Here is a 114,032-nt window from a genome sequence, read left to right as displayed (position 1 = left end):
GCGATGACCATGGCTGTGTCAGCTCCTCCATGCCCCATCAATCCGATGTGGCCTTCATGTCGTGGTTCATGCCGGTCCTGAACCCTGCCGATGTCTCTGAGTTTCTACAATTCGGCGAATATGGCTTTGCGCTTTCGCGTTACTCCGGCACGTGGGTCGGATTTAAGGCCGTTTCGGAAACCGTGGAAAGCGCCCGTTCGGTGGACCTGCGCCCGGACCGCAATTTCACCTACCCGGAGCTGCCGGACTACCCAGGTGGCCTGCATATTCGCCGCTCCGATCTCCCCTCTCCCGAGATCGAAACCCGGATCCATGCCAAACTGCGTGCGGTACGTGCCTTTGCCGAGGCCAACCCGATTGATACCCGGATCTATGACCTGCCAAAAGCGACGTTCGGGTTTGTGACCACTGGCAAGGGGCACCTCGACCTGATGGAAGCACTGCGGTTGCTTGGCCTTGATCAGGCCGCCTGCAAGCGTCTGGGCATTGATATCTACAAGGTTGGCATGGTCTGGCCGCTCGCTCGAACGGAGGCGCTGCGCTTTGTGAAGGGCAAACAGGAGGTTCTGGTTGTCGAGGAAAAGCGCGGTATTATCGAAAGCCAGTTCAAGGAATACTTCTACGACTGGCCTGGCGATAAACCGGAACGGATGGTTGGCAAACATGACAGCCAGGGCAACCCGCTGATCCCTTGGACGGGTGAGCTGTCCCCTCTGACCTTGGTGCCGATTGTTGCAGAACGGCTGAACCGGTTTTTCCCGGAGGAAAACCTGCTGGATCGGGCGAATGCGCTGACCGCGCATCCACCCCGATTGCTGAATGTGCCGGGTGCCACCCGTACGCCCTATTTCTGCTCGGGCTGCCCTCACAATACCTCGACCAAACTGCCCGAAGGCAGCAAAGCAAATTCCGGTATCGGTTGTCACGTTATGGCGAGCTGGATGGACCGCGACACCGCTGGCTACGCCCAGATGGGCGGCGAAGGGGTGCCCTGGACAGTCGCCTCCAAATTCAATGGCGGCAAACATGTGTTTCAGAACCTTGGTGAGGGGACGTGGTATCACTCTGGTTCGCTGGCCATTCGTCAGGCGGTCGCGGCCAATACGAATATCACCTACAAGATTCTCTATAATGACGCCGTTGCAATGACGGGCGGTCAGCCGGTAGATGGCCCAGTGAGTGTCTCAGGCATCGCCCAGACCTGCCGCGCCGAAGGCGTTGACCGGATCGCATTGGTGTCGGACAATATTGAGAAATTTTCCAAGTCAGAGTTCCCGGCAGGCACCAGCTTTCATGATCGAAGCGACATGGACAGTGTCCAGCGCGAACTGCGCGAGATCCCGGGCGTCACTGTCCTGATCTACGAACAGACCTGCGCCACTGAAAAGCGCCGCCGCCGCAAGCGCGGCACGATGGAGGACCCCAAGCGTTTTGCCTTCATCAATGATCTGGTCTGCGAGGGCTGTGGCGATTGCTCTGTGGAATCCAACTGTCTGAGCGTTGAGCCAAAAGAAACACCCTTTGGCCGCAAGCGTAAAATCAACCTCTCCAGCTGTAACAAGGATTTCTCCTGCCTGAACGGCTTCTGCCCCAGCTTTGTGACCGTCGAGGGCGCAACGCGACGCAAGAAAGAAGTCGCTGCACTCGATGCTTCGGCGTTGACCGCAGATCTGCCACCCCCAGCTCTACCGTCACTGAAAGAGCCGTTCGATCTTCTGGTGACAGGTGTTGGTGGCACCGGAGTGGTCACCGTAGGTGCGCTGATCACAATGGCGGCCCATCTGGAGGGCAAAGGTGCCAGCGTGCTGGATTTCACCGGCTTTGCGCAGAAGTTTGGCACAGTGTTGGGCTATATTCGCCTGTCCAATACACCGGATGCGCTGCATCAGGTGCGCATCGACCAAAGTGCCGCAGACGCCGTCATCGGCTGTGATGTGGTCGTCAGCTCTGCGCCCAAAGCCTCCTCCCATTATCGCGCGGGCACCAAGATGGTACTGAACCGCGCCGAAATGCCGACAGGCGATCTGGTCCTACGTCGAGATGCAGACCTGATGGCCAATCTGCGTGAGAAATCCATCTCAGATGTCATCGGTGCGGACAACCTGTCAGGGTTCAACGCAAACGAGGCGGCTGAGACCCTCCTTGGTGATGCGGTTCTGGCCAATGTGATGATGCTTGGCTTTGCTTGGCAGAACGGGTTGGTGCCCGTGAGCCTCGGCGCGTTGGATCAGGCAATTGTGCTCAACGGGGTTGCCATCGAGAAAAACCGCCTGGCCTTCGCCATCGGGCGTGCATTTGCCCACGACCCTACGCGCCTGTCCGAACTTTATGATGAAGCAGAAGCCCCTGAGGAAACGCTGGCAGAACTGATTGAACGGCGCGCCACCTTCCTGACCGGGTATCAGGACGTCGCCTATGCACAGTCCTATACCGCCCTGCTGGAGACGCTGCGCAACGCGCTCCCCGCAAGCGGGTCAGACGCCCTGATGACCGCCGCGGCGCGATCGCTGTTCAAGCTAATGGCCTACAAGGACGAATTTGAGGTGGCCCGTCTGCTAAGCGACGAAAGCTTCAAACATCAGCTTGAAGCCGAGTTTGATGGCGACTTTCGAGTGAATTATCATCTCGCGCCGCCGCTTCTCAGCCGGAAGACAGATGCGCGCGGACGTCCTCAGAAAATGCAGTTCGGTTCTTGGATGCGCCCCGCGCTGCGCCTTCTCGCCAAGGGGCGCCGCATGCGTGGCAGCCGTTGGAATCCATTTGGGCGCCACGAAGAGGCGCGTCTGCACTGCGACTTGCTGACCTGGTATCAGGCCATCATCACCACCGCCACGGAGCGCTATTCACCTGAGCATCATGACGTCTGGCTGAAAGTGCTGAGCGCCCCCATGGATATACGGGGTTATGGTCCTGTCAGGATGGCGGCGGCTGAAAAGGTCAAAGCCGAGGTCAACACCCAGCTGGAGTCGCTTTGATATCACCGGTCAAGGGCGCCAGAATTCTCTGGCATAGTCCGCAAATTCGGCCAGCTCTTCGGGGCTGGCTGCTTGCCCTGTGAACACTTCCAAATAGGCACCGGTCATACTGAGCCGCTGGTCATAGGGCTCATTCAGGCCTGCCATGTCGTATCCCAGCTGCATATAGTAGAGCACCTTCGCCCGCGTCTCCGCGTCGCGTTCCGCGTAGTCATAGCGCCGGAACATCGCCGTCAGCGCGTCGATCCGCCGGGCATCAGACATATCCAGAATATTGCGTACATGACCGGATCTGCGCGCCCAGTCACGCACCGCGAAATCCAATGCCGTGTTGAACAGCTGCGGATTGGCGGTGCAGCGAAACACATTCAGCACTGCCGCCGCAATGGTTTCAGCCGGTGCCTCAGCCTGACCGATCATGCCAATCGTATTGGTCTTTTCCCAGCTGGCCAGCAGCGCGTCGAGCAGATCCTGTCGTGATTTGAAGTACCAGTAGAACGAGGAGCGCGACACGCCCATCCGCTCAGCCAGGGCCAGCACCTTCACCTGTTCCACCCCATCGGTGATAAGAACATCCATGGCAACATTTAGCCAATCCGCGCGGGTGACCTTGATGTTGCCAACCAGCGGAGCGGCATCTGGATCGTCACGATGCAGAACGGGTTTATCTGCCATATCAGGCCCCTGCTTTATTGGATCGAGAACGCGGCAGAGCAGCCACAGAAAGCGCCCTCAATCTGCCGCTGTTTTCGGCCACTGTCCATCCATGCGCCAGACGCCTCTTCCAGAGAACGCCTAAAGTTGAGCGCTGGGTCGCGCGGCGATCCGGTCGTACCATCCACGGGTGGCAGTATTCCCCTCAGGGATACGCATTTTGATAACGCGCGCGAAATCGACAAACACAAACGCAGCGATATCGGCAAGGGTCAGATGATCCAGCGCCACAAAGGTGCTTTGCTGCAATCGTGCCTCCAACAGATCAAAGAACTTCTGCGTTCGACTACGACCCCGTTCTGCCAACTCAGGGATCTGCGCATGGTTTTCCGGGCCGGGAATGGCCCGATGGGCAAAGGCCGGGTGGCTATTGCGCAATGCCTCGGCAATGGGCAGCCCACCCTGCGCCTCGACAATCGCATGCCACATCAGGACCTGCCCCTTTTCCTCAGGTGTGCGCCCCATCAAGGGGGGCTCAGGGTGCAATGCTTCCAGATAGGCTGCGATCCCTAGATTCTCGGTCAAGATCAGCTCACCGTCGGTCACCAGCACCGGCAGCGTCGCCTGCGGGTTGATGGCGCGGAATTCCTCGGACATCTGCTCCCCCTTGGCGATGGAGATGTCCCGCGTTTCGATGTCCAAACCTTTTTCCGCGATGAACATCCGCGCCCGCCGCGGGTTGGGTGCAGTACTGCAGTCGTAGAATATCATCGTGTCACCTCTTGCCAGTGCCCATCATCCCGGATCAGCCTAGGTTGGTTATTGCTGATGAGGCCAGAGAAACCCAACGTCGTTAAGAGCAGTGCGGCAAGGCGAAGACGTGTCAGGCAGTTCGACGGTAGATGAAACAGCGCCCCGGTACAGCTCCCTCCGGCAACGGCTGTTCCGCCAGCGTGTCGAAATACATCCGGTCAGAGGACACCATCAAACCATCGATCGCCAGCAGCGGTTCAATCAAAGGTGAAATCATCCTAGCAAAGGTGTCGTTTTTTTCCCGGTTGTGCCCGCCCAGATCCGCATGGATCAGGCTGGCGCCCGCAGGAAACCGGGTTCGCGCCGCAGGCAGAGTCTCGCGGACATCACCGAGAATGGTCAAATGTTCTGCAGGGGTGCTGTCCGGGTGCGATGCCACCGCCCGTTCAAACACATAAACATCACGATCTCGGATACGCTCCCGCATGTGGTGAAAGGTGCGCCCGTTGCCCAGGCCCAATTCGAAAACCGGTTCGCTCCTGCCCGCTGTCTGCGTGATTGCCGCATCCAAGCAGGCCCGTTGGGAGACCATCCGGTCGATAAAGAGATCCAGACGGGTGGTGGTGTTCTGCTCGCTCATGGCATTCTCCCCTTGGGTAACGATTGGCGCCATAAGGCGGCCTGCCGCGACAGCTGTGCCAGAGATTGTCGCGAATGTGTAGCATCCTATCGATAGGTGTTCGGGCGCTACAGCACGAGGTTTAGCCGCTCTCATACGCTCAAATTTTCGACATCGATCTTTAGCGGATGGAAATGGGATTTGACTATTGCCCCAGTGGCGCGCGACAGTGGGCGAAAAAACAGGGGATATGGAACCGCTATGCAAGCGCCTCAACGGCTTGGTGGCTTAGGCTAAATGACGCCTCTGCTGTCTGTCGAAAACCTCAGTATCGGATTTGGCCAGGGCGACCCGGTTGTACAGGACGTGAATTTTTCCGTCGCTGCCGGAGAAACCGTTGCCCTTGTCGGCGAAAGTGGGTCCGGCAAAACTGTGACCTGCCGCGCCGTTCTGCGCATTCTGCCAAAGGCCGCGCAGATACGGCATGGCCGGATGCTGTGGCGCGGTGTCAATGGCGGTGCAGAGCGGGATCTGCGGCTCCTTGGCGAGCGGCAAATGCGCGATATTCGCGGCAATGAGATCGCGATGATCTTTCAGGAACCCATGCGCTCGCTTTCGCCGCTGCACCGGATTGGTAACCAGGTTGCCGAAGTCCTTTGGCTGCATGGCGGAAAAAGCGAAAGCGCGGCCAAGCGCGAGGTTCTGACCTGTTTTGAACGTGTGGGCTTCCCCGATCCCGAACGCACCTACAAATCCTACCCGTTTGAGCTGTCCGGCGGGATGCGCCAGCGGGCGATGATTGCGATGGCTATGGTGGCCAAACCTGATTTGCTGATCGCGGACGAGCCGACCACCGCGCTGGATGTGACAACACAGGCCCAAGTCCTTGGACTGATGAAAGATCTGCAGCGCGACACGGGCATGGCCATGATCCTGGTAACCCATGATCTGGGTGTGGTCGCCAATATGGCCGAACAGGTCGTTGTCATGCACAAGGGCCGCGTAATGGAGGCCGGCAGTGCGGAAACCGTTCTTGGCGCGCCAGCGCATCCCTATACCCAAGCTCTGTTCAAGGCAGCACCGCAAATCCCCGAAACGCCTGAACCTGTCACCCCGGTGCCAAGCGACGACCTGATCCTTGAGCTGCGGAATGTCTCCAAAACCTATGCATTGCGCGCAGGCAAAGGCTGGTCAGCCCCGACCCTTATTCACGCCTGCAAGGAACTGAACCTGGCGTTGCCGCGCGGCAAAACACTGGCGATTGTTGGCGAAAGCGGTTCCGGAAAAACCACTGCTGCCCGCATCGCACTGGGTGCCGAAATGCCCGATCCTGGCGGCGAGGTGCTGTTCAGGTCTGCATCCGACGCGACACCGATTGCCGTTCACGATATGAACCGCAGCAGTCGGACGACGTTTCAAAAAGCTGCACAGATGGTGTTTCAGGACCCCTATTCATCCCTGTCGCCGCGCATGCGGGTTCAGGATGCCATGGTCGAGCCGATGGAGATCCATGGTCTGGGCAACCGCAGCAGTCGCCGGGATCGCGCTGCTGAGATGTTGCGATTGGTGGGGTTGCAGCCAGAGATGTTGCTGCGATATCCGCATGCGTTCTCCGGTGGTCAGCGGCAGCGACTGTCCATTGCACGTGCGCTGATGCTGGATCCATCACTGATTGTCTGCGACGAGCCGACTTCAGCGCTGGATGTCTCGGTTCAGGAACAGATCCTGCGCCTGTTGGAGGATATTCGCGACCAACAGCAGCTCTCCTACCTCTTTATCAGTCACGACCTCGCTGTTGTGGCCCGCATTGCCGACGAGGTTGCAGTGATGCGTCGTGGTATGGTGGTGGAACAGGCACCGCCTGAAACGCTGTTTTACAACCCGCAGCATCCCTACACAAAGGCACTGATTGCCGCCCAACCAGAGCCAAGCATTACGCGCCCGATCAACCTCAAATTGGTCGCCCAGGGTGCCGGATCACCCGACAGCTGGCCCGATCGCTTCAAATTCTCTGGCATCACGGCCCCGCCTTTGGTGCATGTGGAACCCGGACATAAGGTACGATGTCATGTTTAATCTGCGCCAATCCCTGAAGACCCTCGCAACTGGCGCGTTTTTGGCCCATGTTCTGCCCCTTGCCATAGCCTCTTCTGCTATCGCCAATCCGGCAGCGTTGGTCGAAAGCGGATTTTGGGAGCAGGAGGTCAAATCCGGCGACCTGCCACCGATTGCCGAGCGCCTGCCCGAAGTGCCATTGGTGGTCGATCTGGAAGCCAAGGGGCGTCAGCCCGGTATTCAGGGCGGTACCCTCAACACGATGGTCACTCGATCCAAAGACATCCGGCAGATGGTTGTCTATGGTTACGCCCGGCTGGCGGGCTACGACGAAAACTACCAGCTGCAGCCCGATATACTGCTGGACTTCGAGGTCGAGGACAATCGACGGTTCACGCTGAAACTGCGCCCCGGTCATCGCTGGTCGAACGGAGACCCGTTTACCTCAGCCGATTTTGAGTATTGGTGGAAAGACGTGGCAAATAACCTGCTGCTCAATCCCACAGGCGCACCAGACTACCTGAAAGTGGATGGCGCCCTACCAACGGTCAGCTTCCCCGATGAAACAACCGTAATTTACGAATGGGCGGCTCCCAATCCAAGCTTCCTACACAGCCTCGCACAGGCCAGCCCGCCGTTTATCTACCGCCCGTCCGCCTATCTGAAACAGTTTCACGCAGACTATGCGGACGCCGCAAAACTTGCCGAGGAGGTCGACTACGCCCGGGTCAAAAGCTGGGCCGCGCTGCACAACAAGCTCGACAATATGTACAAGTTCGACAATCACGAATTGCCGACCCTTCAGCCCTGGATCAACGCCACCTCAGGCAAGAAAATCCGGCATCTCTTCGTTCGCAACCCCTATTATCACCGTGTCGACAGCCGTGGCGTTCAGCTGCCCTACATCGACACGGTCGAGATGGAAATTGTGGCAGGTGGGCTGGTCGCGGCAAAAACCAATGCCGGTGAGGCAGATCTTCAGGCCCGCGGCCTCGGCTTTCGCGACATTCCGATCCTGCGCAAGGGCGAAAGCGATGGCGCTGACTACAAGACCTACCTCTGGGGCAATGGCACCGCGTCGCAAATCGCCATCTATCCCAATCTCAACGTCAACGACGACCAGTGGCGCCAGGTGCTGCGTGACACCCGTGTTCGCCGCGCATTGTCCGTGGCAATCAACCGCGCAGGTATCAACAAGGCGCTGTATTTCAAGCTGGCAAAGCCCGGTGCCATGACGGTTCTGGAGGCCAGCCCCTTCTTTGACCCCACCCTCCGCGCGGCTTGGGCACAATATAATCCTGAGCTCGCCAATCAGCTGCTGGATGAGGCCGGGCTGACCGAGCGCGACGGCTATGGCATTCGCAAACTCCCCGATGGCAGACCGATGGAACTGGTTGTGGAAACGGCCGGGGAGCGGCAGGAGGTCGAAAACGCTTTGCAGATCATCTCGGACGATTGGCGCGATGTCGGTGTCAAACTGGTGATGCGTCCGCTGGATCGTGACATCCTGCGCAATCGGGTGTTTTCCGGCACCACCATGGCGTCCGTCTGGTATGGCTGGGACAATGGCCTGCCACAGACCTACACCTCGCCTGCGTATCTGGCACCAACGGATCAGGTGTTTCTGTCCTGGCCAAAATGGGGCCAGTACCACCAGACCGGTGGCGATGTTGGCGAGGCTCCCGACCTTGAACCCGCGCAAAGGCTCATGACACTCTGGCATGACTGGGAAGCGGCCAAGACCGATGAAGAGCGAACACGCGCCTGGCAGGAAATGCTGAAGATCCACGCGGATGAGGTCTACGCTATCGGCCTCGTCGCTGCGGCACCGCAACCGGTTGTGGTCAGCAACCGACTGCGCAATGTACCGCAAAAAGGGATCTGGGCATGGGATCCCGGCGCCCATTTTGGCATCTACCGCCCGGATGAGTTTTTCTTCGAAGATGGCAAGGGCTGAGGGGCCGCGTTAATGGAGATCCTGCGCTACGCCATCTACCGGTTTGGAACCATGTTGCTGACGCTGCTGGTGGTGTCTGTGCTGATTTTCATCATCATCAACCTGCCTCCGGGTGACTACCTGTCTAACCAAATCGCTGAGCTGCGCGCCTCCGGCCAGTCCTCCGGCGTAGAGAAGGCCGAATTTCTGCGAAAAGAATATGCCCTGGATCGCCCCCTTTGGCAGCAATATATGATCTGGATGGGGTTTATGCCCGGCCCACACGGGTTTTCCGGTATGATACAGGGCAACTTTGGCTGGTCTTTTGAATTTGACCGGCCGGTTGCCGAAATCGTTGGTGAGAGCCTCTGGCTGACGGTGCTGGTCAACGTTGCGGCAGTGTTGTTTGTCTATCTTGTCGCGCTTCCGTTGGGCGTTTTGGCAGCGGCCCGATCACGCACCTGGGTAGATTACACCTCCGCCTTCGTGGGCTACCTTGGGCTTGCCACGCCAAACTTCCTATTGGCACTGATCCTCTTTTATTACGGGCATAAATATTTCGACCTGCCCATAGGCGGGCTAATGGATCCCTCCTATGAAGGCGAACCCATGACCTGGGACAAGGTGAAGTCCATCCTGATCCACCTGATCGTGCCAACCTTCGTCATCGGTACCTCTGGTGCGTCCGCCATGATGCAGCGCCTGCGTGCCAATATGCTGGACGAACTGGGCAAACCCTATGTGGAAACCGCCATCGCAAAAGGGATGGCCCCGGCACGAATGCTCAGCAAATATCCCCTGCGCGTGGCGTTCAATCCCTTTGTTGCGGATATTGGCAATCTGCTGCCCGCAATGATCTCCGGTTCGGTTCTGGTCTCTGTCGTTCTGGGCCTGCAGACCATCGGCCCAACCCTGCTGACTGCTCTTAAGACACAGGATATGTTCCTCAGCGGGTTTGTTCTGATGTTCGTTGCGCTGCTGACGCTGATCGGCACCATGATTTCCGATGTGTTGCTTGTCATGCTGGATCCCCGCATCCGTTATGAGGAGCGCAAGCGATGAGCACACAGCCCGACAATCGCTATGTCGACACCACCCCCTATGATCCGGATGCAGCCCTGCAAGAGCTGGAGCGCAAGGATCTGGATGCCCCCAATTGGGTTCTGATCTGGCGCAAATTCAAAACACACAAACTGGGCCTAACCTCAGGTATCTTCCTGCTGGTCTGCTATCTGCTGCTTCCGGTCATTGGTTTCATTGCGCCATATGGGCCAAACGATCGCGACAGTGAGCATATCTATTCGCCTCCGCAGTCCATCAATCTGTTTCACGAAGGCAGTCTTCGCGCGCCGTTCATCTATCCGATGACCTCGGAGGCGGATCTCGAAACCTTCCAATGGATCTTCAAACCCGATCTGGAGAACCCACAGTCGCTACGGTATTTCTGTGAGGGCGCGACTTACAAGATTGCTGGGCTGATCCCCTCCAACACGCATCTTTTCTGCGCGCCCGAAGGGGCCACGCTCTTCATCTGGGGATCCGACCGTTTGGGCCGCGATGTCTTCAGCCGCATTCTCTATGGCGCACAGCTTTCCCTCACCGTAGGTCTGATCGGTATCACCGTCTCCTTCATTCTGGGCATCTTCTTTGGCTCTCTGGCCGGATATTTCGGTGGCAAACTGGATTGGACGATCAACCGTATGATCGAAATCCTGCGGTCCCTGCCAGAGCTGCCATTGTGGCTGGCGCTCTCGGCTGCTGTGCCCTCCAACTGGTCACCTGTTGCGGTGTTTTTTGTGATCTCTATCATTCTTGGCATTCTCGACTGGCCGGGTCTTGCGCGCTCAGTCAGGGCAAAATTCTTGTCCTTGCGAGAAGAAGAATATGTGCGCGCAGCCGAAATGATGGGCGCGTCGTCAGGGCGGGTCATTCGCAAACATCTGCTACCGAATTTCATGTCGCATCTGATTGCCTCAGCCGCACTCTCGATCCCAGCGATGATCCTGGGGGAGACGGCCCTGTCGTTCCTCGGCCTTGGTCTGCGCGCGCCTGCGGTAAGCTGGGGGGTCATGCTTAACGATGCACAGAACCTTGCCTCGATAGAAATCTACCCCTGGACCGCTATTCCGATGCTCCCAATCATCGTTGTTGTGCTGGCGTTCAACTTCCTAGGCGATGGGCTGCGTGACAGTCTGGATCCTTATCAGCAATAAGCCACGCCGGTCTAACAACCACCAAAAAGGGGCGGCAATGCGCTATCTTCCCGACCACGACATGTTCCGCGTGATCCCCGGCGATCACTGGCCAAGCTGCTATGCTGTTTCGGAGTTGGCCAACCGCTCGCTGGCGGCGGTCGGGGTCGCCCTCGCAGAATTGATGAAGGCCACAAATCTCACCGCAGGTGCGCTGCCAATCACCCTAGATCAACGCCGTGCCGCGCTGTGGTTTCGCTACAGTTTTCGTCCTGAGGGCTGGGAGATGCCCAATCTCTGGGATCCTCTGGCAGGTGACTATCGCACCGCTGATGGATGGATCCGCCTTCACACCAACCTGCCCCATCATCGCGCGGCTGCGCTGAATGTTCTGGGCTGCAACCCCGAGCCGGAAGCCGTTCGCGACGCAGTTGCACAACAGCCGGGCGATACGTTGGAACAGGCTATTGTTACCGCAGGCGGCGTTGCCGCAGCCATGCGCAGCGCCGCAGAGTGGCAAACCCATCCGCAAGGGCAGGCTGTCGCATCGGAGCCGCTGATCGCATGGAGCAATGCCCGCCCTACTCACATGCGAGAGCGGCCCGAAGCCACACCGGAGCGACCTTTGGCAGGGCTTCGGGTACTGGACCTCACCCGTGTTCTGGCAGGTCCAGTGGCGACGCGAACCCTGGCGGCGTTTGGTGCGACGGTGCTGCGGATCGACCCGCCGGGATGGGATGAGCCCGGTGTTCTTCAGGATATTTCACTGGGTAAACAGATGTCAGCCCTGGACCTGCGCTCCGAACAGGGACGTGATCAATTCGAAGCCCTGCTGGCAAAGGCTGACGTGCTGGTGCATGGTTTTCGTCCCGGCGCGCTTGAGGGGCTGGGATACGATAATGCAAGACTGCGAAAGCTCACTCCGAACCTGATTGATGTGCGGCTAAATGCCTATGGCTGGAGCGGCCCATGGGCCAAACGCAGAGGCTTTGACAGCCTCGTACAGATGAGCAGCGGCATCGCGGAGCGCGGACAGCATTGGATAGCGGGCGGGCAAATCACGCCTGATACATCCGCCAAGCCAGTACCACTGCCCGTTCAGGCGTTGGACCACGCCACCGGCTATCTGATGGCTGCCGCTGTGTTGAATGCTCTGACCAAGGCCAGCCAGGGCGATCCCGTCGGAGATGCCCGCCTGTCCTTGGCCCGCACCGCTGATGCGCTTGCGACCCTGACAGAGCATCACGGTGACGACAGCTCCCCGATTGGCCCGCTCATGGGCGCGGCAGATGCGGATTACTCCAACCAGATTGAGCTAACGAGCTGGGGGCCGGGGCGCCGGTTGCTGCCGCCATTGAAGGTTGGTGAAACCCCGATGCGCTGGGACCAGCCTGCAACAGCCGCAGGTACTGCCGCACCAGTCTGGCCCGCATAAGACGTTAGCGGTCGTCTCCCCCGCCATCGTTCACATCCATCAGATCCTCATCAATAGCGGCCTGAACCGCGCCGACTGCGAGATCACGCTTATCCTTCGGCGCCTGATCTGCTTGATCTTCCGCCAAACGCACGGTGACCTCACGGTGGGCAAATTTGACCCCTTCACGAGCAAAGAGGTCGCGGATTTCCTGAAACACTTTCTTGCGCACGAGCCATTGATCACCGGGTTTGGTCATGAATTTGACCCGGATGATCATCGCGGAATCCTGCATTTCGATCACGCCCTGCGACTTCAGGGGCTGGATGAATGTGTCACCGATCACCGGATCATCCAGCAATTCCTGTCCCAGTTTCTTGATCAGCTTTCGCACCTTTTCGACGTCGGTGTCATAGGTCACCCGCAGCGGCAGCTTCATCATGACCCAGTCACGAGAATAATTGGTCAGCACCCGGATTTCCCCAAAGGGGATGGTGTGCAAGGCTCCCAAGTGATGCCGCAGCTGAAACGAGCGAACAGAGATGCGTTCAACCGTGCCTTTGACATCGCCGATATCGATGTATTCGCCTTTGCGGAAGGCGTCATCGACCAAGAAAAACGCACCCGAGAAGATATCCCGCACCAGCGTTTGTGAACCGAAGCCAACGGCAAGGCCAACAACACCGGCACCGGCAAACAGCGGGCTGACGTTGATCCCCAGTTCCAACAGGACGATCAGGGTGATGGACACCACGACAACCGCGAGAATGGCGCCCCGAAACAGGGGTAACAAGGTGGCAAGCCGGCTGGCCCCACCGGCACCACCTTCGTCGCCCAACTCACCGACGGGCACATCTCCGACCTCTTCGTCGATCTTGCTGTCGATCCAGATCCGGGCGATGTGATAGACGATGTAGCCGATAAACAGGATCACGATGATGTCGCTCACCCGGGACAGTCGGGAGTTCTCCATCCAAGCGGCCTCAGGATTCCAGATGGCAACCATTGCGAAGAAACCGACGGTGAACGCTAAAATACCCGCTATTCGACGCGCGAGATCTTCGAAGGTGGCAACCGGATGCCGCTGCTGCGGCGCGATTTCAATGGCATCGCCATCAGAGACGGCGTCATCCTCGTCGCTACCGGCAGCACTCTCAACTGGAGCCCGCCGCCGCGTCCGGTTGAAGAAACGCTCAATCACATAGTTGATGATACCGTAGACCACGAGGATCGAGGTTAGAACCGAGTAGCTCCCAGCCATCAGAGGCAGCGACATATCGCGCTCAAGCACCAGATCGAAGGCCAATTCCAGCCAGCCGAAGATGATGTAGATCACCAGAACCGGCGCCCAGACCACAGACAGAAGCCGGACCAGCCATGAGCAGGCCTCGGGCGGGCGGCCTGCGCGGATTGCATTGGAAATCGCGCGGGCGTTGATCACCACCATCAAAAGGTTACCCAAAGTGCCCACCAGCGCCAGCACGCCGTAGACAAGCGCATAAACATTGTAGTTCAGGCCGAAATCCCCGACCCAGGTGGCAAAAAGCACTGAACAGATGTCGTAGGTCGCTAGCACAGAGGCCCAGACGTAAAGGCGCCTTGCATCCCGATCCGAAAAAACGGGGATGCGGTATTGGCTCAGGTAGGGGGACAGCACCATCCGCCACAAATCCGAGACCGATCTGGACAGGAAGAACGCGGTGTAGATGGCGGTAACGGTGAACTTCACCGATGAATTCCCGGACGATCCGAAGATCAGGTAGGACGTCAACAGCGCAAAGGCCATGGCCACAATGGTTCCGACCACGCCCATGAGAAAGCGAAATACCAGAAACGGCATTTTGTCCTGATAGCCCTCGGGGTTCTCCTTGATCCGTGCCACCACATGCTTCTTGGCAATCCGTTTGCCGTAGATCTCCACCGAGACCCAACGGCCGATAAACAATAGGAACAGACTCCAGCCAAGCACCTTCACATAGGTGATAATGCGGCCGTCCGGGCTGGTCTGCCGCAGAATGTACTGCACTTCGAATATCGAATAGGGCATCGCTTCAAGGCGACTTTCCAAGGCAGCGCCGAATTGCTCGACCTCGGATTGTGCCTTCATCAGCGCCGAGGCGCCGTCCATCTGATCTGTCGCAGGAACCGGGGTGGCGTCGGTCGGTGTATCCGAGGGGGAGACAAGTTTCCCACGCCCATCCACGATGATCACGCCAACCCCGCTATCAGCCGCCTGTTCGATCGCTCTAGCCAGATCATCTTCGCTGGTGGAAGCCGTGGCCTGCGCCAGTGCTTCAGAGGTACCGCTGACCGCAAAGGAGAGCGCCACGATCAAGCAGATAAGAAATTGCGATACCAGTCGCCGCATACGCACCACCTCTGAAATTGTAACCATTTCTTCACCAAGGCCGCAAAACGGTGAAAATATCAAGTCTTTGCACGGTTACATGGATGAAGAGGCCGGGATTATTGCAGCCCTTCAGCGCTTGATTGCAACTTATGCCTCTGCGCGTTATAGAAAATTCAGCGTACCGCGTGAGACGCAAGGACGGGACGGGGCCGACGGGCGCCATAGGCCGCCTTCCACGTTTTGGCCGGACGCAGAAACGATCTGTGCCTTGGCCCGTAGCGTGTCAGGCTGAGCAACCTGAGGCGACACTATGCTGAGGCGGACCCTGGCCAAGCCAACACGCACAGCCGCTGATGCGGGGGGTGGACAGATGTGTCCAATCATCCGCTGCGACGGCAACCTGCGAGATCATGCCGGTGCCGCCACCACCCTTCCCTCTCTCCAGACGCAGGCCCAGCTATGACAGCCAACGCCCCCTCCAGCGCCCTTCGCGGGGCGCGTGTCATGCTCTACAGCCACGATACCTTCGGGCTGGGCCATCTGAGGCGGTCGCGGGCACTGGCAGGCGCGATCACCCATGCTGATCCGACAGCCTCAGCGTTGATCTTGACCGGTTCTCCTGTGGCGGGACGCTTTGCGTTTCCCTCGCGGGTTGACCATGTGCGACTGCCCGGCGTGATCAAACGCTCGGACGGTTCCTATGCGTCGCGCACGATGGGTATGTCGATTGAAGAGACCACATCTCTGCGCGCCGGGCTGATCCGTTCAACCGCGCTGCAATACGCCCCCGATGTGCTGATCGTTGACAAGGAACCGACAGGGTTTCGCGGGGAACTGCTGCCAACCCTCGATGAGTTGAAGTCCAATGGAAACACACAGCTGATCCTTGGGTTGCGCGACGTGCTGGATGAACCGGAGGTCTTGGCCGCTGAATGGGCGCGCAAGGACGCAGTTGCGGCCACCGAACAGTTTTACGATGAGATCTGGGTCTACGGCATCCGCTCCGTTTACGACCCGACAGCCGGGCTGCCGCTCAGCTCTGAGGCGCAGGCGCGCATGCACTGGACCGGGTATCTGCGCCGCGATCTGGGTGATCTGGGCACACCACCCGAGCAACCTTATGTGCTGATTACTCCCGGCGGTGGTGGTGACGGCGCGATGATGGTGGATCTCGTGCTGACCGCCTATGAACGGGATCCGGACCTGGCGCCGCGCGCGATGCTGGTCTACGGCCCGTTTCTGTCCGGCGACACCAGAACCGAATTCGAGACCCGCGTGGCCGCGCTTGACGGTCGGGTCACCGCGGTAGGTTTCGAATCCGAGATCGAAACCCTCTTTGCAGGCGCTCAAGGGGTTGTCTGCATGGGCGGTTACAACACGTTCTGCGAAGTGCTCTCCTTTGACAAACCCGCCGTTATCGTTCCGCGCACCACACCGCGACTTGAGCAATGGATCCGGGCAAGCCGCGCCGAAGAACTGGGACTGACAGCGATGCTCGACGAACGCCGCGACGGTTGGACGCCTGAGGCAATGATCCGGGCCATTCGCGCGCTTGCCGATCAGCCGCCCCCCTCCGCTGCGATCCCGGACGGCTTGCTGGACGGGCTGGACTACGTGACCGACCGTGTCGATGCGCTGCTGCATGGCACCAACGGAAAGGCTGCCGAATGACTACCGGATCAACCGGGCCATCCCGCCCGCCCCTTGCCGTTGTTGTAAAAGGCTGGCCACGTCTTTCTGAAACCTTCATTGCGCAGGAGCTGGTCGCGTTGGAAGCGGCAGGTCATCAGTTCGAGATCTGGTCTCTGCGCCATCCCACAGACGTGAAACGCCACCCCCTGCACGAAAAACTGACTGCGACGGTCCATTATCTGCCGGAGTATCTCTATCAGGAGCCAGATCGCGTTTGGGCCGCGCGGGATCAGGCCAAAACAATGCCTGGCTACCAGACGGCCTATCGGATTTGGCGCGAAGATCTGCGTCGCGATCCAACCCGCAACCGAATTCGCCGCTTTGGTCAGGCCTGTGTTCTGGCTGCTGAAATGCCCGGTGCGGTGCTGGGTCTCTACGCCCATTTCCTGCACACGCCGTCTTCTGTCGCGCGCTACGCGGCAATTATGCGCGGCCTGCCGTGGAGTTTTTCGGCCCACGCCAAGGACATCTGGACCTCCCCTGATTGGGAACTGCAGGAGAAACTGGCGGCCAAGAGCCATGGGGCCACCTTTGGTGCGACTTGCACCGGATTTGGCGCGAAGCACCTGCAAAACATGGCAGACCGCAGTGACCGCGTTGATCTGATCTACCACGGGCTTGACCTGTCACGGTTCCCCTCGCCCCCGCAGCGTAGATGGCGCGCACCGGGCGATCCACTACACCTGATGTCAGTGGGGCGGCTGGTCGAAAAGAAAGGCTTTGACCGGTTGATCGGTGCGCTGGCGCTTCTGCCGAAAAGTATGGATTGGCATTGGACCCATATCGGCGGTGGGGACATGCGGGATTTGTTGCAGGGTATCGCCGAGGACGTCGGGGTCGCGGACCGCATCACTTGGCGCGGCGCCTGCGATCAGCCCGAGGTGATCGCCGCCATGCGCGCCTGCGATCTGTTCGTCCTGCCCAGTCGTATTGCTCGTGATGGTGACCGGGACGGCTTGCCCAATGTGCTGATGGAAGCCGCCTCCCAGCGTCTGCCGATCCTGTCCACGGCAGTATCAGCTATCCCGGAGTTCATCGAAAGCGGCACCCATGGCCTGCTCAGCGAGGACACGCCGGAGGCTTTGGCTGAAGCCATCCTGACCCTCAGTCGGAACCCCGAGCAGGCGGCCCGCATGGCAGAGGCTGCCTTGGGTCGGTTGCGCAGCGATTTCGGGATGGACCCCGGTATAGCACGCCTGTCGGAACGGCTGACCCTCATGATGCAAAACGCATGACGCTTGGCCAGGGCCGAACTATAGCCTTTTACGCGCCAATGAAATCGCCGCGCCATCCGATCCCCTCCGGCGACCGCGAAATGGCGAGAAACCTGATGGGGTTGCTTTCTGACTCTGGCGCGGTGGTCACATTGGCCAGCGAACTGCGGATCTTCGACAACTCAGGCGATGTAGAGCGTCAGGCAATTCTGCGCGCCAAGGCGGCGCAGGAAGTCGACCGCATCTGTACCGAGATAGCAACGGCGCCAAAAGCGGAGCGACCGGATCTCTGGCTGACCTACCACAACTATTACAAAGCGCCCGATCTAATCGGACCAACCGTCGCCCGACGACTTGCGATCCCCTATGTGCAAGTGGAGTCGACGCGAGCCAAGAAGCGCCTGTCGGGTCCTTGGTCCGAGTTTGCCCAAGCCGCCCATGACGCAGCGGACGTAGCCTCTGTCATTTTCTATCTGACACAGCGGGACCACCAGACATTGTTGCGGGACAGGTATCGCGATCAGCATCTGGTTCACCTGCCGCCGTTTCTGCCGGATCACCGATTGCCGGAGCCCAGTGACCGGTCCGGCGCCATGCTGTGTGTCGGTATGATGAGGGAAGGTGACAAACTCAGGTCTTATCGCCTTCTTGCCGATGCGCTGGCTCAGGTGTCGCGACCATGGCGACTGGATATCGTCGGAGACGGCCCGGCCCGATCCGAGGTAGAGCAGATGATGTCGCGCTTTGGCAACAAAGTGCGTTTTCTGGGGGAGTTGGACCGGGACGCCTTGGGCATGTTCTATAGACAAGCCTCCATCTTTGTCTGGCCTGGCGTCAACGAGGCATTCGGGATGGTTTATCTGGAGGCCCAGTCCCACGGGGTTCCGGTCCTGGCACAAGATCGCCCGGGCCTGCGTGACGTTGTCACCAGGTGGGAGCTCCCTGCACTCACACCGCAACCGAACAGCGGATCCGAGGGGTATGCACAAGCACTGATACAGGTACTTGATAATCCCGCCCTGTGTGACCGACAGGCGAGCCGTATTCGCAGCCGGATCGCAGACCGGCACCTTGCACCGGCGGCCGCACAACGTTTGTGGTCAACACTTTCACCCTTGCTGGAGATCCCATCATGATCAGGCTTGCTCTCTTGCGCCACGGCCACACCGATTGGAACCGCGCCGGCCGCATACAGGGGCGCAGTGACATCTCGCTGGACGACACTGCCCGCGCTGAACTTTCCGCGCAGTCCCTCCCCGCGCCATGGGATCGGGCGTCCCTCTGGTCCAGCCCCCTTAAACGCGCGGCTGAAACCGCGAAGCTGGTCGCAGGGCGCCCGCCTAAAACCAGCCCAGTCCTGATTGAAATGAACTGGGGCGACTGGGAAGGGCAACACGGCAAGGAGCTTAAATCCGATCCAACCAGCGGGTTTCGCGACATTGAAAATTGGGGGTGGCACTACCGCCCGCCCGGTGGGGAAACCCCGCAGGAGGTCTGGGAGCGGATCTCCCCTTGGCTTGCGCATCTGACAGAAGACACCGTTGCAGTCTGCCATATCGGCATCATGCGGATGATCCTCGCCCGGGCTCATGGCTGGAATTTTGACGGCTCCGCCCCGTTTCAGATCAAGCGCAATCGATTGTTCGTAGTGGAGATTGATGGCAACGGCACGCTCACGCCCATTGCCGACCCAGTGCGCCTCAGCAAACGGGCTGCGGAATGAAAGTTCTGATTGCCGTGACGCATCTATTGGGCACAGGACATCTGTCCCGTGCCCTGACGCTGGGTCGTGCCTTCGCCGCTGCCGGGCATCGGACCTATGTGGTATCGGGCGGCGGACCCGCACCTCACCTTGATCACAGCGGCGTTGATCTGATCCAGCTGCCGCCGCTGCGCTCTGACGGCGTGGCGTTTAACAGATTGCTGGCTCCAACCGGCGAGCTGGCGGACGATACCTATCTCAACAATCGTGTTGAGCAGCTCTGCGATACACTTCGAGATGTCGAACCCGATATCCTGATCACCGAGTTGTTCCCCTTCGGTCGGCGCAGCCTGAAGCGGGAGTTTCTGGCACTTTTGGATACGGCCAACACTCTGCCCAGCCCCCCGGTCATTCTGGCATCAATACGCGACATTCTCGCACCACCTTCAAAACCCAAGAAGGCGGAGGATGCCGCTACTGTCCTGACGACACATTACGACGGCGTGCTGGTGCATTCCGACCCGCAGGCCACCCGGTTGGAGGCCTCATGGCCGGTGACACCCGAAATCTCGGAGAAACTTCACTACACGGGATACGTTGCTCCAGCTGCGCCGGTGCCGCATCCTGAGGGTGTTGGCAAAGGCGAGATCCTTGTCAGCGCCGGTGGCGGCAGCGTTGGGTCTGCACTTTATCGGGTTGCTGCAAAAGCCGCCAAATTGCGACCTGCCCTGCGATGGCGCATCCTGATAGGCGGAAATAATGCAGCGGAGGAAATCGCGCATCTAAAAGCGAAGGATGGCGAGACGGATGCTATTCTGGAGCCAGCGCGGCCAGACTTTCGCCAGATGCTGCAGGGCGCTGCCGCCTCAGTCAGCATGTGCGGCTACAACACCGCACTGGACTTGCTGCAGACGGGTGCGCCTGCGGTGATTGTTCCCTTTGATGCGGGCAACGAAGTTGAGCAATCTCTGCGTGCCGCCAGTCTCACCCCACTCGACGGCATCACCTCTCTGGCTGCCGCCGATTTGACGCCGGAGATGCTTTGCGCGGCATTGGATGATGTCATCTCCGCCCCTGCCCGACCGACGGATGGCTTCCGGTTTGACGGCGCCGCCCGAACGGTAGAGATTGCGTGCAACTTGGTAAAGGAGCGTGCATGACACCGGATTGGACCAGTTTGGACCGCGAGCTTTCTCGATGGCAGGACGATGGGTTGATCCTGCCAATCTGGTGGCGCGACGACGACGCTATTGCCCCCACGCCCCAGTTGGACCGACTGATTGAGCTGTCAGAACGCCTGGCCCTGCCCGCCCATCTTGCGATTGTTGCGCGTGATGCCACGCCCGCCCTTGCCGCCCGGATGGCGCAAGAGGATAGATTGGTGCCCGTCGTGCATGGCTGGGCGCATGAAAACCACGCAGGCACCGGTGACAAGAAGGCGGAATTTGGCACCCACCGTCCAATCGACGATGTGTTGGAGGACGCTGAAAATGCTCTGAACCGGTTGCGCGACCTGTTGGGTGACCGGCTGCGACCCATGTTTGTCCCGCCCTGGAACCGGATAGATCCCGACGTCGAACCCTGGCTCGCGGGGTTGGGCTACAGCGCCCTGTCGACCTTCACCCCGCGCCGCCGGGCAAAAGCGGCACCGGGGCTCTGGCAGATCAACACCCACCTCGACCCGATTGACTGGAAGGGCTCGCGCGGGCTTGTAGCGCCAACGCTGCTGCTGTCACAGCTGGTGACACAGCTTGCCGCGCGTCGTAAGGGGCACGCCGATGTCGCCGAACCCTACGGCATCCTGACCCATCATCTGGTGCAGGATGATGCGACCTGGGGATTTTGCGAGGATGTGATGCGGCGCCTGCTGGATGGTCCGGGGCGCGCCTGGGTATTTGATGAAAGGATTATCTGAATGAGCCGCTTGGATTCCATGCTGCGCCGTCTGACCGCGCAGCGGGATGGGCTGAATTGGGCCGCAGAGCAGGTTCGCAACCTTGCCGGGGATGTGCTCGACATCGGTTTGGGCAACGGGCGCACCTATGATCACCTGCGCGAAACACTGCCGGACCGGCGGGTTCGCGTTATTGACCGGGTGCTGCAATGCCACCCCTCCTGTGTGCCGCCAGAGGCTGATTTCCTGCAAGGCGAGGCCCGCCCGATGCTGGACAAGCTGGCACAGGAACGCAGCCCGATCATATTGGCCCATTACGACCTTGGTTTTGGTGTGAAAGAAAAAGACATTGCCGAAGCCGCCGCTCTGTCCCCGGCGATTGCGGCTGTGATGGCACAGGGAGGGATCATCGTTTCTGGTCAGCCCCTCGTCGGATTTGATGAGCTGGACGGCCCGCAAGGGATACCTCCTGGGCGCTATCTTTTCTATCAGGTGAGATGAGAGCCCCGCGATGCTCGAAAAAAAACGCCCCGGAACAGTCCGGGGCGTTTTTTGTTGCATCTTACACCCTAGGATCAGGCGACACGATTGCCACGCGACCAGACCGCACCCAGCGCTGGAACGCCAGCCCGCATTCGAAAGCGGATCAAATCCGCCCGCTTGCCAATGTCGATACGCCCACGATCCGTAAGATTAACCGCATCCGCCGGGGCCGAAGTGACCGTTGCCAGACCACGCGCAAAATCGCCCCAGAGTTCGCCAAGCTGCGCTGCCGCCAGCAACAGGGCCGCAGGCACATAGTCCGAGGACAACACATCAAGGAGTTCCAGCTGTGCCAGATCCTTGGCTGCGACATTGCCGGAATGCGATCCCCCCCGGATCAGGTTAGGTGCCCCCATCATCACCTTGATACCATGGTCGTGACAGGCCCGCGCGGCCTCTACCGTGGTGGGAAATTCCGCCAAATGGATACCGTGACCGGCGGACACCGCCACCTGCTCTGCGGTTGTATCATCATGACTTGCCAGGACCGCACCAAAGCGGCGCGCGGCCTTCACGGCCTCCACCTCGTGCAGATCACCGTAGGTGTCGCGCATGCGCTTCAACCCGGCGACATGCGCCTTGAAACCATCGTCGTCAAAGCCGTGCTTGCCTTTGACATAGGCTTCCAGCTTCGACATATCACGGAACTGTCTCTGCCCTGGAGTATGATCCATCAAGGAGACAAGGCCGACACGGTCGGCCTCACCAAATTCGTTCAGCTCATCAACAAGCGTCTCAGAACAGACTTCGGCGCGCAGATGCAGGAAATGGCTGATTTTCAGCGCATCCTGCTCGCGCAACTCAAGCAGCTCGCTTGCAAGGCTGCGCGCATATGCACCATATCGGGATTCCGCCGCTTTGATGGAGCCCACCCGCATCGCATCGAAAACTGTGGTGATACCGGTGCCTGCCAGCTCAGCATCATGTGCGATAATCGCTGCGGCGTGGGGCCAATCTACCTTGGGGCGGGGTTGGATATGGCGTTCCAGATTATCCGTGTGCAGTTCCACAAGACCAGGGCAAAGATAATCACCGTCAAGATCAACAGCGCCCTTGGGAACGGATGCGCCATCCGCAATGTCAGTGATCACCCCCTCTGTCAGGGTAATGGAGCCGACGCGGGTTTCACCGGGAAGGACAAGAGTGGCATTGGCAAGGATCAAAGGTTCTGTCATCTGAATTTCACACAATTTGAGCTATAGAACGGGCCACACTTAGGAGGCCATTGTGACAGTCACGCGATACGCGATCTATTATGTCCCGCCTGCACAGGCGGAATGGAGCCGGTTTGCATCCAGTTGGCTGGGTTGGGACGTGCATGAGGGATCTCCGTTGGACCATCCCACCGGCACCGGCCTCGACGTGGCGGCCATCACCGATGTGCCGCGCAAATACGGGCTGCATGCGACCATAAAGCCACCGTTTCGGCTTGCGGAGGGTACGACATTTGACGCGCTGGCCGAGCGGTTTGCGCAGTTCGCCTCTGCTGCAAAACCGGTGATACTGGACGGGCTGTCCCTGACCCGACTTGGCCGTTTCCTCGCCCTGTGCCCGCGCGGGGATCAATTGGGGTTGAACCGTCTTGCATTTGACTGCGTTCGCGATCTGGATGAATTTCGCGCCCCCGCCACACTTGATGAGCTGGAGAAACGACGCGCCAGTGGGTTGTCTCCCGCACAGGAACAAGCGCTGGTGACATGGGGCTACCCTTATGTAGGCGACAGTTTCCGCTTCCACATCACCTTGAGCGGCAAGCGGCCCAAAGCGGAGCTGCCTGCCATAGAGTCTGTGTTGCAGGATCGTTTGGTTCCCCAGCTGCCAACGCCCTTTGTCATTGGCGATCTGGCTTTGGTTGGTGAGGGCAGCGACGGACGGTTTCACCTGCTGCATCGTCACACCCTTTCCGGCTGAAGCCAGGGCATCAGGGCGGTTTCCGCTGCTTGGACCGCCTCTTCCAACTGACCACTGTTGTCGATCTCAATCACCTGCGACAATCCGGCAGGCATAGGTGTTGCCGCACGGGCAAGCCTGCGCTCAATCTCCGCGCGATCCTCACGCCCGCGCGTCATAAGCCGTTCGGCGAGCACCTCGGGTGTTGCCGTGACAGAAAGAATAACCAACGTGCCGAAGGCCGCCTCAGCCTCCAGCAGTACCTTGCGTGAGAGGTTCACCAGAACCCCCGAGGCCCGATTGCGCAGCTCGTCAATATCCCGCGGAATCGCGTAGCGTAGCCCATGCGCTTCCCAGTGCAGGGCAAAACCCGGCGCGACACAAAGCGCTGCAAACCGATCCTCAGTCACAGCGTCGTAGTCTTCCCCGCCGAGTTCCGGTGCGCGGGTAATGATCCTGCGCTGCCTCACCAAGCCCGGAATGCGCTTAAGTAGCGCCTCCATCAGGCTGTCCTTGCCGACGCCCGACGGGCCGACCACGGCAATCACCGGCGCTTTGACTGATCCCGGACTCATGCGGCGGCCTTCGGTGTGAAGGCGGACACATCGACAAAGCGATCACAGACCTGTTCGCGCGCAACCTCATCATGGAAAATTCCAATGATGGCCGCGCCGCGCGCCTTCGCCTCCTCGATCAGGCTTAAAACCGTGGCGCGGTTTTGCGCATCAAGGCTCGCGGTCGGCTCATCCAGCAACATCGCAGGATAAGTATGGGCAAAACCCCGCGCGATGTTCACCCGCTGCTGTTCCCCACCGGAAAATGTTGTCGGACTGAGCTGCCAAAGGCGTTCGGGAATGTTCAGCCCCGCGAGCAGTGTTGCTGCTCGGTCGCGCGCCGCCGCCGGATTAACCCCAACAGCCAGAAGAGGCTCCGCCACGACATCCAGTGTCGGCACCCTCGGCACCACCCGCAGAAACTGGCTCACATAGCCCAGCGTCTCGCGTCGCAGCGCCAGAATTTCGCGGGGTGCGGCCCTAGCGACATCCACTCCACCGATCATGACCGTCCCGGAGGCGGCCAGGTAGTTGCCGTAAATCACCCGCATCAGGGTCGATTTTCCGGCTCCGGACGCACCCGTAAGGCCAATACACTCCCCTGCCGCAACCTGCAGGCTCGCGCCTTCCATGACCGGGATGACCGCGCCGCCTTGATTGTGCAAGATAAAGCTCTTGCTCACGTTTTGAAGTTCAATCATCTCGGATCCTCAGACCTGAAGTACGCTGGAAACCAGCAATTGGGTGTAGGCATGCTGCGGATCGTCCAACACCTGATCGGTCAGACCTGTCTCGACGACATGGCCGTCTTTCATGACCATCAGCCGATCCGCCAAAAGCCGCACCACCGCGAGATCGTGGGTCACGATGATCGCGCTCAGCCCCATCTCGCGCACCAGGCTGCGTAGCAAATCCAGCAGCCGCGCCTGTACCGAAACATCCAGCCCGCCCGTGGGTTCATCCATGAAGACCAGCCTCGGTCCGGTGACCAAATTCCTGGCAATCTGCAACCGTTGCTGCATACCACCTGAGAAAGCGGAGGGCCGATCATCAATCCGGCTTTCGGCGATCTCGACCCGGCCCAGCCAATCCGTCGCATTGGCACGGATGTCGCCATAGTTGCGATCTCCTACTGCCATCAACCGCTCACCGATATTACCACCAGCTGACACAGACATGCGCAAACCGTCGCGCGCATGCTGATGGACAAAGGCCCAATCCGTGCGCCCCAGCATGCGACGCGCCGGTTCCGACATGGTGACCGTGTCCACAGGACCGTCAGCACGGGTATCAAAAATCACCTCACCCCGGTCCGGCGTCAGATGCCCGGCCATACTGTTCAACAGGGTCGATTTTCCCGACCCACTTTCCCCGACGATGCCCATGACTTCGCCCGGATAGAGATCAAAGCTCACATCCGTGCAGCCAATCCGCGCGCCATACATCTTGGCCAGGTTTTTTACTTGCAACAGCGGCATCATCACGCGGCCTCCTCGCTCAGGCGGCCGAGATGGCCCGCGTCACGCCGGGATCGGCAATAGTCCGTGTCGGAGCAGACAAACATCCGGTTCCCCGCATCATCCAGGATCACCTCATCCAGATAGCTGTCCTCTGCCGCGCAGAGATCGCAGGGATGATCTGCCTTGCTGGCCTCAAACGGGTAATCCTCGAAGTCGAGTGAGACCACTTCGGTATAAGGCGGGACGGCATAGATGCGCTGTTCACGCCCCGCGCCAAACAGCTGGATCGCCGCCATGTTCATCTTGGGGTTATCGAACTTTGGAATGGGAGACGGATCCATCACATAGCGATCCGCGACCTTCACCGGATACGCATAGGAGGTCGCGATGGCGCCGTGTTGGCTGATATCCTCATAAAGTTTCACGTGCATCAATCCGTATTCCTGCAAGCTGTGCATCTTGCGGGTTTCGGTTTCGCGCGGCTCAAGAAAGCGCAAGGGCTCCGGGATCGGCACCTGATAGACAAGGATTTGATCCTCACTCAGCTCAGCCTCCGGGATCCTGTGGCGGGTCTGGATGACACTGGCCTTTGCGGTTTCCTCGGTGGTGGCCACGCCTGCGGTGTTTTCAAAAAACTTCCGGATCGACACCGCATTGGTGGTGTCGTCGGCCCCTTGGTCGATCACCTTCAGCGTGTCATCTGGTGTCAACGTCGCAGCAGAGACCTGCACGCCACCCGTGCCCCAGCCGTAGGGCATGGGCATTTCTCGGCTCGCAAATGGAACCTGATAGCCCGGCACCGCCAGCCCCTTCAGGATCGCCCTGCGGATCATCCGCTTGGTCTGTTCGTCAAGGTAGGCAAAATTATAGTCAGACATCTTGGGCACCTTTCCTGAAATCGGCCCTGTGGCATAAGCCGTTCATTGTGCCGCCTCCCGTGCTGCCATTTGTTCTGCCAACTCTGCTGCCTCGCGGCGCAGCTTGCGGACCAGCTCCAATTCGGATTGGAAGTCCACGTAGTGCGGCAGCTTGATATGCTCCAGGAAACCGGTGGCCTGAATATTATCCGCATGGCTCAGGACAAACTCTTCGTCCTGCGCGGGGGCGCCGAGGTTGTCTTCACCGAGCTCTTCCCAGCGCAGGGCGCGATCGACCAGCGCCATGGCGATAGATTTGCGTTCTGACTGACCGAACACCAGCCCGTAGCCACGGGTGAACTGCGGAGGCACGGTTTTCGATCCTTTGAACTGGTTCACAGTCTCGCATTCCGTCAACTCAACCTCGCCAATCTCGATGGCGAAGCCAAGTTCGGGGATCTCCATCTCCACCGGCACGGCGCCGATACGTAACTCACCCACGAAGGCATGGTTGCGCGCATAGCCACGCTGGGTCGAATAGGCCATGCCAAGAATAAAGCCCTCATCGCCTCGGGTCAGCGACTGCAGACGCACCGCCCGGCTCGCCGGAAATGACATCGGCTCCCGCGTCAAATCACCCGGTTCGGCATCTGTTTGGGGTTCCTGCTCAATGATGTTCTCACCGTCAAGGAAGGACAGAATATGCGGGGTGTGTTCATCCCTAGGCTCGGCTGTCTGCGCCTGCGGCTGATGTTCTGCATCGGCCTCCGCCGCGAGTTTGAAATCCAAAAGCCGGTGGGTGTAGTCGAACGTCGGCCCCAGCACCTGTCCACCCGGCGCGTCCTTGAATGTTGCAGAGATCCGGCGGTCGCAGGCCATGCGGCTGGTTTCAACCGGCCGTGTCGTGCCAAACCGTGGCAAGGTGGTGCGATAGGCGCGGATCAGAAAGACCGCTTCGATCAGATCCCCGCGCGCCTGCTTGATCGCGAGAGCCGCCAGATCAGGGTCATAGAGCGAGCCCTCCGCCATCACGCGATTGACGGCAAGACTGAGCTGTTCGCGGATCTGGGCGAGGCTCAACTCCGCCACAGAAGTGTCTCCACGGCGTTCCTCGGCGAGCCAGGCATGGGCGTTGTCAATCGCCCGTTCGCCCCCTTTTACGGCTACATACATGTCTTAGCCTCCTTTATTGGAAAGCCGCGTGATCCGGCTGGATCGGGGCAGCGCAGAAATCTGGCTACCGGCGGTAAAATAGGTGTCAAAGCCAAGTGGGAAGAGCATGGAATTGGCCTGAAACGGACCGGCGTCTGGCAGCCAAACCTCGGTGCTGGCCTTGATGCCGGGGCCACGCAACTCGGCGTTGGGCGTGTCAAAGCACGGCAACTCCACAATCAGGGTCGCCGAGCGATCCGGATACTCCGACGTCCCGATGCGATAACAATCCAGCGGCGCCAGTGCCGACCATCCGCCGATGGCGAAGTCAGCCTGTTCCGGCCTGACAAAAAGCGCGCCTGTGTGAAAGGTAATCCAGTCCCGCACAGCCGGGCGGTCCACGTCGGAGGCAAGATAGAGGCCCGTATCTGGATCGCAGAGCGTCAACAACAGGCATCCTGCGGCAACCGAGAGCCCTTCGGGAGGAGTGGCGCCAGTAATGGCTTTGATCTCACCGGGCCTCGCCATGGCGGTCATCGCAGCGCGAAACGCTTTTGCTGACTGGATCGGCGGAGCGGTGAAACCTCCGGAGAAATGCGACGCCTGGGTTTGTGACGGCATCAGTCTTCCCCTCGCACCATGGTGAAAAAATCAACTTTTGTCGCAGCGGCTTTTGCAGCTCGGCTCATTTTTCGCGCCTGCCTTGCAGCCTCAAGCGGTGACAGAATATGGCGACGAACATCCTCTGCTGCGCCTGTCTGCATCAGCGCATCGACCTTGGCCGCAGTCTCTGCCTGACCCTTGCTGCGCCCCTGCACATATCCGTGCCCGACAGTGCCATCCGGCAGTGTCAGCGCGCAGCGCGTGACAGTCATTTCACCCAGATTGAAGGGCGCGCCGCTTGCCCCCATACGTCCCTGGACCATGACGCCACCAACCTCCGGCGGACGAAGCCATGTGTGATCGGGATTGCACCCGTAGTCCTGCCACAGATCTTGCAGCGCTTTTGCGTCTGCCGTGGCAAGCAGGCTCATCCACGCCTTGCGGTTGGCGTGATTGCCATTCTCACCCGCTGTCATGCTCTTTTCACTGTTCATCTTGTCTAAGCCTCTTGGCTTGTTTGTCTAGTTAATCTATACAACTAGACAAATGTTAGCCGAATTGCCCGTCACCACGCAACGACAACCTTGTGAAAGTTTCATGACATGGCCCGCACTCCAGTCTGGAAATCCATAGCCATCAGCCTCACCGACGACATCGCGCAAAGACGATATCAGACCGGTGACAAGCTCCCGCCCGAAGTCCAGCTTGCGGGTCGTTTCGGCGTCAACCGGCACACTGTGCGGCGCGCCTTGTCTGAGATGGCAGATCAGGGGTTGGTCCATGCCCGACGGGGGGCCGGCGTCTTCGTCGCTGCGCAGCCGACGGAGTATCCGATTGGCAAGCGGGTGCGGTTTCACCAGAACGTTGCCCGTCTGGGGCGCATTCCCGCCAAGAGGATCCTGACGCTAGAGACCCGCGCCGCCGGCCCGCGCGAAGCAGAGGCGTTGGGCCTTGATCCCGGTGCCGCCGTCCATGTCTACGATGGGTTGTCCCTGGCGGATGGTGAACCCATCGCACTGTTTCAAAGCGTATTTCCGGCAGACGGTTTCCCGGATTTGCTTGCCGCACTGAAAGAGACCCAGTCAGTAACGGAAGCGCTGAAACACTGTGGCGTTGCTGATTTCACCAGGGTCGAGACCCGTATCACCGCCAAGCTTGCAACTGCGACGCAGGCCCTCCATCTGAAGATTTCCGAAGGCAGCCCAATCTTGCGAACCACCGGTATCAACGCCGGGCCAAACGGCGACCCGGTTGAATTCGGGCGTACTTGGTTTGCAGGAGACCGCGTCACCCTGACGGTCAGCGACCCAAATAGCGGCACAGCGGATCGCGGCTAATCGGCAACGACACACACGGACCTAAGATCGGCCCCGACGGAGGCTAAGCATATTTCTCCAGAAACGCCTCAGCGCTTAGCAAGCGAAAATCGGGAACCGCAGCCTTCAATCGGGTGTCCTCCCAGTCCCACCACGCCAACGCCATCATTCGTTCAGCGACGGTCTCAGTGTATCGGCGACGGATCAGCCGGGCGGTATTACCCCCGACGATCGTATAGGGGGCTACGTCCTTGGTCACCACCGCACCCGACGCCACAACTGCACCATGGCCGACTGTTACCTCGGGCTTGATCAGCGCGCCGTGACCGATCCAGGTATCATGTCCAATATGAGCCATACGACTGGCCCGATGATCAAACCAAGCCGCGTCATCCTCCACATCGTCCCAATAGCTCGACGACCGATAGAGGAAATGGTGCAGGGAAGCCCTTTGCAGGGGATGGTCGGTGGCCCCGATCCGGGTTGCACTGGCGATATTGGAGAATTTCCCAATTTCCGCATTGGCGATATCGCAGTTTCTGTCGCAATAGCTGTAGTCGCCAAACCGGCTGTTCAGCACGCGACTGTCTGCGCCGATTTCGACAAATGCGCCGAACTGGCTGTTGGTGATGGCACAATTGGGGTGCCGATACGGGTGATCGGCAGAGAGACGAGGCATCTGATAGCTTTCATTGGGATACATCAGTGAGACGAAGCCCCGACAGTCAGGGCAGCAACATCGCGGCCCCTTGGCGGCGCGCCTTACGACCCGGCTCTCCCTTGATCAGGCGGCGACGAAGCCAGCCAGAGAGCCAGTCCATCAACATCACCATGAGGATGATCAATACGATGTAGTAAGCGACCTCTTCCCAGTCTTTCTGGGTGATGATTGCCTGCGTAAGTAGCAACCCGATGCCACCACCGGTGATGGCGCCAATAATTGTCGCGCTGCGGGTGTTCGACTCAAGAAAGTAGAGCAGCTGACTGAGCAAGACCGGTGTAATTTGCGGGATCACGCCAAACCGGTAGCGCTGCGCCGGCTTGGCGCCGGTTGAGGCGACGCCTTCGATTTGTTTCTGATCGACGTTTTCCAGTGCTTCGGAGAAGATCTTGCCGAAGGTTCCGGTGTCCGTCACCAAAATTGCCAGCGCCCCAGTCAACGGTCCGGGACCGAAGGCCCGTGCCAGAACAACGGTCCAGATCAGCGAATCCACCCCGCGCACAAAGTCGAACACGCGACGGGTGGCAAAGCGAACCGCGCGCAGCGGCATGAAATTCCGGGTGGCCGCAAAGGCCAGCGGAAGCGCAATCAAACCTGCCCCCATCGTTCCCAGGAATGCCATCAGAAGTGTTTCAAAAATCGCCCAAGCGACATCCTGATGACGCCACATCTTATTGGTCCAGACATCATGAAAAATCGCACCGGCTTCGCCGGTTGCAGCCCGCGTCATCAACTCACCGATGCCCATGCCATGGTACGGGCTGTCCAAGGTAAAGAAAAACAGCTCCCAACCGGCAAAATAGCGAAACACCTCCGCCCGGTTGCGGGTCACTGTCAGGCGCCCGGCGTCCGTGGTGACGGCCAGCCGGTTCTTGGAGGCATTGATCCAATCCGGCAATTCCCCCGCCGGGAATTCCGCCTGCACACCGGCGCTGCGGCTTGGCGTTGCTCGAATTGTGCCATAGCCGGGTATATCAAAGGTGATGGTCTCAGGACCGAACCGGACCTCATAGCCATCTTCGAGGTCGATGATCGTCACCTGCGAAGAGGTATCGGGGAGCGTCACCCACTCCGGAGACTGCCCGTCCGGATAGGCGCCCTTGCGCTCTCCCTCAACGGCCACGCTGACGGCACCGCTGCGGTTGTCACGGGTGACGTGGGTTTTGTAACTGTAGCTGTCTGCTACCAATGTGCGCGCATTCTTCGGGTTCATCCGCTCGGCCAGCCCCGCCACATCAAAGGCGACGAACACATAGGCAAGATAGGCAAGCACCAACAGCGGCAACGCCAGGCTCAAGGCACGCTTGCGCATGAACAGGCGTTCCATATCCAATTTGCGCAGGGTCGGCGGGACGGTCGTGTCAAAAGTCGTCATTGTTTGGCTCCGTGGGTCAACCGGTCACGCAGCAGGCCCGACAGTTGATCCACCAGGACGATGGTGAAAAACAGCAGAAGAAAGATTGCAGCAGCTTCGTCGTAGCGTCCCTGCCCCCAGGACATCGCGTTGCGCAGCTCATACCCGATGCCGCCGGCCCCGACGAAACCGAGGATCGCCGAAGCCCGAATATTGATTTCAAACCGCAAGAGCGCGTAGCTGACATAGTTTGGGCCAACCTGAGGGAAAACGCCCAACACCATGCGCTGCGCCCAGCCAGCACCGACAGAGGCCAGCCCTTCGACCGGTTTCAAGGATGCATTTTCATTCACTTCCGAGAACAGTTTACCCAGCGCCCCTGCCGTGTGGATTGCAATCGCAATCATCGCAGGCACAGGGCCGCCACCCAGTAGAAAGATCAGGACCAGCGCGATCACGATTTCCGGGATCGCGCGGAAGATATCCAACAACCAGCGAAAGACCGGGATCAGGGCGGGCCAGCGGGCCAGCCCCCGCGTCGCCAACAGCGACAGAACAGTGCCGAAAATCGCACCAATCAGCGTGGCCGCAGCGGCAATATTCAATGTCTCAATCAGCGCGGGGAAGAACTGCACAACATGTGCCGGCAGCAGGGAGAGCTTCTCGACCGCTTCTGACAGCACCTCGGAGGGGTAGTCGAAAACATGGGTAATGCCATTCCAGAATGAGCCGGCATTGCGATCATCTGCAATCCGGAAACCGGCTGCCATCATGGCGACAAATACCGCCAGAATGACCCCGCCATACAAGCGTTTTCGCTGGATTAGTGCCTGATAATCGGCCTGTATATCAGCCACTGGCCGGGCCGAGACTGTTGCATGTGTCATGACTGGGATCCTGTGTGGCAGCAACTGTGTCAACAGCCGGCGGGACAGTGATGCTATCGGATGAGCATCTTCGCTGACCTGTGCGGGCTCTTGGCAATTGGCCGTCAAAATGGCGGAGGCGACGCTCACGCTCCGCCCCCGCACGCTTTGGTACTGAAATTAGTTGGACTTCAATTTCCGCGCTTCGATGATCACCTCATAGGCATCGTGGGTGATCGGCATGAAACCTTTGGCCTCACCTGCTGCGACACCGTAAAAACACTCCGCATCCATTGATTTCAGGGATGCCATCAGGCCGGTCATCTTCAGTTTTACGTCCTCGGGCAATTCTGTACGCAGAACCACCGGACCTTCGGGGATCGGCTTCGACTGCCAGATCTGCACCAAATCATTCATGTCAACGAGGCCCGCATCAACAGCCCGACGCAGCGCGCCTGAGTTGAAGCCATCTTCCCACTCCCCCAGGCCGTCGGCCCAGCTGACGCCCGCATCCACATCGCCATTCGCGACCGCGACGATGGTCTGTTCATGGCCGCCGGTGAATTTCACTTCACCGAAATAGTCGCCCGACGTCATCGTCGCCCCGGTTGCTTCAGGGATCTCGATTGAGGGGATCAGGAACCCGGAGGTGGAGTTCGGGTCACCAAAACCAAAGGTCTTGCCCTGCATGTCGTCCAGCGAAGTGATGCCGCTGTCCTTGCGGGCAAAACCAACGGAGTAGTAGCCGTAGCCACCATCGTTATTGACCTTCACGAGGATGGGCTCAACAGCCGCCGGATCGCTCAGGTAGGTCTTGGCGTAACCCGATGCGCCCAACCACGCCATATCGATGGTGCCGCCCAACAGGCCCTGAATCACACCGTTGTAATCCGCCGGGGCAAAGAGCTTGGTTTCAACACCCAGCAAATCTTCGGTTTTCTGGCGCAGACACTCGTTGTTGTTCAAACGATCCTGAGCATTCTCGCCACCGAGAATACCGATGCGGAATTCCTGAATCTCCGAGGTATCTGCCAGAACGGGTGCGGTCAGGGCTGTGGTCGCCAGAATGGCAGCAAACAGGTTTTTCATATTCAATCTCTCTGGTTGGTCATCCCGGCACAGAAACGGCCGGGTTTGGAAATGCGATCAGACAGCCACAGCTGGCTGACGGCGCGGCTTGGTATGGTTCAGGGTCTCAATCTCGGTGGAGGTGGCGGCTTCGGAGAAATCATCACCGGCGCCATAGATTTCGCGGGCAACACCCGTGGTCAGTTGCTCTGGCAGCCCGTCAAAGACGATACGCCCATCGCGCATGCCAACAACGCGGTCACAGTAGCGGCGCGCCGTGTCCAACGTGTGCAGATTCGCGATCACAGTCCGGCCATCCTCTTCATGGATACGGCGCAGGGCCTCCATCACGGTCTGTGCGTTCATCGGATCCAGTGAGGCAATCGGTTCATCGGCGAGAATGATCGCCGGATCCTGCATCAGGGCGCGGGCAATAGCGACGCGTTGCTGCTGACCGCCGGAGAGTGCTTCTGCCCGTTTGGCGGCGTGTTCCGCAATGCCCAGCCGATCAAGGATGTCGATCGCACGGTGGATGTCATCCATCGGATAGAGGTTGAACAGCGTCGCCAAGGTTGAGCGTCGGTTGAGCGTACCGTGCAGCACGTTGGATACGACATCCATGCGCGGCACCAGATTGAACTGCTGAAAGATCATCGCGCAATCCGATTGCCAGGCGCGCTTCTCCTTGCCGCGCAATTGGGTCACGTCTCGCCCTTCGAAAAGGATCCGCCCCTCGCTGGCATCACCGAGCCGGTTTATCATGCGCAACAGCGTGGATTTACCAGCACCGGAGCGGCCGATGATGCCGATCATGCAAGGCTTATCGATATCCAGCGTGGCGGTATCCACCGCGATTTTATCGCCGAATCTCTTGGTCAGTTTGTCAATTCGCAGCACCTGAGGCTCCCGTCTCTGTCTGGGACTAGCTAAGGGCCGAGATCAAAACTTGTGTGTCATCGCGGTGAAGCTTTTGTAACGCCATCCCTCGTGCCCACCACTGCCCCCTAGGCGCGCAGCCTCCAAGTCGCTATATGGCGGCGAAACGCTGTCCATGAACCCAAGGAACCGCTGCCATGTCTTTCGACCGCTCCATCAAGATTGCACCGTCTATCCTGTCCGCCGATTTTGCCAATTTTGGCCAGGAGATTCAGGCCATCGAAGCCCAGGGGGCCGATTGGGTCCATATCGACGTGATGGACGGGCATTTTGTGCCCAACCTCACCTTTGGTCCGATGGCGGTTAAGGCCTTTCGCCCCCATGTGAAAGCCGTGATGGACGTCCACCTGATGATCGCACCCGTTGATCCCTATATCGACGCTTACGCAGATGCGGGCGCCGATGTTCTGACCGCCCATGTTGAGGCAGGCCCCCACATCCACCGCACCCTGCAGGCGATCCGTGCTGCCGGGATGAAAGCCGGTGTCGCACTCAACCCCGGCACCCCTGCTGAAGCAGTGGCGCATCTCCTTGACCTGACCGACCTGATTTGCGTGATGACCGTCAACCCCGGTTTTGGCGGGCAAAAGTTCATTGATATGACCAGCAAGATCCGCAGCCTGCGCTCGATGATTGGAGATCGTCCGGTCCATATCGAGATTGACGGTGGCGTTGATCCGAAAACCGCACCACTGGTTGCCGAAGCCGGTGCCGACGTTCTTGTAGCGGGCTCCGCCGTCTTCAAAGGGGGCTCAGTCGATACCCCTGAGGTCTACGGCGAGAACATTCGCAACATCCGCGCCGCTGCAAGCGGTGTCTGGGCATAAGATCCAGCGGGCAGATCCCCTTGAGTAAGAGGCGTCCTGTCGGGCGCCTCTTTTTCTTTGTGGGATCATACGGCGGGCAGTTGATCCGCAAAATGTGACAGCAACACGTGCTTCAGTATCTTCCCTGTCGGTGCGGCTGGCAGCTGCTCCGTCAGGATGAAGAGACCGGGCCGTTTATAGCCTGCAAGCTGCTCCGCCACGAAGGCACGCAATTCACGCACCGTTGGCTCATCCCCAACGGCCACCTCTACAAAGGCAACCACCTGCTCATCTCCGCCCTGCGGGCGACCGACTACAGCGGATTGAACCACCTGAGGGTGGGCGTTCAGCGCCGCTTCAACTTCTGGCGGAAAGACATTGAAGCCGCCGTGGATGATCAGTTCCTTGGCACGCCCGTCAATATGTAGGTTGCCATTCTCGTCCAAACGCCCGATGTCGCCGCTGCGCAACCAGCCCGCTGGATCAAGGACGGTTTGCGTGGCTTCTTGGTTGGCGAAATATCCCAGCATGACATTGCCGCCCCGCAGGCAGATCTCTCCCAACCCATCGCCACCACCCGGAACGCTCTGATCCAGACGCAGATCAACACCGGGCAGCGGTGGACCAACCGACGTATCAGGGTCACCCAAACCATTGCGTGTGGCACAGATGCCTGCGGTTGCCTCGGTCATGCCGTATCCGTTTTGCAAGGCAACGCCATAAAACGCCTCGGCCCGACGTTTCCAATCGGGATCCAGCGGCGCAGCACCTGACGACACATAGCGCAAATCCGGACTGCCGAGGTGGTCCAGCCCCTGCTCCTTGGCATATTGCATCACCAGCGCATGCATCTGTGGCACCGCAGAGACCAGCGTGACCCCGGACCGGAGCGCCTGATAAAAACGCTCCGCCGTGAATCGTGTCTCAAGCCGCACCTCGGCTCCGATCATCACGGAAGCAGTTAAAACCGACGCAAGGCCAAACACATGGCTAAGGGGCAACACACCGTAGACCACGTCATCGGCGGTCATATCGCGCAACCGTGCCGAGGCGCCGCCGCCGAATTTCAGATTGTCGTGGCTTAGCATCACCCCTTTCGGAGCGCCGGTGGTGCCTGTCGTATAAAGGAGTACGGCCAACCCCTCGGGTATCTGCACGTGGGATCTGCCATCTGCATCCTGAGAAACAACATGCAGGCGGCCAAAGTCGCCTTCAATGGCCTGCGCGCCGAGACGGCTGGCATGGGCGGCCGCGTCAGGCGAGGCCGCAGCGGTCAACAGGACGACCGCAGGCTTGGCATGAGCGAGGATCCGGTCCACCTCAGGCGCCCTCATCCGGGCGTTGACCGGAACCGCCACGGCTCCCAGCTGTGATGTGGCAAATAACGCCGCGACCGCGGCGCAGCAATTCTCGCAAAGCAGCATCACCCGATCACCCGGCCCAACACCTAGGTCGACCAGATGTGTCCGTAATGCGTCGCAGGCCCGCGCGAGGTCACCATAGGTCCAGCGCGCGCCACCACTGTCGCCAAAAGCCGGGGCCGTGGGGCGTTGGCGCGCGTGCGCTTCAAGGTATTCGTGCCATAGCGTCATGGATCATCCCCTGTGATTTTATGGGCCGTGTCGAGCACCCGACGCAGAAACAATGGGCGCGCGTCAACCGCGTATCCTTTTGAATACGCCACTTGCCGTGGCGAGCACATGGCCACCGCTGTCCACCAATTCGCCTGCGACATAGGCCAACGATGCGCCGCCACCGGTTGCCTTGGCGGTGGCCTCAACCCGGCCCCTGCGCGCAGCAGCCACATAAGAGAGGTTCAACGACACGGTGACCACCGGCGGGTGCGCCTGCGCATCGAAATGCTGCGAGGCAGTATTGCCGCAAACCACATCCATCAATGTCGCGACGATGCCACCATGCAACAGACCGTTGCGGTTGAGATGTTGCGGTGCGAGCTCCAGTGAGACACGGCAGACTCCAGTGCGCGCGTCAATTTCAGTGCGATAGCCGACCAGCTGCTGGCAGCCCGGATCCTCAATGATCCATTTAACCGGCACCGGCGCCTCTCCGCCCTCAGCCGAGTTGGTTGGCGATATCGGATCAAGCTGCCGAGAGGTCAATGAACCGCTCCATCTGAGTGTCCGCGTCGCCGAAGCGATGTTCGGCCATCACGATGCGCTTGGCGATATGGGCCAGCTCATATTCTGCGGTCATTGCAATGCCGCCGTGCAGCTGGATTGCCTCTTCGGCGATATGACGCCCGGTTCGACCGATGAGATTGCGTGCAGCTGCAACGTGGCGGTCGCGTGTCTGCGGGGTATCCTCAAGGTGGCCCGCGGCATTGATCACCGCAGAGCGCGCCTGTTCAACCTCAATCAGCATCTCAGCAACACGATGTTGCAGCGCCTGGAACGTCCCAATTGGCCGCCCGAATTGTTGTCGCGTCGTGAGGTAATCCATGGTCAGCCGCGTAGCCGTTTCCATCGCACCAAGGGTCTCTGCCGCCAGCGCAACCTCCGCTGCAGCCAATGCGGTCTCGATCCGGGTAGCGGCCCCGCCTGCTGTACCAAGACGCGCTGAGTGCGGCAGGTGGACACCGTCCAGCTCAACCTCTGCGGCTCTGCCGCCGGCCAGCAGCGCGCTGCCCTGCATGCGCACCCCAGCCGCTTGCGGGTCAACGAGAAACAGTGACAGGCCGTCGCGGTCACCAGAGGCTCCTCCTTCGCGCGCAGAGACAATCAACAGCTCCGCCGCCTCAGCATTGACCACCACGGTTTTGCGGCCCGTCAGGACAACATCCTGTCCATCACCAGTCGCGGTGGTCTCGACCCAAGTGCGCTCGTAGCGGCTGGTCGGCTCCCCATGGGCGAAGGCCAATTGCAGGTCTCCCGCAACCAGCCGCTCAAGATATTCCCGATCACGGGGCGACGGCTGCGCATCACCTGGCCCGCACAACAAGGCACCGCAGAGCACTGCTGAATCAAGGACCGGTTCAACCACACCCGCACGACCCAACTCTTCAAAGACCGTCGCAATGTCAAAGCCAGCGCCGCCGTATCCGCCGACCGCTTCGGGCAACAAGGCGCCAAGCACGCCCAAGTCAGCCAGTTGTGTCCAAATCGCAGGGGAATACCCCGAAGGATCCGCAATCGCCTCGGTTCGCGCAGCCACCGTATAGCGGTCCGCAAGAAACCGACGCAGGCTATCCTGCAACATCTGCCGCTCGTCCGTCAGCTGAAAGTTCATGTCCGGCCTCCCAGCGATACTTTGGCGATGATGTTTTTCTGGATTTCGTTCGAACCGCCAAAGATCGACAGCTTGCGATTGTTGAAATACTGCGCCGCAACGGTGTCGCTGCCCTCCGGCGGAGCAAGGGCGCTGTTGTCGCCAGCCAAAGCCTCGGCCGCGAAGGGGAGCGCGTAAGCGCCAGCAGCACGGCGCGCCAGATCGTTGATTTCCTGACGGATTTCGGTGCCTTTCACTTTGAGCATCGAACTCTCCACGCCCGGAGCCTGACCTTGGGCGGCGGCAGAGATGATGCGCAGATTGGTGGTCGCCATAGCCATCAGGTCGATTTCTGCGCGGGCCAGCCGCGCCGCGAAATGCGGGTTCTCAATCAGCGGGCGGCCGCGATGGATCTGCTGACGTGCGAGCCGCTTCACCGCGTCCAACCCCGCCTGGCTGAACCCCACGCCTGCGATATTCGTACGCTCATGGGTCAGCAGATACTTCGCGTAGGTCCAGCCTTTGTTTTCCTCGCCAACCAGGTTTTCAACCGGCACCCGCACATCGGTGAACCAGACTTCGTTCACCTCGTGGGTGCCATCAAGCAGGATGATCGGTCGCACCTCAATACCGGGCGTATCCATATCGATCAGCAGAAAGGAAATGCCCTCCTGCTGTTTCGCGTCCGGGTCGGTCCGCACGAGACAGAAAATCCAGTTGGCGTATTGGCCGAGCGTGGTCCAGGTTTTCTGCCCGTTGACCACGTAATGATCCCCGTCACGAACGGCCCGGGTGCGCAGACTGGCAAGATCAGAACCCGCACCCGGTTCGGAATACCCCTGACACCACCAATGTTCCCCCGAAAGGATCTTTGGTAGAAAATGGGCGCGCTGTTCGTCGGAACCAAATTTCTGCAAAACAGGCGCCAACATGGTCAGTCCGAAGGGGACGATGCGTGGCGCATGGGCGCGGCAGCATTCTTCCTCAAAGATATGACGCTGAACCGCGTTCCAACCGCAGCCCCCGTATTCCTCTGGCCAGGTTGGTGCCAACCAGCCCTGCTCATTCAGAATACTGTGCCAGCGATCGTGCCCCTCCTTGCCCAACCCGCGCCCCAGACGCACGGCATCCGACAAATCCTGAGGCAGCTTGGCGTCCAAAAACGCGCGGACCTCAGCGCGAAAGGCAAGGTCCTCGGTCGAATAATTCAGATCCATATGCCGCGCACCTCCCCGTGCTGATTGGCTGCTATGTTTGACTTGTCCGTCCCGCTCCCCTCAACATGGCGAGCCGCGCGCGGTTGTAATCAATAAATCTCGAACAGGCCCGCCGCGCCCATGCCGCCGCCTATGCACATGGTGACCACCCCGAGTTTGGCGCCACGTCGGCGGCCCTCACGCAAGAGGTGCCCCACCATCCGCGCGCCAGTCATGCCGAACGGGTGGCCGATCGCAATTGAACCGCCGTTGACGTTGCAGATCTCATCCGGAATGCCGAGTTTGTCGCGGCAGTAAAGCGCCTGACTTGCGAAGGCTTCGTTCAGTTCCCACAAGTCAATATCTGCCACCGTCACCCCGTGCCGCTCCAGCAGGCGCGGTACGGCATGCACGGGACCAATGCCCATTTCATCGGGCGCGCAGCCCGCCACGCAAAATCCCCGAAACGCCCCCATAGGATCAAGACCGCGGCGACTGGCCTCATCGGCCTCCATCATCACAACCGCAGCCGCACCATCCGAGAGCTGGCTGGCATTCCCTGCGGTGATGAATTTGCCTGCACCGCGCACCGGTTCCAGTCCGGCCAGCCCGTCCAATGTCGTCTGCGGGCGGTTGCATTCATCCCGATTTACCGTGACCTCGCGATGACTGATCTCTCCGGTGTCCCTGTCCTTTACTGCCATAACCGTTTGCATGGGCACGATTTCATCGTCGAAGATGCCCGCATCCTGCGCTGCTGCGATCTTCTGCTGACTGCGCAGGCCATAGGCGTCCTGCGCCTCCCGGCTGATACCATAGCGCTCAGCCACGACATCCGCCGTGTCAATCATCGCCATGTAGACGTCAGGATTATGCTCTTTTAGCCAGGGATCCTGCACCTGCGTCACATTGGGCTGCACCATGGAGATACTCTCCACACCGCCCGCAACCATCGGTCCGGCCCCTTCGGCAGTGATTTGCTGCGCCGCCAGCGCAATGGTCTGAAGGCCCGACGCGCAGAACCGGTTCACCGTCATGCCAGCCGCAGACTGCGGCAAGCCGGCGCGCAAAGCGATCTGGCGCCCGATATTGTGCCCTGTCGCCCCTTCGGGAAAGCCGCAACCAATAATGCAATCCTCAACTGCGCCCCCCTCCAGACCCGCCCGCTCAACAGCGGCGGCGACCGCATGCCCACCCAAAGTGGCGCCATGCGTCTGATTGAAAGACCCACGAAAGGATTTGGCCAGACCGGTGCGGGCGGCGGAAACGATAACAGCCTGTTTCATATCAGCGGGCCTCCTTGTTGAGGTCATCAAAGCTGCGCCCTTCGGCAACCAATTGCTCCAACAGCGGGGCCGGTTGCCAGAAGAAGGCATCTTCCTTGGCGTAGCGGCGAATATCCTTGAGAATGCTGTCCAGCCCCTGCAGGTCCGCCCATTTCAGCGGGCCGCCCCAGAACCGGGGGAAACCGTAGCCAAACAGCAGCACCATATCGACATCCAGGGGGCGGCGGGCGATGCCCTCACCGACGACCTTTGCCGCCTCATTGACCATCGCGCACATGTAGCGGCGCAGAACCTCGTCATTGGCAAAAACCTGCGGCGTCACGCCCTGATCGCGCTGATCGCGTTCGATGTATTCGGCGACCTGTGGATTCGGCGTCCCGCCACGCTTGCCCTCTTCGTAGACGTAAAAACCGCGACCGGTTTTCTGCCCGAAATCGCCGCCTTCACATAGCATATCAGAGAAATGCACCACCCGTTCACGTGGGTCGAGTGTCGGCGCGCGACGCTTGCGCGCGGCCCAGCCAATGTCCAACCCCGCGAGATCAGCGACCGCAAACGGCCCCATGGCGAAGCCAAACCCGGTCATCACCTTGTCGATTTGATAGGGAGAGGCGCCGTCCAGAACCATGTAGTCAGCGGCCTTGCGATAGCTGTTCATGATCCGATTGCCGATAAAGCCATCACAAACGCCGGACCGTACTGAGGTTTTCTTCAGCCTTTTGCCAAGGGCGAAACCGGTGGCCACGACATCAGGCGCGGTCTGATCCGCGACCACCACCTCCAACAGCTTCATCACATGTGCGGGCGAGAAAAAATGCAGTCCGATCACATCAGATGGCCGACCGGTGGCGGCCGCAATGTCATTGATATCCAGATATGATGTGTTGCTGGCGAGAATGGCGCCTGGTTTGCAATGCTCATCCAACGCTGCAAAAACGTCGCGTTTCACATCCATGTCTTCAAAAACAGCTTCGACCACCAGATCGACCTGCGACAGAGCAGCATAATTCGTTGCCAGTTCAAGCGCCTCATTGAGAATAGCGTCGAAATGTGACTGGCTGATCTTGCCCCGCTTCAGCGCGCCCTTGAGATTGCCTTCAATCCGCTCCCGTGCCGCAACCGAGGCCGCCTCGTCCCGTTCAATCAGCACAACCGACAGTCCTGCCAGCAGCGCAGCTGTCGCGATGCCAGCCCCCATGGTACCACCGCCGATGACCCCCATTGCGGCAATATCGCGAGGAGTTACATCAGCAAGCTCGGGCAGTTTGCTGACCGCCCGTTCTGAGAAGAAAGCGTGGATCAACCCCTGCCGCTGATCGCTTTGCATCAGCTTCATAAACAATTCTCGTTCTTGCCGCACACCATCAAGAAAACTTGGCGCCTCGCAGGCGGCCTGGACCGCACGCACCGCAATCGCCGGGGAGAGCTGGCCGCGCCCACGGGCCAGAACACGCTCATATGTGGCATCAAAATCGACGGGCTCCGGCGCGGGCATGTCACAGATCGGGCGACGCGGCGCATTCTGTTCGAGGAGTTCACGGGTATAGGCCAGTCCAACCTCGCGCGGGCTGCCCTCAGCAATACGATCAATAACGCCCTTATCGAAAGCCTCGGCAGCGGCCACGTGGCGGCCGGTCGTGATCATCTCCAATGCGGCCTCTGTCCCTGCGACGCGAGGTAGCCTCTGGGTTCCACCGGCGCCTGGAATGATCCCCAGATGGACTTCCGGCAGCCCCATCTTGGCGCCTGGCACGGCGATCCTGTAGTGCGAGGAAAGTGCAACCTCCAACCCCCCGCCCAGCGCTGTGCCGTGCAGGGCCGATACGACGATCAGCTTGGCGGCTTCGATACGGTTGCAGAGATCCGGCAGGCCTGGTTCTTCCATGGGTTTGCCAAATTCACGGATATCAGCGCCCGCGAAATAAGTCCGCCCCTCGCCATAGATCAATACGGCACGCGCGCCTTCCGTCTCGGCCCGCTCAATTCCTGCCAACAGACCGCGGCGCACATCTATACCAAGTGCATTCACCGGCGGGTTCTGTGCGGCAAGAACTGCGATGTCGCCAATCCGCTCGTAGACAATGGCTTCGGTCATGGAACTTTCCTCTTTTTGCGGGCGGTGCCGATCAGGACTTTAGCACGGCGCAGCTCACCGGAGCCGGTCTGCGGCGTGACTATCCTTAGTCGGCGCAGGCTTCGGCCCTATCAATTTCGCAATGCGGAACATCATTCCGCAACATGGAACTCACCCTAGATATGGCTCCGCAAGCTGACAAGACCCATCATGCCGCGCCTCACTGCGGCTTGCCAAGCGTCGCTCAACATCTGCGACTTATGACGGCGCGTCTCTTCAGACATTGCAATTGCAATCAGTTCGCGGGTTTTGGGATTGGTCGGCGGTAGGCCTCAGTCAATGTGTCATCTACCTCGGACGCCTCGTAGACTCCTAAGAGGATCCCCTTCCGGGCTGACTTTCCCCGCCGCGTGGCAATCTGTTCGTCCGATAGCGTGATGCGCTGAGACATCCGCAGTCCCCACTCCAATAAACGGTCATACATCAGATCAATCACCTCCTGATGCGCGCCTGCCTTAGCAAGATCTATCAACTCATCAGGATCGTCCTGAAGATCAAACAGCATGGGGCGAAGACCGCCTTCTGCGTGCATGAACTTCCATCGCTTATCGACCACCATAAACAAGCGGGCATCTTTGGGGGCCAATCCAAGCTTTTCGCACAACGGCAGCGTCGCATAGTCAAACTCTGCGACGGCATAGTCGCGCCATTCGGGCATCTCGCCACGTAGCCATGGCATCAGAGAGCGCCCCTCAAGGATATGTGGAGCAGGCGTCCCTCCCGCTGCTTCCAGAAATGTCGGCAACAGATCAATCGCCTCAACCAACTCATCACAAGTGGTTCCGCGTGTGGCATCCGCTTCACTTCGCGGGTCATAGATAATCAATGGCACCTTGATCGACGGTTCGTGGAACAGGTTCTTTTCTCCCAGCCAATGATCGCCGAGGTAATCTCCATGGTCTGACGTCAGCACGATCATAGTGTCCTGCATACGTCCCGTCGCCTCTAGCCAAGCAAACAGATGGCCCATCTGATCGTCGGCCTGTTTAATCAATCCCATATAGGCCGGGATCACCTTCTCGCGCACCTCATCACGGGAAAAAGCCTGACCAATCTGATTGTTCATCATCCCCTCGAACACGGGATGAGCCTCCTCCCGCTCGGCGGCACTGCGCACAGCCGGAAGCACATGCTCGGCACCATACATATCGTGATAGGGGGCTGGCACGATGTAGGGCCAATGCGGTTTGATATAGCTCAGATGCGCGCACCAAGGCTGATCACCGTCTTGTTCCGCCGCCTCAATAAACCGCATTGCCTCACGAGTAAGCCATGGGGTTTCGCTGTCTTCCTCAGCAATATTGGCTGGCTTGTCTGCATTGACCATGAACCAGCCCGAGGCGACATCCTGCCCCTCGGCACCGGCATTTGCAAAAACACTCCACGGGTTCTCACCCGGATAGCCCTTCGACTTGAGATATTCATTATAGGGGCTGCGCTTGCTGTCGTAGAAACCATCTGGTCCTTCGGCCCAAAGCCCGTCATCACGAACAAACGGATCAAAACCACATTCCGTCTGACGCACGCCAATAATGCTGTCAGGAGCAAGGCCAAGACGCTGCATCCCTTCGGCATCTGCAACCATATGGGTTTTACCAATCAAATGGCAGCTCATCCCGGCCTTGCGCAGATGGTCACCCATCGTCCATTCACCGACACGCAGTGGGTAGCCATTAAATTGCACGCCATGGCTTGATGGGTAGCGGCCTGTGTAACTGGACATACGCGAAGATCCACAGGTCGGCGATTGCACATAGGCGCGCGTAAACCGCACCCCGCGCTGTGCCAGGCCATCAATGTGCGGTGTCTCCAAGTACGGGTGCCCCGCACAGCTGAGATAATCAAACCTCAGTTGGTCAAACATGATGTAGAGAATATTCATCAAGCCCTCCTCTGCCTTTGACAGTCTCTGCCTGCTACTGACTCGCTCGTCAAAGGTGCAGGCCAAGGCCCTTGCCAGTCAGCGTGCAGGCACAAAATTAGTCAACATGTAAACTATCCCACATCTCATCGCTCAGCGAAACAGGCTTCCGGGCTGGACGCACCAACACTGCACCGCGCCGACAAATCAGCCGGTGGCAGATCATTAATATGTTACAAGTTTTCTAGAAAGTGAATTTCATGGTTACATCTCTCTTGCCGAGAATCACTTCTGAACCTATTACCGACTATATGGTCGGCTTATGACTTGCCGCCACTGAGGAGACGCGAACACCCATGGATGCTTTCATCTGCGATGCCACCCGTACCCCAATCGGCCGCTACGGCGGCGCGCTCAGCAAGCTGCGGACCGATGATCTTGCCGCTCTGCCGATTGCCGCGCTTGCCGCCCGCAACCCGGATGTAGACTGGAGCAGCCTGGACGATGTGATCCTGGGTGATGCCAATCAGGCCGGCGAAAGCAACCGCAACGTGGCGCGCATGGCAGCACTGCTGGCAGGCCTGCCGGTGGATGTACCGGGCACCACGATCAACCGGCTCTGCGCCTCCGGCATGGATGCGGTCGGTATGGCCTCACGCGGGATCAAGGCTGGCGACTACGACATGGCCATCGCCGGCGGCGTCGAAAGCATGAGCCGCGCGCCGTTCGTGATGCCCAAGGCGACTTCCGCCTTCACCCGCGCCAACGCAGTCTATGATACCACCATCGGCTGGCGTTTCGTGAACCCGAAAATGGAGAAGATGTACGGCACCGACTCGATGCCGCAGACCGCCGATAATGTGGCCGAAGATTACGGCATCTCCCGCGAGGATCAGGACGCATTCGCCGCCCGCAGCCAGGCCCGCTGGGCCGCAGCACATGAGGCCGGTATCTTCAAAGACGAGATCACCCCGGTCACCATCCCCCAGCGCAAGGGCGATGATCTAGTGGTGGACACCGACGAACACCCCCGCCCCGGCACCTCGGCTGAGAAGCTGGCAGGCCTCAAGGGCGTCAACGGCCCGGACAAGAGCGTGACAGCCGGCAACGCCTCCGGCGTCAACGACGGTGCTGCGGCGATCCTGATGGCGAATGAGGCCGCGGCCGCGAAGAACGGCCTGAAGCCTATGGCCCGCATCGTCGGCATGGCCGCTGCCGGGGTCGAGCCGCGCATCATGGGCATCGGCCCGGTGCCTGCCACCCGCAAGGTTTTGGAGCGTACCGGCCTGACCATCGAACAGATGGACGTGATCGAACTGAACGAGGCGTTTGCCTCGCAGGGCCTTGCGACACTGCGCGAACTTGGCGTTGCCGACGATGCACCCCATGTTAATCCCAACGGCGGTGCAATCGCGCTTGGCCACCCGCTGGGTATGTCCGGCGCGCGGCTGGTGCTGACCGCTGCCTATCAATTGCAACGCACCGGCGGGCGCTATGCGCTTTGCACCATGTGCGTCGGCGTCGGACAGGGCACTGCCCTGATCCTGGAACGCGTGTAACAAACCCAAGGGAGGTCCCAGACATGTATGCTCAGATGGTCAAATCCGAAGCGACCCAGGACGATCCGGAACAGCTGGCGGCCTTTCAGGCGCGCATCGACGCGGGCGAGAAGATCGAGCCCAAGGACTGGATGCCCGAAGGCTACCGCAAGACGCTGATCCGCCAGATCGGCCAGCACGCGCATTCCGAAATCGTCGGCCAGCTGCCAGAGGGCAACTGGATCACCCGCGCCCCGACGTTGGAGCGCAAGGCGATCCTGCTCGCCAAGGTGCAGGACGAGGCGGGCCATGGCCTGTACCTCTACTGCGCGGCGGAAACGCTGGGCGTGTCGCGTGACGAGATGACCGAAATGTTGCTGGACGGCCGCATGAAGTATTCCTCGATCTTCAACTATCCGACGCTGAACTGGGCCGACATCGGCGCGGTGGGCTGGCTGGTCGATGGGGCCGCAATCATGAACCAGGTCCCGCTGCAGCGGACCTCCTTCGGCCCCTATTCCCGCGCGATGATCCGCGTCTGCAAGGAAGAAAGCTTCCACCAGCGCCAGGGCTATGACGCGATCCGCAAGATGGCGGAGGGCACGCCCGCACAGAAGAAGATGGCGCAGGATGCGCTGAACCGCCTGTGGTACCCGTCGCTGATGATGTTCGGACCGTCCGATAAGGACTCGGTCCACTCTGCCCAGTCGATGGCCTGGAAGATCAAGATGAACACCAATGACGAGCTGCGCCAGAAGTTCGTCGACCAGACCGTGCCGCAGGCCGAATACCTTGGCCTCACCGTCCCCGACCCGGACCTGAAATGGAATGAGGAACGCGGTCACTATGACTACACCGACCCGGACTGGTCAGAGTTTTACGACGTACTGAAGGGCAACGGCCCCTGCAACACAGACCGCCTCGCCGCCCGCAACAAGGCCTGGGACGACGGCAAATGGGTGCGTGACGGGCTCTTGGCCCACGCCAGAAAGAAAGCCGCACGTCGGCACGCCGCCGAGTAACCCCAAGCATTTTGGCGCTCCGCCCGTTTTTGAACGCTGCGAAGGTGCCCCCTTCAGCCAGGAGGAATTGAAACATGAAAAACGAATGGCCCCTCTGGGAAATCTTCATCCGTGGCCAGCACGGTATGAGCCACCGCCACGTCGGCTCCCTGCATGCGCCGGACGCCGAAATGGCGATCAAGAACGCCCGCGACGTCTACACCCGCCGCAATGAGGGCGTGTCGATCTGGGTGGTTGAGGCCAACCATATCGCCGCCTCCTCGCCCAGCGACAAGGGCCCGCTTTATGAGCCGTCGGAGTCCAAGGTCTACCGCCACCCGACCTTCTTCGACATCCCCGAAGAAGTGGGGGCGATGTAATGACCGCCCCTGCTAACAAGGAAGACGCATTCACTCAGTTTCTGCTGCGGATGGGCGATAACACCCTGATCCTCGGCCACCGGGTCAGCGAATGGTGCGGCCATGCGCCGGTGCTGGAAGAAGACATCGCGCTGGCCAACACCGCGCTGGACATGATCGGCCAGACCCAGATGTGGCTCGGCCTCGCGGCTGAGGTACAGGGAAACGGCAAATCTGCCGATGATCTGGCTTTCCTGCGCGACGCCTGGGATTTCCGCAATGTGTTGCTGTGCGAGGTGCCGAACGGCGACTTTGGCCGCACCCTGATGCGCCAGTTCCTGTTCGACGCCTGGCATTCGATCCAGCTGGGCCGGTTGATGAAGTCCTCGGACGAGCGGGTTGCAGCCATCGCCGAGAAGGCTTCGAAAGAGGTTGCCTATCACCTGGAACGCTCCGCCGACACTGTGGTGGGCTTGGGTGACGGCACCGAAGAAAGCCACCGTCGGATGCAGGAGGCGCTGGACTATCTGTGGCCGTATGTGGGCGAGATGTTCCAGTCGGACGCTGTGGATGCCGAGATGGCAGCGGCGGACATCGCCCCCGATCCTGCGTCCTTACGTGAGGAATACGATGCGCTGGTCTCCCGCGTGCTGAGCGATGCGACCCTAACCATCCCGGAGAGCCGCTTTGCCCACAAAGGCGGGCGTACCGGTGCCATGCACACGGAACATCTGGGTCACCTGTTGACCCAAATGCAATGGCTACAGCGCGCCTATCCCGGCGCCAAGTGGTAAGGCCACGGCCAAAGTACTAGGGGCGGCCCCCGACCTCGGGTCGGCGAAACAGCCAGTGAGGATAGACCGCATGAGCCAGGTGACAACTCAGCCAAGCATTGACCAGATCTGGGAGTGGCTCGACGCTGTGCCTGACCCGGAAATCCCGGTGATTTCACTGGTGGATCTGGGCGTCATCCGTGGTGTGGCCTGGGATGGGGAAACTCTGGTTGTGTCAGTCACCCCTACCTACTCTGGCTGCCCGGCAACTGCAGTGATTGCCCTGGATATCGAAACAGCCCTGCGCGGCCACGGCATTGCGGATTTGAGACTGAAGACCCAGATCTCCCCTGCCTGGACCACCGATTGGCTGTCCGACAAGGGCCGCGCCAAGTTGGAGGCCTACGGCATCGCCCCGCCCCAAGCCGCAGGCGGGCCCGAAAAATGCCCGCACTGCGGCAGTACAGAAGTCACCAAGGTCAGCCAGTTCGGCTCGACACCCTGCAAGGCTCACTGGCGCTGCCAGGACTGCCTTGAACCTTTTGATTATTTCAAGTGCATCTGAGGAGACCCTGATGGCGCGCTTTCACGACCTAGAAGTCACCGATGTCCGTAAAACCATCCGCGATGCGGTAGTGGTCACCCTGAAGCCCACGGGCGGTGCGGCTGAGGAGTTTGATTTCACCCAAGGCCAATACCTGACTTTCCGCCGCGACTTCGACGGCGAGGAGCTGCGCCGCAGCTATTCGATCTGCGCCGGGCGCGGCGAGGGTATCCTGCAAGTCGGCATCAAACGTGTTGACGGCGGCGCCTTCTCAACCTGGGCCAATACCGAGTTGAAACCCGGCGACACCCTGCAGGCGATGCCGCCGATGGGCACATTCTTCACACCGCTCGATGCAAGTGCGGAGAAGCACTATCTGGGTTTTGCCGGCGGTTCCGGCATCACGCCGGTGCTGTCGATCCTTAAGACCACGCTGGCGGCAGAACCCAACGCCTCCTTTACGCTGGTCTATGCCAACAAGGGCGTGAACACGATCATGTTCCGCGAAGAGCTGGAGGACCTCAAGAACCTGTACATGGGCCGCCTCAACGTGATCCATGTGCTGGAGTCTGACGCGCAGGAGATCGACCTCTTCACCGGCCTCGTGACCGAGGACAAATGCGCGCAGCTGTTCGAGCACTGGATCGACATCAAGTCGGTCGACACCGCCTTCATCTGCGGCCCCGAGCCGATGATGCTGGGCATCGCCAGTGCCTTGCGTACCGCCGGCCTTAGTGACAGTCAGATCAAGTTCGAGCTATTCGCCTCTGCCCAGCCGGGACGCGCCAAACGCACCGTCACCGCAAGCGATGCCGCCTCAGGCGCGAACCAGACCAAGGCCGCCATCACACTGGACGGCGCCACCCAGACCATCGAGATGGGTAAGGACATGACCCTGCTGGACGCCGCGCTGGAAAACGCGATGGACGCGCCTTACGCCTGCAAAGCCGGCGTCTGCTCCACTTGCCGCTGCAAGGTACTGGAGGGCGAGGTCGAGATGGTCGCCAACCATGCGCTTGAGGACTACGAAGTCGAGAAAGGCTATGTCTTGTCCTGTCAGGCTTATCCGCTCAGTGACAAAGTGGTGGTGGACTACGATCAATAGCCCATTAGGTTAGGGCGCAGGCAGCGACAGCCCCCCATCAGCAGACCCAAGGAGACCATGGCATGAATGATGAGATGAGCATCGAGAGCTATCTGGCGGCCGGTGGCGTCCTTAGCAATCCATCCAATGTGCCGCCGCGCTACCGCGCTGAGTTGATGACAATCATGGCCAGCTTCGTCGACAGCGCGCTTGCAGGCGCGGCGGGATTCGTTGATATCATCAACGAAGGTCCGGGCATCAAATCCCGCATGGCTGCGGCCCGGATAGTGCTGGAAAAAACCGCCAACGCTGATCGTGTTTTGCAGGTCATGGGCGATTTCGGTGCCGACACCGAACGCTATGTGGATCATCACCCCTGGACTGCGCGCCTGGATCGCGAGGCCGGGCTGGATCAGAGCCGTTCCAAACACGACCGGCGCCTTGCGGTATTCAACTACCCGCTGGAAGGGTGGGCCGATGCTGTGGTTATGAACCTTCTGATGGGCCGCGCGGTCGCTGTGCAGCTGGCAGAGTTGTCGATGATTTCCTACCAACCATTGGCTGAAGCCTTCCGCGCGATTCAGCCCGTCGAAGCCCATCATGCGCGTCTTGCCCACGAAGGGCTGTCGCGATTGGTGCAGGAAGGCGACATCAACATGTTGCAGGAATCCATCCACTATTGGTGGCCCCGGGTGGCCATCAGCTTTGGCGCTGATGCCTCTGACAAGTTCGAGACCCTCTGTGCGCTCGGCCTGCGCCACCGCAGCAATGCGGACCTGCGCACCAGGTGGCAAAGCGAGATGCGCGGCGTTCTGCGAGAGTTGGGGCTGGAGGCCCCAGAGCCCGCCTGACCAAAGCGTAGTGATCGCTCAGATCTGGCAATACGCCCAGGCGCAGATGGCAGGAAAAGGTCTGGACGACTGACCCATTGCGCCCTAGGGTCACCCCACTCCAGCACCCACAGGACGAGGCCCGGCATGGCGATCAGCAAGACCATTCGCACCTATTTCAACGGCAGCTGGCACGATGGCGATGTCGCGATCATGAAGGCTGCAGACCATGCGGCCTGGCTCGGGTCCTCGGTGTTTGACGGGGCGCGTCTGTTTGATGGGGTCACCCCCGATCTTGATCTGCACTGCGCCCGCGCCAATGCCTCCGCTGAGGCGCTTATGATGGCGCCGACCGTCAGTGTCGCTGATATGGTCGCCATCGCCAAAGACGGCCTATCTCTCTTTGCACACGGCGCGGCCGTCTACATCCGGCCTATGTATTGGGCGACAGGCGGCGATTCCACGATGATTGCTCCGGGGCCCGAAAGCACCCAGTTCGCACTCTGCCTGGAAGAGATCCCGATGGCGCCCCCGACCGCCTCCGCCACACTGACCCGCACCTCCTTTCGGCGGCCCATCCTTGAGAGCGCGGTGGTGAATGCGAAGGCAGGCTGCCTCTATCCTAACAACGCCCGTATGCTGCGTGAAGCCCGCGCCAAAGGCTTCAGCAACGCCTTGGCGTTGGATGCGATGGGCAATGTCGCTGAAACCGCGACGGCAAATATCTTCATGGTGCGTGACGGAGAGGTCTTCACACCAATCGCAAACGGCACCTTTCTTGCCGGGATCACACGTGCCCGACATATCGCAAACCTGCGCGCCGATGGTGTCACGGTTCACGAGAGCGTCCTGGGCTACACGGATTTTGAACAGGCCGATGAGATTTTCATGTCGGGCAATATGAGCAAAGTCACCCCGGTCACCTCCTTTGATGATCGCCAGTATCAGATCGGCCCAATCACCAAACGAACCCGCGACCTTTACTGGGACTGGGCCACAAGCAACGGCAGTTGATCCCGGCCGCGTGACGCCGCGTGCTCGTCTATTGCACCATGGGATCGCTTGCGCCATGATCCAATCGGAACAACCAGAGGATCAATATGCGCAAATTTCTTGTCGTATTGGATGACAGCCGGGAATGCCTGAACGCGATGCGGTTCGCTGCCATGCGCGCTGCCAAAACCGGCGGCGGAGTGGAGATCCTTTCGGTGATTCCCCCGGATGAGTTCAACCACTGGATCGGCGTCGGCGAAGTGATGCGGGAGGAAGCCCGTGAACGCATACATGCGCATTTTGAAGTTTTTGCGAAATGGATGCGTGATCGTCAGGGGATTGAACCGAAACTTGTGATCCGTGAAGGCGAAGCCGTGCCCGAGATCATCGCCCAGATCGAGTCCGATACCGAAATCGGTGTTCTGGTGCTGGGCGCGGGGGATGATCGCAAAGGTCCCGGCCCGCTTGTTACTCAACTGAGCCGCTCTTCCGGCAGCCTGCCGGTGCCGATCACAATTGTGCCCGGCGATCTGTCCAAGGAAAAACTGGAAGCGATCACCTGATCGCTTCTGACCTGCCAGCATGGTTGCCCTTCTCCTCCTGAGGAGATTGGACCCGGACGCGCCAGCACGGCCCGATAGGGCTTTCAAATTTAGAATTGTTCCAAATCTTGACTTAAGCGGGTCGGAGGCGCATATCTCTGCCACGCTTTAAGGAGGCCCGACATGTTCATTCAGACCGAATCCACGCCCAACCCGGCGACGCTGAAATTCCTGCCGGGCCAGACTGTTCTGGAGATGGGCACCGCTGATTTTCCAACCGCCGATGCCGCAGGCAGCTCGCCTCTGGCGCAGCGAATCTTTGCCGTTTCCGGGGTCACCGGCGTGTTCTTTGGCAATGACTTTGTCACGGTCACCAAGGCTGACACCGTTGAGTGGGACCACATCAAGCCCGCGATCCTGGGTGCCGTGATGGAGCATTTCCAGTCCGGCCAGCCCGTCATCTCAGAGGGCGGTGAGCAAACCTCGGGCCATGCTGAACACACTGGCGAGGATGGCGAAATTGTCAACCAGATCAAAGAGCTGCTCGACAGCCGTGTCCGCCCTGCGGTGGCACAGGATGGCGGCGACATCACGTTCCATGGCTTTGATCGCGGCGTTGTCTATCTGCACATGCAGGGTGCCTGTGCCGGTTGTCCGTCTTCAACGCTGACCCTGAAAATGGGCATTGAAAACCTGCTGCGTCACTACATCCCGGAAGTGACCGAGGTACGCCCCGTTGCCGTCTGACGCCCTCGTCCTTGGATTTGATACATCGGCCGCGCATTGCGCGGCCGCTTTGTTACAGGGTGACGTCATCCTTGCCCAAGCGTGCGAAGAGATGGCGCGCGGACAGGCCGAGCGTCTGATACCGCTGCTGGAAGAGGTGCTGGATCAGGGCGGAGTGACTTGGGCGGATCTTGATGCGCTGGGAGTTGGCGTGGGTCCGGGCAACTTCACCGGCATTCGCATTGCCGTCTCAGCTGCGAGAGGCCTGGCACTGGGGTTGGAAATCTCCGCCGTGGGCGTCAGCGGGTTTGAGGCGCGTGAGCACCCCGGCACATTCGCCGCGGTACCTGCGCCACGTGATCAGGTCTACGCGCACCCCCCCGGAGAAGACCCTCGGCTGATGCCGCTTGCCGAAGCGCAAGCCATCGCAACCGCGCTGAGGTTGGAATTGGTTGCCGAGGCGACGCCACCGCGCATCGCCGAAACAATCGCGCGCAGGGCTGCAGAGCGCTACAAAGACACTATATCCGCCCCGGCCCCGCTGTATCTGCGAGCGGCTGATGCCGCTCCCGCCAAAGACGCACCGCCAACACTGATTGACGGCTAAAATCTGCCTGCTGACCATGACAACACCCGTGCATAACCACCCGAGCTCTCCGACGCCGGAGGAGATGGCCCGCACCCATCAGGCTGCCTTTCTGCAGGGTCGCCCCTGGTCAGCACGCGAATTTGCGGCCCTGCTGGACAGCCCCTTCAGCTATGCCGTCGGGGATGCGCGTAGTTTTGCCCTTGGCCGCGTCGTTGCGGGAGAAGCGGAACTGCTGACGATTGCCACCCACCCCGATCATCAACGGCAAGGTCTGGCGCAGGCGATTCTGGAGAGATGGTGGGAGGTCGCCTTGGCGCATGGTGCAACCGATGGGTTTCTGGAGGTCGCAGAAGACAACCAACCGGCCCGCAGCCTGTACAAGGCTTTTGGATTCGCAGAGAGCGGCCGACGGGTCGGATACTACCCCCGCCAAGGCACAGCAGCAGTGGACGCAGTGCTCATGAGGGTCAGTTTACGCAAGGCCGAAAGCGTAGAATAACACCAAAAGGTCAAAAAACGGTTGACCCTTTCCGCAGCCTACGGCCTAAATTGTCGCACCTTTTTAAAAACACATGGGTTGGGGCGGTCAAACTGGCCGCATCAAGAACAACAAATTGGGAGTACCCCTATGACCCTGATGAAATCCCTGATGAGCGCCGCGGCAGCCGTGGCGCTGACAGCGGGTGCTGCGATGGCAGAACCGGCGCTGATCTTCGATCTGGGCGGCAAGTTCGACAAGTCCTTCAACGAAGCAGCCTTCACCGGCGCGCAGCGTTGGGCTGAAGAGACCGGCGAAAGCTTCCGCGAAATCGAACTGCAGTCCGAAGCTCAGCGTGAGCAGGCGCTGCGCCGCTTTGCCGAAGCGGGCGCCAACCCGATCGTAATGGCAGGCTTTGCCTTCGCCGATGCACTCGGTCAGGTCGCTGCAGACTATCCGGACACCAAATTCGTGATCATCGACATGGTTGTCGATGCACCCAACGTCCGCTCTGTGGTCTTCAATGAGCACGAAGGCTCCTACCTCGTGGGTATGCTGGCAGCCAAGGCATCCAAATCGGGCACCGTTGGTTTCATCGGCGGCATGGATATCCCGCTGATCCGCAAATTCGCCTGTGGCTACGCCGAGGGCGTAAAAGCGGCCAACCCGGACGCAACCGTGATCGCCAATATGACCGGCACCACCCCGGCGGCCTGGAACGACCCGGTCAAAGGCTCCGAGCTGACCAAAGCGCAAATCAGCCAGGGCGCTGACGTTGTCTATGCAGCAGCAGGCGGCACCGGCGTTGGCGTACTGCAGACCGCAGCTGACGAGGGCATCCTGTCGATCGGTGTGGACAGCAACCAGAACCACCTGCACCCGGGCAAGGTCCTGACCTCCATGATGAAGCGCGTCGACAACGCTGTGTTCGAAGCCTTCTCCGACGGTCCTGAACTGGAAACTGGTTTCTCTGTCATGGGCCTGTCGAACGGTGGTGTTGGCTTCGCAGTTGACGACAACAATGCGTCACTGATCACCGAAGAGATGACCGCTGCCACTGATGCTGCGGCCGCCAAGATCGCAACCGGTGAGATCACTGTGCATGACTATATGTCGGACGACAGCTGCCCGGCTCTGTCCTTCTAAGCACTGAACTGCCCCCCGGCCCACCGTGATCCTCTTGCGATCATGGTGGTGACCGGGGGTTTCATATTGCCCGGAGGCTGCGCCTTTGCCGCCTCCGGGTTTGGTTTTTCCTAGGTTGGCTAAAATGCACATGTTAACCGCCCGTCGCTGTGACGGGGATCTGTGCAAACTGATCGAGGATGAATAAGGGGAGCCCGAATGACGGCACCAGCAATTGAACTAAAAGGCATTTCCAAAGCCTTTGGCCCGGTTCAGGCCAATAAGGACATCTCAATCCGTGTTGCCCCTGGCACGATCCACGGGATTATCGGCGAAAACGGAGCGGGCAAATCAACGCTGATGAGCATCCTCTACGGGTTCTACAAGGCCGACAAAGGCGAGGTTTGGATTCACGGGAAACGGACCGAAATACCCGACAGCCAAGCGGCGATCTCAGCCGGTATCGGCATGGTGTTCCAACACTTCAAGCTCGTTGAAAACTTCACCGTGCTGGAGAATATCATTCTGGGTGCCGAGGACGGTGGGCTGCTAAAGCCATCGCTGAGCAAGGCGCGAAAATCGCTGAAGGATCTGGCAGCCGAGTATGAGCTGAACGTTGACCCTGATGCGCGCATCGACGAAATCGGCGTGGGTATGCAACAGCGCGTCGAGATTCTGAAGGCGCTCTACCGGCAGGCCGACATTTTGATTCTGGATGAACCGACCGGCGTGCTGACCCCGGCAGAAGCAGATCAGCTGTTCCGCATTCTGGACCGGCTGCGCGCTGAGGGGAAAACGATCATCCTGATCACCCACAAGCTGCGCGAGATCATGGAATATACCGACACGGTGTCAGTGATGCGCCGTGGCGAGATGACCGCCACCGTAAAGACCGCCGAGACCAGCCCCGAGCATCTGGCCGAGCTGATGGTCGGTCGCAAGGTGCTGCTGCGCGTCGACAAGGTCCCCGCGACCCCTGGCAAACCGATCCTCGAGATTGAGAATCTCAGCGTTGTTGATGAGGCCGGTGTCGCGCGTGTTAAGAACATTGATCTGACCGTCCGAGCCGGAGAAATCCTGGGGATCGCCGGTGTTGCGGGCAATGGCCAGTCCGAGCTGATGGAAGTCTTGGGTGGCATGCGTGAAGGTCAGGGAAGCATTCGCCTTAATGGCGCGCCCTTGGCATTGTCTGGTGCCGGATCTGACGCCCGTGCCCGTCGCGCAGCCCATGTGGCCCATGTTCCCGAAGACCGCCAGCGCGAAGGTCTGATCATGGACTTCCACGCCTGGGAAAACGTCGCATTCGGCTATCACCACGCCCCTGAGTACCAGCGCGGTCTGTTGATGAACAACGCCGCCCTGCGCGCCGATACAGAAGCCAAGATGGCCAAGTTTGACGTGCGTCCGCCGGATCCATGGCTCGCTGCCAAGAATTTCTCCGGAGGCAATCAGCAGAAAATCGTTGTGGCCCGCGAAATCGAGCGCAACCCGGAGCTGTTGCTGATCGGCCAGCCCACACGGGGCGTCGATATCGGTGCCATCGAGTTTATTCACAAGCAGATCGTCGAACTGCGCGATCAGGGAAAAGCTATCCTCTTGGTCTCGGTCGAGTTGGAAGAGATCCTATCGCTCGCCGACCGTGTTGCTGTGATGTTTGACGGGATGATCATGGGCGAACGCCCGGCAGATCAGACAGATGAGAAAGAGCTGGGCCTGTTGATGGCCGGCGTCGCGGGGGAGGCCGCGTAAATGGATAAGATGCCTAAATGGGCCGATGTCGTGCTGATCCCGCTGATCAGTCTCATATTGGCCGCAATTCTGTCTGCCTTGGTGATCCTTGGCATTGGTGAAGACCCGATCGCCGCGGTGAACCTGATGGTATCCGGCGCGCTGGGATCAACCTATGGCTGGGGCTATACGCTCTACTACGCCACCAACTTCCTGTTCACGGGCCTGGCAGTCTCCGTGGCCTTCCACGCGCGGCTGTTCAACATCGGCGGTGAAGGTCAAGCCATGCTCGGCGGCCTTGGGGTCGCCCTGGTCTGTCTTTATATCCCGTGGCCACATTGGTCGCTTGCATTGATCTTTGCCAGCCTTGGTGCTGCGCTGTTCGGGGCAGCCTGGGCGGCCATTCCAGCCTATCTTCAGGCAAAGCGCGGCAGCCACATCGTGATCACCACCATTATGTTCAACTTCATCGCTGCTGCGGTGCTGAACTATGTGCTGGTGAACCTGCTGCGCCCAGAAGGATCAATGGATCCAGCCACAGCCCGCTTTCCTGAAGCCGTTCACCTGCCGTCACTGCATGAACTTCTGGCGCCTATCGGCATCGAGTTTTCCAAGGCGGCGCCAGCAAATGTCAGTTTTCTTGTGGCTGTTGGTGCCTGTATCGCCGTCTGGCTGCTAATCTGGCGCACCAAGCTTGGCTATGAAATTCGGGCCTATGGCAACTCTGAATATGGCGCGCTCTATGCCGGGATTTCACCGGTCAAGATCACCATGATTGCCATGCTGATCTCAGGCGGTCTGGCCGGTATGATGGCTACCAACAATGTGATGGGGGAGGCAGAGCGTCTGGTTCTGAACTCCACCGAAGGCGCCGGTTTCATCGGCATCGCCGTGGCTCTTATGGGGCGCAGCCATCCCTTTGGTGTGTTCCTTGCCGCGATCCTGTTCGGCTTCCTCTATCAGGGTGGCGCTGAACTGGCGCTCTGGACCAGCATCCCGCGCGAATTGATCGTGGTCATTCAGGCCCTGGTGATCCTGTTCACGGGCGCATTGGACAATATGGTGAGAGGCCCGCTGGAGCGGATCTTCCTCGCTCTGCGCCGGGGGAAAGCGTGATGGATTTTCTGACTCTGATCCAGGTGCTTGACAGCACCGTTCGCCTTGCCACGCCGCTGCTCCTGGCCTGTCTGGCAGGTCTGTTCTCTGAACGTGCGGGCATTTTCGACATTGGTCTTGAGGGCAAGATGCTGATGGCTGCATTTTTCTCCGCTGCGGTTGCCGCGACCACGGGGAATGTCTGGCTGGGCCTTTTGGCCGGTATCGCCTCTTCATTGGTCCTCAGCGGGCTGCACGGCCTTGCCTCGATCACTTTCCGTGGCAACCAGCTGATCTCCGGTGTGGCGATCAACTTCCTCGCTGCCGGCATGACGGTGCTGATTGCGCAGGACTGGTTCCAGCAGGGCGGTCGTACCCCGTCCCTGTTCTCAGGTGGTCGTTTTGAACCACTCAATCTGCCGTTTGCGGATGCACTGGCGGATGTGCCGGTACTGGGCCCGATCTATAGCGAGCTGCTGTCTGGCCACTCCGTGCTGGTTTACTTGGCCTTCCTAGCGGTTCCCGCGACCGCATGGATCCTGTTTGGCACCCGCTTTGGCCTGCGCCTGCGCGCCGTTGGGGAGAACCCGGCAGCCGTTGATACCGCCGGTGTGTCCGTGGTCGGGCTGCGTTACGCTGCCGTGATGATCTGCGGCCTCCTTTGCGGGATCGCAGGTGCATATCTTGCGACCGCACTTCAGGCCGGGTTTGTGAAGGACATGACCGCAGGCCGGGGCTTCATTGCCTTGGCAGCGCTGATTTTTGCGAAGTGGCGTCCGTGGCATGCGCTTGGAGCCTGCCTTCTGTTCGGCCTCCTGCAAGCGGTTGCCCTCCGGTTTCAGAACATCGAAATCGGGACCTTTGTGATCCCGGTACAGATGATGGACGCGTTGCCCTACATTCTGACAGTCGTGATTTTGGCTGGCTTTGTTGGCAAGGCTGTACCGCCCAAGGCCGGCGGTGAGCCCTACGTCAAGGAGCGCTGATATCCAGCTCCATTCCGCATAGTCCCTTGGGACTGTGCGGAAACATCGTCGAGCGCCCGGCCATGGCCGGGCGTTTTGCGTTTCACTCTACTTGCACACGTCGAACAGCAATCAACAGCACCGACCCCCTGCCGAAAATCATAGGTCCAGTTTTCCCCACAGCATCAGTCCTGTTTTCTGCACAGCGGCATCGACAGTTGATTTTACGCAGGTGCTGCGGTCTAACACTGATATGCAGATTTATCTTCCCATCGCCGAGGTGTCGGTCAACGCATTCCTGCTTCTGGGGCTCGGCGGTATGGTCGGCATCCTGTCCGGCATGTTCGGGGTTGGCGGCGGCTTTCTGATGACGCCGCTCTTGTTTTTCATTGGTATCCCCCCGGCAGTTGCCGTAGCTACCGAGGCCAATCAGATCGTCGCCTCCTCTTTTTCCGGCGTTCTTGCGCATTTCAGGCGGCGAACCGTCGACATCAAGATGGGTCTGGTCCTGCAAGCCGGAGGTCTGCTGGGCGCTGCGCTCGGGGTGGTGGTCTTCAACTATCTCAAGGCGCTTGGTCAGGTCGATCTACTGGTCAAACTCTGCTATGTCGTCTTCCTTGGCGTGGTTGGCGGGTTGATGTTCGTCGAAAGCCTGAACGCAATCCGAAAATCCAAGGCCTCCGCAGGTGCGGCGCCAGCGCCCCGCAGACAGCGTGGTTGGGTCCATGCTCTGCCATTTAAGATGCGATTTCGCACGTCTGGTCTCTACATTTCGGTCATTCCACCACTACTGGTCGGTGTCGTTGTTGGTATTCTGGCAGCGATCATGGGGGTTGGTGGTGGTTTCATCATGGTGCCAGCGATGATCTATATTCTAGGCATGCCAACCAAAGTTGTTGTGGGCACATCGCTGTTCCAGATCATTCTGGTGACGGCCTTCACCACCATGCTACACGCCACCACGAACTACACTGTGGATATCGTCCTTGCGGTTCTGTTGCTGGTCGGCGGCGTCATCGGTGCGCAGATCGGCACTCGGATTGGGGTTTATCTGAAGGCGGAGCAGTTGCGTATCCTGCTCGCCCTCATGGTGATCGTGGTCTGTGTCAAGCTTGGTCTGGACCTCTTGCTCATGCCGTCCGAGCTCTACTCGCTCGGCAGCGACGGGGGCCATTAAGATGCTCCGTTGCGCTACCCATCGTAATCACCAAATCAAGGTGCGCTCAGGCTGGCGCGGCGCCAGTCGACGGCTTTGTGCAGCAGTCTTCTTGGCGATGCCGTTCACGCCACTTGCCTCAGCCCCAACGGCAGCGCAAACCGCCACCAACCTAGCCGACACTGAACCCGCAGCCGGACCGCGCGAAGAGGTTGTCCTGGGACTCAGCCAGGACCGTGTGGCCATCACTGCCAACTTTGACGGCTCGGAGATCCTGATCTTTGGCGCCGTGAAGCGCGAGGCACCGATCCCGCAGGATGACCCGCTTGAGGTGATTGTCGCGGTGTCCGGCCCGGCGTCTCCGGTGATGGTTCGGCGCAAGGAGAAAAAGCTGGGCATTTGGGTCAATACTGACAGCGTTCTGGTGGATTCGGCCCCCAGTTTTTATGCGGTCGCCACCAGCGCGCCCCTCTCGCAGGTGCTGAGCGATACCGAAGATCTGCGGTATCGGGTGTCGGTGGGTCGTGCGATCCGCTCGGTTGGGGCGGGGATGCACATCCGTGGTGCCCAGCAATTCGCCGAAGCCGTGATCCGCATCCGCTCAGACAATGATCTCTACTCGCTACGGGAAAATACCGTCGCGGTGGATCAGCAGACCTTGTTTCGCACCGCGATTGACATGCCTGCCGACCTGACCGAAGGGGCTTATAGCACGCGCATCCTGCTTACCCGCGGGGGATCAGTGGTGGCGCAGTACGAAACCAGCATAGATGTGCGCAAGGTGGGGCTGGAGCGTTTTCTCTACGCGATGTCGCGCGAACAGCCGTTTCTCTACGGTTTGATGTCATTGGCCATTGCGATCGCCGCAGGTTGGGGTGCTTCCGCCGCCTTCCGCCTCCTGCGCAGGAGTTAAGGACAGCCCCCGCCGCGCAAAGCGCGGCGCCACCCCCAACGGGTGCGTTGCCAGCTTGCTGGTATCGTACCGGGCGGGAGCCGCCCGCGTCTTGCCTAGCCGCGTCCGATATAGGGCATGGTCGTCGCCATGACCGTCATGAATTGCACATTCGCCTCAAGCGGCAGATCTGCCATATGCAGCACTGACTGTGCGGCATCTGCCACAGCAAAAGTCTCCATTGGTGCGGCTGTCGGATCTGCTGCAATCTGGCGCGCGCTCAAATCTTCCACCATGGGGGTGCGTGCGTTTCCAATATCAATTTGCCCGCAGGCAATCTGAAAGGGGCGCCCGTCCAACGACAGGCTACGGGTCAGCCCGGTAATCGCGGATTTTGTCGCGGCATAGGGCGTTGATCTTGGGCGCGGCACATGGGCCGCGATGGATCCGTTGTTGATGATCCGGCCGCCCTGTGGTGATTGCCGGCGCATCTGGCGAAAGGCCGCGCGCGCTGCCAAAAACATACCGTTTAAGTTCACATTGACAGCGGCAAACCAATCTTCCAGCTCAATCTCGTCAATGGTGCCCGAAGGGGTAAATATACCGGCATTGTTGAACAGCACATCCAACCGCCCTACCCGCTTTGCAAAGCAATCAAACGCTTGGTCCACTGCGTCTGAGTCTGTCACATCAGCGGGTAGAACATGAGCTGTGTCACGCCCCTGTGCGACTTCTTCCAACTGCTCTGCACGACGCGCCAACAGGCCAACCTGCCAGCCTTTCTCCAGAAACACCTCAGCTACGGCACGACCGATACCAGAACTTGCACCGGTGATCAGGATCGTACGCCTGGAGGTTTCGTCCATTGCGCTCATACCGGGCTGTCCTCCTGCATTTCCAATGTCAGAGCGCTGGCTGGTGCTGCGCGCAGGTCGTCCACCTGCAGCGGGCCGGTTGGCTTTGCCAGACGGTTGCGCACCACCCAGATAAGCCGTTCCTGTGCCCGTGTGATGGCGACATAGGTCAACCGCTTCCACAGGGGCTGACCAGCCTCCACCCGTCCCATCCGCGCAGCCGCGTAGATGTCCGGGGCAAAAACCTGTGCCGTTGGCCACTGCGACCCTTGGGCCTTGTGAATGGTGACCGCTGCCCCATGCAGAAACGCGGCCCCCATACGCGCGGCAAACGGAATGAAGGGCTCTTCTTCTTCGGGTTTCTCGATCTTCACAATTGACGCGGCGGACACCTGCGGATCTTCTGCTCCCATCACATGAAGACGCGAAAACCCCGGTTTCCGGCCCGGCCCGAGATAGATCACCTGGGCGCCCTTGATCAGACCACGGGCCTCCAGATCCAACCGTTTCTTGCGGTGTTTCATCGGCAGTTCAATGCCATCACAGATCAGCGGTTCGCCCGCCAGCAGACTGTCTTCCGGGGCACCATGCACATTTCTGAAGGCGTTGATCAGCCGAATTCGGGTGTTGTTGCGCCAGACCAAGACCGGGGAACGCGCCATCAAATCCACCTCCACCCGCTGGCCCCAGACGACGCGCTCATCCTGGCGGGAGAGATCTTCGACCATACGCTCAAAATCCTCAAAGCCGACGTCGGGATCTGCAAGCGCATGGGCAAGATCCAGAATAGGGTTGCCGACCTCCTGGCGGTGTATGCGGTTGAGGATCAGCTTGCGCTCTTCCGGCAGTGTCTCAAAGACCATCGCACCTGATTGGTTCACTGGCGCCAGCTGTGCGGGATCTCCGAACAGCAACAATGTCGGAAAAATCTCCTTCAGATCCTGAAACTGGCGGTCATCCAGCATGGAGGCCTCATCGATAAAGCCGATGTCCAGCGGCTCCTCTCGGCGTTTCCAGCCGGTGATGAAATCGGACCCCCGCAGCCCGGCAGCCGCCAAGGCGCCCGGGATGGATTTATTGCGCTCATAGAAGGCTTTGGCACGGGCCAGCGCCTCCTCGGTCAACCCTTCAATTTCCGGCTCGTCACCGCTACCGGCTAGCCATTCGGCAATTCGCTCGTATTCAGGATCATAGACCGGCGTGTAGAGAATTCGGTGAATCGTGGTTGCAGGCACACCCCGCAGGCGTAGAACACTGGCCGCTTTGTTTGTCGGCGCCAGGATCGCAAGCGTGCGGCGGTCCTCGTTTTTCTTCCGGCTTTCATAGTCGCCCGATACGACTTCAACACCGGCTTTCTCCAGTGCCTTGTACAGCTCCGCCAGCAACAGCGTTTTGCCGGAACCGGCCTTGCCGATCACAGCCATTGCACCGCCGTCACCACGCGGCGGGTGTAGCAGATCATCTTCCAGATCGACCCCCGCGTCATGAAGAAGACTGCTGACGCGATCAAAGGCAACCGCCTGATCATCGGAGAATTTTATGGGTGCTGCGCTCATGTCGCGACCCTACAGGGGCAGGGCCGGCTGCACCAGAGCAGACGGCCCTGCATGTCCCGGTTTTGGCAGCGGTCAGGTCTGCCTCTAACGTCCTCTTTAGCGCAGCCGTCAGCCGGTCAGGGCGACGGGTCCAGGCTCCTCTGCCCCGCCAAACGAACGATCAAACCACAATGTCGACAGCTCTGGCTGAATACCCGCCTTCTGTGCAACGCGGTGATAGGTTTCCGACGAATAATCCCAAAGGCCGAGGCAGATCCGGTCCCGCCCCTCGCCCATGGTGCCAATGACGTCCGGACTAAAACCAAGCGACCGGTAGATCCGGACCATACGACGGTCAAACACCCCTGCAAAATGGGCGATGTTGAAGTTGCGCATGATCTCCAGCCCGGCCAAGGTCAGGGCCCCGGCGACGTTACCACTGACATCACGCGACAGGCAGAACCGCGTACATTCCCAGATCAGCGGGCTACAGATCGCGTCGCCTCCAGTCAGTTCAGGAAAGACATCGTTTACCATGATCGGACCAGTGGAAGGCAGGAACCGCATCGAGCCACCGTGGCGGCCATCAGCCTGCTCCCAAATCACATAAAGCGGATCAAGCGCATCATATTCATCGCGCTCTTCTCCTTGAGCATCTACCGAGACATCCCACCCGAGCCGCGTCTTGAATTGATCGGCGCGGTCCACAAACATCGAATGGGCCAATTCACGGTGCTGGTGCAGGTCGTGTGCATATACATAGCGAAGCATAATCTAGTCCCCTTTAGATAGAAAAGTGGGACCAGATTACGACCAGAAGAGATTCTCAACTATAAGGTTAATGAATGCCTGTAGCTTCAACGCGTTAAATGATGATCAGCCCGAGACTCAGTGCACGCGCGATGGCATGGGTGGTGTTGATGGCCCCCAATTTGAATCGCGCGCTCTCGATATAGACACGTAAAGTATGCTCGGAGATTGTCAGCGTTTTCGCTACTTGGGCGCGGCTATAGCCCATCGCAAGAAGGGTCAGCGCGTCAATCTCGCGCGGGGACAGCGGTTGCACATGTTCCGGGCTGCGATCGGGTTCAAACTCAAGCGCCTTGCGGTTGAAGTAGTGCCCGATCAGGATCAGATCACGGCTGTGTTTGTCGGTGAATCGGGTCCAGGTGTCATCGTCGCAGTTATGACTGACCGTAAACAGTGCAAATTGTCCGTTTGGACCCCGGATCGGGATCGAATACCCTTGGTTGCCGACGTTATGCGCCAAGGCGTCCTGCAGAAACTCACGCGCCGGTTTGGATGACCAGTCAAGCCGCCGCCAATCGACCGGGTGGAAACGCTGATAACAGCCGATAATGACAGGATCGACGCGAACATAGGCTTTTTCCTGATACCGCTCGACCCAATCCTTCGCGTAAGTACCAAAGTGATAGTGGTCCCCAGCGCTGTCCACCCAGTGATACATGGCGTGATCGACCTCAAAAGTATCGCAGACCCTCTGGATGATTTCCTGCAGACCGTCGACCGAGGTTGTCGCGTCCAACACCTCAAGGATCAGATCAAGATTTACTTTGGTTGCCATAGATTGCCTGAATCTCACTTGGTCTTGGCGCAGCTTCCCTGCACCGTTTCGGCTCTCGGTATACCTTACCAACCGCGTCATGGTCTTTGTGCCGCGATCATCGCAGCAGCGTCAACGGCATGGCAGTATATTGATCGAGTTTTATTTCATAAGGGATTATCAATCGCGCCGCCACAAAATGTCGGCACCATCAGCACCAAGTCGCCTGCCCTTCCAACGTCACGATCCGCTGGGCGACAACGTACCAAACACACGAAAAACCCCGCCAGTCCTATCGGAGACTGGCGGGGCGAAACTGACAGAAATCAGCTGGAGGTTCTACCCTGCCAAGACATCTTCCAGGGTCCGCAGCCCGGTACGCGGCGCCTGGACCAGAACGGACATATTGCCGGGTTTATGTTCATTGCGCAGCATCTTCATATGGGCGTCCGGCAGGTCCGACCAAGAGAAGACCTCAGACATGCAGGGGTCCAGACGACGCTCAACCATCAGCTTGTTTGCTGCGGCTGCCTGCTTCAGATGCGCAAAATGTGAACCCTGCAGGCGCTTCTGATGCATCCACATATAGCGCACGTCAAAGGTCAGGTTATAGCCGGTGGTACCAGCGCAGATCACAACCATACCGCCCTTTTTGCAAACAAAGGTCGAGACCGGGAATGTGCTTTCGCCCGGATGTTCAAACACCATGTCAACATTATTGCCCTTACCGGTGATATCCCAGATCGCCTTACCGAACTTACGCGCTTCCTTAAACCAATTGGCATATTCAGGGGTGTTCACTGTCGGCAGCTGGCCCCAGCAGTTGAAATCTTTGCGATTGATGACACCTTTGGCCCCCAATCCCATGACAAAGTCGCGTTTGCTCTCGTCAGAGATCACACCGATGGCATTGGCGCCGGCGGTGTTGATCAACTGGATCGCATAGGAGCCGAGGCCACCCGATGCGCCCCAGACAAGTACGTTCTGGCCCGGCTTCAGATCATGTGGTTCATGGCCGAACAGCATCCGGTAAGCGGTGGCCAGTGTCAGCGTATAACAGGCGCTTTCTTCCCATGTCAGATGTTTAGGGCGCGGCATCAGCTGCTGTGACTGAACATTGGTGAACTGGGCAAAAGATCCATCAGGGGTCTCATAGCCCCAGATCCGCTGGCTGGGGGAATACATCGGATCGCCGCCGTTGCATTCCTCATCATCACCGTCGTCCTGATTGCAGTGGATCACCACCTCGTCGCCGACCTTCCAGCGCTTCACCTTGTCGCCAACTGCCCAGACAATGCCAGAGGCATCGGAACCTGCGATATGAAACGGGGCGCCATGCCCATCAAAGGGGCTGATGGGTGTGCCAAGTGCGGCCCAAACACCGTTGTAGTTCACCCCGGCTGCCATCACGAGAACGAGCACATCGTGGCTGTCCAGCTTAGGCACATCGACAACCTCCTGCACCATGGCGGTGTCGGGGTTGCCGTGACGTTCCTTGCGGATTGTCCACGCATACATTTTCTGCGGCACATATCCCATCGGCGGCAGTTCACCGATCTCGTAGAGCTCTTTTTCAGGGGCCTCGTAGGAGAGGGCGCCGTTCTGCGTATCCAAAGCCATGCTGGCCTCCTTTTTTCCGCTGTTCGCCGCAATGCAGAATCGCAGCTGCTACCTAGGGAATAAGATTCACCAAGCAACAATGCAACATCATTTATTCAATTTTGGTAATTTTATAACCCAGCAAACGCGGAATATTCCTTCGCACTCGCAGCAAAACCGCCCTATTCAGCCTGCGTTTCGGGCAGATCAGGGATGAGATGTCGAATGGAATTCGCATAGTAGACAAGCAGATCCCGGCGCTCAGCGACCACCTGATAGCGGTTCTGGTGCTCTTCCAGGATCCCCCGGGCTGTCAGCTGACGCAGCCCGGCCTCCGCTGCGTAACCCTGCCCCCCGCCCGGCGTATGAATATGGGCAAAGGGCATCTGTGCCAGTAGCCCCTCCATCGCCTGTTCGATATCTGACCGTCCCCAAGGGTCGGAGCCAGGCGGCAAGCGCACCAGCGTCGCGGCCACCAGAGCCACCGGCAGGACCGGAACACATTCACCAATCCGCCCCATCAACTCCTCCGCCAAAACGGTCGGCGCATCTCCCTCCCCGTCGCGCAACATAAACGCCCGTAGGCTGAGTGGACGCCCGAAGCTGACCGCCGCATATCCAAATCGTTGGTAGCGTCCTGTGAGCCAGAGCATCAGTTGACGCAGCATTCGGATGACGACCACATGGATGCGCGGTCGAAACCGCCGCTCTCCGGCTTGGGCCGCCGACGTCAGAATCTTGTCCTCAAGGACGCGGTCGTAATTCAGAGCGACCGGCACAAAAACCACATCCCGCCCCCCTTCGCCCTGGGCCAACTGCCCATCGACAATATACTTGAGCAGCCCCAACTTCGGCTCGGCCAGGGCTCCGTCCAGGCTGAGCCCGCCCTCGGGAAACATCGCCTGTGTCACACCGCCTTGCGTCGCCAATCGTACGTAGGTTGCAAGAACACGGCGATAGAGGTCATTTCGTGATTTCCGACGAATAAAATATGCGCCCATTGCCCGGATCAACCGTGATAAGGGCCAAACCCGCGCCCACTCCCCCACCGCGTAGGAGAGCGCGGACCGATCTGCCGCGAGGTAGGTTATCAGCACATAGTCCATATTTGACCGGTGGTTCATCACAAACACCACGGTCGCCTCCGGATCAATGGCCTTGAGCGCGGCTTCGTCGACGTAACCGAGGCGCACCCGGTAGACGGCGTTGGACAGAAACCGAGCCACGCGGATCGCAATGCTGAAATAAGCAACGGCAGAGAATGAAGGCACAATCTCACGCGCGTAGCGGCGGGCCTCCTCGAAGGCGACGTTCTCGGGAATACTCATATTACGCGCATGATCCGCGATCGCTTGTGCCACCTGCGGGTCATAAATCAGCCGTTGGATCATGTCGTAGCGCCGCGCCAGTTTGAATGGCTGAATAGGGCGCTCGAGCCGCCGATTGAGCCGCGCCACCGCACGCTCAAGTCGACGACGAAAGAACCACCGTACCGAAGGGAACAGAAAATGCGACGCCAATGTAGTCGCAGCAAACAACAGGATCAGCACAAAGAGCCAAAGCGGGAGTTCCACAGTCTGCGTCATTCTCAGACCCTTCCCCATGCTTACAGCGTTTACAAGCACTTTGACCGATGGCGAGGCAGGAGCCGGCATCTATCCCGTCTAGGCGACCGCCGCCCACAGGCGAAAATCAATGCACTATAGGCGCCTTCAGCAGACATTCTGCACACTGGAGCATGTGCCGCATTCTCATTCAGGCATGAGAGCCAGAACAGGCTTTATGGCAAAATACGACATCGCGCAGCTGCCCGCCGCCTTGACCACATCGATCATGCCGCAACGCAGCGAATTGACACGGGTCTATAATTACTATTTAGATCCATTCAGGGAAATATAATTACCGCAATTCTGTTGGGAGGCTGACGATGCCGCAGATGCAAAAAGACCGCCCTTGGCTGATCCGCACGTATGCGGGCCACTCCACTGCCAGCGCATCCAACGCGCTCTACCGTGCCAACTTGGCGAAAGGGCAAACCGGTCTTTCCGTCGCCTTCGATCTGCCAACGCAGACCGGCTATGACAGCGACCACGTCCTGGCTCGCGGCGAAGTGGGCAAGGTTGGTGTGCCGGTCTGCCATCTGGGCGACATGCGGTCCCTGTTCGACCAGATTCCGCTGGAACAGATGAACACCTCCATGACCATCAACGCCACTGCCCCTTGGCTGCTGTCTCTTTATATCGCGGTGGCGGAGGAGCAGGGTGCAGACGTCTCGAAATTGCAAGGCACCGTGCAGAACGACCTGATCAAGGAATACTTGAGCCGGGGCACCTATGTTTGCCCCCCCAAGCCCAGCCTCAAGATGATCGCTGATGTGGCTGAGTACTGCTACACCAATGTGCCCAAATGGAACCCGATGAACGTCTGCTCCTATCATTTGCAGGAAGCAGGCGCGACGCCTGAGCAGGAGCTGGCCTTTGCACTCGCAACCGCACAGGCGGTGCTGGACGAGCTGAAACCGCGCATCGCGCCCGAGGATTTCCCGGCAATGGTGGGGCGGATCTCCTTTTTCGTGAACGCGGGCATCCGGTTCGTGACCGAAATGTGCAAGATGCGCGCCTTTGTCGATCTTTGGGACGAGATCTGCCGCGACCGCTACGGCGTCGAGGATCCCAAATTCCGCCGCTTCCGCTACGGCGTGCAGGTGAACTCGCTGGGCCTGACAGAACAGCAGCCGGAGAATAATGTTTACCGTATATTGATCGAGATGCTGGCTGTGACCTTGTCGAAAAAAGCGCGAGCCCGCGCCGTGCAGTTGCCCGCCTGGAATGAGGCGCTTGGCCTGCCCCGCCCCTGGGACCAGCAATGGTCCATGCGGATGCAACAGATCCTCGCCTATGAGACCGATCTTCTGGAATATGGCGATCTGTTTGATGGCAACCCAGCTGTGGATGCAAAAGTTGAAGACCTGAAGACAGGCGCACGTGCTGAGTTGGCGAATCTGGAATCTATGGGCGGCGCGGTGGCCTCTATTGAATACATGAAGGGCCGGTTGGTCGATTCCAACGCCGAGCGCCTGAACCGGATTGAGAAAAACGAAACCGTGGTCGTTGGCGTTAACAAATGGACCGAGGGTGAGCCATCTCCGCTACAGACCGAGGACGGCGGCATCATGGTGGTCGACCCGGCGGTCGAGCAAGAGCAGATCAGCCGCCTGGATGACTGGCGCAGTGGGCGCGACGATGGCGCAGTTCAAACAGCGCTCATGGCTCTGCGGACCGCAGCGCAAAACGGTGACAATATTATGCCGCCCTCCATCGCCGCAGCAAAGGCGGGTGTCACCACCGGCGAATGGGCCGAGGAAATGCGCAAAGTCTATGGCACCTATCGTGGCCCGACCGGTGTTTCGGGATCGGTGTCCAACAAGACTGAAGGCCTGGATGAGTTGCGCGACAAGGTCAATGCGGTGAGCGATCAACTTGGCCGCCGCCTGAAATTTCTGGTCGGGAAACCTGGCCTCGACGGCCATTCAAATGGTGCCGAGCAGATCGCCTTTCGGGCCCGCGACTGCGGCATGGACATCACCTATGACGGTATTCGCATGACCCCGGAGGAACTGGTCGCCTCGGCCATCGCGGATGACGCCCATGTTGTTGGCATGTCGATCCTCTCCGGCAGCCACCTCCCCCTGATCGAAGAGCTGATGGGCCGAATGACAGAGGCCGGTCTTGCGCATGTTCCGGTTATCGTCGGAGGAATCATTCCGGACGATGACGCCGACCGCTTGAAAAAGATGGGGGTGGCTCGTGTTTATACACCCAAGGATTTTGAGCTCAACGCAATCATGGGAGACATTGTCGAACTTGCGAAACAACCAGAAACGGCTGCGCATTAGCGGATTTTCGCGAATAAAAATAATCGAAACAATTTTCTTGGTGAAATCTCCGAGAATATGGGGTCATAAATGAATGCACCTCGGCGTATCGCGTCGTGCATTCATTCATGGAGATAAAAAATGGCCGTTGACCTCACATCGATGTCGCGAAAAGAGCTTTTGGAATTGCAGACGAACGTTGAAAAGGCGTTGAAAGACGCAGAGCAGCGCGAACGTATCGAAGCACTAAAAGCCGCTGAAGAAGCCGCCGCCAAATTCGGTTTCTCGTTGGATGAAATTGCTGGCAATGGCCGTAGCACTGCCAAGAAAACCAAGGCCGCTCCGAAATACCGCAACCCTCAAAACCCGGAAGAAACCTGGACTGGCCGTGGCCGCAAACCACATTGGGTTCATGCAGCACTGACCTCTGGCGTTGATATCTCCGACCTGGAAATCTGATTTTTCGAAACTGAGGATAGAAAATGACTGTTCATATCGGGGCCGCCAAGGGCGAGATTGCCGAAACCGTTTTGTTGCCAGGAGACCCCTACCGCGCAAAATGGGCTGCTGAGACATTTTTGAAAGATGTGCGCCTTATAAATGAGGTGCGCGGAATGCTGGGGTTCACCGGTACATGGAATGGTCATCCGGTGACGATTCAGGGCAGCGGGATGGGCATGCCATCCCTGTCAATCTACGTGAATGAACTGATCCGCGACTATGGAGCAAAAACCCTGATCCGCATCGGATCCTGTGGCGGCATGCAAGATAAGGTGAAGATCCGCGATGTGATCCTCGCCATGACAGCGACAACCACTGGCTCTCCATCACGCGGGATTTTCAAAGAGGTCAATTTCGCTCCCTGTGCCGATTGGTCCCTGCTTCAGGCGGCCGTGAAAGCCGCTGAGACCCATGATTTGACCCCGCATGTCGGCGGCATCTATTCGTCAGATGTGTTCTACGATGAACGCCCGGATCTGAACGAACAAATGGTGCGCCACGGCATTCTGGGCGTCGAGATGGAGGCTGCTGAACTTTACACGCTTGCAGCGCGCTACGGATGTCGCGCCTTGGCAGTGCTGACCGTGTCCGACCACCTTGGTACAGGCGAGGCGCTGCCCTCCGATCAGCGCGAACGCAGCTTCGGAGATATGGTGGAAATCGCACTTGAGGCGGCTTTCGCCTGAACTGATCAAACGCTGTAGTCCGAAAAAAAGGCAGCGCCTCAGGCGTTGCCTTTTTCCTATTGGCAGGATCGCAGATCAGCTGCGCCCATGACTGCCATCGTAGCCATTGCGCGCAGGTGATTGCCAGCCGTCCAACGCAGTGCCCTCGGGCGTAAAGACCTCTACCAACAGCGGGTAGCACGCAGCGCTGTCGCTGGTGTGTTCCGATCCACAATCGCCCCCAGGACACGCACTTAATGCGCCCAACAGGTCGATTTCGGCGAAAAACTCAAGATAGTCACCGGGGCGCACCGGACTGGCCTTCATGAAATACTGCCCGGTATCGCGGGTAAACCCGGTGCACATGAAAACGTTCAGAACGTCGTGTACATGCCGCTCCGCGTCTGCCAGCGATAGGTTCAGTTCATCAGCCAGTGCGCGGGTCAAATTGGAGTGGCAGCAATGGTGATAATGGCCGCCGCCGAGAAGATTGCCGGTATAGGGATCGCAGCGTGTGCCGATCACGTCATGTACTGAACCGCCGTAGCTGTCGATTCCGTACCAGCCAAGACTATCGGCAACAATGGTTGCCATGGGGCGCAGATGCGGCAGTGTGCTCCACAGTCTCTCCCCGGCTGTCACATGGGTTCCGTGCAATGCCCGCGTCTTGCCGGAGAAAAACCGCTCGTTCAGATCGGCGTCGTTCCAGAGGTTCAGGTCCCCCACCTGCGCCCCTTCGACCGATGTAATTCGGAAAAAACTGCCGGCTGCGACACGAAAACAAGCCGCCTGGCGCGGGGCAACAACCACCTCATCGGTCTTCTGCGCTGTCTCACGCGCTGCAAGGTATCGTGGCAAATCCGGCTTTGGCAGCGTTTCGTTGGGATAGCAGATCACTGGCGGGATCGCGCGGCGCTCCTCCGCATCTGACGGCAACCCTGTCTCGGCGTTTGGGAGCTCAGTATTGGACATGGCGCAAACCTCTTTATTGTTTGCGCCATGAAAGCCAAAGCGACGCCCCGAGACAAGCGGTGATTGCGACCGCGTTCCCAAGCCGCCTGACGTCAGATCACCACCACATCCAGCGGCGGGAAGCCATTGAACCCGACCGATGCATAGGTGGTCGTATAGGCGCCACAGGCATGGATCACGACGCGGTCTCCGGCTTTCAGCTCCAGCGGCATTTGATAAAGCTGCTTTTCATAGAGCACATCGGCGCTATCACACGATGGGCCCGCCAGAATGCAGGGACCGGTCTGCCCGTCACCATGATCCGTGGTGATGCGATAGCGGATCGCCTCGTCCATGGTTTCGGCCAGACCGGAGAATTTCCCGATATCCAGATAGACCCAGCGGTGCAGATCACCCGCATCCTTGCGCGACACCAGTAAAACTTCTGCCGCGATTGCGCCTGCCTCTGCCACCAACCCGCGGCCCGGTTCCGCCATGATTTCGCAGGCGTCCGGAAACCGCGCGTTCACCAGCGCCATTACGTCCTGCGCGTAGCGGTTCGGCGCCATCACCTCAGTGCCATAGCTGGCGGGAAAACCGCCGCCAATGTTCAGCAGGGTCAACTCATGTCCGGCGTTCTTGGCCGCGCGCCAGACCTGCGCCACCTGATCAAGCGTGTCGGCCCACATCTGCGGATCACGGGTCTGCGATCCGACATGGAAGGAAAGGCCAGATACGCATAGACCAAGGTCGCGGGCACGGTCCATCAGGGTCAGCGCCATCGCAGGGGTACAGCCGAACTTACGGCTCAACGGCCAATCAGCGCCGGTCGCCTCAACCAGCAGACGGATACAAACCCGCGCACCCGGCGCGTGCTCAGCCAGTTTCTCCATCTCTGCCAAGGCGTCAACGGCGAAATGCGTGATACCGATTTCATGCGCGAAAGCGATGTCCGCCGGGCGCTTGATGGTGTTGCCAAAAGTAATCTGTTTCGGCTTTGCGCCAGCAGCCAAACACATCTCAATCTCAGCCCGACTGGCCGCATCGAAATTGGATCCCATGCTGGTCAGGCGCCTCAGGATCTGCGGCTCCGGATTGGCTTTAACAGCGTAGTGAATACGGGCGCGGCCCAGACCTTGCGCGAGGGCGGCGTATTGCCGGGCAACAGCTTGACTGTCGATCACCAGTGTCGGTCGGTCAAACGCGTTCTGTGCAATGTAAGACAGGTGGCGAGAAACGGGGACAATAGCATCTTGACGGGCAAGTTGCCCGGTTACGTTTGCGTTCATGGTCATCTCCAAAAGACCCGGCCATCTATGACCGCTCACTTCAATCAGAGACGTTACCGTCGCTACGTAACCATGGGGGATAACCCTTGGGACAGAGGCGCGTGCGTTGGCGTCTGTGCGCCGTATCCACCAAAGCAATGAGTCGATCAAGCATTTTTTTCGCCCCATCACTCAACTTATACGTGATAGTCGCACGTGCCGTGTTTCAGCGATCTCACCGGCCATAGAACATCGTGGTTTCAGGGAACGCCCCTACCTACCCCGCCTGCCGCAGACATAGTTTTGGCGCCGCAGAGCCGGGCTGTACTGCCCCGCAAGCCGCACATCTCCATTGGTCAGCCGCGCGTTCCTGCCGCCAACGACAATGTCGGCTCAGACTGGACGTTTTGTGCCGCCAAAGGAAATATCCGAAAACGCCAAGCAACAGGAAGAGGATCAACACGGGCATGTGGCCTGTCTATCTACCGTTTTATTCAGCCGCAACTGTCGCCAACGCCGCCCTGCTCCGACCAATCAGGCCGCAGCGTAGTAATCGACAACGCCCTCAGTGGTCGCAGGCTCTGTGATAGCGCGGGAAGCCACGCGTGGTTCCGGCACATAGTAAGCCCAGGCCTGTTCCAGATGTGCCAGTGCTTCGGCAGCTCGCCCTGCTTTCGGTGATGCCGACGAATTGGCAGCCGTCTGATAAAATTGCGTCGCGGCTTGATCGGTCATGTGATCGCTCCTGCTCAAGAGAATGCCTCTCCCCTGCTCAGGAATTTATGCCTGTGAGCGCGCTAACACACCCTCCGTTTCAACAAGATCGCCATGCGCGCAGCGCAACCCCACACGCGAGCGATCTCTGACAAAACAGAGTCTGACGATACAAAGAAAAACGCCGCCCAGGGTTCCCGAGCGGCGTTTGAGAATACGTACTCTGAGTCAGATCAGACCGCGCGTTCCACCATCATCTGCTTGATGTGCGAAATCGCCTTGGCCGGGTTCAGACCCTTGGGACAGGTTTTTGCGCAATTCATGATCGTGTGGCAGCGGTAGAGCTTAAAGGGGTCTTCCAGTTCGTCCAGACGCTCCGGTGTCGCCTCATCCCGGCTGTCGATGATCCAGCGGTAGGCATGCAGCAGTGCGGCCGGCCCAAGATAACGATCACCGTTCCACCAATAGCTGGGGCAGGACGTCGAACAGGAGGCACACATCACACATTCATAAAGACCATCAAGTTTCTTGCGATCCTCGATAGACTGTTTCCACTCTTTTGCAGGGCGGTTGGTCTTGGTTTCCAGCCACGGCATGATTGAGGCGTGCTGCGCATAGAAATGCGTCAAATCAGGGATCAGATCCTTCACCACCGGCATATGCGGCAGCGGATAGACTTTCACGTCACCTTTGATTTCATCCAGCCCGTAGATGCACGCCAGCGTATTGATGCCGTCGATGTTCATCGCGCAAGAGCCGCAGATCCCTTCGCGGCACGACCGACGGAATGTCAGGGTTGGATCAATCTCATTCTTGATCTTGATGAGCGCGTCCAGAACCATCGGACCGCATTTGTCCATATCGACAAAATAGGTATCCACCTGCGGGTTCTTGCCGTCGTCCGGGTTCCAGCGATAGATGCTGAACTTGCGCACATTGGTTGCGCCTTCGGGCTTGGGCCAGGTTTTACCCGTGGTGATCTTGGAATTTTTCGGAAGTGCGAATTCGACCATAGATCGTTCTCCTTGCTTAGCTGCCCACCATCCGCAGGCGCGAGGCGCTGCGGAGGCAGGAGATCGGTGTCTGCGGCCCGGACAGGCCGGATCGCAGATCTTTGGGTGTCGCGGCCATGCCAGCCGCAATTTCGTAGACGCAGGGCGGCATCAGAACAGCCCCCCTGCCGTAAATGGGGTGTGCTCTGTTACACGTGAAAGCCGGGTCGCATCATCGGGGTAGTGCCGCGCCAAAGCCGCCAGCAGTGCCTCATCACGGGCCGCGAGGTGCAAAATCGCCTGATATTCTGCGTCCTCCGCCATCTGTCGGCAGCGTTTATCCGTCTTCAGATCGAAATCGGCGTCGCCCCGATCCTTGTCAAAGGACGAGCCACCGCCGTAGGTTTGTATCTTGCCGAGGGTGTTGTCTGCGCAGGGCAAATCCAGGCGATCCAGCAGATCCGTCCGATAGTGGGCACTGCGCATCCATCGGTCGTAGTCAACCACCACCAGCGCAAGTTCATCCGCATGTGAGGCCAGCTCCAGCATGCGCCGATAGCTGTCAATTGCCCGCAGCAGCACGGCGTTACGCTGAACCAGAGAAAAAGCAGGGTTGCCCTGAAGCTTCTTCAACAACGACGCGGACCAGTTCAAAAACCTACGCAACAGCAGAATATCACCACTCAGCAGGCGCTCATCCAGATCACCCGAGACGGGACGATCCAGACTGTAATCCGACGGAACAGTGTCCTCGTAAGAAATCAACAGCAGGCCACCCGAGGCCATTGACGCCCCAAGCGCTGGCAGATCACGCGCCTCTGACCGCGACAGGCCCACGGTATTTCGCTCTATCCCCTGATGATGCGAAAGCGGCATGCGGGCGGACTTACAGTTGTTGAAGAACAGAGCCTGCTGACCCGGCGCGTTGCGCTGCAACCAATTAGCGACCGCATGATTGCCAGACCGCCGCATCCCGAACAGGCGGAGTGCGACGTCAGGCTGCCAGCCAAGAGATGGCCAACCGCCGGGTTGTTCTGCAGCAGATGCCGGAGGTGGTGTCGAAACGTCTTGCTCGAGTGGCATCATAGCAGCCCCCAACCATGTACACTCAGCTCCCGCGAGGGGGCGCTGAGTGTCATGTTATATGCAGGAACTGCGCGCATCACGGTCTTAGAACGTCCGCGCCTTGGGGGCGATCTTCGCCTCGCTGATGCCGCCTTCGGCCTCAGTGGTGAGAGGATCCACAATAACCGGGCGATAGGACAGATCCACCTTGTTGCCATCAACACGGCTCACGGTATGGACACGCCATTTCTCATCGTCCCGGCTGGTGAAATCCTCATGAGCATGGGCACCACGGCTTTCCTGACGCGCCTCTGCCCCGACAATTGTTGCCAAGGCGTTTGGCATCAGGTTGGTCAGCTCAAGCGTTTCCATCAGGTCAGAGTTCCAGACCAGCGATCGGTCCGTCACAGCCAGATCGTCGATCTTTGCTGCGATGGCGGTCATCTTGGTCACACCTTCGGCCATGGTCTCCGATGTGCGGAACACCGCGGCATCGCTTTGCATGGTGCGCTGCATCTCCAGACGCAGATCCGCAGTTGGGATGCTGCCCTTGGCATAGCGCAAACCGTCAAACCGATCGAAGGCTTTGTCTACCTGCGCCTGATTAAGAACAGGGTTGGGCGCATCAGCATCCACCACCTTGCCCGCACGGATTGCCGCAGCTCGGCCAAAAACCACAAGGTCGATGAGCGAGTTGGACCCCAACCGGTTGGCCCCGTGAACTGAGGCACAGCCCGCCTCGCCCACAGCCATAAGACCCGGCACCACAGCGGTCGGATCCTCGGCTGTCGGGTTCAGCACCTCACCCCAATAGTTGGTCGGGATACCGCCCATGTTGTAATGAACCGTTGGCAGAACCGGGATCGGTTCCTTGGTCACATCCACACCGGCAAAGATCTTCGCGCTTTCGGAAATCCCCGGCAGGCGTTCGGCCAGCGCTTCGGCTGGCAGGTGGCTGAGGTTCAGGTGAATGTGATCACCATGTTCACCCACACCGCGGCCTTCGCGGATCTCCATGGTCATCGAACGCGAAACATAGTCACGCGGCGCCAGATCCTTGTACTGGGGCGCGTAGCGCTCCATGAAGCGTTCGCCTTCGGAGTTGGTCAAATACCCACCTTCACCCCGCGCCCCTTCGGTGATCAGGCAGCCGGAGCCATAGATCCCTGTGGGGTGGAATTGCACGAATTCCATGTCCTGCAGCGCAAGGCCTGCCCGCGCAACCATGCCACCGCCATCACCGGTGCAGGTATGCGCAGAGGTTGCGGAGAAATAGGCACGGCCGTAACCGCCAGTTGCCAGCACCACCATCTTGGCGTTGAAGACATGCATGGTGCCGTCATCGAGCTTCCAGCACACCACCCCCTGACACTGCCCGTCCTCGGACATGATCAGGTCGATGGCGAAATACTCGACATAGAATTCGGCGTTGTTCTTGAGGCTCTGGCCATAAAGCGTGTGCAGGATGGCGTGGCCGGTGCGGTCGGCGGCGGCACAGGTGCGCTGCACCGCCGGGCCCTCGCCGAATTCGGTGGTGTGGCCGCCGAAGGGACGCTGGTAGATCTTGCCCTCTTCGGTGCGCGAGAACGGCACGCCGTAATGCTCCAGCTCGTAAACCGCCTTGGGCGCTTCACGCGCGAGATATTCCATCGCATCGGTATCGCCGAGCCAGTCAGACCCTTTGACCGTGTCATACATATGCCACTGCCAGTGGTCAGGCCCCATGTTGGACAAGGACGCCGCAATGCCGCCCTGGGCCGCCACGGTGTGCGAGCGGGTCGGGAAGACCTTCGTCACGCAGGCCGTGCGCAGCCCCTGCTCCGCCATGCCGAGGGTGGCGCGCAGGCCGGCACCACCGGCGCCAACCACGACCACGTCATAATCATGTGTTTCGTATTCGTAAGCAGCCATTGAAAACCTCGGGATTTACAGCGCCAGGCGGATCAGCGCATAGGCGCTGACCGCGGCCACGGCATAAGACAGGCAGGTGACCAGAATGATCGTCAGACGACCGGCAAAGCCATGCACGTAGTCCTCGATCATGATCTGCGCACCGGATTTGAAGTGCATCATGCCGACCCAGATGGTCAGCAGAGCAACAAGTGCGGGAAACGGGCGAGCGTAGTAGGCGGTGATCTCTTCATAAGATCCGCCCAGCGCCGAGCCAAAAGTAAACACGAACAACGGCACCAAGATCAGCAGCCCGATGGAGCTGACCTGCATCGACCAGTGGTGTGCCGTGCCGGATTTCGCAGCACCCATGCCAACGGCACGCTTGCGATCTGTCAAATAACGCATTGCGATTGCTCCTTCAGATCAAACGATAACAAGGGTGAGGACAGTCAGGACAACCGACCCGACAATGACGAACCAGCCCAGTTTCTGCGCAGGTTCCAGATCCAGCATCTTGCCGTTGTCCCAGATCAGGTGACGCACACCGGCCAGCGTGTGATACCAAAGGCCAAGCACCGACAGGCTCATCACGATGTCGCCGAACCAGCTGGTCATTACAGCATTGGCAGTGCGGAAGTAGTCTTCAGAGGTTGCCGCCGCCAGGAACCACCAGGCGATCAGCAACGCGCTCACGATAAGGGCATTGCCCGTAATCCGCGTCAGGATCGAGGTGATCGAAGTGATCTGCGGGCGATAGACCTGCAAATGTGGCGAAAGCGGGCGGTTGCCCCGATTTACATCGGCCATGTTGGCTCCTTTCCGGTTAGCTGACGACGTTTTAGCGGTTTTTTACGTCCTGTCACGCAAACGAGGGGTAAAAATGTGCAGTTATTTTTTGGAATGCCGCTAAAACAACAATATGTGATCACACGCTTCCGATAAGTGATCACAAACAAGAGCCGCTGGAATCCTTACAGAATCACATGGTGTTCGCGAATTTATGGGATCGCCGTGAGAAAGCTGCCCAATCCGGCATTCTGCTGCGCCACTTCGCGTAACAGCTTTTTACGGATCGCTTGCGGATAGTCCTCAAACCCTGCTGCGGTCTGAACAAAGGCGTCCGCTCCAAAGATGACCTGCTCAAAGAAATAGGCCGTCAGATCCGGCTCGCTCTCCTCAATGGCCAAGGCATTCACCGTGACGCCAGCCGCGCCGAGCGCATCTCGCACCGCGGCAGGCTCCACCCCCTCGTTAGACAGCCCGTCGCCAGAGACATCAATCACCCGGCGGCGGCATCCGGGTACGGTTTGAAATTGCTCAATGGCCAGCTGCAGCGCCTCTCCGATGCCTGTTGCATAGTTGCGCCAGGGCCGCGGCGCCGCCGCGATATCAGCCGCCAGCAGGTCTAGGGATCGAAAATCCGAAGCATGTCGCCAACTAATAGTCACCTCTTGTCGGCCGCTGCCTGACCACTGAATCAAAGCAATCCGTGCCTGTGCCCGAACCAGGGCCTCCGCCACGACACCGTCTTGCAATGCTGCGGCCAGGCCTTCCATCTGTGTGCGGTATTCTTCGACATCGACGCTGCCGGAGACATCCACTGCCAGCACCAATGCCAGATCACAGGCGCGCGCCTGTATCGGCACCTGAGCAAAAAGCATGAAAACCATCAGTTGAAGGATCCGCATATCCTGAGCTTAGCCAAAACCGACCCGCATCCCTATAAATTTCCGCACCCCATTGCGCCACCCTCAAACAGGGTCTCGATTGGCGCCCAATGGCCAAATGGTTTCCCGCTGAACCGATCAAAGGCAAACCAATTGCCACCACCTGCCGGTTGATCCCAACGCCGGTCAATTTCCACACCTGCCAAGGAACAGAAAAGCAAAGTGCCCACTGCGCCGTGACCACAGACAATCAAAGCGCTGTCCGGGTGGTCCGCCTCGAGGGCGCATATCTCCCGCAGGATGCGGTCTTGCGCATCCACCGCCCGCTCCCAACCGCGCACTGACTGCAAGGGACTCGCAAAAAACGCATCTGCCTGCGCTTCAAATGCGGCCGCTGGCAGATAGCCCGTGCTGGTTCGGTCGTTTTCATGCAGTCCCCTGCGCTGGTCGACAGCAGCCCCAAGCGCTGCCGCCAGTGGCGCGGCGGTCTCGACGGCTTTGCGCTCAGCGCTGGAGATCACCGCCGCCTTTCCTGCCAGCTGCAACCGAGCGAAGCGCTGCGCCAGTTCCGCCACACGCAAGGCCCCGACGTCGGATAAACCCCAATCCGGCACCGCAACTGTTGCGTCAACCGTCACCTGCAGATGCGAGATGTAAAGAACTGTTCCCGGATCACCTATGTTCATGGCTTTTGCACATCGCTTCGCCTGTGTGAAGGTCCCGGCCAAGGCCGATTTCGAAACAGAAACCGCCTCCGCCAGCTGTTATCACAATGGCATTAATGCCCAGTAGTCGAGATCCAGCAGAACCTCCGGGTGATATTTGCCATCGTCCCCCTTCAGCCGGAAGGGAGCACCCCCGCTGGTCGCGACCAGTCGCAAGCGGATCGCCCCGATGCCGGGCGCGCGGGTTTCAACCTTGTCCAGCACCTCCGACCAGGCACGGATTGTCATACCGGATGTGCAGGGGTTTGCATGTGCGCCCCCGTTCAATCCAACAATCATCTGCGCATTGGCCAAGCCGTTGAAGGACAACGCCCGCGCCATGGAGATCACATGCCCGCCGTAGATCAGCCGCGATCCATCCGGCCGAGCGGTGGTGTCAAAGTGAACCTTGGCCGTGTTCTGCCACAGCCGGGTTGCGAGCATATGCTCGGCCTCTTCGACCGTGACACCGTCGATGTGGTCAATCTGTTCCCCCACCGCATAGTCGCCCCAGCGGTGCGGCTCCCCCGCGAGCGTGAAATCATAGCTGGAGAAATCCAGCCCTTCGGGAATGACCAGATCCTCAACCGAGATCACCCGGGTGAGCTCGGGGATACAGGTCTCAGGCGCGGGCGCCTCCAGATTGCCTTTGCGCACCATAACCCAGCGCACATAGTCCAGCACGCAGTCACCCCGCTGGTTGAGGCCACGTGTGCGAACATAGACGACACCGGATTTGCCGTTGGAATTCTGTTTGACCCCAATCACTTCGCTTTCGGCGCGCAGGGTATCTCCGGCATAGACCGGCAGATGCCAGCGCCCTTCGGCATAGCCAAGGTTCGCCACTGCGTTCAACGAGACATCCGGAACGGTCTTTCCAAAGACCATGTGGAACGCCGCCAGATCCTCTAGCGGCGCGCCCGTCAGACCACATCCGCGCGCAAATTCGTCCGAGGAGTAGAGCGCATGCCGCGCCGGGTAGAGCGCGTGATACAATGCGCGCTCCCCCCCCGAAACGGTGCGCGGCACCGCATGGTGCAACACATCGCCAACGGCATAATCCTCAAAGAAGCGGCCCGGATTGGTCTTGGCCATTAGTGCTCTCCCAGTTTGGTCTCGGGGGTATAGGTGCCGGGCACCTCTTTCACCACAGATTGACCGCAGCGCATGATCCCCTTCACGGGGTCGAAAGTCTGGGTCGGACTTCCGTAGAGTTCCCACCCTTTGTTCAGCGCATCGGTCACCTTGTGACAGAACGCCGAGGTGTCGTCCTCAGACAGAAATCGATAGAGTTTCATCAGTGATTACCCCGGAAACGGCGAGGGGCCGATCAGCCCGTGAACATAGCCGATCACACCCAATAGGACGATCGACGCGACAAAGAACATGGCATCCTTGGCAAGGCTGCCCTTTGGGTTTGCTGTCCAGACTGGCTCAGCGCGGTTGATCACAACCATTTCCGCCAGCGCCCAGACCAGCATGCTTCCAAAGAGCACAAAGGAGGCCGGATCCCAGTTTACCAGCAGATGTGCGACCGCCCACATCGCAAAGCCCAGCAACATGGGATGGCGGAGTTTGTAAAACAGCGCGCCTTTGCTGGGACCAGGGCTGGTGAAGTAAAGCGCCAACAGCATCAACGTGTTGTTGATATGTGTGAAAAACGGCGGCGGCAGGGCCAGATCAAACGACTCCGCACCGCGGTAACCGATCATCATCAGGACCACGCTCGCCAGCAGGATAAGCGCCATCAGCCCCTTGCCACGATCACCAAGAGCCGCGCGCGCATCCGGCGCCAAACGTTTGAAAAAATGGGCGCCCCACCAAATCAGGATGCCTAGAAGCAACAATGCCATGTCAGTCTCCCAAAGAATTATGACCGACCCAACGCCTAGGCTGAAACCGCTGCGATTGCATCCGCTTTTGCAAGAATTTCACGGGCAGTGACCACGTGCAGGTTCTCGACAATCTTGCCATCCACAACGGCCACACCCTGCCCCTCTGCCTCTGCGGCGTCAAACGCCGCGATCTGACGTCGCGCGAGGTCAATCTCGTCCTCGGAAGGGGCGAAGGCGGCATTTGCCACATCCACCTGCGCCGGGTGGATCAATGTCTTGCCATCAAACCCCATGTCGCGGCCCTGACTGCACTCAGCTTCCAACCCTTCGGCATCCTTAAAGGCGTTATAGACCCCGTCGACAATGACCACTCCTTCCGCCTTGGCCGCCAGCAGGCACTGACCCAGCCCCGCCATCAGCGGCAAGCGATCCGGACGAAAGCGCACCTGCAGCTCCTTCGCCAGATCATTGGTCCCCATCACCATGCCTTGCAATAGCGGATGCGCGGCGATGGCTGCGGCGTTCAACATGCCGCGCGGGGTTTCCATCATCGCCCACAGCGGTTTATTCCCTGTGATGGTTGCCAGAGTCTCCAGATCTGCTGGGGAGGAGACTTTGGGCAACAGGATCGCATCACAGTCCATCTTGGCCGCAGCATCAGCATCAGCGCGTCCCCATTCGGTATCCAATCCGTTGATCCGAACAATCTTCATCCGCGCCCCATAGCCCCCTTCGCGCAGCGCCTCTTCCAACGTCTGGCGGGCGTTTTCTTTCTCATCCGCCGAGACCGCGTCCTCAAGATCAAAGATGATCGCATCCACCGGCAGATTGCGGGCCTTGTCCAGCGCGCGAGGCTTGGACCCCGGGATATACAGAACCGACCGATAGGGGCGTGTGCGCGGATCCATGAGTAATCTCCTGAGTCATTTTGTTGCGCAAACGGCTACATAATTGAAAGGAAGCTTTCAAGTGAAATGATGCCGCACCGCAGAATAAGTCGCGTCGACACAGCAAGCGCGAAGGGCTGTGATCACAATAAAGCCCTGATAAACAGTTATTATCGCTTGACTCGACCCCCAAGAACGGGCCGTTAAGAGGATGTCAGCTTCTTTTCGCCACTCTGATTGCACCGGATGAGGATCGAACCAAAACGGCATCATACATCCGGGAGCGGGCGCAGCAGCCCGTGCAGACGATGACGCGATACCGGCACGGCGCACACCCTGTCCGGGTCTGATCAGATGACCCGAAGGGCAAGCCCACCGCCGGATCTTCCGGAAAGGGTAAAACCCATGTTGAAGAAGACGTTTGAACTTGCAGTCCTCAAAAGCGCCGCTTTGGCAGCACTCGCCCTGATGGCACTGCCCGCTGTCGCACAGACCAGCAACAACTGCGCGCCCCGCGATCAGGTGGTGAAGCGCCTTGCCGAACGCTACGGCGAAAGTCGGCAGAGCATCGGCATCGGCCAGCGCGGCGTGGTGATGGAAACATTCGCCTCGGCGGATACCGGCAGCTGGACCATCACGATCACCACCCCCGGCGGCGTGACCTGTCTTGTGGCCTCGGGCCAGTCTTATGAGTTTCTGGCGGAGGCCTTACCAGTCGTCGACAGTGACGCCTGAGCGGGCTTCCTCGCAAGGTGAGCCTTAGGGGTGAGACATCCGATCTGACCAGCCGGCGGAGGGGCCGTGTGACAACGGCCCTCTGCCAGCAGCCCAAGATCCGCCCCCTGCTCAGGTCAGCCCGTCCCAAATCAGCTTCGTCCCGGTGGTAACCAACAGCACATAGGTCAGACCAAAAAAGACCGGCTCAGATACCCTGTGATGTAAGCGGACCCCGATCCAAGCCCCAAGCAGGGCAAAGGGCGCCAACATCAGATCCAGCGTCAATGACGCGGGCGTCACCATCCCCAGCATCGCATAGGGGACGAACTTTGCCGCATTCAGGATACCGAACACCAATACGGTCGAGGCTTGGTATTCTGTTTTGCTCATATTGCGTCCAAGCAGATAGACAGCCGCCGGCGGCCCACCAGCGTGGCTTACGAAACTTGTAAACCCGGCAACCACGCCGGCCACAATCCCGGTCACATCCGCCTTTTCGCGCGGCTTGGTCAATCGTGCCCTCAACCGCCCGGACAGCTGCCAGGCCACAAACGCGACCGAGATGACACCAATCAATATCCGCATCGCATCGGCGTCGACGGATTTGTAGAACACCGCCCCCAATGCAACGCCAGGCAAACCGCCGAGGATCAACAAGAGCGACTCCCGCAGCCGCCAGCGCCCCCAATAAGGCCGCAGCGAGGCGACATCGATCAACATCAACAGAGGCAACATAAAGGCAAGCGCCACGCCGGGCTCCACAATCACAGCGAGAATCGAAGATGACGCAAAGGCCGCGCCCGATCCAAAACCGGCCTTGGAAACACCAGCAAACGTAATTGCTAAAACCGCTACCAGAAAAAACATCACTGTAATCTCAGGCATCTGAGAAATCCCTCTAAGTGCCTCATATGTCGGTTTTTTAAACGCATCTGTCCGATTTGAACAGTCTGCGGCACATCGGCCTTCGCCGCGCAGGGATCTTGCGCCACGCCACGGAACGGCTTAGTCCTCCCGGCAATCACAACCGGACCGGAGATAAATTCCAATGGCTCGACCCAAAATCGCCCTGATTGGCGCAGGTCAGATCGGTGGCACACTTGCCCACCTCGCAGCACTGAAAGAACTCGGCGACGTCGTCCTGTTCGACATTGCCGAAGGCACCCCCGAAGGCAAGGCGCTCGACATCGCTGAATCCGGTCCTTCCGAAGGCTTTGACGCCAAACTGAAGGGCACCCAATCCTACGAGGATATCGCTGGTGCAGACGTCTGCATCGTGACGGCCGGTGTGCCGCGCAAGCCCGGCATGAGCCGCGACGACCTTCTGGGCATCAACCTCAAGGTCATGAAATCCGTCGGTGAGGGCATCCGTGACCACGCACCGGAGGCATTTGTGATCTGCATCACCAACCCTCTGGATGCAATGGTCTGGGCTCTGCGGGAGTTCTCCGGCCTGCCCCACGAGAAAGTCTGCGGCATGGCCGGCGTGCTGGACAGCGCCCGCTTCCGCCACTTCCTGGCGGAAGAATTCAACGTTTCCATGAAAGATGTCACCGCGTTTGTTCTGGGCGGCCATGGCGACACCATGGTGCCGCTGACGCGCTACTCGACCGTTGCCGGTATTCCGCTGCCTGATCTGGTAAAGATGGGCTGGACCAGCCAGGAAAAACTGGACGCGATTGTCCAACGTACCCGGGATGGTGGCGCTGAGATCGTCGGTCTGCTGAAAACCGGCTCCGCCTTCTACGCACCTGCAACCTCCGCGATTGAGATGGCCGAAGCCTACCTCAAGGATCAGAAACGCGTCCTGCCCTGCGCGGCCTACGTTGATGGCGCCCTCGGCCTCAAAGGCATGTATGTAGGCGTGCCGACAGTGATCGGTGCTGGTGGCATCGAACGTGTTATCGACATCAAAATGACCTCGGATGAGCAGACCATGTTCGACAACTCCGTCAACGCGGTCAAAGGTCTGGTTGAGGCCTGCAAAGGTATCGACGGCTCGCTGGCCTAAGATCCGACCAGAACACCACAAACTTTGTGAAGGCCCGCCCGATTGGCGGGCCTTTTCCTTTACCTCTTCCCTAAATGGCTCCTCTCAACGCGGCGTCGCACCCCCTCAGGTGCAGCCCCACGCACGCCAAAATGAGACCCGCCCGAGCCACGACGTCAGTTTTCGACCAACTAACAATATCTTACTCCAGCATCAGATAACCCGTCCGAAGCCTTGATTCTCCCCGCCGAAAGCCTCGGACGGGATCACATCACCTGTCTTGATGTCCGCAATAATATCGGTGCTTCCGACCTCCTTGGCAGTCGGCACCCCACTATTTCCAAAGCCATCATGCGGATCCGGACCAAGCCGCAATACCGCGGCCAAATCAGTTACACCTTAATGCGGTTGTTGCCGCATCCGCGTAACTTACAGTCGGAGTTGATCAAAACCACTCCTATCGAATCAACCGCGTTCACCTCCCGTAAATTTGTGATCACACGTCGGAAAGCCGTGATCACAAAATCGATAAATCTTCGGCATTTTTTTACCAGCTGTAAGAAAACCCTTTAAACATTGGCGCTATGACGGCGTATTAGATCAAGATAATTGCAGCCAGACGGGACAGTTTCAGATGAACATCCACGAATATCAGGCCAAGGCCCTCCTCCGCAGCTACGGCGCGCCGGTTTCGGACGGGCGTGTGGTGCTCAAGGCAGAAGATGCCAAAACCGCAGCAGGTGAACTGGACGGCCCGCTCTGGGTGGTCAAAGCTCAGATCCACGCTGGTGGTCGCGGCAAGGGCTCCTTCAAGGAGGCTGACGCGGGCGAAAAAGGCGGCGTGCGCCTGACCAAATCGGTTGAAGAAGCCGCTGACGAAGCCAAGAAGATGCTGGGCCGCACCCTTGTGACCCATCAGACCGGTCCCGCCGGTAAGCAGGTGAACCGCATCTACATCGAGGCAGGATCCGGCATTCAGACCGAACTCTACCTCGCGCTGCTGGTGGATCGCCAAACCTCGCGCATCTCCTTTGTCTGCTCCACCGAGGGCGGCATGGACATCGAGGAAGTGGCCGAAGCCACCCCCGAGAAAATCCTGTCCTTCTCCGTTGATCCGGCAACTGGCTATCAGGCGTTCCACGGCCGCCGCATCGCATTCTCGCTGGGTCTTGAAGGCGCACAGGTCAAGCAATGCGTCAAGCTGATGGGCCAACTCTACAAGGCATTTGTCGAAAAAGACATGGAGATGCTGGAAATCAACCCGCTGATCGTCTCCGACAGTGGTGATCTGAAAGTGCTGGACGCCAAGGTCGGCTTTGACGGCAACGCGGTTTACCGCCACGCTGATATCTCCGAACTGCGCGACACCACCGAGGAAGACCCCAAGGAACTGGAAGCCTCCAAATACGATCTGAACTACATCGCTCTGGACGGTGAGATCGGCTGCATGGTGAACGGTGCGGGCCTGGCGATGGCCACCATGGACATCATCAAACTCTACGGCGCTGAGCCTGCGAACTTCCTTGATGTTGGCGGCGGCGCCACCAAAGAGAAAGTGACCGAGGCGTTCAAAATCATCACCTCTGACCCCAACGTCAAAGGCATCTTGGTCAACATCTTCGGCGGCATCATGCGCTGCGACGTCATCGCCGAGGGTGTGGTCGCCGCGGTGAAAGAGGTCGGCCTGAAGGTACCGCTGGTTGTCCGTCTCGAAGGCACCAATGTGGAAGCTGGCAAAGACATCATCAACACCTCCGGTCTTGATGTCATCGCAGCCGACAACCTGTCTGACGGCGCCGAGAAAATCGTGAAAGCGGTTAAGGGTTAAGAAAGTTGAAAAACGTCGTTTTAGTTGCACTTTTGGCTCTGACGGTTTCGGCTTGTCAATCAACCGAGACCACTCAGATTGGGACACGCCCGCAGACTACACTGCAGCAATCTGCCTATGCCCAACCAGGATCACAATCTGTGAGTCCGGCGATTGCAACAGCAATGTTCAGCAAAATGTGTGGGGGCGATCGATCTAATGTTGCCACACAAGCTGCAAAGCTGGGCTTTGTTCAACATTCGACGTTTAAGACTTACTATCACCCAAAACTGAACCTCTCTGTGAAACTAAGAGATGGCGAATGCTCCATGGTGTTCGCCTCAGACGAAAATCCTCAGAAACTCCACCAGGCGTTTAGGGCAAACGAGAGCCAAATCGGCAAGACGACCTTTCGACCGTCGCTGATTGCTACAAGCACTCCCCATTACAACGTCCACGTCGGAAACAGCTGACAAATCAAGGAGACTCCTAAAATGGCAGTCCTCATCGACGAAAACACCAAGGTCATCTGTCAGGGCTTCACCGGCTCGCAGGGCACATTCCACTCCGAACAGGCCATCGCCTATGGCACCAAGATGGTCGGCGGCGTGACACCGGGCAAGGGTGGCCAGACCCACCTGAACCTGCCGGTCTTCAACTCCGTGCATGAAGCCAAGCATGTGACCGAGGCGAATGCCTCTGTGATCTACGTGCCGCCCCCCTTCGCAGCTGACTCCATCCTTGAGGCCATCGATGCCGAGATGGAGTTGATTGTCTGCATCACCGAGGGCATCCCGGTTCTGGACATGATGAAAGTCAAGCGGGCGCTGGAAGACAGCAAATCGCGCCTCATTGGCCCGAACTGCCCCGGCGTGATCACGCCTGATGCCTGCAAGATCGGCATCATGCCTGGCCACATCCACAAGCGTGGCTCGGTCGGTGTTGTGTCCCGCTCGGGCACCCTGACCTATGAGGCGGTGAAGCAGACCGCAGACATCGGTCTGGGCCAGTCCACCGCTGTCGGCATCGGCGGCGACCCGATCAAAGGCACCGAGCACATCGACGTGCTGGACATGTTCCTGAACGATGATGAAACCCAGTCGATCATCATGATCGGTGAAATCGGTGGCTCCGCTGAAGAAGAAGCCGCAGAATTCATCGCCGAGCAGAAGAAAAAAGGCCGCTGGAAGCCCATCGCGGGCTTTATCGCAGGCCGCACAGCCCCTCCGGGCCGCCGCATGGGTCACGCTGGCGCGATCGTCGCAGGCGGCAAAGGTGGTGCCGAAGACAAGATCGAGGCGATGAAATCCGCTGGTATCGTCGTCGCCGACAGCCCCGCCACACTGGGCGAGGCCGTGCTGAAGGCCATCGGCAAATAATGCCACAGCCTGCCTCATACGGCATCCAAGATCACTTTCCGGACGGATCTGAACCGTCTGTCCGGAAAATGAGCGCCTGTCATGGGCGCTCTTCTTCCCGTTTCAGGGATCCTTTTGTCGATAGGATTGTTACCTCCAGAGGCCGATCTTATCTGCTGCAGGATTCCAGAGGCGTTTTACTCTTCCGAAACGCCTTCTGATCAGGCTGTCACTCATGACCCCAGGTCGCACTAGAACCGGTCCCAACCCGCAAGAGGTACTTACATGACCGACCAGAGCCCTAACGAACTCTTCCATGCTTCCTCCTTCATGCAGGGGCACAATGCTGAGTATCTTGAGCAGCTCTATGCCCAATACGCCAATGATCCCAACGCGGTGGATGCCGCCTGGGCTGAGTTCTTTCGGCAGATGGGTGACGCAGAACTTGATGTGAAGGCGGAGGCCGCTGGCCCCTCCTGGGCGCGCGCCGACTGGCCGCCTGCCCCCAATGATGATCTGACTGGCGCGCTGACGGGCGAGTGGCCGGCCCCGGCAGAGGCCAAGGGTGCTGGCAAGAAGATCAAGGACCAGGCCGCTGCCAAGGGCGTTGAAGTCACCGATGATCAGGTCCAGCGCGCTGTGCTGGATTCGATCCGGGCCCTGATGCTGATCCGGGCCTACCGGATCCGTGGCCATCTGGCCGCCAATCTCGACCCCCTCGGTATGCGCGAGGAGGCCCAGCATCCCGAGCTGGATCCGCGCACCTATGGCTTCACCGAAGCGGACATGGACCGCCCGATCTTCATCGACAATGTTCTGGGGCTTCAGGTCGCCTCGATGCGTCAGATCGTCAGCATCGTGAAACGGACCTATTGCGGCACCTTTGCGCTACAGTACATGCATATCTCCGATCCCGAACAGGCCAGCTGGCTGAAGGAGCGGATCGAGGGCTATGACAAAGAAATCCGCTTTACCCGCGAGGGCCGCAAGGCGATCCTCAACAAAATGGTTGAGGCAGAGGGTTTCGAGAAATTCCTGCACGTCAAATACATGGGCACGAAGCGCTTCGGTCTGGACGGTGGCGAGAGCCTTATTCCGGCAATGGAGCAGATCATCAAGCGCGGTGGCGCGCTGGGGATCCGTGATATCGTCATCGGCATGCCACACCGCGGACGCCTATCGGTGCTCGCCAATGTGATGCAGAAGCCATACAAGGCGATTTTCAACGAATTTCAGGGCGGCAGCTTCAAGCCCGAAGATGTTGATGGATCGGGAGATGTAAAATATCACCTCGGCGCCTCTTCCGACCGTGAATTCGACGGCAACACCGTTCACTTGTCCTTGACTGCGAACCCCTCCCACCTTGAGGCCGTGAACCCGGTTGTTCTTGGCAAAGTTCGCGCAAAGCAGGATCAGCTCAAGGACAGCGAGCGCACCAAGGTGCTGCCGATCCTCTTGCACGGTGACGCAGCCTTTGCAGGCCAAGGCGTTGTGGCCGAATGCTTCGCCCTCTCCGGCCTGCGCGGTCACAAGGCCGGCGGCACTATGCATATCGTGGTGAACAACCAGATCGGTTTTACCACGGCACCGCATTTCTCGCGCTCTTCGCCTTACCCCACCGACAACGCGTTGGTGGTCGAGGCGCCGATCTTCCACGTCAACGGTGACGATCCGGAAGCGGTGGTTCACGCCGCCAGGGTCGCCACGGAATTCCGCCAGAAATTCCACAAGGATGTCGTTCTCGATATCTTCTGCTACCGCCGGTTTGGCCATAACGAGGGCGACGAGCCCATGTTCACCAACCCGCTAATGTACAAGAAGATCAAGGGCCACAAAACAACCCTGTCGCTTTATACCGAGCGTCTGGTGAAGGATGGCCTGATCCCCGAGGGTGAGATCGAGGATATGAAAGCCTCGTTCCAAGCCCGATTGAATGAGGAATTCGAAGCCGGTAAAAACTTCAAGCCGAACAAGGCGGACTGGCTGGATGGCCGCTGGTCCCACCTCGACAAAAAGGACACCGATTACCAGCGCGGCCAGACCTCTGTGTCGCCCGAGACGTTCAAAGAGGTCGGCACCGCTCTCAGCCGTGTGCCCGAGGGATTTCCAGTCCACAAAACCATCGGCCGTTTCCTAGACGCACGTGCCAAGATGGTGGACAGCGGCGAGGGGATCGATTGGGCAACCGGGGAGGCGCTCGCCTTTGGCTCTCTTCTGACTGAGGGCTATCCGGTGCGTCTGTCCGGACAGGATGCCACCCGTGGTACATTCTCCCAGCGTCATTCCGGCATCGTCAATCAGAACACCGAGGAACGATACTATCCGCTCAACAATATCCGCAGCGGGCAATCCCACTATGAGGTGATCGACTCGGCCCTCAGCGAGTATGCTGTGCTGGGCTTCGAGTATGGCTATTCACTCGCCGAACCCAATGCACTGACGCTCTGGGAAGCGCAGTTCGGTGATTTCGCCAATGGTGCGCAGATCATGTTCGATCAGTTCATCTCCTCCGGCGAAAGCAAATGGCTGCGGATGTCCGGCTTGGTCTGCCTGCTGCCGCACGGGTTTGAGGGCCAGGGGCCGGAGCACTCCTCCGCGCGCCTCGAACGCTTCCTGCAGATGTGTGGTCAAGACAACTGGATCGTGGCGAATTGCACAACACCGGCGAACTACTTCCACATCCTGCGCCGCCAGCTGCACCGTACCTTCCGCAAGCCGCTGATTTTGGTCACGCCGAAATCGCTGCTGCGCCACAAATTGGCCGTGTCCAAGGCAGAAGAGTTCACCACCGGTTCGTCCTTCCACCGTGTGCTGTGGGATGACGCCCAGCATGGCAATTCCGACACCAAGCTGGTCGCCGATGACAAAATCAAGCGCGTCGTTCTCTGCTCGGGCAAGGTTTACTATGACCTTCTGGAAGAACGCGACGCCCGTGGGCTCGACGATGTATATCTGATGCGGATTGAACAATATTATCCGTTCCCTGCTATCTCCCTTGTGAAGGAGCTTGAGCGCTTCAAAGGTGCTGAGGTGGTCTGGTGTCAGGAGGAGCCCAAAAATCAGGGCGCCTGGAGCTTCATCGAGCCCAATATCGAATGGGTGCTGACGCGCATCGGCGCCAAGCACAGCCGCCCGACCTATGTCGGTCGCGCCACCTCGGCTTCGCCCGCAACGGGCCTGGCCAGCGAACACAAAGCCCAACAAGCTGCGCTCGTGAACGAAGCGCTGAGCATCGAAGGATAACACCCCATGACCACCGAAGTTCGCGTGCCCACCCTGGGCGAATCCGTGACCGAAGCCACCGTTGCCACCTGGTTCAAGAAGCCGGGGGACGCGGTTGCAGCAGACGAAATGCTCTGCGAGCTGGAAACCGACAAAGTCACCGTTGAGGTCCCGGCCCCTGCCGCCGGTACCCTGGGTGAGATTGTCGCCGCCGAAGGCGAAACCGTCGGCGTCGATGCGCTGCTGGCAACCATTGCTGAAGGCGCCTCCTCCGGCACCTCCACCCCGGACACCCCCAAGGCCGAATCCGCTCCCGCAGCCGAATCAGGCAATGCCGGTGGTGGCAGCACCGATGTCATGGTACCGACCCTCGGTGAATCTGTGAGCGAGGCCACGGTCTCCACCTGGTTTAAGAAGGTCGGCGACAGCGTCGCGCAGGACGAAATGCTCTGCGAGCTGGAAACGGATAAGGTCTCAGTCGAAGTCCCAGCCCCAACTGCCGGTATCCTGACCGAGATCACCGCTGAAGAAGGCAGCACCGTCGATGCGACTGCCAAACTTGGCGTGATCTCCGGCGGCGAAGCAGGCGCCGTAACGCCTACGCCCAGCAAAGGCGAAACCGCAGGTGGGGCGCAATATACCACGCCCCCCGCAGGCCAGGGCGGTCCGGCCAAGGATATCGCAAACGCACCTTCCGCCGAGAAGGCGATGGCTGAGGCCGGCCTCTCTGCAGATCAGGTGCAAGGCAGTGGTCGTGATGGCCGCATCATGAAGGATGACGTCGCCCGTGCCGTGGCCGCTGCCGCAGCGGCACCGGCTGCCAGCACTTCGGCCCCAGCAGCGGCGGCACCTGTGCGCGCGCCGGTTGCTGCGGACGACGCCGCCCGTGAAGAGCGCGTGAAAATGACCCGCCTGCGCCAGACCATCGCCAAGCGTCTGAAGGACAGTCAGAACACCGCTGCCATGCTCACCACCTACAATGAGGTCGACATGACCGAGGTGATGGCCCTGCGCAACGAGTACAAGGACCTGTTCCTGAAGAAGCACGGCGTGAAACTGGGCTTCATGTCCTTCTTCACCAAAGCCTGTTGCCATGCGTTGAAAGAGGTGCCCGAGGTCAACGCAGAAATCGACGGCACCGATATCGTCTACAAAAACTTTGTGCACATGGGCATCGCCGCAGGCACGCCCACAGGTCTGGTGGTTCCGGTGATCCGCGACGCGGATGCAATGTCGTTCGCGGACATCGAAAAAGCGATTGCCGAAAAAGGCGCCCGCGCCCGCGACGGCAAACTGTCGATGGCAGAGATGCAGGGCGGCACCTTCACCATCTCCAACGGCGGCGTCTACGGCTCGCTGATGTCCTCGCCGATCCTGAACCCGCCGCAGTCCGGTATCCTTGGCATGCACAAGATCCAGGACCGTCCGATGGCGATCAACGGCAAGGTGGAAATCCGCCCGATGATGTATCTGGCGCTCTCCTATGACCACCGCATCGTCGACGGCAAAGGCGCCGTGACGTTCCTGGTCCGCGTTAAGGAAGCACTGGAAGACCCCCGCCGCCTGTTGATGGATCTGTAATTCAGTCGCGTACCAATTGCATCGGGCCAGCCCGTGGCCCGATGCGTACCGCATCAAATCACTGTGGGGCCATATGAGTTATCAGCCCGAGCCTGACTATGAAAAAGAGTGCCCGAAGCTTTTTGCGCTAAGGGACCGAGTAGTCAAATGGCACGGTGAGCGGCCAGTCCTGTTCTGGTTTTTGATCTGGCTAACCTGTTCAGTAGTGACGCTGTTGACTTATGCAGAGCAATCAGCTCACCAGATGCAGCGTCCCTCATTCAAAGCCTTCACCATATACGCGACTCTGGGCTGGATTCATCCCTTCTGGATTTGGATCGACGCTCGAAAAGATCGGCAGTCATGACCCCTGAACTCACCGCCCTCACCCTCGCCGCACTGCTGCAAGCGCTTCAGTTTTGCGCATATGCCATCACGGCAAATCGCCAACTGGATCCGAAAATAGCACTTGGCCCACGCGACACACCGGTCACCCTGACAGGTACAGCCGGACGCTTCAAACGTGCGATGGAAAACCATTTCGAAGGGCTGATCCTCTTCACCATCGCCTGCGGCGTGGTGGTGATCAGCGATCAATCCACCGGATTCACCGCAGGCTGCGCCTGGGTCTACCTTGCCGCCCGGGTGTTCTACGTGCCGGCCTACGCATTGGGCTGGTCTCCTGGCCGCTCGATCATCTGGTTTGTTGGCTTTTTTGCCACCGTCTTTATGTTGATCGCAGCGCTGGTATGAGCTGTCACCTTTCTCAAATACTCCGGGGGAGGCCCGCAAAGGCCGGGGGCAGAGCCCCCTCCCCGTTCAACCCTGAAGGAGCACATCAAAATGGCATCCTATGACGTCATCGTAATCGGCGCCGGCCCCGGTGGCTATGTCAGCGCCATCCGCTGCGCCCAGTTGGGCCTAAAGACCGCCGTGGTCGAGGGCCGCGAAACCCTCGGCGGCACCTGCCTCAACGTCGGCTGTATCCCGTCAAAGGCCCTGCTGCACTCGACCCATCTGCTGCATGAAGCGGAACATAACTTCGCCCATATGGGTCTGAAGGGCAAAAGTCCCTCGGTCGACTGGCCGCAGATGAAATCCTACAAGGAAGAGGTCATCGGCCAGAACACCGGCGGTATCGAATTCCTGTTCAAGAAGAACAAGATCGACTGGATCAAGGGCTGGGCCTCCATTCCCGAGGCTGGCAAGGTCAAGGTGGGCGATGACACCCATGAGGCCAAGAACATCGTAATTGCCTCCGGCTCGGTGCCCTCCTCGCTGCCAGGCGTTGAGGTCGATAACGACAAGGGGGTTGTGGTGGACAGCACCGGCGCGCTGGACCTGCCGAAGATCCCCAAGAAAATGGTTGTGATCGGTGCTGGTGTCATCGGCCTGGAACTGGGGTCGGTCTATGCACGTCTGGGGTCTGACGTGACCGTGGTTGAATATATGGACGCCGTTTGCCCGGGCATGGACAAGGATGTTCAGCGCAGCTTTAAGCGGATCCTCGAAAAGCAGGGTCTGACCTTCATCATGGGGGCTGCGGTACAGGGGGTTGAACCGTCCAAAACCAAGGCAAAGGTGAAGTATCAGCCGAAAAAAGGCGGCGATGAAGAAGTGATTGATGCCGATGTGGTGTTGGTCGCCACCGGTCGCAAACCCTACGCTGAGGGGCTGGGCCTTGACGCTCTGGGTGTCAAGATGACCGAGCGCGGCCAGATCGCCACCGACGCCCATTGGGCCACCAATGTCAAAGGTGTCTATGCCATCGGTGACGTCATCGAAGGTCCAATGCTGGCCCATAAGGCCGAAGACGAAGGCATGGCTGTTGCCGAGGTGATCGCGGGCAAACACGGACACGTCAACTACGGCGTGATCCCCGGCGTGGTCTACACCACACCCGAGGTGGCCACCGTAGGCCAGACCGAAGATGCGCTGAAGGCCGAAGGTCGCAAGATCAAGACCGGCAAGTTCATGTTTATGGGCAATGCCCGCGCCAAGGCCGTGCATCAGGCCGAAGGTGGTTTTGTGAAACTCATCGCGGACAAAGAAACCGACCGTATTCTGGGGGCCGCCATCATCGGTCCGGGCGCTGGCGACCTGATCCATGAAATCTGCGTCGCAATGGAATTCGGCGCCTCTGCTGAGGATCTGGCCCTCACCTGTCACGCGCATCCGACCTATTCCGAGGCCGTGCGCGAGGCGGCCTTGGCCTGCGGGGACGGTCCGATCCACAGCTGATCATGGCTTTGTCTACAGGAAACGGGGTACTTTCTGCCGCCGCCTCCTGCTAGAGACAGATCCTACACCAAAGCGGTCCACCTCTGGTGGGCCGCTTTCTCATGAACCGGAGCTTCTGCCATGACCGTCAGCCTGCAAGTGATCTACCCTGCATCCGAAGACGCAACGTTTGACTACGACTACTATGAAAAAACCCACCTCCCCCTGTTGGAAGAGCACTGGGGCGATCTGATGGACACGGTTGAGGCCTCGCGCGGGATTGCCAGCGGGCCGGACGTACCGCCTGCCTTTCTGCTGATTGCGACCATTACCTTCCCGGATATGGAAACGCTCGACACAGCGATGGCGGAGAAAGGCGGACCGATCATTGATGATGTGGCAAACTTCACCAACATTCGCCCGCAGATCCTTGTTGGGCAGGTCCTGATGAGCTGACCGAAGGCACCTCACGCCTTAACTGCCGATGTCCTGACGACAGCGCGCTGGTCCGCGTCCCAACGCATTGGCTTTACCACATGGTCTTGGCGGCGCGCGGTGCCCAGGCCTCGTCATACGCCTTCCCGCCCTCTACTCCGGCGGTCTGCTCGGCAAGGATTTCCCCCATTGTCGGCAGATCCGCGCTTTCATCTTCTGAGGTCCAGGTCCGTGCGCGCATCAGTGCGCGGGCGCATTGGCTGTAGATTTCAGTGATTTCGATAACAATGACGGTACGGGGCTGTTTGCCGTTCTTGTCAAACCTGGCGCGCAGATCGGCGTCCGCCGTCACCCGGGCGTTACCGTTCACCCGCACCACATTGTTCGATCCCGGCACCAGAAACATCAACGAGACACGCGGGTCCCGCACGATATTGCGCAGGCTGTCGATCCGGTTGTTGCCCCGCCAGTCCGGCAGGGCCAGCCTGCCCGGATCCAGTTCCAGAACCACCGGACCATCATCACCACGCGGGCTGTCATCGGTGCCTTCTGGTCCAACCGTGGCCAACATACACAGCCGCGAGGCCATGATCCACTTGCGATAAAGCGGCGTCATCTGCCGCGCCACCTTGCGCAGAGAGGGCGCGCCGGGTGTGCCGTAATGCGCCTCAAGCGCCTCAACGGTGGTGAGAAACTCCATCGACTTCGAACCCCGCTTCCTGCATCAACTTATTCGAATGGGCTTCGACCTCGCGCTCCAGCGTGGCCATGAACACATCGCGGTCCAGCCCCGGCGCAATAGCGGGCAGGAACTCAACCACACCCAGCCCAGGTTTGCGCATAATCCCGGTACGCGGCCAGAACAGACCCACATTGGTCGCCGCAGGCACACAAGGCTGCTCCAGTGCGGCATAAAGAACCCCGGTTCCGATCTTGTAGGGCCTGTCCGCCCCGGGGGCGACGCGGGTGCCTTGCGGGTAAATCACCAGCTGACCGGGGTCAGCGAACTCTGCCGCGACGTCCTTGACCATACGGGCAATGGCATTGCCTTTCTTACCGCGGTTGACCGGCACGCAGCCCAATCGCTTGGCATAGATGCCGATGATCGGTGTCCACAGCAACTCGCGCTTCATAATGAACTTGGCTGATGGGGTGGCGTGAAAGATGATCAGAATATCCAGAAAACTCTGATGTTTTGCTGCGATGATCACCTCCTCGGTGGGCACCGGGCCGCGTACCTCGGTACGCAGGCCCAGCATCCAGCGGGCGCACCACAACACATAACCGGCATAGCTGCGGCAGGCCATGCGGGCGCCGCGCGGCGACACCAGAGCCCATGGCGCAAAAACCAGACCAAAGATCAGCATCATCACATAGATCTGAACCATAAACACGGCCGAGAGCAGCCATCGAAATGCAGTTTTCACGCCAAATCTCCAAGACGTTTGTTGGCCGCACGGGTTGTTGCGGCAAAGGCGACGAGCGCACCAAGCAAAGGAATGCACAGCGGCAGGAGCCAGCTCCAGCCCTGAAAGCCCAGACCGGTCAGAAACCCACCCTCGCGCGTGGCCTCGGGCATCAGCCAGACCCCCAACATGCCAAGCATCATACCAACCCCCGCCCCGAACAGCGCGCGCAAGGTAAAGCGCCGGATAAAGGCCTGTGCGATATAGGTGTCCAAGGCGCCAACCAGGCGCAGCACCTCAATCACTTGGGCATTGGCGGCAAGAGCTGCGTTGGCGGCGAGGGTGATCATCGCAGCAGTGGCACCGCCGATCAGTAGAATTGACACCCATGCCAGACGCCGCAGCGCCTGCGCCGCATCCACCAAAGGTGCGCGCCAACGGGTGTGATCATCCAGAACAGCACCCGGCACCTCAGCCTGCAGCCGCAATCGCAATCCTGCATCATCGTAGCCCGGATCACCTTCGATCACCTCAATCAGCTGCGGGATTGGCAGTGTATCCAGCGGCAGTTTGGTTCCGAACCACGGTGTCAGAAGTGCCGCCTGTTCTTCGCGGCTGAGCGCGCGGGCGGAGGCAACACCCGGGGTCTGTTCCAGAATGGTCATCGCCGCTTCGGTCTGGGCGACGCGTTGCTCAGCAGGCGCGTTGATTCGCAGCGTTGCAGCGCGGGCGAGCTCTTCCGCCCAGCGGTCCGCCAACCGGCCCGAGGCCAGCGACAAGGCCAGCGCAAAGACCGCCAGAAACGCCATCGCCCCCGACACAAACAGCGTCAGCTGGGCGGTAAACCCGCTTGGCGGAACCACGCGGTCAGCCTGGGCATCTCCGACGATCACATTGCGCAGCCGGGCCAGATTCATAGATCTGCCCCCGCCTGCTGAAGCTGCCGGTTGGAAATCCGCAGAACCCGTGCTTGCACCTGTTTTTTGGCCGCCCGGATGAGCGACAGATCATGCGTGGCCACCAATACCGTTTTGCCCATGTGGTTCAGCTCCACCAGCAATTGCAGCAGTCGCTGCGACATTTCCCAGTCCACATTGCCTGTTGGTTCGTCCGCGATGATTACCTCGGGTGAAAGAATAACCGACCGGGCCAGAGCCGCGCGCTGCCGTTCGCCCCCGGACAGCTCAGGCGGCGTTGCATGTGCCCGCTCCGACAGGCCGACCCAATTCAGCAACTCCCTCAGATTGGCCTCTTCCTGGTCGATGTCACGCCCGGATACGGTCAGCGGCAAAGCGATGTTTTCGATCACCGGCAGATGGTCCAGAAACCGGCAATCCTGATGGACCACGCCGATACGCCGCCGTAGATAAGCCATCTGATCACGGTCCAAACCATTGATATCCATGTTGAAAGCGCGCGCCCGGCCAGACGTTGGGGTCAATGCACCGTAGCAGAGTTTCAAAAGGGTCGTTTTACCTGCCCCTGACGGACCGGTCAGGAAATGGAACGACCCCGGCGCCAGCTGTACTGACACCTCGCTCAGCAGTTCCCCGCCACCGTAATTGTACCCCACATTGTCCAGCTCGATCACGGCGGTCCCCTTTTGGTCACCGGTGTTTTGCCCGACTGTGCGACCAGTTTCAATGGTCGGCGCTGTTGCCATGCTGCGCCCTCTGGAAACAGTCGACGCTGGTCGACGCGATTGGCTCTTTCGTGGAAAGGCGGAACTGCCTATGATTATTCAACAATCACACGCCGACAGCCGCCCGGACCCCCCCGGAGCCACCCCAGGTCCCAAGGAGTGACCCATGCGACTGACATGTCCGAACTGTGCCGCCCAGTATGAGGTGCCGGATGATGTAATCCCTGATGACGGCCGCGACGTGCAATGTTCCAATTGCGGGCAGACGTGGTTTCAGGCTGGCCGTGCGCTGGACGCAGATGACGCTGAGAGCGCGCCAGCAGCAGGCCCGGATCTCGCCGACCTGCCGCCGGATGCAGTTACGCCCGCATCTCATATCTCCGATCAGGACCCGCTGACCAAAGACGCAGACGACGATATCGCCGAAGAGACCGATCTGCCCCCCGCTGAGGCAGCGTCCGAAGATCACCCCGCCGAAGAGGACACAGCCGAGGATCGCGCCCCCGACGTCGCAGCCACTGCGCGCGGTCTGGATCCGGCAATCAGCGATATCCTGCGCGAAGAGGCTGAGCGCGAAGCCAGCCTGCGTGCCGCTGAAAACAGCCCTCTGCAAACCCAGACAGATCTGGGGCTTGATTCACTGCCTGAGGAAGAATCGGCGCGACGTGCCCGCGAAGCCCGCGAACAGATGGCCCGGATGCGCGGCGAGGATCCGCAGCAGCTGGCCTCCGCTGAGACGGAATCCCGCCGTGGACTGTTGCCGAATATTGATGAGATCAACTCCACCCTACGCTCAGGCGAGGGCGCCGCAGCGCCAATTGCACCCCCGATGGATGCAGCACCGCCCAAGAAAAAGCGCAACTTCGCCCGCGGCTTTGCCTTCGCCCTGCTGATCGCGCTGGCCCTTGCTATGGCCTATGATAATGCGCCGCTGATCGCACAGAAACTGCCACAGGCTGATCCCTATCTCAGCACTTATGTCGCCAAGGTGGATGCCGCGCGGCTGTGGCTGGATACGCAGGTGCGCGCCTTCACAGTGCAGCAATAGCCCGTCGCGCCCGAGCCTAGAAACGCCCAAACGTGGTGGCGCCACCAGCCTATCAGAACCGGTCGAGTAATCGCTCAAGATAGCTGCGTTCTGTGTCGCTGCGGCTGCGTTCACCGGCCCGGCGGCGAATTTCCTCCAGCAGGTCCCAGGCGCGGCGATAGGCCTGACCCTCGCTGAACTGCCCGTCCGAGACCCCGCCGTCCCCCTGCTCGCCATTGCGCCGACCCAACGGGTCCATGCGATTGCCCTGCGCCGAGGTATTGGCGCGCCCCTGTCCCTGCTGCTGTCCTGGCTGTTGCTGTTCTGCCATCGCTTCGCCAAGCGCCCGCATGCCCTCGCGCAGCGCCTCCATGGCGTCGGATTGCCGGTCGATGGCCTCTGCCAGATCCCCCTGTCGCAGCGCCTCCTCAGCACCGTCCATGGCACGCCCGGCATCATCCAAAGCATCCCGCGTCGCCTGATCCCCTTCGCCATTGCCCAATGGCAGACCGTTGCGCTGCGCACGCAGCTGATCCCTGAGGGCCTGCTGGCGATCTGCAAGGGAACCACCGAGGCCACGACGCCCACCCGACTGGGCTGCATCGCCACCGCTCTGCCCCCCTTCGGCGTCAGGTGCGCGCTGCCCCTGCCCCCCCTGGCCGGGCTGTCGCTCCCCGCCGGGAGTACCAGCACCCGGTCGGTCGCCCTGCCCCCCTTGATTGCCCTGTCCGCCCTCATGGGACTGTCCACGGCCCAGACCGCCATTGCGTCCTTCGTTGCCTTCGCTTTCGCCACGACGGGCGCCGGGGTTGAATTGCTCCTGTAAGTCGCGGAAGGCCTGATCTGACAAGCCCTGCTGTTCGCGCAGGGTATCGGCCAGCCCGTCCATGCTTTGCTCCCCGGGAGACCCGTCCTGCCCTTGCTGCCCCTCGGTCACGCGCATGTTCTCCATCATCTGCTGGAACTCGCGCAGCGCCTGTTCAGCCTCGGCCATGCGACCCTGTTCCATCAGCTCCTGAATCCGGTCCATCATCGCCTGCAAGTCCTGCTGGCTCAACTGCATCGCGTTCTCATCCGGGGCGCCCTGCTGCTCGCCCTGATTGCCCTGCTCTTGTGCCTGCCGCTGCAACTGGCGCAGATAGTCCTGCGTCGCATCGCGCAGCTGCTGCATCAGGCGGGCAATCTCTTCCTCGCTGGCGCCGTCCCGCATCGCCTGGCTCAGCTGCTCCTGCGCCCGTTGCATCCGCGCCATGGCATCTCCGACATCTCCCTCTTCAAGCTGAACAGCCAGATCCCAGAGCGCCTCAGCAAGATCTTCCTGCTGATCCGGCCCCAAAGTGCCCGCCGTGCTATGCTGCTCAAGTCGGCGCAAAATGGTACGTAGGCGCAGGTAATCACCGTGATCGCGAAACACCTCAGCCGGGTAGGTCGACAGGGTGCGCAGAATTTGCGCCACCCTTGGTCCATTGGCCCGCGCCCAGAGGAGATCGCGCCGCTGCTCTGCCACCGCAGCGGCCATAGGATCGAAGAAGCGGCGGGTTACAAGCGGCGCGCTCAGCGGTTCGGCCTTCGCCTCCTGACCAGCGGCATCCTGTGCAACCATCCGGTAGGTGACCGGCATATTCGCCCAGGGATGCTTGGCAAATGTCTCTATCATCTGTTCATCAAACGCACGGCGATCGCCGCTTAGTGGCAGCGGCAGATCCTGCACAATCGGATCGCGCGCATCCGGCGTCACCGCCAATCCGTGACGACGATCCAGCGCGTCCATATCCAGTGAAATCTCCACCTGCCCGCCAGCGACGCCGTAGTCATCGCTCGCGGTATAGCCCAGCGATGTGGTGTCATCGGATTCAAGCGTCGGATCACCGATGATGGCAACGCTCGGAGGCTGATCCTTGAGCAATGTGACATCCCAACTGCGTCCGCCTGCACCGTTGATCGCGAGCGTGCCGTCACGGGTAATCTCAAAACTCTGTTCGGCGGCAGCGGCAGACGGCAGGTCACCGACACGTCCGGAAATGGTCTCGTCCAGCGTCAGATCGCCGACCTCACCATAAAGTCGCAGGGTAAGGCGGCTGTTCTCCGGCAGGTTCAGCGCAGTCTCCGTCTGATCATTGAGATAGAGCACAGGAAGCCCAGTGTAGCGTGGCGGCTCGATCCAGCCTTCCCAGGTCGGTCCCGTGGCAGCCGCAACCGCGCCGGGGGTGATCTCGCCAAGGGTGCCGACCCGCCAGATGGAGCCGAACAACACTGCCACCGCCAGCGCCAACATCGCCAGATAGCGCAGCGCAAACGGATCCGCACGCACAACGGAGAGATTGGGTTTCGGAGCTTTGGCCGCAGCGGCGCGGGCCTGCATCCGCTGCTGGTGCGCCTGCCAGAGCGCTTGCGATGCAGGGTCATCAGAACCAATAGCCTGCGCATCCAGCAGTGCCGCAATCGGATGTCCGGGAACCGTCATATCCAATCGCGCCAGAGTGTCCGACAGACGAGGCCAAGTAAAGCGCCAGACCCCAAAAGCAAACGCTGCCGCAGCGGCGAGGACCAGCACAACCGCGCCGACCCAGACCAGCTCCACCGGCAGCTCCTCATGGAGGCCAAGCATCATCGCGGCAAGCGCCAGCATCACCAGAGAGGATAAGGGCCAGAAAGCGCGCACCAGCCGTTCCGACAGCAGGCCAAGCCACGTCAATCGCAGGGACCAGCGCAATCGCGCCAAACGCGGATCAGAGAGTTGCAGGCCAGATGATGTCGAATCTCGGATCGCCTCGCCGCCACCTGCCCCCCATGGACGCCCGGAAACTGCCCTATCGCGCCCCGGAGAACCGGGCGCGGTTGCAGATCTGTCGTCAGCCTTGCGGCGGAACTTGGGGGTCTTCACCATGCGGGCGGCGCCTCCGTCTGGCCCTGCGCCGCGCCAGATGCCGCGAAACCCGTCAGAGCCACTCAGGGATGGTATCGCGGTTTATCATTTCGTCAAAGTCCGGACGTCGGCGGATAACCGCGAATTGATCCCCGTGCACCAGGACTTCGGGGATGAGCGGACGCGAATTATATTCGCTGGCCATCACCGCCCCATAAGCACCTGCACTGCGGAAGGCGACCAGATCCCCCGCCTCAAGTGGCGGCATATCGCGGTGGCGGGCAAAGGTATCGCCGGTTTCGCAGACCGGGCCAACAATGTCATAGGCCCGCTGTTCGATCCCGGCCCCCGGTTCGATGACCGGGACGATATCATGATATGCCTCATACATCGCGGGGCGGATCAGATCATTCATCGCACCGTCAATGATCAGGAAATCCCGGTCTTCCCCGGATTTCACATAGATCACCTTGCTCACCATGATCCCCGCGTTGCCCGCGATAAGACGCCCCGGTTCAATCTCAATCTCACACCCAAGGTGCCCCAATGTGCGCTGCACCATGGCACCATATTCAACCGGCAGCGGCGGTGTATCATTGGAGCGGGTGTAGGGAATGCCCAAGCCACCGCCGAGATCCAGCCGGTGGATATCATGCCCGTCAGCGCGCAACTGTTCGGTCAGCTCCGCCACCTTCTGATAGGCCAGTTCAAACGGGGCCAGCTCAGTCAGTTGCGATCCGATATGAACATCAATGCCGATCACTTTCAGCCCCGGCAGGCTGGCGGCTCGGGCATAGACCTCGCGCGCGCGGGCAATCGGGATGCCAAATTTATTCTCGGATTTTCCGGTGGCAATCTTGGCGTGAGTTTTGGCATCAACATCAGGGTTCACACGCACGGTGATAGGCGCCACCACGCCCAGCTCCAGCGCCACGGCGTTGATCACATCCATTTCCGGCTCGGATTCGACGTTGAACTGGCGAATGCCGCCGCTAAGTGCGGTGCGGATCTCGTCCTGTGTCTTGCCGACACCCGAGAACACGATCCTGTCGCCCGGAACCCCGGCGGCCTTCGCGCGCAGATATTCGCCCTGGCTCACCACATCCATGCCCGCTCCGGCCTGTGCCAGCGTCTTCAGGATCGCCTGATTGCTGGCGGCCTTCATCGCGTAGCAGACCAGATGATCCATCCCCTTCAGCGCGTCATCGAAGAGATGGAAGTGGCGCAGCAGCGTCGCGGTGGAGTACAGGTAGAACGGGGTGCCCACAGCGGCCGCGATCTCGGCCACCGGCACATCTTCGGCGTAAAGCGCGCCGTCACGATAGAGAAAATGATCCATAGATCGCGCTTAGACCAGAACCGGGGCGCGGATCAAATGATTCCGCGCTGCATCACACGCCAAGATAAACGCTGAGCGGCCCCTTGTGCAGACCAAGGCTGCCGCCTGCGTGCACACCGCTGCTGGAAACACCGACGCCTGCGTTCAGAGAGGGGCGCACCGGTTCGCCGTCAACACCGCAGGCTGCCAGTCCAGCGCAGGCTGCCAGCGCACATAGGATCAAAACGGGTTTTGCCATGGTGACCTCTTTCGACGTTGGCCTCTACTCAGTTGGGCGGTTGCGGTCGGGTTTCGCCTTCTGACCGCAACCTTGCTGCCGTCAATCGGACAGGACATCCTGCCAGCGGGCGATCTGCGCGCGGACCTGCGCCGGTGCCGTGCCGCCATAAGACATGCGCGAGTTTACCGAATTTTCGACGCCAAGCACAGAGAAGATGTCTTCGGTGATGCCTTCGTGAACGCCCTGCATGTCCGCCAGCGTCAGGTCCGGCAGGTCGCAACCACGGCTCTCGGCCATCGCCACAAGCGTCCCGGTCACGTGGTGGGCGTCGCGGAACGGCACCTTCAGCACCCGCACCATCCAGTCTGCGAGGTCAGTCGCTGTGGAAAAACCAGACCCTGCGGCGGCGGCCAAAGATTCGCGGTTGCCGGTCATGTCCTTGACCATGCCTTCCATCGCCGCCAGCGCCAGCATCCAGTTATCGGCAGCGTCGAAAACCTGTTCCTTGTCTTCCTGCATGTCCTTGGAATAGGCCAGCGGCAGCCCCTTCATAACCATCATCAGCGCGGTGTTGGCGCCAAAGATCCGGCCCACCTTGGCACGGATCAGCTCTGCCGCGTCCGGGTTCTTCTTCTGCGGCATAATGGATGAGCCGGTGGAGAACCGGTCGCTGAGGGTCACAAAGCGGAACTGAGCGGAGGACCAGATCACCAGCTCTTCGGCAAAGCGGCTGAGGTGCATGGCGCAGATCGAGGCACAGGACAGGAACTCCAGCGCGAAGTCGCGGTCGGAAACCGCGTCCAGCGAGTTGGCTGCCGGCCGGTCAAACCCCAGCGCCTTTGCCGTCATCTCCCGGTCGATCGGGAAGGAAGTGCCTGCCAGGGCTGCCGCACCCAAGGGGGATTCGTTCATCCGGGCGCGGGCGTCGCGCACGCGGGACAAATCACGGCCGAACATCTCCACATAAGCCATCATGTGGTGGCCCCAGGTTACCGGCTGCGCGGTTTGCAGATGGGTGAAGCCCGGCATCACCCAATCGGCGCCCGCCTCAGCCTGCGACAGAAGCGCGCGGATCAGCGCCAGAAGGCCGCTTTCGGCTGCGTCCAGCTGGTCGCGCACCCAGAGTTTAAAATCGGTCGCCACCTGGTCATTGCGGCTGCGGCCCGTGTGCAGACGGCCTGCAGGCTCTCCGATGACCTCCTTCAGGCGGGCCTCCACATTCATGTGGATGTCTTCCAGGGCGGTGGAAAACTGAAAAGTTCCGCCCTCGATCTCTGACAAAACGGTGAGCAGCCCTTCCCGAATGGCCTCAGCATCATTATCCGTAATAACGCCTGTCGCGGCCAACATCGCCGCATGGGCCCTGGAGCCGGCAATGTCCTGCGCTGCCATCCGCTTGTCGAACCCGATCGAGGCGTTGATCGCCTCCATGATCGCGTCCGGGCCAGCGGCAAAGCGGCCGCCCCACATCTGGTTCGAGGATTGATCTGTCATGGTGTGGAACCCCGGAGATAATATGCGTCTGTTACGTCAGCTTTCCCTTTATATCGCCCTGACCTTGGGTGCAAATGCCGCCTTGGCCGCCGACTTGGCCACGCTGGCGGATATGCGACAGGGTGATATGAAAAAATTGGTGCTCCATAGCGCCCCGAAACCTGTGTCCAGCGCAGAGTTTCAGCTGGCGGAGGGCGCTGGCACCGCGACGCTGGGGGATTACAAAGGCAAGATCGTGCTGCTGAACTTCTGGGCCACCTGGTGCGCGCCCTGCCGCAAGGAAATGCCCCAGCTGTCAGAGCTGCAAGAGGAATTTGGCGGTGACGATTTCGAGGTGCTGACGCTTGCCACCGGGCGCAACTCGCCTGCCGGTATCCAGAAGTTCTTTGACGATACCGGCATCACCAACCTCCCCCGCCATCAGGATCCCCGGCAGGCCGTAGCGCGTGAAATGGCGGTGTTGGGTCTGCCGATTACCGTTCTTCTCAACCGCGAGGGCGAAGAAATCGCCCGACTGCGCGGCGACGCCGAATGGAACTCTGACAGCGCCAAAGCCATCATTCAGGCGCTGATGGTCTCTGATTGACACTCAGAGCCATCGCCTGCTGAGCGGCTTGCCTGCGACCACGGCAGGCCGGTTGACCCCACGCCACCTTTGACACGACCGCGCCCCTGCCGCCAATCTCGGTGGCAGGGAGGATATGATGCCGCTGGAGATCCTGATCGCAATGGTGCTGGTCGGCATTATTGTCATAGCTATTCTGCTACATTTTACTGGCCGGTCCGCGCCGGTACTCATGACGCGCGAGACGGCTGCTAGGGCATGGGCCCGCCACGATCCCGACTCCCGGATCCTCGATGCCCAGCCAAGCACTCTTGGCCATGCGGCCCTGATCGACACAGATACGGGGCTTGGTTTGGTCTGGTGTTTTGGTGCCGACACAATCGCCCGCCCGCTTGCCGGGTGCAGCCTGATGGATCATCCCAAAGGGCTCCGGGTTAGATTTGCCGATTTCGCCACCCCATCTGTGATGCTGCACCTGTCCGATAAGGAACGCGAGGGCTGGCGCCGCCGGATCCTGGCCGCAAGCGCCACCTCACAGCCCCCGACCGCCACAGAACAGAGAGACCAGACACATGCCTGATACGATCTCCTACCCTGATGTCACGCAATGGGCCGTTCCCTTTTTCATCGCGGCCATTCTGGCTGAGTTTCTCTGGATCGCGATCAAGCGGCGGGGTGGGCGCTATGAAACCCGGGATGCTGTCACCTCTCTGGTGATGGGGGCCGGTAGCGTTGCCTCAGGCATTGCCCTCGGTTTCATCGCTTGGGCGTTCTTCACGCTGCTGTGGCAGATTACGCCGCTGGACCTCGGCACCTCGGTCTGGGTGATTGCATTGTGTTTCGTTCTTGATGACCTGCGCTACTACTGGGTGCATCGGTTTGGGCATCGGGTGCGCTGGGTCTGGGCCAGCCATGTCAATCATCACTCCAGTCAACACTACAACTTGACTACGGCGCTGCGGCAGACGTGGACCGGCACCTTCACCTTCATGATGGTGGTGCGCGCGCCTCTGGTTCTGCTGGGGTTTCACCCGGCCATGGTGCTTTTCGTCGGGGGGATTAATCTGGTCTATCAGTTCTGGATCCACACCGAAGCTATTGGCCGCATGCCCCGCTGGTTTGAGGCAGTGATGAACACGCCCAGTCACCACCGCGCCCATCATGGGCGCAATCCACGCTATCTCGATTGCAACTATGCCGGCGTCTTCATTATCTGGGACAAGATGTTTGGCACCTTCGTTCCCGAACAGGATCACGACCGTCCGGATTATGGTCTGGTCCACAACATCGGCACCTTTAACCCGCTGCGTGTGGCTTTTCACGAATGGGTCAGCATTTTCAAAGACATGACACAGCCGGGCCTGACGTTACGGCAGCGACTGCTCTACGCAGTTGCGCCCCCTGGGTATAGCCACGATGGCAGTCGCGACAGCTCCGAGACGATCCGCGCCAAACATCTGCATCGCCATCCGGAGGACATTGGCAGCGCCGGGTTTGACAAGACCTGAGCACCGCCCCTCAATTTGGGTAAAATTGTCCCTTTAATGCAAGCGCAACGCTTTTGCGCCAAGGTGCAGCTTGATCCATATTGATCAGACCACGCCAGTGCCAAGGGATACACCCGTGAAGAAGAAGCAACAGGTCATGGCCGACATGCCGGAAGGCGGGGAAAATCCCCTGACCTCTGCGGTCGTCTCACGCGATCGGTCAACTCTCGACATGGTCAGCGATGCGATTCGCCACAACCAAACCATGCTCGCCTATCAGCCGATCATGCAGGCCATGCCGCCGCAGGGCGTTGCCTTTTACGAGGGGTATATTCGTGTGCTGGACTCGACCGGTCGTGTGATCCCTGCACGTGAATTCATGCCACTGGTCGAGGATAAGGAGGAAGGCCGCGAACTGGACTGCCTCGCACTGGAACACGGTCTAAAGGCGCTCGCGCGCAGCCCGAATATCCGGCTCTCGATCAACATGTCAGCGCGATCTATTGGTTATCGGCGCTGGATGCGGGTTCTGGAACGCCACCTGAAGAAAGATCTCACATTGGGTGAGCGTCTGATGCTTGAGATCAGCGAAGCGTCCGCGATGGCGACGCCTGAGCTTGTGATCGATTTCATTGACCGGATGCAGAAACATGGCATCGCCTTCGCGCTTGATAATTTCGGTGCCGGGGCAACCGCTGTCAGCTACTTCCGGCAATTCTTCTTTGATGCGGTGAAAATCGACGGGCAGTTTGTGCGCAACATCCATGCCAGCCACGACAATCAGGCAGTGGTCCGTGCACTGGTTGGGATCGCCAAGCAATTTGATATGCTCGTCGTTGCCGAATCCGTCGAAAGCCCAGCCGACGCAGAATTTCTGATCTCGATTGGGGTCGATTGCCTGCAAGGGTATCTATTTGGCGCCCCTTCTGTCAGCCCGCCTTGGCTAGAGGAGCTGCGGGAAAACAGCCGCGCCTCCTGAGCGCCGCCAAACTGCCATCCACCACCATGCCAGAAATGGCCGGATCCCGCCTGCGCGGATCGCCGCAAGGCAGCGTCGAATTGATCGCTTGGCAAATGCCCGGGCCTGTCACAGTATATTCGCCATAGTATTGATTGACACAGGCTCTCCCTGTGGGACACCTTGTGCGTGCTGCACCTGCAGCGAGATACACGGCCTTATTTAGAAAAGGCAGGGGGATCCCGGTTGCTGCGGCTGCGAAAAGCGGCCTGCTCAGTTGGCCTCCCGGGACGATGAATGGCAGAGGACCCTAACTGATGACCAATGTAGTAATTGCATCCGCCGCGCGCACCGCCGTCGGCAGCTTTGGTGGCGCATTCGCCAAGACCCCCGCTCATGATCTCGGCGCTGCGGTGCTGGAAGCTGTCGTAGAACGCGCCGGGATCGACAAATCCGAAGTCTCAGAAACCATTCTGGGCCAAGTATTGACGGCAGCGCAGGGTCAAAACCCAGCCCGTCAGGCGCATATCAACGCTGGGCTCCCTCAGGAATCCGCAGCTTGGGGCCTCAACCAGGTCTGCGGATCGGGGTTGCGGGCCGTGGCCTTGGCCGCTCAGCACATTCAGTTGGGCGACGCTGCTATCGTCTGCGCCGGCGGTCAGGAAAATATGACGCTCTCGCCGCATGCTGCAAATTTGCGTGCCGGTCACAAGATGGGCGATATGAGCTATATCGACACCATGATCCGCGATGGTCTTTGGGACGCTTTCAACGGCTACCACATGGGCCAGACCGCTGAGAATGTTGCCGAAAAATGGCAGATCTCCCGCGAGATGCAGGATGAGTTCGCCGTTGCCAGCCAGAACAAGGCCGAAGCGGCTCAGAAGGCGGGCAAATTTGCTGATGAAATCGCAGCCTTTACGGTCAAGACGCGCAAGGGCGATATCGTTGTGGATCAGGATGAATACATCCGCCACGGCGCCACCATCGAAGCCATGCAAAAACTGCGCCCAGCCTTCGCCAAGGATGGTTCGGTCACCGCCGCCAATGCCTCCGGCCTCAACGACGGTGCCGCTGCCACTCTGCTGATGAGTGCGGATGACGCCGAAAAGCGCGGCATTGAGCCTCTGGCGCGGATCGCCTCCTATGCCACCGCCGGGCTGGATCCGTCGATCATGGGTGTCGGCCCGATCTACGCCTCCCGCAAAGCACTGGAAAAGGCAGGCTGGTCCGTTGATGACCTTGATCTGGTGGAGGCGAACGAAGCCTTCGCAGCGCAAGCCTGCGCCGTGAACAAGGACATGGGCTGGGACCCGGCAATCGTGAACGTCAACGGCGGCGCCATCGCCATTGGTCACCCGATCGGGGCTTCTGGATGCCGCGTCCTCAACACCCTGCTATTCGAAATGAAGCGGCGCGACGCCAAAAAAGGGCTGGCAACCCTTTGCATCGGTGGCGGCATGGGTGTCGCCATGTGTGTGGAGCGCCCCTGAGGCGCAGACTGCTGACCATATCAAGGGCGCCCCGGTGGCGCCCTTTTCTATCTCTGGCATATTTTGCGATATCTTTGCGGAGCAAGGCGACGCGACGTTCACCTCAATGTCGACATAAGAAGAGATTTTACGCACGCAATATAATTGCGTAATTCAAAACAAAATAGTAGCAAGATTACCAAGTCAACTAACGGAGGACTATTCCATGGCACGTAACGCACTCGTCACCGGCGGCTCTCGCGGCATCGGCGCAGCAATCTCTCAGGCGCTGAAGGCGGAGGGTTACACGGTGGCGGCGACCTATGCCGGCAATGATGAAGCGGCGGCAAAGTTCACCGAAGAGACCGGCATCAAGACCTACAAGTGGGACGTTGCCAGCTATGAGGATAGCGCTGCCGGTATCGCCAAGGTCGAAGCGGATATCGGCCCCATCGACATCGTGGTCGCCAATGCCGGCATCACCCGCGACGCCCCGTTCCACAAGATGACGCCGGAACAGTGGCAGCAGGTGATCGACACCAATCTCACCGGTGTGTTCAACACCGTGCACCCGATCTGGCCCGGCATGCGTGAGCGCAAATTCGGTCGCGTCATCGTGATTTCATCAATCAACGGACAAAAGGGCCAGTTTGCGCAAGTGAACTATGCCGCGACCAAAGCCGGTGACCTTGGCATCGTGAAATCTCTGGCCCAAGAAGGCGCCCGTGCCGGCATCACCGCGAATGCCATCTGCCCCGGCTATATCGCAACTGAGATGGTGATGGCTGTTCCCGAGAAAGTCCGCGAATCGATCATCGGTCAGATCCCGGCAGGCCGCTTGGGTGAACCCGAGGAAATCGCCCGCTGTGTCGCCTTCCTCGCGTCGGAGGACTCAGGCTTCATCAACGGCTCAACCATCTCGGCAAACGGCGCGCAGTTCTTCGTCTGAGACCCAGAAAGCCAAAAACGGCAAGGGCCGGTCCTACGGGCCGGCCCTTTTCCAATCCCGTAAGGACATGCGCGCTATGCCCAGCGGGAAACCCCTGCACCCACTCGGCCAATACGGCGGGATGTAAATAAACGCGCCCAGAGTGCACGAAGGACCTGACCGCGCTCTTCATGCGCGCGCTGCATGGCCAGTTTCACGGTACTATTGGCAGAATATTCCATCGTTTCGGCCTCCATTCAGATCAGTGTTGCTAACTTGACCTCAATATGGACCTTTCTTGCAAAAGCGACAAACGAGACTTTTCACGGCTTCAGTTAAGTATTACTGATGTCAGATGCCGGACCGTCTTCCCCCACTGACCGCCCTACGTGCCTTTGAGGCAGCTGCCCGCCACATGTCCTTTGCCCGGGCTGCGCAGGAGCTCAACGTGACGCCCGCCGCGTTGTCGTTCCAGATAAAATCACTTGAAGAGCATTTGGGCACACCGGTGTTTCGTCGGCTAAACCGCGCAGTGGAGCTGACCGCCGCCGGAACCGCCCTTGCGCCAGGAACATCCGATGGGTTCCAGGCTCTGACCGCCGCGTGGCGCACGGCCCTGCGCCTACAAGACGACGGCGCGTTGACGGTTACCGCTGGCCCTGCCTTCACTGCCAAATGGCTGGCCCCGCGTTTCTATGAATTTGCCCGCGCCCATCCGGAGATTGATCTTCGGTTTTCCGCCAGCCTGCGCCGGGTTGACCTGATGCGTGACGACGTGGATGTGGCCATCCGCTTTGGCTATGGCCCCTACCCGGATGTCTATTCGATGCCGCTTCCGGTCGAATGGGTCATGCCGGTGATGACGCCGGAGATCGCCAGGCAATACCCCACGGTTGCTGCGCTGAAGGATGCGCCGTTGATACATGATGATTCACTGAATTTCATGTCACCACAACTTGATTGGGCAGCTTGGTTCAAGATGATGGGCGAGGAGTTCACTCCGACCCATGGCGCGCGCTTCAGCAACGCCGATCACGCGGTAGACGCGGCGTTGG

General features: G+C 59.6%; 109 protein-coding genes (2 of these 109 running past the window's edge). 55 read left to right on the top strand and 54 right to left on the bottom strand.

Going from position 1 to position 114,032, the window contains the following annotated elements:
• A protein-coding gene (locus phaeop14_RS01835; RefSeq protein ID WP_096788581.1) for an indolepyruvate ferredoxin oxidoreductase family protein crosses the window boundary here: on the top strand, nt 1-2,975 show its 3' portion. Its footprint begins 448 nt before the window's first position; the window shows 2,975 of its 3,423 coding nt (coding positions 449-3,423); its start codon lies beyond the left edge, outside the window; its stop codon occupies nt 2,973-2,975.
• 9 nt (nt 2,976-2,984) lie between these two features.
• Here the strand turns inward: phaeop14_RS01835 and phaeop14_RS01830 are convergent, their stop codons facing one another.
• The 3 genes from phaeop14_RS01830 to phaeop14_RS01820 form a co-directional block, all read right to left on the bottom strand.
• Complete coding sequence (locus tag phaeop14_RS01830; protein ID WP_096788580.1) at nt 2,985-3,650, bottom strand: TetR/AcrR family transcriptional regulator; 666 nt, start codon at nt 3,648-3,650, stop codon at nt 2,985-2,987.
• Between the two features lie 120 nt (nt 3,651-3,770).
• The gene (locus phaeop14_RS01825) at nt 3,771-4,400 is read right to left on the bottom strand and encodes a glutathione S-transferase family protein (protein ID WP_096788579.1); all 630 of its coding nucleotides are present in this window, start codon (nt 4,398-4,400) and stop codon (nt 3,771-3,773) included.
• Between the two features lie 112 nt (nt 4,401-4,512).
• Nucleotides 4,513-5,022: a class I SAM-dependent methyltransferase gene (locus tag phaeop14_RS01820; protein WP_040171083.1), complete on the bottom strand. Its 510-nt coding sequence runs from the start codon at nt 5,020-5,022 to the stop codon at nt 4,513-4,515.
• A gap of 276 nt (nt 5,023-5,298) precedes the next feature.
• On the opposite strand from phaeop14_RS01820, the gene phaeop14_RS01815 reads away from it, so the two are divergent.
• From phaeop14_RS01815 to phaeop14_RS01795, 5 genes are read left to right on the top strand one after another with little or no spacing between them, the layout of a single operon-like run.
• Nucleotides 5,299-7,077, top strand: coding sequence for an ABC transporter ATP-binding protein (locus phaeop14_RS01815; protein WP_040171084.1), 1,779 nt, complete (start codon nt 5,299-5,301; stop codon nt 7,075-7,077).
• Entirely contained in the window at nt 7,070-9,013 is a 1,944-nt protein-coding gene (locus phaeop14_RS01810) for an ABC transporter substrate-binding protein (protein ID WP_096788578.1), read from the top strand. The genes phaeop14_RS01815 and phaeop14_RS01810 overlap by 8 nt, the downstream gene beginning before the upstream one ends.
• Nucleotides 9,014-9,025: 12 nt before the next feature.
• Entirely contained in the window at nt 9,026-10,054 is a 1,029-nt protein-coding gene (locus phaeop14_RS01805) for an ABC transporter permease (protein ID WP_096788577.1), read from the top strand.
• A complete protein-coding gene (locus phaeop14_RS01800) occupies nt 10,051-11,205 on the top strand; it encodes an ABC transporter permease (RefSeq protein WP_040180487.1) in 1,155 nt (384 codons plus the stop codon). The genes phaeop14_RS01805 and phaeop14_RS01800 overlap by 4 nt, the downstream gene beginning before the upstream one ends.
• A 37-nt stretch (nt 11,206-11,242) precedes the next feature.
• A complete protein-coding gene (locus tag phaeop14_RS01795) occupies nt 11,243-12,619 on the top strand; it encodes a CoA transferase (RefSeq protein ID WP_096788576.1) in 1,377 nt (458 codons plus the stop codon).
• A 4-nt stretch (nt 12,620-12,623) separates the two neighbouring features.
• On the opposite strand, the gene phaeop14_RS01790 is transcribed toward phaeop14_RS01795, so the two are convergent.
• A complete protein-coding gene (locus tag phaeop14_RS01790; protein WP_096788575.1) occupies nt 12,624-14,966 on the bottom strand; it encodes a mechanosensitive ion channel domain-containing protein in 2,343 nt (780 codons plus the stop codon).
• A 441-nt stretch (nt 14,967-15,407) separates the two neighbouring features.
• Here phaeop14_RS01790 and phaeop14_RS01785 point away from each other — a divergent pair, with 441 nt between their 5' ends.
• The 7 genes from phaeop14_RS01785 to phaeop14_RS01755 are packed head-to-tail and all read left to right on the top strand — an operon-like array spanning nt 15,408 to nt 21,951.
• Nucleotides 15,408-16,619 (top strand): glycosyltransferase family protein, encoded by a 1,212-nt coding sequence (locus phaeop14_RS01785; protein ID WP_192870579.1) that lies wholly within the window; start codon nt 15,408-15,410, stop codon nt 16,617-16,619.
• A complete protein-coding gene (locus phaeop14_RS01780; RefSeq protein ID WP_096788574.1) occupies nt 16,616-17,875 on the top strand; it encodes a glycosyltransferase family 4 protein in 1,260 nt (419 codons plus the stop codon). The genes phaeop14_RS01785 and phaeop14_RS01780 overlap by 4 nt, the downstream gene beginning before the upstream one ends.
• Nucleotides 17,872-18,990: a glycosyltransferase family 4 protein gene (locus phaeop14_RS01775; RefSeq protein ID WP_338090132.1), complete on the top strand. Its 1,119-nt coding sequence runs from the start codon at nt 17,872-17,874 to the stop codon at nt 18,988-18,990. Before phaeop14_RS01780 ends, phaeop14_RS01775 begins: the two co-directional genes overlap by 4 nt.
• A complete protein-coding gene (locus tag phaeop14_RS01770) occupies nt 18,987-19,577 on the top strand; it encodes a histidine phosphatase family protein (RefSeq protein ID WP_096788573.1) in 591 nt (196 codons plus the stop codon). The genes phaeop14_RS01775 and phaeop14_RS01770 overlap by 4 nt, the downstream gene beginning before the upstream one ends.
• Entirely contained in the window at nt 19,574-20,716 is a 1,143-nt protein-coding gene (locus phaeop14_RS01765) for a glycosyltransferase family protein (protein ID WP_096788572.1), read from the top strand. The genes phaeop14_RS01770 and phaeop14_RS01765 overlap by 4 nt, the downstream gene beginning before the upstream one ends.
• Nucleotides 20,713-21,471, top strand: a complete 759-nt coding sequence (locus phaeop14_RS01760) for a polysaccharide deacetylase family protein (protein ID WP_096788571.1) — start codon at nt 20,713-20,715, stop codon at nt 21,469-21,471. Before phaeop14_RS01765 ends, phaeop14_RS01760 begins: the two co-directional genes overlap by 4 nt.
• Nucleotides 21,472-21,951, top strand: coding sequence for a class I SAM-dependent methyltransferase (locus tag phaeop14_RS01755; protein WP_014879105.1), 480 nt, complete (start codon nt 21,472-21,474; stop codon nt 21,949-21,951).
• A 74-nt stretch (nt 21,952-22,025) separates the two neighbouring features.
• Here phaeop14_RS01755 and phaeop14_RS01750 read toward each other — a convergent pair whose 3' ends face one another.
• Nucleotides 22,026-23,168 carry an alpha-D-ribose 1-methylphosphonate 5-triphosphate diphosphatase gene (locus tag phaeop14_RS01750; protein ID WP_096788570.1) on the bottom strand — a complete coding sequence of 381 codons (1,143 nt, stop codon included), beginning with the start codon at nt 23,166-23,168 and terminating at the stop codon, nt 22,026-22,028.
• 52 nt (nt 23,169-23,220) lie between these two features.
• Between phaeop14_RS01750 and phaeop14_RS01745 the strand changes: the two genes are divergently transcribed.
• Complete coding sequence (locus phaeop14_RS01745) at nt 23,221-23,904, top strand: DUF1045 domain-containing protein (RefSeq protein WP_096788569.1); 684 nt, start codon at nt 23,221-23,223, stop codon at nt 23,902-23,904.
• Here phaeop14_RS01745 and phnN read toward each other — a convergent pair.
• Genes phnN through phnG form a run of 7 tightly spaced genes read right to left on the bottom strand, consistent with a single transcriptional unit; the run spans nt 23,886 to nt 29,003 of the window.
• A complete protein-coding gene (phnN, locus tag phaeop14_RS01740; protein ID WP_096788568.1) occupies nt 23,886-24,458 on the bottom strand; it encodes a phosphonate metabolism protein/1,5-bisphosphokinase (PRPP-forming) PhnN in 573 nt (190 codons plus the stop codon). The two genes, phaeop14_RS01745 and phnN, sit on opposite strands and share 19 nt — an antisense overlap.
• Nucleotides 24,455-25,138 (bottom strand): phosphonate C-P lyase system protein PhnL, encoded by a 684-nt coding sequence (phnL, locus tag phaeop14_RS01735; RefSeq protein WP_040171111.1) that lies wholly within the window; start codon nt 25,136-25,138, stop codon nt 24,455-24,457. The genes phnN and phnL overlap by 4 nt, the downstream gene beginning before the upstream one ends.
• A 9-nt stretch (nt 25,139-25,147) precedes the next feature.
• Nucleotides 25,148-25,918 carry a phosphonate C-P lyase system protein PhnK gene (gene phnK / locus phaeop14_RS01730; RefSeq protein ID WP_096788567.1) on the bottom strand — a complete coding sequence of 257 codons (771 nt, stop codon included), beginning with the start codon at nt 25,916-25,918 and terminating at the stop codon, nt 25,148-25,150.
• Nucleotides 25,918-26,775 (bottom strand): alpha-D-ribose 1-methylphosphonate 5-phosphate C-P-lyase PhnJ, encoded by an 858-nt coding sequence (locus phaeop14_RS01725; protein ID WP_024098421.1) that lies wholly within the window; start codon nt 26,773-26,775, stop codon nt 25,918-25,920. The genes phnK and phaeop14_RS01725 overlap by 1 nt, the downstream gene beginning before the upstream one ends.
• Nucleotides 26,776-26,817: 42 nt before the next feature.
• Complete coding sequence (locus tag phaeop14_RS01720) at nt 26,818-27,927, bottom strand: carbon-phosphorus lyase complex subunit (RefSeq protein ID WP_096788566.1); 1,110 nt, start codon at nt 27,925-27,927, stop codon at nt 26,818-26,820.
• A gap of 3 nt (nt 27,928-27,930) precedes the next feature.
• Nucleotides 27,931-28,527: a phosphonate C-P lyase system protein PhnH gene (gene phnH, locus phaeop14_RS01715; protein ID WP_096788565.1), complete on the bottom strand. Its 597-nt coding sequence runs from the start codon at nt 28,525-28,527 to the stop codon at nt 27,931-27,933.
• On the bottom strand, nt 28,527-29,003 hold the full coding sequence (phnG, locus tag phaeop14_RS01710; protein WP_096788564.1) for a phosphonate C-P lyase system protein PhnG: 477 nt from the start codon (nt 29,001-29,003) through the stop codon (nt 28,527-28,529). Before phnG ends, phnH begins: the two co-directional genes overlap by 1 nt.
• 108 nt (nt 29,004-29,111) lie before the next feature.
• On the opposite strand from phnG, the gene phnF reads away from it, so the two are divergent.
• A complete protein-coding gene (gene phnF / locus phaeop14_RS01705) occupies nt 29,112-29,846 on the top strand; it encodes a phosphonate metabolism transcriptional regulator PhnF (protein ID WP_096788563.1) in 735 nt (244 codons plus the stop codon).
• Between the two features lie 43 nt (nt 29,847-29,889).
• Here phnF and phaeop14_RS01700 read toward each other — a convergent pair whose 3' ends face one another.
• The 5 genes from phaeop14_RS01700 to phnC form a co-directional block, all read right to left on the bottom strand.
• Nucleotides 29,890-30,504 (bottom strand): LbetaH domain-containing protein, encoded by a 615-nt coding sequence (locus tag phaeop14_RS01700; protein ID WP_096788562.1) that lies wholly within the window; start codon nt 30,502-30,504, stop codon nt 29,890-29,892.
• Between the two features lie 46 nt (nt 30,505-30,550).
• A complete protein-coding gene (gene phnE, locus phaeop14_RS01695) occupies nt 30,551-31,921 on the bottom strand; it encodes a phosphonate ABC transporter, permease protein PhnE (RefSeq protein WP_096788561.1) in 1,371 nt (456 codons plus the stop codon).
• Nucleotides 31,918-32,787, bottom strand: coding sequence for a phosphonate ABC transporter, permease protein PhnE (phnE, locus tag phaeop14_RS01690; protein WP_096788560.1), 870 nt, complete (start codon nt 32,785-32,787; stop codon nt 31,918-31,920). Before phnE (phaeop14_RS01690) ends, phnE (phaeop14_RS01695) begins: the two co-directional genes overlap by 4 nt.
• A gap of 159 nt (nt 32,788-32,946) precedes the next feature.
• The gene (gene phnD / locus phaeop14_RS01685; protein WP_040180517.1) at nt 32,947-33,855 is read right to left on the bottom strand and encodes a phosphonate ABC transporter substrate-binding protein; all 909 of its coding nucleotides are present in this window, start codon (nt 33,853-33,855) and stop codon (nt 32,947-32,949) included.
• A gap of 57 nt (nt 33,856-33,912) precedes the next feature.
• Nucleotides 33,913-34,731 (bottom strand): phosphonate ABC transporter ATP-binding protein, encoded by an 819-nt coding sequence (gene phnC, locus phaeop14_RS01680; RefSeq protein WP_096788559.1) that lies wholly within the window; start codon nt 34,729-34,731, stop codon nt 33,913-33,915.
• Between the two features lie 176 nt (nt 34,732-34,907).
• Between phnC and rpe the strand changes: the two genes are divergently transcribed.
• Nucleotides 34,908-35,597, top strand: coding sequence for a ribulose-phosphate 3-epimerase (rpe, locus tag phaeop14_RS01675; protein ID WP_096788558.1), 690 nt, complete (start codon nt 34,908-34,910; stop codon nt 35,595-35,597).
• Nucleotides 35,598-35,662: 65 nt separating this feature from the next.
• On the opposite strand, the gene phaeop14_RS01670 is transcribed toward rpe, so the two are convergent.
• The 7 genes from phaeop14_RS01670 to phaeop14_RS01640 form a co-directional block, all read right to left on the bottom strand.
• Nucleotides 35,663-37,168, bottom strand: coding sequence for a class I adenylate-forming enzyme family protein (locus tag phaeop14_RS01670; protein ID WP_096788557.1), 1,506 nt, complete (start codon nt 37,166-37,168; stop codon nt 35,663-35,665).
• A gap of 63 nt (nt 37,169-37,231) precedes the next feature.
• On the bottom strand, nt 37,232-37,696 hold the full coding sequence (locus phaeop14_RS01665) for a PaaI family thioesterase (protein WP_096788556.1): 465 nt from the start codon (nt 37,694-37,696) through the stop codon (nt 37,232-37,234).
• Nucleotides 37,677-38,822, bottom strand: coding sequence for an acyl-CoA dehydrogenase family protein (locus phaeop14_RS01660; RefSeq protein ID WP_096788555.1), 1,146 nt, complete (start codon nt 38,820-38,822; stop codon nt 37,677-37,679). Before phaeop14_RS01660 ends, phaeop14_RS01665 begins: the two co-directional genes overlap by 20 nt.
• Entirely contained in the window at nt 38,819-40,018 is a 1,200-nt protein-coding gene (locus phaeop14_RS01655) for an acyl-CoA dehydrogenase family protein (RefSeq protein ID WP_096788554.1), read from the bottom strand. Before phaeop14_RS01655 ends, phaeop14_RS01660 begins: the two co-directional genes overlap by 4 nt.
• Before the next feature lie 89 nt (nt 40,019-40,107).
• Nucleotides 40,108-41,283 (bottom strand): acetyl-CoA C-acyltransferase, encoded by a 1,176-nt coding sequence (locus tag phaeop14_RS01650; RefSeq protein ID WP_096788553.1) that lies wholly within the window; start codon nt 41,281-41,283, stop codon nt 40,108-40,110.
• A gap of 1 nt (nt 41,284) precedes the next feature.
• Complete coding sequence (locus phaeop14_RS01645) at nt 41,285-43,378, bottom strand: 3-hydroxyacyl-CoA dehydrogenase NAD-binding domain-containing protein (RefSeq protein WP_096788552.1); 2,094 nt, start codon at nt 43,376-43,378, stop codon at nt 41,285-41,287.
• 274 nt (nt 43,379-43,652) lie between these two features.
• Nucleotides 43,653-45,299: a sulfatase-like hydrolase/transferase gene (locus phaeop14_RS01640; RefSeq protein WP_096788551.1), complete on the bottom strand. Its 1,647-nt coding sequence runs from the start codon at nt 45,297-45,299 to the stop codon at nt 43,653-43,655.
• Between the two features lie 335 nt (nt 45,300-45,634).
• Between phaeop14_RS01640 and pcaF the strand changes: the two genes are divergently transcribed.
• The 18 genes from pcaF to phaeop14_RS01550 all read left to right on the top strand — a co-directional run bounded on the left by pcaF (nt 45,635) and on the right by phaeop14_RS01550 (nt 61,717).
• Complete coding sequence (gene pcaF / locus phaeop14_RS01635) at nt 45,635-46,837, top strand: 3-oxoadipyl-CoA thiolase (protein WP_096788550.1); 1,203 nt, start codon at nt 45,635-45,637, stop codon at nt 46,835-46,837.
• A 23-nt stretch (nt 46,838-46,860) separates the two neighbouring features.
• The gene (gene paaA, locus phaeop14_RS01630; RefSeq protein ID WP_040180536.1) at nt 46,861-47,838 is read left to right on the top strand and encodes a 1,2-phenylacetyl-CoA epoxidase subunit PaaA; all 978 of its coding nucleotides are present in this window, start codon (nt 46,861-46,863) and stop codon (nt 47,836-47,838) included.
• 74 nt (nt 47,839-47,912) lie between these two features.
• Complete coding sequence (gene paaB, locus phaeop14_RS01625; RefSeq protein WP_008557866.1) at nt 47,913-48,197, top strand: 1,2-phenylacetyl-CoA epoxidase subunit PaaB; 285 nt, start codon at nt 47,913-47,915, stop codon at nt 48,195-48,197.
• The gene (gene paaC, locus phaeop14_RS01620) at nt 48,197-48,970 is read left to right on the top strand and encodes a 1,2-phenylacetyl-CoA epoxidase subunit PaaC (RefSeq protein ID WP_096788549.1); all 774 of its coding nucleotides are present in this window, start codon (nt 48,197-48,199) and stop codon (nt 48,968-48,970) included. The genes paaB and paaC overlap by 1 nt, the downstream gene beginning before the upstream one ends.
• A 70-nt stretch (nt 48,971-49,040) precedes the next feature.
• Entirely contained in the window at nt 49,041-49,514 is a 474-nt protein-coding gene (paaD, locus tag phaeop14_RS01615; protein WP_040180541.1) for a 1,2-phenylacetyl-CoA epoxidase subunit PaaD, read from the top strand.
• Nucleotides 49,515-49,524: 10 nt separating this feature from the next.
• Nucleotides 49,525-50,598 carry a 2Fe-2S iron-sulfur cluster-binding protein gene (locus tag phaeop14_RS01610; protein ID WP_040171164.1) on the top strand — a complete coding sequence of 358 codons (1,074 nt, stop codon included), beginning with the start codon at nt 49,525-49,527 and terminating at the stop codon, nt 50,596-50,598.
• A gap of 62 nt (nt 50,599-50,660) precedes the next feature.
• Nucleotides 50,661-51,428, top strand: a complete 768-nt coding sequence (locus tag phaeop14_RS01605) for a Phenylacetic acid catabolic protein (RefSeq protein WP_096788548.1) — start codon at nt 50,661-50,663, stop codon at nt 51,426-51,428.
• A 126-nt stretch (nt 51,429-51,554) separates the two neighbouring features.
• Entirely contained in the window at nt 51,555-52,421 is an 867-nt protein-coding gene (locus tag phaeop14_RS01600; protein WP_096788547.1) for a branched-chain amino acid aminotransferase, read from the top strand.
• Nucleotides 52,422-52,507: 86 nt separating this feature from the next.
• Nucleotides 52,508-52,963, top strand: a complete 456-nt coding sequence (locus tag phaeop14_RS01595; protein WP_014873502.1) for a universal stress protein — start codon at nt 52,508-52,510, stop codon at nt 52,961-52,963.
• A gap of 162 nt (nt 52,964-53,125) precedes the next feature.
• Nucleotides 53,126-53,689, top strand: a complete 564-nt coding sequence (locus phaeop14_RS01590; RefSeq protein ID WP_014873501.1) for a NifU family protein — start codon at nt 53,126-53,128, stop codon at nt 53,687-53,689.
• On the top strand, nt 53,679-54,275 hold the full coding sequence (tsaB, locus tag phaeop14_RS01585) for a tRNA (adenosine(37)-N6)-threonylcarbamoyltransferase complex dimerization subunit type 1 TsaB (RefSeq protein ID WP_096788546.1): 597 nt from the start codon (nt 53,679-53,681) through the stop codon (nt 54,273-54,275). The genes phaeop14_RS01590 and tsaB overlap by 11 nt, the downstream gene beginning before the upstream one ends.
• A gap of 64 nt (nt 54,276-54,339) precedes the next feature.
• A complete protein-coding gene (locus phaeop14_RS01580; protein ID WP_096788545.1) occupies nt 54,340-54,756 on the top strand; it encodes a GNAT family N-acetyltransferase in 417 nt (138 codons plus the stop codon).
• Between the two features lie 129 nt (nt 54,757-54,885).
• On the top strand, nt 54,886-55,881 hold the full coding sequence (locus phaeop14_RS01575) for a BMP family lipoprotein (RefSeq protein WP_096788544.1): 996 nt from the start codon (nt 54,886-54,888) through the stop codon (nt 55,879-55,881).
• Between the two features lie 198 nt (nt 55,882-56,079).
• Nucleotides 56,080-57,609 carry an ABC transporter ATP-binding protein gene (locus phaeop14_RS01570; RefSeq protein ID WP_096788543.1) on the top strand — a complete coding sequence of 510 codons (1,530 nt, stop codon included), beginning with the start codon at nt 56,080-56,082 and terminating at the stop codon, nt 57,607-57,609.
• On the top strand, nt 57,610-58,704 hold the full coding sequence (locus phaeop14_RS01565; protein ID WP_040171184.1) for an ABC transporter permease: 1,095 nt from the start codon (nt 57,610-57,612) through the stop codon (nt 58,702-58,704).
• Nucleotides 58,704-59,669 (top strand): ABC transporter permease, encoded by a 966-nt coding sequence (locus phaeop14_RS01560; RefSeq protein WP_040171186.1) that lies wholly within the window; start codon nt 58,704-58,706, stop codon nt 59,667-59,669. Before phaeop14_RS01565 ends, phaeop14_RS01560 begins: the two co-directional genes overlap by 1 nt.
• Before the next feature lie 232 nt (nt 59,670-59,901).
• Nucleotides 59,902-60,825, top strand: coding sequence for a sulfite exporter TauE/SafE family protein (locus phaeop14_RS01555; protein ID WP_014879074.1), 924 nt, complete (start codon nt 59,902-59,904; stop codon nt 60,823-60,825).
• Nucleotide 60,826: 1 nt separating this feature from the next.
• On the top strand, nt 60,827-61,717 hold the full coding sequence (locus tag phaeop14_RS01550; protein WP_040171188.1) for a TIGR02186 family protein: 891 nt from the start codon (nt 60,827-60,829) through the stop codon (nt 61,715-61,717).
• 95 nt (nt 61,718-61,812) lie between these two features.
• Here the strand turns inward: phaeop14_RS01550 and phaeop14_RS01545 are convergent, their stop codons facing one another.
• The 6 genes from phaeop14_RS01545 to phaeop14_RS01520 all read right to left on the bottom strand — a co-directional run bounded on the left by phaeop14_RS01545 (nt 61,813) and on the right by phaeop14_RS01520 (nt 68,834).
• Complete coding sequence (locus phaeop14_RS01545; RefSeq protein ID WP_096788542.1) at nt 61,813-62,571, bottom strand: SDR family oxidoreductase; 759 nt, start codon at nt 62,569-62,571, stop codon at nt 61,813-61,815.
• Nucleotides 62,568-64,106, bottom strand: coding sequence for an AAA family ATPase (locus phaeop14_RS01540; RefSeq protein ID WP_096788541.1), 1,539 nt, complete (start codon nt 64,104-64,106; stop codon nt 62,568-62,570). Before phaeop14_RS01540 ends, phaeop14_RS01545 begins: the two co-directional genes overlap by 4 nt.
• A gap of 108 nt (nt 64,107-64,214) precedes the next feature.
• Nucleotides 64,215-64,856, bottom strand: a complete 642-nt coding sequence (locus phaeop14_RS01535) for an acyl-homoserine-lactone synthase (RefSeq protein ID WP_096788540.1) — start codon at nt 64,854-64,856, stop codon at nt 64,215-64,217.
• Nucleotides 64,857-64,950: 94 nt separating this feature from the next.
• Nucleotides 64,951-65,670 (bottom strand): helix-turn-helix transcriptional regulator, encoded by a 720-nt coding sequence (locus phaeop14_RS01530; RefSeq protein WP_040171194.1) that lies wholly within the window; start codon nt 65,668-65,670, stop codon nt 64,951-64,953.
• A 318-nt stretch (nt 65,671-65,988) separates the two neighbouring features.
• The gene (ccrA, locus tag phaeop14_RS01525) at nt 65,989-67,269 is read right to left on the bottom strand and encodes a crotonyl-CoA carboxylase/reductase (protein WP_014879069.1); all 1,281 of its coding nucleotides are present in this window, start codon (nt 67,267-67,269) and stop codon (nt 65,989-65,991) included.
• 161 nt (nt 67,270-67,430) lie between these two features.
• Nucleotides 67,431-68,834 (bottom strand): 1-acyl-sn-glycerol-3-phosphate acyltransferase, encoded by a 1,404-nt coding sequence (locus phaeop14_RS01520; protein ID WP_096788539.1) that lies wholly within the window; start codon nt 68,832-68,834, stop codon nt 67,431-67,433.
• A gap of 341 nt (nt 68,835-69,175) precedes the next feature.
• Here phaeop14_RS01520 and phaeop14_RS01515 point away from each other — a divergent pair, with 341 nt between their 5' ends.
• From phaeop14_RS01515 to deoD, 3 genes are all read left to right on the top strand, one after another.
• Nucleotides 69,176-71,143 (top strand): protein meaA, encoded by a 1,968-nt coding sequence (locus phaeop14_RS01515; protein ID WP_096788538.1) that lies wholly within the window; start codon nt 69,176-69,178, stop codon nt 71,141-71,143.
• A 120-nt stretch (nt 71,144-71,263) separates the two neighbouring features.
• Nucleotides 71,264-71,581: an H-NS histone family protein gene (locus phaeop14_RS01510; RefSeq protein WP_040180570.1), complete on the top strand. Its 318-nt coding sequence runs from the start codon at nt 71,264-71,266 to the stop codon at nt 71,579-71,581.
• A gap of 23 nt (nt 71,582-71,604) precedes the next feature.
• Entirely contained in the window at nt 71,605-72,309 is a 705-nt protein-coding gene (gene deoD, locus phaeop14_RS01505; protein WP_040180572.1) for a purine-nucleoside phosphorylase, read from the top strand.
• A gap of 75 nt (nt 72,310-72,384) precedes the next feature.
• On the opposite strand, the gene phaeop14_RS01500 is transcribed toward deoD, so the two are convergent.
• The 14 genes from phaeop14_RS01500 to phaeop14_RS01430 all read right to left on the bottom strand — a co-directional run bounded on the left by phaeop14_RS01500 (nt 72,385) and on the right by phaeop14_RS01430 (nt 84,285).
• On the bottom strand, nt 72,385-73,260 hold the full coding sequence (locus tag phaeop14_RS01500; RefSeq protein WP_096788537.1) for an urea carboxylase-associated family protein: 876 nt from the start codon (nt 73,258-73,260) through the stop codon (nt 72,385-72,387).
• 92 nt (nt 73,261-73,352) lie between these two features.
• Complete coding sequence (locus phaeop14_RS01495) at nt 73,353-74,534, bottom strand: type III PLP-dependent enzyme (protein WP_096788536.1); 1,182 nt, start codon at nt 74,532-74,534, stop codon at nt 73,353-73,355.
• Between the two features lie 507 nt (nt 74,535-75,041).
• Nucleotides 75,042-75,242, bottom strand: a complete 201-nt coding sequence (locus phaeop14_RS01485) for a hypothetical protein (protein WP_096788535.1) — start codon at nt 75,240-75,242, stop codon at nt 75,042-75,044.
• 212 nt (nt 75,243-75,454) lie between these two features.
• On the bottom strand, nt 75,455-76,234 hold the full coding sequence (locus tag phaeop14_RS01480) for a succinate dehydrogenase iron-sulfur subunit (RefSeq protein WP_014873480.1): 780 nt from the start codon (nt 76,232-76,234) through the stop codon (nt 75,455-75,457).
• A 150-nt stretch (nt 76,235-76,384) separates the two neighbouring features.
• Nucleotides 76,385-77,089 carry a hypothetical protein gene (locus tag phaeop14_RS01475; RefSeq protein ID WP_244905796.1) on the bottom strand — a complete coding sequence of 235 codons (705 nt, stop codon included), beginning with the start codon at nt 77,087-77,089 and terminating at the stop codon, nt 76,385-76,387.
• Between the two features lie 294 nt (nt 77,090-77,383).
• The gene (gene sdhA / locus phaeop14_RS01470) at nt 77,384-79,189 is read right to left on the bottom strand and encodes a succinate dehydrogenase flavoprotein subunit (RefSeq protein ID WP_096788533.1); all 1,806 of its coding nucleotides are present in this window, start codon (nt 79,187-79,189) and stop codon (nt 77,384-77,386) included.
• A gap of 15 nt (nt 79,190-79,204) precedes the next feature.
• On the bottom strand, nt 79,205-79,576 hold the full coding sequence (sdhD, locus tag phaeop14_RS01465) for a succinate dehydrogenase, hydrophobic membrane anchor protein (protein WP_014873477.1): 372 nt from the start codon (nt 79,574-79,576) through the stop codon (nt 79,205-79,207).
• An 18-nt stretch (nt 79,577-79,594) separates the two neighbouring features.
• A complete protein-coding gene (sdhC, locus tag phaeop14_RS01460) occupies nt 79,595-79,978 on the bottom strand; it encodes a succinate dehydrogenase, cytochrome b556 subunit (RefSeq protein WP_040171217.1) in 384 nt (127 codons plus the stop codon).
• Nucleotides 79,979-80,169: 191 nt separating this feature from the next.
• Nucleotides 80,170-80,859: a DUF1194 domain-containing protein gene (locus phaeop14_RS01455; protein ID WP_096788532.1), complete on the bottom strand. Its 690-nt coding sequence runs from the start codon at nt 80,857-80,859 to the stop codon at nt 80,170-80,172.
• Between the two features lie 32 nt (nt 80,860-80,891).
• The gene (locus phaeop14_RS01450; protein ID WP_096788531.1) at nt 80,892-81,524 is read right to left on the bottom strand and encodes a histidine phosphatase family protein; all 633 of its coding nucleotides are present in this window, start codon (nt 81,522-81,524) and stop codon (nt 80,892-80,894) included.
• An 81-nt stretch (nt 81,525-81,605) separates the two neighbouring features.
• Nucleotides 81,606-82,637, bottom strand: a complete 1,032-nt coding sequence (locus phaeop14_RS01445) for a MaoC family dehydratase (RefSeq protein WP_096788530.1) — start codon at nt 82,635-82,637, stop codon at nt 81,606-81,608.
• Complete coding sequence (locus phaeop14_RS01440; RefSeq protein WP_040104187.1) at nt 82,637-82,840, bottom strand: DUF1737 domain-containing protein; 204 nt, start codon at nt 82,838-82,840, stop codon at nt 82,637-82,639. Before phaeop14_RS01440 ends, phaeop14_RS01445 begins: the two co-directional genes overlap by 1 nt.
• Before the next feature lie 6 nt (nt 82,841-82,846).
• Nucleotides 82,847-83,395: an NnrU family protein gene (locus phaeop14_RS01435; protein WP_096788529.1), complete on the bottom strand. Its 549-nt coding sequence runs from the start codon at nt 83,393-83,395 to the stop codon at nt 82,847-82,849.
• 35 nt (nt 83,396-83,430) lie between these two features.
• Nucleotides 83,431-84,285: an HpcH/HpaI aldolase/citrate lyase family protein gene (locus tag phaeop14_RS01430; protein WP_096788528.1), complete on the bottom strand. Its 855-nt coding sequence runs from the start codon at nt 84,283-84,285 to the stop codon at nt 83,431-83,433.
• A gap of 384 nt (nt 84,286-84,669) precedes the next feature.
• Here phaeop14_RS01430 and phaeop14_RS01425 point away from each other — a divergent pair, with 384 nt between their 5' ends.
• The gene (locus phaeop14_RS01425; protein ID WP_096707435.1) at nt 84,670-84,999 is read left to right on the top strand and encodes a hypothetical protein; all 330 of its coding nucleotides are present in this window, start codon (nt 84,670-84,672) and stop codon (nt 84,997-84,999) included.
• A gap of 111 nt (nt 85,000-85,110) precedes the next feature.
• Here phaeop14_RS01425 and phaeop14_RS01420 read toward each other — a convergent pair whose 3' ends face one another.
• On the bottom strand, nt 85,111-85,866 hold the full coding sequence (locus phaeop14_RS01420) for a sulfite exporter TauE/SafE family protein (RefSeq protein WP_096788527.1): 756 nt from the start codon (nt 85,864-85,866) through the stop codon (nt 85,111-85,113).
• Nucleotides 85,867-86,029: 163 nt separating this feature from the next.
• Between phaeop14_RS01420 and mdh the strand changes: the two genes are divergently transcribed.
• Nucleotides 86,030-86,992 (top strand): malate dehydrogenase, encoded by a 963-nt coding sequence (mdh, locus tag phaeop14_RS01415; protein WP_096788526.1) that lies wholly within the window; start codon nt 86,030-86,032, stop codon nt 86,990-86,992.
• Nucleotides 86,993-87,184: 192 nt separating this feature from the next.
• Here mdh and phaeop14_RS19795 read toward each other — a convergent pair whose 3' ends face one another.
• The gene (locus phaeop14_RS19795; RefSeq protein ID WP_165587450.1) at nt 87,185-87,358 is read right to left on the bottom strand and encodes a hypothetical protein; all 174 of its coding nucleotides are present in this window, start codon (nt 87,356-87,358) and stop codon (nt 87,185-87,187) included.
• Nucleotides 87,359-87,605: 247 nt separating this feature from the next.
• Between phaeop14_RS19795 and sucC the strand changes: the two genes are divergently transcribed.
• The 8 genes from sucC (at nt 87,606) to phaeop14_RS01375 (ending at nt 97,594) form a co-directional block, all read left to right on the top strand.
• Nucleotides 87,606-88,799, top strand: coding sequence for an ADP-forming succinate--CoA ligase subunit beta (gene sucC / locus phaeop14_RS01410; protein ID WP_024098481.1), 1,194 nt, complete (start codon nt 87,606-87,608; stop codon nt 88,797-88,799).
• 5 nt (nt 88,800-88,804) lie between these two features.
• Nucleotides 88,805-89,251, top strand: a complete 447-nt coding sequence (locus tag phaeop14_RS19615; RefSeq protein ID WP_145957386.1) for a hypothetical protein — start codon at nt 88,805-88,807, stop codon at nt 89,249-89,251.
• Between the two features lie 21 nt (nt 89,252-89,272).
• Nucleotides 89,273-90,157, top strand: a complete 885-nt coding sequence (sucD, locus tag phaeop14_RS01405) for a succinate--CoA ligase subunit alpha (RefSeq protein ID WP_014873464.1) — start codon at nt 89,273-89,275, stop codon at nt 90,155-90,157.
• A 264-nt stretch (nt 90,158-90,421) separates the two neighbouring features.
• Nucleotides 90,422-93,379 carry a 2-oxoglutarate dehydrogenase E1 component gene (locus tag phaeop14_RS01400; protein ID WP_040171235.1) on the top strand — a complete coding sequence of 986 codons (2,958 nt, stop codon included), beginning with the start codon at nt 90,422-90,424 and terminating at the stop codon, nt 93,377-93,379.
• Nucleotides 93,380-93,385: 6 nt separating this feature from the next.
• A complete protein-coding gene (gene odhB, locus phaeop14_RS01395) occupies nt 93,386-94,939 on the top strand; it encodes a 2-oxoglutarate dehydrogenase complex dihydrolipoyllysine-residue succinyltransferase (RefSeq protein ID WP_040180595.1) in 1,554 nt (517 codons plus the stop codon).
• Nucleotides 94,940-95,281: 342 nt separating this feature from the next.
• Nucleotides 95,282-95,671: an MAPEG family protein gene (locus tag phaeop14_RS01385; protein WP_040171244.1), complete on the top strand. Its 390-nt coding sequence runs from the start codon at nt 95,282-95,284 to the stop codon at nt 95,669-95,671.
• 90 nt (nt 95,672-95,761) lie between these two features.
• Nucleotides 95,762-97,159, top strand: coding sequence for a dihydrolipoyl dehydrogenase (lpdA, locus tag phaeop14_RS01380; RefSeq protein ID WP_040171246.1), 1,398 nt, complete (start codon nt 95,762-95,764; stop codon nt 97,157-97,159).
• A gap of 120 nt (nt 97,160-97,279) precedes the next feature.
• Nucleotides 97,280-97,594 (top strand): EthD family reductase, encoded by a 315-nt coding sequence (locus phaeop14_RS01375; protein WP_040171248.1) that lies wholly within the window; start codon nt 97,280-97,282, stop codon nt 97,592-97,594.
• 73 nt (nt 97,595-97,667) lie between these two features.
• Here phaeop14_RS01375 and phaeop14_RS01370 read toward each other — a convergent pair whose 3' ends face one another.
• The 4 genes from phaeop14_RS01370 to phaeop14_RS01355 are packed head-to-tail and all read right to left on the bottom strand — an operon-like array spanning nt 97,668 to nt 100,570.
• On the bottom strand, nt 97,668-98,273 hold the full coding sequence (locus phaeop14_RS01370) for a pyridoxamine 5'-phosphate oxidase family protein (RefSeq protein WP_040180602.1): 606 nt from the start codon (nt 98,271-98,273) through the stop codon (nt 97,668-97,670).
• Complete coding sequence (locus phaeop14_RS01365) at nt 98,251-99,000, bottom strand: lysophospholipid acyltransferase family protein (protein WP_040180605.1); 750 nt, start codon at nt 98,998-99,000, stop codon at nt 98,251-98,253. The genes phaeop14_RS01370 and phaeop14_RS01365 overlap by 23 nt, the downstream gene beginning before the upstream one ends.
• Entirely contained in the window at nt 98,997-99,896 is a 900-nt protein-coding gene (locus phaeop14_RS01360) for a cell division protein FtsX (RefSeq protein ID WP_040171255.1), read from the bottom strand. Before phaeop14_RS01360 ends, phaeop14_RS01365 begins: the two co-directional genes overlap by 4 nt.
• Nucleotides 99,893-100,570, bottom strand: a complete 678-nt coding sequence (locus tag phaeop14_RS01355) for a cell division ATP-binding protein FtsE (RefSeq protein ID WP_014873455.1) — start codon at nt 100,568-100,570, stop codon at nt 99,893-99,895. Before phaeop14_RS01355 ends, phaeop14_RS01360 begins: the two co-directional genes overlap by 4 nt.
• Before the next feature lie 217 nt (nt 100,571-100,787).
• Between phaeop14_RS01355 and phaeop14_RS01350 the strand changes: the two genes are divergently transcribed.
• A complete protein-coding gene (locus tag phaeop14_RS01350) occupies nt 100,788-101,669 on the top strand; it encodes a zinc-ribbon domain-containing protein (RefSeq protein WP_096788525.1) in 882 nt (293 codons plus the stop codon).
• Nucleotides 101,670-101,721: 52 nt separating this feature from the next.
• On the opposite strand, the gene phaeop14_RS01345 is transcribed toward phaeop14_RS01350, so the two are convergent.
• The 4 genes from phaeop14_RS01345 to argH all read right to left on the bottom strand — a co-directional run bounded on the left by phaeop14_RS01345 (nt 101,722) and on the right by argH (nt 107,567).
• Nucleotides 101,722-104,535 carry a DUF4175 domain-containing protein gene (locus phaeop14_RS01345; protein WP_096788524.1) on the bottom strand — a complete coding sequence of 938 codons (2,814 nt, stop codon included), beginning with the start codon at nt 104,533-104,535 and terminating at the stop codon, nt 101,722-101,724.
• Nucleotides 104,536-104,587: 52 nt separating this feature from the next.
• Complete coding sequence (gene lysA, locus phaeop14_RS01340; protein WP_040180609.1) at nt 104,588-105,853, bottom strand: diaminopimelate decarboxylase; 1,266 nt, start codon at nt 105,851-105,853, stop codon at nt 104,588-104,590.
• Nucleotides 105,854-105,905: 52 nt separating this feature from the next.
• Nucleotides 105,906-106,091: a hypothetical protein gene (locus phaeop14_RS01335; protein ID WP_014873451.1), complete on the bottom strand. Its 186-nt coding sequence runs from the start codon at nt 106,089-106,091 to the stop codon at nt 105,906-105,908.
• Nucleotides 106,092-106,172: 81 nt separating this feature from the next.
• Entirely contained in the window at nt 106,173-107,567 is a 1,395-nt protein-coding gene (gene argH / locus phaeop14_RS01330) for an argininosuccinate lyase (RefSeq protein WP_193438255.1), read from the bottom strand.
• Between argH and phaeop14_RS01325 the strand changes: the two genes are divergently transcribed.
• The 7 genes from phaeop14_RS01325 to gcvA all read left to right on the top strand — a co-directional run.
• The gene (locus tag phaeop14_RS01325; protein WP_096788523.1) at nt 107,566-108,153 is read left to right on the top strand and encodes a TlpA disulfide reductase family protein; all 588 of its coding nucleotides are present in this window, start codon (nt 107,566-107,568) and stop codon (nt 108,151-108,153) included. The genes argH and phaeop14_RS01325 overlap by 2 nt on opposite strands.
• A 118-nt stretch (nt 108,154-108,271) precedes the next feature.
• Complete coding sequence (locus tag phaeop14_RS01320; RefSeq protein ID WP_040171767.1) at nt 108,272-108,712, top strand: hypothetical protein; 441 nt, start codon at nt 108,272-108,274, stop codon at nt 108,710-108,712.
• Nucleotides 108,705-109,640, top strand: coding sequence for a sterol desaturase family protein (locus phaeop14_RS01315; protein ID WP_096788522.1), 936 nt, complete (start codon nt 108,705-108,707; stop codon nt 109,638-109,640). Before phaeop14_RS01320 ends, phaeop14_RS01315 begins: the two co-directional genes overlap by 8 nt.
• Nucleotides 109,641-109,776: 136 nt before the next feature.
• Nucleotides 109,777-110,598, top strand: a complete 822-nt coding sequence (locus tag phaeop14_RS01310) for an EAL domain-containing protein (protein ID WP_096788521.1) — start codon at nt 109,777-109,779, stop codon at nt 110,596-110,598.
• Nucleotides 110,599-110,894: 296 nt separating this feature from the next.
• Nucleotides 110,895-112,070 carry an acetyl-CoA C-acetyltransferase gene (locus phaeop14_RS01305; protein WP_040171273.1) on the top strand — a complete coding sequence of 392 codons (1,176 nt, stop codon included), beginning with the start codon at nt 110,895-110,897 and terminating at the stop codon, nt 112,068-112,070.
• 205 nt (nt 112,071-112,275) lie between these two features.
• Complete coding sequence (gene phbB, locus phaeop14_RS01300) at nt 112,276-112,998, top strand: acetoacetyl-CoA reductase (RefSeq protein ID WP_014873444.1); 723 nt, start codon at nt 112,276-112,278, stop codon at nt 112,996-112,998.
• A 334-nt stretch (nt 112,999-113,332) separates the two neighbouring features.
• On the top strand, nt 113,333-114,032 hold the 5' portion of the coding sequence (gene gcvA / locus phaeop14_RS01295; protein WP_096788520.1) for a transcriptional regulator GcvA. It continues 242 nt past the right edge of the window; 700 of the gene's 942 nt are visible here — the first part of the coding sequence; it begins with the start codon at nt 113,333-113,335; its stop codon lies off the right edge, out of view.

Source organism: Phaeobacter piscinae (assembly GCF_002407245.1).
Taxonomy (GTDB): Bacteria; Pseudomonadota; Alphaproteobacteria; order Rhodobacterales; family Rhodobacteraceae; genus Phaeobacter; species Phaeobacter piscinae.
Note: the sequence above shows the minus strand (reverse complement) of the source record. Positions and strands in the feature narration are given on the sequence as shown.

Bases quoted from the DNA above. Each gene is read 5' to 3' on its own strand.
- phaeop14_RS01770 (WP_096788573.1), top strand. From the start codon at position 18,987: ATGATCAGGCTTGCTCTCTTGCGCCACGGCCACACCGATTGGAACCGC.
- phaeop14_RS01720 (WP_096788566.1), bottom strand. From the start codon at position 27,927: ATGTATGTAGCCGTAAAAGGGGGCGAACGGGCGATTGACAACGCCCAT.
- phaeop14_RS01560 (WP_040171186.1), top strand. From the start codon at position 58,704: ATGGATTTTCTGACTCTGATCCAGGTGCTTGACAGCACCGTTCGCCTT.
- phaeop14_RS01375 (WP_040171248.1), top strand. From the start codon at position 97,280: ATGACCGTCAGCCTGCAAGTGATCTACCCTGCATCCGAAGACGCAACG.
- phaeop14_RS01315 (WP_096788522.1), top strand. From the start codon at position 108,705: ATGCCTGATACGATCTCCTACCCTGATGTCACGCAATGGGCCGTTCCC.
- lpdA (WP_040171246.1), top strand. From the start codon at position 95,762: ATGGCATCCTATGACGTCATCGTAATCGGCGCCGGCCCCGGTGGCTAT.
- phaeop14_RS01550 (WP_040171188.1), top strand. From the start codon at position 60,827: ATGCTCCGTTGCGCTACCCATCGTAATCACCAAATCAAGGTGCGCTCA.
- phaeop14_RS01795 (WP_096788576.1), top strand. From the start codon at position 11,243: ATGCGCTATCTTCCCGACCACGACATGTTCCGCGTGATCCCCGGCGAT.
- phaeop14_RS01435 (WP_096788529.1), bottom strand. From the start codon at position 83,395: ATGGCATTGTTGCTTCTAGGCATCCTGATTTGGTGGGGCGCCCATTTT.
- paaB (WP_008557866.1), top strand. From the start codon at position 47,913: ATGAAAAACGAATGGCCCCTCTGGGAAATCTTCATCCGTGGCCAGCAC.
- phaeop14_RS01595 (WP_014873502.1), top strand. From the start codon at position 52,508: ATGCGCAAATTTCTTGTCGTATTGGATGACAGCCGGGAATGCCTGAAC.
- phnG (WP_096788564.1), bottom strand. From the start codon at position 29,003: ATGAACAGTGAAAAGAGCATGACAGCGGGTGAGAATGGCAATCACGCC.
- phnN (WP_096788568.1), bottom strand. From the start codon at position 24,458: ATGAGTCCGGGATCAGTCAAAGCGCCGGTGATTGCCGTGGTCGGCCCG.
- phaeop14_RS01650 (WP_096788553.1), bottom strand. From the start codon at position 41,283: ATGAAACAGGCTGTTATCGTTTCCGCCGCCCGCACCGGTCTGGCCAAA.
- phaeop14_RS01515 (WP_096788538.1), top strand. From the start codon at position 69,176: ATGCCGCAGATGCAAAAAGACCGCCCTTGGCTGATCCGCACGTATGCG.
- phaeop14_RS01790 (WP_096788575.1), bottom strand. From the start codon at position 14,966: ATGCGGCGACTGGTATCGCAATTTCTTATCTGCTTGATCGTGGCGCTC.
- phaeop14_RS01750 (WP_096788570.1), bottom strand. From the start codon at position 23,168: ATGACAGAACCTTTGATCCTTGCCAATGCCACTCTTGTCCTTCCCGGT.
- phaeop14_RS01590 (WP_014873501.1), top strand. From the start codon at position 53,126: ATGTTCATTCAGACCGAATCCACGCCCAACCCGGCGACGCTGAAATTC.
- phaeop14_RS01655 (WP_096788554.1), bottom strand. From the start codon at position 40,018: ATGGATCTGAATTATTCGACCGAGGACCTTGCCTTTCGCGCTGAGGTC.
- phaeop14_RS01420 (WP_096788527.1), bottom strand. From the start codon at position 85,866: ATGCCTGAGATTACAGTGATGTTTTTTCTGGTAGCGGTTTTAGCAATT.
- phaeop14_RS01810 (WP_096788578.1), top strand. From the start codon at position 7,070: ATGTTTAATCTGCGCCAATCCCTGAAGACCCTCGCAACTGGCGCGTTT.
- paaC (WP_096788549.1), top strand. From the start codon at position 48,197: ATGACCGCCCCTGCTAACAAGGAAGACGCATTCACTCAGTTTCTGCTG.
- phaeop14_RS01780 (WP_096788574.1), top strand. From the start codon at position 16,616: ATGACTACCGGATCAACCGGGCCATCCCGCCCGCCCCTTGCCGTTGTT.
- phaeop14_RS01345 (WP_096788524.1), bottom strand. From the start codon at position 104,535: ATGGTGAAGACCCCCAAGTTCCGCCGCAAGGCTGACGACAGATCTGCA.
- phaeop14_RS01700 (WP_096788562.1), bottom strand. From the start codon at position 30,504: ATGCCTCGTCTCTCTGCCGATCACCCGTATCGGCACCCCAATTGTGCC.
- phaeop14_RS01430 (WP_096788528.1), bottom strand. From the start codon at position 84,285: ATGGATCCGCGCACACGCCCCTATCGGTCGGTTCTGTATATCCCGGGG.
- sucD (WP_014873464.1), top strand. From the start codon at position 89,273: ATGGCAGTCCTCATCGACGAAAACACCAAGGTCATCTGTCAGGGCTTC.
- phaeop14_RS01325 (WP_096788523.1), top strand. From the start codon at position 107,566: ATGGTGTGGAACCCCGGAGATAATATGCGTCTGTTACGTCAGCTTTCC.
- phaeop14_RS01540 (WP_096788541.1), bottom strand. From the start codon at position 64,106: ATGAGCGCAGCACCCATAAAATTCTCCGATGATCAGGCGGTTGCCTTT.
- phaeop14_RS01570 (WP_096788543.1), top strand. From the start codon at position 56,080: ATGACGGCACCAGCAATTGAACTAAAAGGCATTTCCAAAGCCTTTGGC.
- pcaF (WP_096788550.1), top strand. From the start codon at position 45,635: ATGGATGCTTTCATCTGCGATGCCACCCGTACCCCAATCGGCCGCTAC.
- phaeop14_RS01425 (WP_096707435.1), top strand. From the start codon at position 84,670: ATGTTGAAGAAGACGTTTGAACTTGCAGTCCTCAAAAGCGCCGCTTTG.
- phaeop14_RS01495 (WP_096788536.1), bottom strand. From the start codon at position 74,534: ATGACCATGAACGCAAACGTAACCGGGCAACTTGCCCGTCAAGATGCT.
- phaeop14_RS01565 (WP_040171184.1), top strand. From the start codon at position 57,610: ATGGATAAGATGCCTAAATGGGCCGATGTCGTGCTGATCCCGCTGATC.
- phaeop14_RS01400 (WP_040171235.1), top strand. From the start codon at position 90,422: ATGACCGACCAGAGCCCTAACGAACTCTTCCATGCTTCCTCCTTCATG.
- phaeop14_RS01510 (WP_040180570.1), top strand. From the start codon at position 71,264: ATGGCCGTTGACCTCACATCGATGTCGCGAAAAGAGCTTTTGGAATTG.
- odhB (WP_040180595.1), top strand. From the start codon at position 93,386: ATGACCACCGAAGTTCGCGTGCCCACCCTGGGCGAATCCGTGACCGAA.
- phaeop14_RS01440 (WP_040104187.1), bottom strand. From the start codon at position 82,840: ATGAAACTCTATCGATTTCTGTCTGAGGACGACACCTCGGCGTTCTGT.
- paaD (WP_040180541.1), top strand. From the start codon at position 49,041: ATGAGCCAGGTGACAACTCAGCCAAGCATTGACCAGATCTGGGAGTGG.
- phaeop14_RS01450 (WP_096788531.1), bottom strand. From the start codon at position 81,524: ATGAACATAGGTGATCCGGGAACAGTTCTTTACATCTCGCATCTGCAG.
- phaeop14_RS01480 (WP_014873480.1), bottom strand. From the start codon at position 76,234: ATGGTCGAATTCGCACTTCCGAAAAATTCCAAGATCACCACGGGTAAA.
- paaA (WP_040180536.1), top strand. From the start codon at position 46,861: ATGTATGCTCAGATGGTCAAATCCGAAGCGACCCAGGACGATCCGGAA.
- phaeop14_RS01385 (WP_040171244.1), top strand. From the start codon at position 95,282: ATGACCCCTGAACTCACCGCCCTCACCCTCGCCGCACTGCTGCAAGCG.
- phaeop14_RS01725 (WP_024098421.1), bottom strand. From the start codon at position 26,775: ATGTCTGACTATAATTTTGCCTACCTTGACGAACAGACCAAGCGGATG.
- phaeop14_RS01310 (WP_096788521.1), top strand. From the start codon at position 109,777: ATGGCCGACATGCCGGAAGGCGGGGAAAATCCCCTGACCTCTGCGGTC.
- phaeop14_RS01645 (WP_096788552.1), bottom strand. From the start codon at position 43,378: ATGACCGAAGCCATTGTCTACGAGCGGATTGGCGACATCGCAGTTCTT.
- phaeop14_RS01475 (WP_244905796.1), bottom strand. From the start codon at position 77,089: ATGCCGCTTTCGCATCATCAGGGGATAGAGCGAAATACCGTGGGCCTG.
- rpe (WP_096788558.1), top strand. From the start codon at position 34,908: ATGTCTTTCGACCGCTCCATCAAGATTGCACCGTCTATCCTGTCCGCC.
- mdh (WP_096788526.1), top strand. From the start codon at position 86,030: ATGGCTCGACCCAAAATCGCCCTGATTGGCGCAGGTCAGATCGGTGGC.
- phaeop14_RS01800 (WP_040180487.1), top strand. From the start codon at position 10,051: ATGAGCACACAGCCCGACAATCGCTATGTCGACACCACCCCCTATGAT.
- phaeop14_RS01660 (WP_096788555.1), bottom strand. From the start codon at position 38,822: ATGAACTTTCAGCTGACGGACGAGCGGCAGATGTTGCAGGATAGCCTG.
- phaeop14_RS01580 (WP_096788545.1), top strand. From the start codon at position 54,340: ATGGCCCGCACCCATCAGGCTGCCTTTCTGCAGGGTCGCCCCTGGTCA.
- phaeop14_RS01825 (WP_096788579.1), bottom strand. From the start codon at position 4,400: ATGATATTCTACGACTGCAGTACTGCACCCAACCCGCGGCGGGCGCGG.
- phnL (WP_040171111.1), bottom strand. From the start codon at position 25,138: ATGATTGAACTTCAAAACGTGAGCAAGAGCTTTATCTTGCACAATCAA.
- phaeop14_RS01370 (WP_040180602.1), bottom strand. From the start codon at position 98,273: ATGGAGTTTCTCACCACCGTTGAGGCGCTTGAGGCGCATTACGGCACA.
- phaeop14_RS01455 (WP_096788532.1), bottom strand. From the start codon at position 80,859: ATGCGGATCCTTCAACTGATGGTTTTCATGCTTTTTGCTCAGGTGCCG.
- lysA (WP_040180609.1), bottom strand. From the start codon at position 105,853: ATGGATCATTTTCTCTATCGTGACGGCGCGCTTTACGCCGAAGATGTG.
- phnE (WP_096788561.1), bottom strand. From the start codon at position 31,921: ATGACGACTTTTGACACGACCGTCCCGCCGACCCTGCGCAAATTGGAT.
- phaeop14_RS01530 (WP_040171194.1), bottom strand. From the start codon at position 65,670: ATGGCAACCAAAGTAAATCTTGATCTGATCCTTGAGGTGTTGGACGCG.
- phaeop14_RS01360 (WP_040171255.1), bottom strand. From the start codon at position 99,896: ATGAATCTGGCCCGGCTGCGCAATGTGATCGTCGGAGATGCCCAGGCT.
- sucC (WP_024098481.1), top strand. From the start codon at position 87,606: ATGAACATCCACGAATATCAGGCCAAGGCCCTCCTCCGCAGCTACGGC.
- phnF (WP_096788563.1), top strand. From the start codon at position 29,112: ATGGCCCGCACTCCAGTCTGGAAATCCATAGCCATCAGCCTCACCGAC.
- phaeop14_RS01640 (WP_096788551.1), bottom strand. From the start codon at position 45,299: ATGAATATTCTCTACATCATGTTTGACCAACTGAGGTTTGATTATCTC.
- phaeop14_RS01555 (WP_014879074.1), top strand. From the start codon at position 59,902: ATGCAGATTTATCTTCCCATCGCCGAGGTGTCGGTCAACGCATTCCTG.
- sdhD (WP_014873477.1), bottom strand. From the start codon at position 79,576: ATGCGTTATTTGACAGATCGCAAGCGTGCCGTTGGCATGGGTGCTGCG.
- phaeop14_RS01815 (WP_040171084.1), top strand. From the start codon at position 5,299: ATGACGCCTCTGCTGTCTGTCGAAAACCTCAGTATCGGATTTGGCCAG.
- phaeop14_RS01335 (WP_014873451.1), bottom strand. From the start codon at position 106,091: ATGGCAAAACCCGTTTTGATCCTATGTGCGCTGGCAGCCTGCGCTGGA.
- phaeop14_RS01350 (WP_096788525.1), top strand. From the start codon at position 100,788: ATGCGACTGACATGTCCGAACTGTGCCGCCCAGTATGAGGTGCCGGAT.
- phaeop14_RS01820 (WP_040171083.1), bottom strand. From the start codon at position 5,022: ATGAGCGAGCAGAACACCACCACCCGTCTGGATCTCTTTATCGACCGG.
- phnK (WP_096788567.1), bottom strand. From the start codon at position 25,918: ATGATGCCGCTGTTGCAAGTAAAAAACCTGGCCAAGATGTATGGCGCG.
- deoD (WP_040180572.1), top strand. From the start codon at position 71,605: ATGACTGTTCATATCGGGGCCGCCAAGGGCGAGATTGCCGAAACCGTT.
- phbB (WP_014873444.1), top strand. From the start codon at position 112,276: ATGGCACGTAACGCACTCGTCACCGGCGGCTCTCGCGGCATCGGCGCA.
- phaeop14_RS01805 (WP_096788577.1), top strand. From the start codon at position 9,026: ATGGAGATCCTGCGCTACGCCATCTACCGGTTTGGAACCATGTTGCTG.
- phaeop14_RS01830 (WP_096788580.1), bottom strand. From the start codon at position 3,650: ATGGCAGATAAACCCGTTCTGCATCGTGACGATCCAGATGCCGCTCCG.
- phnE (WP_096788560.1), bottom strand. From the start codon at position 32,787: ATGACACATGCAACAGTCTCGGCCCGGCCAGTGGCTGATATACAGGCC.
- phaeop14_RS01545 (WP_096788542.1), bottom strand. From the start codon at position 62,571: ATGAGCGCAATGGACGAAACCTCCAGGCGTACGATCCTGATCACCGGT.
- phaeop14_RS01305 (WP_040171273.1), top strand. From the start codon at position 110,895: ATGACCAATGTAGTAATTGCATCCGCCGCGCGCACCGCCGTCGGCAGC.
- phaeop14_RS01760 (WP_096788571.1), top strand. From the start codon at position 20,713: ATGACACCGGATTGGACCAGTTTGGACCGCGAGCTTTCTCGATGGCAG.
- phaeop14_RS01445 (WP_096788530.1), bottom strand. From the start codon at position 82,637: ATGGCCAAGACCAATCCGGGCCGCTTCTTTGAGGATTATGCCGTTGGC.
- phaeop14_RS01670 (WP_096788557.1), bottom strand. From the start codon at position 37,168: ATGACGCTATGGCACGAATACCTTGAAGCGCACGCGCGCCAACGCCCC.
- sdhA (WP_096788533.1), bottom strand. From the start codon at position 79,189: ATGGCTGCTTACGAATACGAAACACATGATTATGACGTGGTCGTGGTT.
- phaeop14_RS01765 (WP_096788572.1), top strand. From the start codon at position 19,574: ATGAAAGTTCTGATTGCCGTGACGCATCTATTGGGCACAGGACATCTG.
- argH (WP_193438255.1), bottom strand. From the start codon at position 107,567: ATGACAGATCAATCCTCGAACCAGATGTGGGGCGGCCGCTTTGCCGCT.
- phaeop14_RS01535 (WP_096788540.1), bottom strand. From the start codon at position 64,856: ATGCTTCGCTATGTATATGCACACGACCTGCACCAGCACCGTGAATTG.
- phnD (WP_040180517.1), bottom strand. From the start codon at position 33,855: ATGAAAAACCTGTTTGCTGCCATTCTGGCGACCACAGCCCTGACCGCA.
- phaeop14_RS01520 (WP_096788539.1), bottom strand. From the start codon at position 68,834: ATGACGCAGACTGTGGAACTCCCGCTTTGGCTCTTTGTGCTGATCCTG.
- phaeop14_RS01785 (WP_192870579.1), top strand. From the start codon at position 15,408: ATGACAGCCAACGCCCCCTCCAGCGCCCTTCGCGGGGCGCGTGTCATG.
- phaeop14_RS01485 (WP_096788535.1), bottom strand. From the start codon at position 75,242: ATGACCGATCAAGCCGCGACGCAATTTTATCAGACGGCTGCCAATTCG.
- phaeop14_RS01575 (WP_096788544.1), top strand. From the start codon at position 54,886: ATGACCCTGATGAAATCCCTGATGAGCGCCGCGGCAGCCGTGGCGCTG.
- ccrA (WP_014879069.1), bottom strand. From the start codon at position 67,269: ATGGCTTTGGATACGCAGAACGGCGCCCTCTCCTACGAGGCCCCTGAA.
- phnH (WP_096788565.1), bottom strand. From the start codon at position 28,527: ATGCCGTCACAAACCCAGGCGTCGCATTTCTCCGGAGGTTTCACCGCT.
- phaeop14_RS01775 (WP_338090132.1), top strand. From the start codon at position 17,872: ATGACGCTTGGCCAGGGCCGAACTATAGCCTTTTACGCGCCAATGAAA.
- phaeop14_RS01320 (WP_040171767.1), top strand. From the start codon at position 108,272: ATGCCGCTGGAGATCCTGATCGCAATGGTGCTGGTCGGCATTATTGTC.
- phaeop14_RS01755 (WP_014879105.1), top strand. From the start codon at position 21,472: ATGAGCCGCTTGGATTCCATGCTGCGCCGTCTGACCGCGCAGCGGGAT.
- phaeop14_RS01600 (WP_096788547.1), top strand. From the start codon at position 51,555: ATGGCGATCAGCAAGACCATTCGCACCTATTTCAACGGCAGCTGGCAC.
- phaeop14_RS01500 (WP_096788537.1), bottom strand. From the start codon at position 73,260: ATGTCCAATACTGAGCTCCCAAACGCCGAGACAGGGTTGCCGTCAGAT.
- phaeop14_RS01610 (WP_040171164.1), top strand. From the start codon at position 49,525: ATGGCGCGCTTTCACGACCTAGAAGTCACCGATGTCCGTAAAACCATC.
- phaeop14_RS01605 (WP_096788548.1), top strand. From the start codon at position 50,661: ATGAATGATGAGATGAGCATCGAGAGCTATCTGGCGGCCGGTGGCGTC.
- sdhC (WP_040171217.1), bottom strand. From the start codon at position 79,978: ATGGCCGATGTAAATCGGGGCAACCGCCCGCTTTCGCCACATTTGCAG.